Source organism: Mesocryomonas fontinalis (assembly GCF_055730125.2).
The window spans coordinates 1-113,241 of the sequence record NZ_JBUZWG020000008.1 but is presented as its reverse complement, the minus strand read 5'-3'; the positions used below and the strand labels follow the sequence as shown (position 1 = coordinate 113,241).

Sequence of the window (113,241 nt, the reverse complement as noted above, 5' to 3'; positions counted from 1 at the left end):
CGGCCACCGCGTAGCTGACGGTGAACTGGGCGACGCGGTCCTGCGGGAAACGCAGCGTCACGGCGACCGTGTCGTCGAAGTTGAAGCCGCGGCTCGGCGTCTTCGTGCCGACGGCGTGGACGGAAATCGGCTCGGCGCCGAAGAGGTTGCGCACGGCATTGAGGGGGTAGGTGCCCATGTCCGGCACCGGGCCGCCCCAGTAGCCGTTGTGGCCGCGCGAGTTCTTTTCGGCGACGTCCTGGGTGAAGGTCGACACGAAGCTGCGCAGCTCGCCGAATTCGCCGTTGCGGGCGCGGGTGATCATCTCGACCGTGCCCGGCTCGTGGTGGAGGCGGTAGGCGATCATCAGCTTGGCGTCGCCCTTCTTCTGAGCGGCGATGATCTGCTCGGCCTCCTCGACGCTCGACGCCATCGGCTTCTCGAGCAGCACGTGGATGCCGGCTTCCAGTGCCGGGACGGCATATTCCAAATGGAGGAAGTTGGGGGTCGCGACATAGACGGCATCGATCTCGCCGGAAGCCAGGAGTTCGCCGTACTGCTCATAGCGCCAGGCCTTGATGCCATAGAGCTTGGCCAGCTTGTCGGCCTTGGCAGGATCGCCTGTCACCAGCGCCACCAGCTCCGAATTGCTGGTCTGGCCGATGCCGGGCATGAAAGCCTGTTGCGAGATCTGTCCGCCACCGACGACGGCATAGCGGATTTTCTTTTTCATTCCGAACATGGGGTCTCTCGTCTGGTGAGAAGAAGGTCGGGTCGAGGGTCGAAAGGGCGGGACAGGTCAATTGTTCCCGGCACAGGCCCAGTGCGATCGTCAGTGCGCCGAGCCGGATCGTCCGCAGGAGCGCATCGAGCAGCGACGGATCGGTCCGCTGGAGCACGTCGACGTCGGAGAGGGTGGTGATGGCGTTCGTGACGGTTTTCGAGCTGGGTGGATGGGCTTCGCGCAAGACCGACGCATGGTGCCTGATGCTGCCGTCGGACGCCTGATGCCTGATGCGCACGGATACGCATGACGCCTACGCCTCCACTTCCACTTCCGCTTCGTCATCCCGGGCTTGACCCGGGATCCATTCCAAATCGCCGTCACGATCGAGAACGGCGGACCGGTCTGATTGAACCGGAGCGGCGGAATGAGCGCTGAGGAATGGATCCCGGGTCAAGCCCGGGATGACGAAGTTTCAACGACTGCGTCAGGTCGGCAGACGCATGCCCCACCTCTCGGCGTCTGTCAGGCCAGTCCGTGGTCTTCAGCGTATCGACCACCACCGCCTCCGTGCTGATTGTATCTTGTCCCTAACGCCAAATCACCGCTCGCGCTGCGTATCTCCATCGTGAGATGCGTACGGGATCGAACGGAAGCGCCGCCTGGCTCACGATCCGCTAAGCCCGAGGAACCTCCGTCTTCCCTTGAAGATTGGCAAAGACCGTCCACCAAGAGGAAAGCCCGCTTCTCTCTCGTGGTGCTCCGCCAAAGACCTAGCGTCGCCGGCCCAACTTCCGCGTCAGGATTTCCGGATGAAGATACTTCCCATCATGCTGCTGGCCGGGTTTGCCGCCTGCTCCATCCCCGCGATCGTCGCGGCCCAAGGGACTTCCGCCCCGGCCGCCCGGCTGGAGCAGGTCGCCGCGTTCCCGCACCAGGTAACCGGCGTCACAATTGCCGAAGACGGCCGGATCTTCGTGAACTTCCCGCGCTGGACGGAGGATTCCCCGGTGTCGGTGGCCGAGGTGATGAAGGACGGCAGCATCAAGCCGTACCCGGATGACGGCTGGAACAGCTGGCGCAATGCCCGCAAGGACGAGATGACGGCGGGCGATCACTGGATCTGTGTCCAGAGCGTCGTTGCTGACGGGCGCGGCAGTCTGTGGGTGCTCGATCCCGCAGCACCCGCGCAAGGCGCCCTGGTTCCGACCGGGCCGAAGCTCGTGAAGATTGATCTGAAGACCAATGCCGTCGCCCAGACCATCGCCTTCGACGAGACAGCGGCGCCGCAGGGCTCCTACCTCAACGACGTCAGGTTTTCGCCCGACGGCAAATACGCCTACATCACCGATTCAGGCGCCAAGGGCGCGCTGCTGATCGTCGATCTCGCAGCTGGCAAGGCCAAGCGCTCGCTCGACGGGCATCCCTCGACCCAGCCGGAAAAGGGCCTGGTGGTCACGGCCGACGGCAAGCCGGTACGCCGGCCCGATGGTCGCGGCGTCGAGTTTGCGGCGGACGGGATTGCGCTGACGCCGGACGGCAAGACGCTGTACTGGCAGTCCATCAAGGGCAAGACGCTCTACCGCGTGCCGACGGCAGCGCTGGTCGCGGGCCTTGCAGACGGCAAGGATGTCGCCGCCAGCATCGAACCTTACGGCGAGAACGGCGTGGCCGACGGCCTGATCATCGGCCGCGAGAGCGGGCACATGTACGTCTCCGCGCCCGAGGAGGATGCCGTCAAGATCCGCGACCTGACGGCCGGCCCGTCGGCCAAGCCCGAAATGTTGGTCAAGGACGCCCGTCTCCGCTGGCCCGACACGTTCGGCGAGGGACCGGACGGGACCGTCTACGTCACGTCCTCGCACATCCAGGACTCGGCCTTCTACAAGCCCGGCGCGCCGGCGAGCCTGCCGACGGAACTGTGGCGCATCGTCTTCGACAAGGCCGCCGAGGCCGCTACGCCGAAGCCGTAACGAGCAGCGGCGTTGGCAGTGCGACGGTGTCTTCCCGGCGCATTGCCGTTCTCAGCGAGCCGCCGTCCGAGGACGGAGGCTCCGTCCGACGATGGCGGCTTTGCTTTACCGGTGGATGTCGCCGTTACCAGACAGCACGCCAGCGCTTTGAAAGAAGACGATGGCCGCGTTGATGTCGGCCTGGATGGCGGCGTCGGCTGCAGCGCCATCCCGTCGCTCGATCGCGGCGAGAATGTCGTAGTGATGGGAAATCATCGCCTCGCCGCCGCTGGCGTAGACCGAGGCGATCAGCGGCCCCATGCGCAGCCAGAGGCTCTGGATCATGCCGTGCAGCACCGGCAGGCCGGCTGCCTCCGAGATACCGAAATGGAAGGCGCGGTTGAGCCGCACCGCTGCGGCGACATCGCCGGACGAGCGCGCCGCCTCGTTCTCCTCGATGATCCCCGCCAGCTTGGCGACGCCCGCGGCATCGATGGCGTCCGCGGCCAGCCGGGCGGCGAGACCCTCCAGCCGCAACCGGATCAAACGGACCTCGTCCAGCTGGTGGGCCGTCATGCGCGGCACCCGGATATCCTTCGGACCGCGCCACTCCAGTGCATGCGCCTCGACGAGCCGCAGTATCGCGTCGCGCACCGGCGTCACGCTGACGCCGAGCTGGTCGGACAAGGTCCGGATGCGCAGCTTGTCATCCGGCTTCAGCACGCCGTCGGTCAGCGCCTGCGACAGCCGCGCGTAGACCCCCTCGTAGAGATTGCGCCGGTCCATCGGCTGAAACTCGTCCATCACCTTCCGTTCTTCCTCAGCCCGTCTTGGCTCATTCCGACGATCCCCCCTTCCAAAGCCCCCACCAATCTTGACGCATGATGCATCAAAAAGCTATCGTGCCGTCGCCCGTATACGACACCCTCCCCGCTGGACCTCTGATGCAACAGCCGCCGGAAGACGACATCCTCAACACCCACTGGGAACTCTGCGGGATGGCGGAGGTCGAGGCGCTGGCCGCATCGGTCTTCGGCGTCACCGGCGAGGCGAAGCGCCTGTCCAGCGAACGTGACGAGACCTTCCGGATCGCGTCCGAGCATGGCCGCTTCACGCTGAAGATCGCCAATCCCCTCGAGGACGTCCGGGCCCTCGATTTTCAGGCGGACGTGCTGCTGCACCTGGAAGCCATGGCGCTGCAGGTTCCCGTGCCGAAGATGGTGAGAACGCTCGGTGGCGAGACGAGCGACGCCCTGGATACGCCGGGCGGAAGCCGCCGGTTGCGGATGATGACCTACCTCGATGGCGAACTGCTGGGAGCGACTCCGGCCAATCCCCGGCTTTGCCGCCAGCTGGGGCTGGCGCTCGGCAGCCTATCAGCGGGCCTTGCCGGCGCAACGGCGCGGCCGCCGGCGGGAAAACTCCTCTGGGACCTCTCGCATTTCGCCGACCTCGCCTCGCTCGTCGGCTTCGTCGCCCCGGAGCGGCGGCCGGGCGTCGAGGCAGTCCTCGACCACTTCCGCCGAACCGTCCTACCCGTGCTCGGCGACTTGCCGGCGCAGGTGATCCACAACGACTTCAATCCCTACAACGTCCTCGTCGACCCCGCGGCACCGGATGACGTCGTCGGGATCATCGACTTCGGCGACATGGTGTTCGGACCGCGGGTGGCGGATCTCGCGGTGGCGGCCGCCTACCAGGTGTGGAGCGAGGACTGGCCGGAGAAGCTCGCCGCCCTGCTCAGCGGCTTCTCGGCCGTGCGGCGGCTGGAGACGATCGAGATCGACGTCCTGCCGACCCTCATCGCCGCCCGGCTGGCGATGACGGTGATCATCACCGAATGGCGGGCGAGCCTTCGCCCGGCGGAAAGCGATTACATCCTGCGCAACCACCGCACCGCCTGGGGCGGCCTGCAGCGCCTTTCCGCCATCCCGGACGCCGACCTTCGCCGCCTCATCCACGACAGTTGCAAGGCTTAATCCGATGACGATGGTCAATGCTTTCAGCGCAGACGATTTCGCCCGCCTCAGCCCGGACGAGCAAAAGCTGATCGAGCGGCGCGAGAAGGTCATGGGACCGGCCTACCGCCTGTTCTACGAGCGCCCGATCCACATCGTCCGCGGCGACGGCGTCTGGCTCTACGACAAGGCCGGCGACGCCTATCTCGACGCCTACAACAACGTCGCCTCGCTCGGCCATTGCCATCCCGGCGTCGTCGAGGCGATCACTCGCCAGACCGCCATTCTCAATACCCACACCCGCTACCTCCACGACAACGTGGTCGACTATGCCGAGCGGCTGGCGGCAACGTTTCCGGCCTATCTCAGCCAGGTGATGCTGACCTGCACCGGCAGCGAGGCGAACGACCTCGCCGTGCGGGTGGCGCGCTCCGTTACCGGCGGCACCGGCATCATCGTCACCAGCCTCGCCTATCACGGCGTGACCGCGACCGTTGCCGAGTTCTCCCCCTCGCTCGGCGAGTCCGTCGCGCTTGGGGCCCACGTGCGCACGGTCGCGCCCCCCGATCCCTACCGCCAGTCGCCGGACGAGGCGCGCGAGCGCTTCGGCCGCGACGTGCAGCGCGCGATCGACGACCTGAGACGCCATGGCATCCAGCCGGCACTCCTCATCGTCGACACCATCTTCTCCAGCGACGGCGTCATCCCGGAGCCGAAGGGGTTCCTCGCGCCGGCGGTCGAGGCGATCCGCCGCGCTGGTGGGCTGTTCGTCGCCGATGAGGTGCAGCCGGGCTTCGGGCGCACCGGCGACACGATGTGGGGCTTCGAGCGCCACGGCGTCGAGCCCGACATGGTCACGCTCGGCAAGCCGATGGGCAACGGCTACCCCATGGCCGGCCTCGTGGTAAAGCCGGAGGTGATCGCCGAATTCGGCAAGCGCAGCCGCTACTTCAACACCTTCGGCGGCAACCCGGTCGCCGCGTCCGCCGGCATCGCGGTCCTCGACGCGCTGGCGAACGAGCGCCTGCAGGAGAACGCCCGGACGGTCGGCGCCTATCTCCGCGAAGGCCTTTTGGCACTGGCGAAAGACTACCCCGCGATCGGCGACGTCCGCGGCGCCGGCCTGTTCATCGGCGTCGAGATGGTCTCAGATCCCGAGGCGAAGACGCCCGATGCCGCCGTCACCACACGGCTGGTCAACGGCCTGCGCGCGCGGCGCGTGCTGATCTCGGCCTCCGGCCCCCACGCCAACGTCCTGAAGATCCGTCCGCCCCTGGTCTTCTCGCGCGACAACGCCGACACCCTCATCGCCGCGATGCGGGATACGCTGCAGGCGATGTGACCGTCTGCCTGCGCCCTCCCCCCTTTCCAGAGGCCGGGCGCATCGCCAGATAAACCTGCCATGCCCGATGTCGACGCGTCCTTGCTCGCCCGGTTCCACCGCCTTCCCATCGGCTACAGCGAAGGCAACTATCGCGGTCGCCGCTACGGGCTGACGGTGCGCTCCTCCGCGGACGGCCGACGGAGCTGGCTTTTCGGGGAAGACCTCGGCGGCGGACCCCACGTCAGCGGCAATCTCTACCGGCTGAAGGACCGCACTCTTCTGAAACCGTGCGAGATGTCGCCGGAGAGAGTGATCGACTTCATTCTTCATTTTCGCGTCACGCCGTGCGTGGCCGCGCCGGCGGAGTCCCGTCCCGAAGCATCCGGCCACCGGACGTTGCTCGGCGAGGAAGTCGATGAGGCCCCTGCCGGACCAATAATTCGGACGGATCGATGATGACCGCTTGAAACGCTGAGGCGTCGCCGGGATGGGCGCCCTTCCCGGAACGCCGTTCGAGGCCAGTTACTTCCAGACGCGAATAATGCGGCGCGCTGGCGCATCTAGCATTGAGTCCAAAGCGCCGACACGTTCTCTTCGGTTGTCGCTTCGGATCGGCGTCTGGCCGCACCGACTGCGCCGGCGCAGCGCCTGACGATGAGCGCCAGCAGCCACCACCTGTATCCAGCCGACACCGGCAGAAAAGCGATGGCGGATGCCATCGACCCCGACACTCATTTCTGGAGAGACGCCATGAAGATCGACCTCACGGGCAAGACCGCGCTCGTCACCGGCTCCACCGCCGGCATCGGCTATGCCATCGGGCTCGGCCTCGCGAAGGCCGGCGCCTCCGTCGTCCTCAACGGCCGCGACAAGGGCCGCACGGACGCGGCGGTGGCGAAACTGAAGAGCGAGGCGTCCGGCGCGGATGTCCGCGGCGTCTCCGGCGATGTCGGGACCGCCGAGGGCTGCGACGCCATCGTCGCCGCGCTGCCGGACGTCGACATCCTCGTCAACAATGCCGGCATCTTCAATCCTCAGGACTTCTTCGACGTGCCCGACGCCGAGTGGGAGCGCTTCTTCGCCGTCAACGTCATGTCGGGCGTGCGCCTGTCGCGTGCCTACCTGCCGGGCATGCAGGCGAAGGGCTGGGGCCGCGTGCTCTTCCTGTCGTCGGAATCCGGCCTCAACATCCCCGTCGAGATGATCCACTACGGCATGACCAAGACCGCCGACCTCGCCCTATCCCGGGGGCTCGCCAAGCGCATGGCCGGCACCGGCGTGACGGTGAACGCGATCCTCCCCGGCCCGACGCTGTCGGAGGGCGTCGCCGAGATGCTGGCGGGAGAGGTCGCAAAATCCGGCAAGCCGCTGGAGGAGGTCGCTGCCGATTTCGTCAAGGTGCACCGCTCGACCTCGATCATCCAGCGCGCCGCGACCGTCGAGGAAGTCGCCAACCTCTGCGTCTACGTCGCGTCACAGCAGGCCTCCGCCACGACCGGCGCGGCGCTGCGTGTCGATGGCGGCGTCGTCGACACCATCGCCTGAGGGAGAAGCGCAGGGGCAGGCAGGGCCGCGTCGCCGGTATTTAGCGTCTCGCCGCGGTGCCTATCCCGCGGCAGGTTTGGAGACGTGGGCGGCCGCGGCGGCGTTGGCGGTGTGCAGGTGATCGGCAAGGTCGCCCTGTCCGCCGACCAGCGCCGCCACCAGCGCGCCGACGAAGACGTCGCCGGCGCCGTGGGTGCTGACGAGCGTCACCGGCAGCGCCGGCAGCGAGACGACGGTACCGCCGCGTTCGAGGCCGGCGACGCCATCGCCGCCCGCCGTCACGACGACCACGCGATAGCGAGGCGACAGATGCCGTGCAGCGGCGGCAGCGCCCGCGAGGTCCTCGATCGCGACGGCGCCAAACGCCTCGGCCTCGATGGCGTTGACCACGAGCACGTCGACGAGGGCGGCGAGGTCTTCCGACAGATCGCGCGCGGGCGCCGCGTTGAGGCAGACCAGCGCGCCCGCCTTTTTCGCGGCTCTCGCGGCCGCGACGTTGACGGCGTCCGGCACCTCGTTCTGCAGGATCAGGGCGCGGGCGCCGTCCCACAGCGCCGGGTCCGCAACAGCGTCATGCGAGATCTGAAGGTTCGCGCCGGAGACGATGACGGCGCCGTAGTCGCCCTCGGCGTCGGAGATCGCGACGCTCATGCCCGAGCCGACCGCGGAGAGTTTGGCGATGTGCCGGGGATCGACGCCGCCGGCCTGCAGATTTTCCAGGAGGAACGCGCCGAACCCGTCATCGCCGATGGCGCCGGCCATGCGAACATCTGCGCCGGCTCGTGCGGCGGCGACGGCCTGGTTGCCGCCCTTGCCGCCGAACTTCGGGCGCCAGGCCGTGCCGGTCACCGTCTCGCCCTTGCGCGGCCGGTCCGGCGCGTCGACCATGATGTCGTAGTGCAGGCTGCCGACGACGACGATGACGGGAAGGCTCTGGCTCATGTGCGTCTCTTGGCCTTGACGGCCCCCATGGTGGCGGAAAGGTTCTGCTCGGCGGCGGCGAGGTCGCGCTGGGCGACCGCGGCGAACACCGCATCGAACAGCACGAGCTGGGCGATACGCGCGGCGGCGTTTTCACCCAGCAGCGGTGAGCCCTGCGCCGTCGAGCAAAGCACGACGTCAGCGATCCCCGCGAGCGGCGAGCCGGAATAGTTGGTGAGCGCGATGGTCCGGGCGCCGCGCCGGCGGGCAAGCTCCAGCGGCTCGATCACCGCATTGGTGTTGCCCGAATGCGAGAAGGCGATGGCGACGTCGTTCGGGCCAAGCAGCGAGGCCGACATCAGCATCATGTGCGCATCGTCGAAGACATTGGTGCGAACGCCGATGCGCAGGAACTTGTGGGCGACGTCGCGGGCGATCTGGGCCGAGCCGCCGATGCCGTAGAGATCACGCTGCCGGGCGCCGTGGATGAGGTCCGCCGCCCGCTCGAAGGCGACGGGGTCGAGGATCGACAGCGTCTCCTCGAGCGCATGGATCGAGGTGCGAAAGACCTTCTGCGCGATCATCGGTCCGGTATCGTCGGGCGACAGCTCCTGGTGCAGGTCGGCGGTCGGCAGCCGGTTATAGTCGGTGATGCCGCTGCGAAAGTCCTTGAAGCCGGTAAAGCCGAGCTTCTTGGCGATCTTGACGATCATCGCCTCGGAGACCCCGGCATCCTCGGCGATGCTCTTCAGCGACGTCGCCCCATCGAAATCCCGCCGTCCGAGGATCATGTCCACCACCCGCGCCTCCAGCGGCGTCAGGTGGGGCATCATCATCCGGATGTGCGGCCCGATGGTCCTCGGATCGCTGTAAGAAATGTTCATCCCCGCCCCCGCGTCGCGCGATCGATCAGCATCGCGACGAGGATGATAATGCCGGTGGCGAGCAGTTGGTAGAACGCCTGCACATTCAGAAGCGTCAAACCGTTGCGCAAGGACCCGAGAATGATCGCGCCGAGCAGCGTGCCGACGATCGATCCCTTGCCGCCCATCAGCGAGGCGCCACCGATCGCCGCGGCCGCGATGGCATCGAGTTCCCAGAGGTTGCCCATGGTGGGATCGGCGGCGCCGAGGCGGCCGACGAGGATCAGCGCGGCGACCGCGGCGAGCGCGCCGGAGATGGTGTAGCTCGCGATCTTGGTCATCGCCACCGGCACGCCGGCGATGTGCGAGGCTTCCTCATTGCCGCCGACGGCGAGGAAATATTCACCGAGCGGCGTCTTGTTGAGGACGATCCAGACCGCCAGCGCCAGGATGGCGACGATGATCACCGGGTTGGGGATGCCGTAGACGCTGGCGTTGAACAGCGCGCGGAACTCCGGCGGAATGCCGAAGATCGGGTTGCCGCCAGTATAGATCAGCGCGATGGCGCGGTAGAGCGACAGCGTGCCGAGCGTCACGATGAACGGCTGCAGGCCGCCGAACGAGACCAGCATGCCGTTGATGGCGCCGGCCGCCGCGCCGAACAGGATGGCCGCGGGGATGGCGAGCGCGATGGGGACGCCCGCCAGCATCAGCGCGGCGGCGACGACCGCCGACATCGCAGCCGTCGGCCCGACGGAAAGATCGATGCCGCCGGCGATGATCACCAGCGTCATGCCGAGCGCCACGCAGGCGTTGATCGAGGACTGCTGCAGGATGTTGACGAGGTTTCGCTCGGTCAGGAAGTTCGGCGTCAGCACCGAGAAGACGACGACGATGACGACGAGGCCGAACAGCGTGCCGGCATCGCGCAGGCCGAAGTTGAGGAAGCGGCGGCGCGGGGCGGCGGGGGCGAGAGTGTCGGTGGTGGACATCGGTCAGTGCTCCCGGAGCGACGAGACGGGGCTCGCAGCGTCGTTGGATTGTGGAATGGCGTGCGCGACGATCGCTTCTTCCGTGAGGTCGGCGCGCTCGATGGTGGCGGCGATCCGCCCCTCGCGCATGACGAGGACGCGGTCGGAGACGCGCAGCACCTCGGGCAGCTCGGAGGAGACGACGATGACGGCGCGACCCTCGGCGGCAAGCCGCTCGATCAGCGCGTAGATCTCGGCCTTGGCGCCGACGTCGATGCCGCGGGTCGGCTCGTCGAACAGGAGGATCTCGGCACCGGCGGCGATCCAGCGGCCGATGATCGCCTTCTGCTGGTTGCCGCCGCTGAACTGGCCGATCGGCCGCTCGATCATCAGCGGGCGGAGGTTCATCTCCCGCATCAGCTTCTCGCTCTCGCGCTTCAGGGCGCGCTGCTGGACGAAGCCGAAGCGCGAGAACCGGCGCATCGAGGAGAGGCCGATATTGGCGCGGATCGAGCGGCGGGCGACGATGCCGTCGCGCTTGCGCTCCTCCGGCAGCAGCCCGAGGCCGGCAGCGATCGCGGTGCGCGGGTTGCCGAGCTTCAGGCGCTTGCCCTTGACCTCGATCTCGCCGGATGTCGGCTTGTCGACGCCGGCGACGAGGCGCAGCAGCTCCGTCCGCCCTGCGCCGACGAGCCCGGAAACGCCGAGCACCTCGCCCCTGTGGAGCCGGAAGCTCGCATCCTGCACCGCCGTGCCGCGCGACAGGTTGCGGACGTCGAGGATGACGTCGGACGTCGCGAACCCCTTGTGCTCGGCCTGGGCGAGCTCGCGCCCGACCATCCGCGAGATCACGCCGGCCTCGGTGGTTTCGGCGAGAACCACGTCGTCGACCTTGCGGCCATCGCGCAGGATCGTCGCCGTCTGGCAGACGGTGAAGACCTCGTCCATCTTGTGCGAGACGTAGATCACGGTGACGCCGCGGGCGGCGAGCTGGCGGATCAGGACGGCGAGGCGGTCGAACTCGGCCGGCGTCAGGCTCGACGTCGGCTCGTCCATCGCGATGACCTTGGCGTCCTCCATCACGGCGCGGGCGATCTCGACGATCTGGCGCTGCGCGACCTTCAGGGTGCGGATCGGCACCGAGGGATCGATCCCCGGATCGAGCGAGCGCAACGCCTCGGCGGCGGCACGCTCCTGCGCGGCCCAGTCGACGAGGAGACCACCAGCCTTCTTCAGCGGCCGACCGAGAAACATGTTCTGCGCCACCGTCAGCTCGGCGACGTGCTGCAGTTCCTGGTGGATCATCGCGATCCCGGCCTGCCGGGCGCCGACGGGGCCGCGCCCCGCGACCTTGACGCCGTCGATCTCGACATGGCCCTCGGAGGGATCGAAGATGCCGGAGAGAATGCGCAACAGGGTGGACTTGCCCGCCCCATTCTCGCCAAGCAGGCCATGCACCGTGCCCCGCGGCACCGACATGGTGACGCCGTCGAGTGCACGGATCGCGCCGAAACTCTTGCCGACATTGGATAGCAGCAAACGTTCGCTGGTCATCTCCTGGCCCTCCCGACCGCAGTTGACGGAACCCGGGCCTTCCGCGTCGCGCGGGGCCCGGGTGCCTTTGGCTTACTTGGCCGGAGCGGCCAGCAGCACCTTGCGGAGCGCGTCGCCCTTCACGGCGAAGGTCTCGACGTTGTCCTTGGTGATCAGCGCCTGCGGCGTCGTGACGACGCGCGGCAGGGCCTGCTTGCCGACGAGACGGAGTGCCGTCTCCATCGCGACCTCGCCGGTCAGCATCGGGAAGCTGTCGACCGTGCCGGTCAGCTCGCCGGCGCGGATCGAGGCATAGGCGTCGGAGATGCCGTCGGTGCCGAACACCACGACCTTGTCCGACAGGCCGGCGGCCTTGACCGCCTCGACGACGCCGAGCGCCATGCCGTCATTGTTGGCGTAGAAGCCGAGGAGGTCCGGGTTCTGCTGCAGGATGGTGGCGGCGGCGTCGTAGGCGACCTGGCGATCCCAGTTGCCGGGAACGCTGGCGACGACGGTGAACTTGCCGTCCTTCGTCACCGTCTCGGTGAAGCCCTTGGTGCGCTGGCCCGCGGCGAAGACACCGGCCTGGCCTTCGATGACCGCGACCTTGCCGCCTTGAGGCCGGTTGTCGATGAACCACTGCGCGACCCGCACGCCGTTGTCCTGCTGGACGTTGCCGACATAGTGGCGGGCGCCGGGGATGACGGCGTCGTTGACGTTGACCACCGGCACGCCCTGCTGCTCTGCAGCTTCCAGCGCCGGCTGCAGGTTGTTGTCGGTCTGCGGCGAGAACAGCAGCGCGCTGAAGCCCTGCGCCAGCAGCGTCTCGGCGATCGAGAGCTGGCCGAGCTGGTCGCCCTCGCTCGATGCCGCCTGGTAGGCGACCTCGACATTGTGCTTTGCCGCGAACGCCGCATAACCCTCGCCGAGGGTGCGCCAGTATTCATTGGTCAGCGTCTTCGACACGCCGCCGACCTTGGTGCCCTCGGCAACGGCCGGAAGGTCGCCGAACTTCGCCTGGAGCTCGGACCAGGAAATCCGGTCCGTCTCGGTGTCCGAGTTCAGCGGGGCCAGTTCCTGCGCGAAGGCCGAACCGGCCAGCAGCGACAGCGTGCACGCGGCGACGAGCGCCTTGATACGAAAGGTCATTCTATCCTCCACAGATATTCCCGGACACTCCCGCGGTCCGGTTCGCGATGGGTTCAGGCGGCGCCGATCAGCGCTGCGTTGACGATCGCCTGACTGGCGACGGCGTCCTGCCGGGCCAGCGCGTCGCCGAGACGGTTGTCGCCCTCCAGGCTGTCGGCGACGGCGAGCAGCCGGTTGACGGTGGCGATGTTCACCTCGCACTCCGCGACCGGGTCGAGGCCGCTCGCATCGGGGAAGGTGTCGAAGTAGAGCGCGCCGTCATAGCCGTCGCGGCGGATCTGGCGCAGCAACTCGAGCGTCGCGCGCAGGTGCACCGCGCCGACCATCAGGCCGTCGTCGCGCTTGGCGTAGCCGTCGTTGAGGTGGACGCCGAGCAGGCGGCTCTTGCGGTGGATCAGCGCGGCGGCAAACGCCGGCTGCTCGTCGGCATAGAGCACGTGGGCGAAGTCGAGCGTGACGCCGAGGTTGGGCGAGCCGGCTTCCTGGATGGCGAGGAGCGTCGTCGCCGCATCCGGCAGCAGGCTGTAGGAGCGCGGCTCGTTCGGCTTGTACTCGATCGAGATCATGCACTCGGGATCATGCGCGGCAACCTCGCGGATACCCTCGACCTCCCAGGCCCAGACCTGGGCGTAGTCGACCTGGAAATTATAGTCGAAGCCGTCCTGGCCGAGCCAGATGGTCATCAGGTTCGAACCCATCGCGCGGGCAGCGTCGATGCCGCGCTTGGTAAGGTCGATCGCCTCGCGCCTCACAGCTTCGTCCGGATTTGTGAAGGCGCCGAGCTTGTAGGCGGGATTGGTGTAGTAGCGCATGGCCAAGCCGTTGACGGCGAGACCGATGTCGCCGATCCGCCGGCCGACCGCAATCGGGTCTTCCGAGACATGATCGGGATAGTTGAGGTCGAGGTCCGTCAGACCCTTTGCCGTTGCAGCACGCTCGGCCATCTGCAGCATGCTGGGCTTGCCCTTGAGGTCGGGCCAGTAGGTGTGCTGCGACGAGGCAAAGGAGTTGAGCCGTGTGGCGAAGCGCATGATTGACATCGAAACCGTCCAAGTCCGTTCGTGTTGTTCAACACAAAATCTAGTATACTTGTGAAGTTGTCAAGTCAGTGCGTTGCAGGCCGGCGCGATCGGCCACGGCTTCGCGCGGCCGGACAACCGCGCGCGGCGGTTCTCACGGCAGGTGCTGGCGATATCTTTTCCAGGGGAAAAAGTTCGAAACGGGGTCGAGCCCGGTCAAAACCGCGCGGACCGCAAGCCGGGCGTCGCGGCGGGACGGAGCCTCGTGCGACGTCAGGCTTTGCCGGACGCCGGCTTGCCAGGTGTTGATGGCCGAGCGAGGGAGTGTTGGGACGGCCGAACCAACGGCCATCCCCATTGCATCGGGTACCGCGACTGATCAGACGGCGAGGAATCCGCCGTCGATCGGCAGGACGACGCCGGACACCATGCGGCTGTCGTCCGACAGGAGCATGGCGATCGCGGAGGCGACCTCCTCGGCTTCGGCGAAGCGGTTGAGGGGATGGCGCACCTTCATCGGCGCGCTCTTGACCTCGTCGCTCCAGGCGGCGAGCGCGAGTTCGGTCAGCGTGATGGTCGGCGCCACGGCGTTGACGCGGATGCCGTGCGGGCCGAGCTCCTTGGCCAGCACCCGCGTCGCGCCCTCGAGCCCCGCCTTCGAGGCGGCATAGGCGAGATGGTCCTGGAAGCCGCGGTGGCCGGCGATCGAGGTGATGTTGACGATCGCCCCTCCCCCGCCGGCGGCAATGCGCGCCTTGGCGAAGGCCTGGCTGGTGACGAGCGCCGCGCGCAGGTTGATCCCGACGACCGCGTCGAAGCCTTCGTCGGTCATCTCCAGCACGCTCTCGAGGACGTTGATCCCGGCGCTGTTGATGAGATAATCGCAAGGCCCCGCTTCCGTCATCGCGGCCCGTGTGGCGGCCGTGTCGGCGAGATCGACGAGGATCGTCCGCGCGCCGATGTCCGCCGCCAGGCGGTCGAGGTCGGCGGCGGTTCGGCCGAGCGCCACGACGCTCGCGCCGCGGGCCGCCATCAGCTCGGCGCAGGCCCGGCCGATGCCCTTGCCGGCCCCGGTGATGATGACGCTCTTGCCGGCGAACTGCATGGTGATCCTTTCGATTGGCGAACGTGCCTCCCGCGGGGCTGCCGTGCTGTGGCACAGGCCCGCGGGAGGCGATGGTGGCTTCAGACGCGGTCGAAGTTGGTCGGCAGGACAATCATGTCGCGAATGGTGACGGTGCGCTTGCGGGTCAGCATGTACGCGACGGCATCGGCGACCTCGCTCGGATCGATCAGGCTGCCGGACTCCTTGGCCTTGCGCAGATTCTCCTCCGGCCAGTCGGCCAGCAGCGCCGAGACGACGGGACCCGGCGAGACCTGGCCGACGCGCACGCCATGCGGGATCATCTGCCGGCGCATGGTCTGGACGAAGCAATTGATCGCCCATTTCGAGGAGGCGTAGACCGGCTCCCAATAGGTCGGGTAGTGGCCCGCGACCGAGCAGGTGACGATGATGTCGCCGGTCTTGCGCTCGATCATGTGCGGCGCGACGGCGTGGACGTTCTTGATGACGGCGTTGACGTTGAGGTTCAGCATCTTGTCGATGGCCTCGGGCGTCGTCTCGGTGAGGTCGCCGCCGATATAGGTGCCGGCATTGCAGTAGAGGATGTCGATGTGATCGACCTTGGCGAGGATCTCCGGGACCATCGCGGAGCAGCTGTCGGCGTCCAGGAGGTTCGTCACCTGCGGGATGGCCTTGTCGCCGAGCCGCGCGGTGATTTCGGCGAGGCTCTTCTCGTTCCAGTCGACCATCACCACGGTCGCGCCCTTCTCGAGGAGAAGCTCGGCGGTGGCGAGGCCGATGCCGGACGCCGCGCCGGTGATGACGGCGATCTTGCCGTTGAGGGATTCAGACATGCCGTGCTCCATTTTCGGGGGTTCGATGCGGCCGGCGGTCAGCGCCACTCGCGGCCGATGTAGATGGCGATGAGGATGATGCCGCCCTTGATGACGTCCTGCAGATACGGGTTGATCCCCACAAGGTTCAGGCCGTTGTTGAGGATGCCGAGAAGGACGGCGCCGATGAGGGTGCCGATGATCAGACCGCGGCCGCCGGCGATCGCCGTGCCGCCGAGCACCACCGCGGCGATGGCGTCGAGTTCGAAGCCGACGCCGGCATTGGGCTGCCCGCTCATCAGGCGGCCGGACAGGATCACCGCGGCGAGCGCCGAGGTCAGGCCGGATATGCCGTAGACCGCGAGCTTCACCCGCCGGGTCTTCACGCCGGAGAGCTGGGCTGCCAGCTCGTTGCCGCCGAGGGCATAGACATGCCGGCCGAAGGCGGTGCGCTGCAGGAGGACCCAGGCGACGGCGTAGATCGCCAGCATGATGAGCACCGGGACCGGCACGATGCCGACACGGCCGACGCCGAACCAGGAGATCCAGCTGGGCAAGCCGCTGATCGGATAGCCGCCGGAATAGATCAGGGCGAGACCGCGCGACATGCCCATGGTGGCGAGCGTGACGATGATCGCCGGCATGCGGCCCCAGGCAACCAGCACGCCGTTGGCCAGGCCGATGGCGATGCCGAGGCCGATCGCGACGACCAACGCGAGGCCGGCAGGCAGACCGGAATTGACGATCAGCCCCGCCGTGACGGTGCCGACGAGCGCCATCACCGCGCCAACGGAAAGATCGATGCCGCCGGTGAGGATGACGAAGGTCATGCCCACCGCCAGGATCCCAACGATCGAGACCTGGCGCAACACGTTGAAGATGTTGCTGACGGTGAAGAAGTTGTCGCTGGCGAGCCCCATCAGGCAGGACACGACGACGAGGCCGACCAGCGGCAAGGTCAGCTCGGATCGCAGGATCCGCCCGACGCCCGCCATGCGGTCCTTGCGCTCGGTCACTGTTGCATCAAGCGACATGTTCTGCCCTCCCGGTCGTCGCAAAAGTCATGATCCGTTCCGCGCTGATATCCTTGCCCTCGACGGTCGCGACGACCGCCCCGGATCGGAAGACACAGACGCGGTCGGACATCCCGATCACCTCGGGCAGCTCGGACGAGATCATGATGATCGCGTGCCCCCGCGCGGTGAATGCGCGCATCAGCGCGTAGATTTCAGCCTTGGCCCCGACGTCGATGCCGCGCGTCGGCTCGTCGAAGATCAGGACGCGCATCTGGTGGTTCAGCCAGCGGGCGATGACCACCTTCTGCTGGTTGCCGCCCGACAGCGTGTCGACCCGCGCATGCGGGCCTTGCGCCTTGACCTGCACCTGCGCCATCGCCGTCTCGGTGCTGGCCTGCTCCTTCTTGGCGTCGATGAACCAGCCGAGGCTGCGGTACTTGCCGTAATTGTTCAAAGAGACGTTCTGGAGAATCGAGAACCGGGTGATGAGCCCCTGTTCCTTGCGGCTCTCCGGCAACAGGCCGATGCCTTGCGCGAGCGCGTCGTCCGGCCCCGACAGCCGGGTTTCGCGCCCGTCGACCTTCATCTGCCGGCGGGACGCCGGATGGGCGCCGAGCATGGCGAGCACCGTCTCGGTCCGCCCGGACCCGACGAGGCCGGCAAAGCCGAGGATCTCGCCCTGGCGCAACTGGAAGCGCGAGGACGGCCCGTTCTTCTTCAGCTGGATCGCCTCGACGTCGATGACCACCGGCGCCTGAGGATCGCGCGGCGGCTTGGGTGGGAAATTGGTCTCCAGCTTGCGGCCGACCATCATCTCCACCAGCCGGTCGTTGTTGATCTCCGAGACATCGCAGTCGGCGACATAGTTGCCATCGCGCAGGACCGTGATGCGGTCGCAGATCTCGAAGATCTCCTCCAGATGATGCGAGATGAAGACCACGGCGACGCCCTGGCGCCTCAGCTCGCGCATGACCTTGAAGAGATGCTCGACCTCGCTCGGCGTCAGCGTCGCCGTCGGCTCGTCCAGCACCAGGATGCGCGCGTCGAGCGACAGCGCCTTAGCGATCTCGACGAACTGCTGCTGGGCGACCGACAGGCGTTTGACCGGGACGTCCAGCGGCACGTCGACACCCAGCCGCTGCATGATCTCGGCAGCCCGCCGGCGCATCGCCTTGCGGTCGAGCAGCCGCATCGGTCCGCGGATCTCGCGCGCGAGAAAGATGTTCTCGACCGCGTTCATGTGCGGGATCAGGCTGAATTCCTGGAAGACGATGCCGATCCCGGCCGCGATCGCCTCGTCGTAATTGGCAAACGCGTGGATCTTGCCGTCGATGGCGATCGTCCCGTCGCTCGGCTTGATGATGCCGCAGAGAATTTTCATCAGCGTCGACTTGCCCGCGCCGTTCTCGCCCAAGAGCGCATGCACCTCGCCGGCGCGCACCGTCAGGTCGATCCCGTGCAGAACCTCGATCCGGCCGAAGCTCTTCTTGATCCCTCGCAGTTCCAGCATGTGAACTCCTGTCGCGATTGGGAAGGCCCCCGCCGCTGGGGCGGGGGCCGAAGGAATTACCAGCTGAAGTCTTTGGCGTTCTTCGCGTCGACGACCATCACGTCGATCGGCACTTCCTTCGGGACGACGCGGGCGCCCCACTTCTGCGCCAGCGCCATCGCCAGGCCGACACGCACCTGGTCGCGCGGGAACTGGGCGGTGGTCTCGATGAACGGCGAGCCGTCGGCGATGGCCTTCACGGCTTCCGGCGCACCGTCGACCGAGGTCAGCTTGACGTCGCGGCCCGAGCCCTGGATGGCGGCGAGCGCACCCATGGCACCACCGTCGTTGACCGAGAAAATGCCGGCAAGGTTCGGCTGCGACTGCAGGATGTTCTCGACCACGCCGAGCGCGACCGAGCGGTCCTGGCGACCGTTCTGCGTCGTCACGAGCTTGATCTCGGGCGACTCCGCGAACGCCGCCTTGCAGCCTTCGACCCGCTGCAGGATCGGCACGACGGCGATGCCGTCGAGGATGGCGACCTCGCCCTTGCCGCCGAGCGCGTCGGCCAGATACTTGCACGACTTGTAGCCGGCATCGCGGTTCTTGGAGCCGACGAAGGTGTCGACCGGCCCGTTGGCGTTGGCATCGACGGCGACGACGATGACGCCCTGGGCCTTGGCAGCCTGGACGGCGGCCTCGACGCCGGCGCTGTCGGTCGGGTTGAGGAGCAGGATGTCGATGCCCTGCTGCAGCATGTCCTCGACGTCGGAAATCTGCTTGGTCACGTCATGGCCGGCATCGGTTACCACGACCTCGGCGCCGAGCGACGCGGCGGCCTCCTTGAGGGCCTCCTGCATCGAGACGAAATACGGGTTGTTCAGCTCCTGGAACGTCATGCCGATCTTCAGCTTGGCATCCTGGGCGGCTGCGGGCATGGCGGTGGTGGCGGCGAGCGCCGCCATCGAGACGGCGAATAGGGTCGACTTCAGCATGGTATTCCTCCCGGGTAGAACGCGGATCTCTTCCGCAGATGTCCGCGCAGTCGCGACTGCCGGATGTGACTGCCCCTCGTCGAGCGGCAGGATTCTTCAGTCGGCGACGACGTGTTCGCGGTTGGCGGCGAACGTCGCGCGAAATTGCGAAGGCGACATGCCTTTCAGCTTTAGGAAGTATCGGTTGAAGTTGGACAGGTTGGAGAACCCGACCTCGTAGCAGATGCCGGCGACCTTGGTGCCCGGCTCCGTCAGCAGCATCTGGCAGGCCAGATCGATGCGCAGCTGGTTGCGGTACCGGACGAGGGTCGTGCCGGTATGCCGCTTGAAGGAGCGGGAGAAGACGCTCGTGCTCTGCCCGACCATGTCCGCCAGCTCGGCCTCCTGGACCGGCTGCGTCAGGTGCTCGCGCAGATGGGCGATGGCCCGGTTGATCCCGCTGTCCTTGGTTTGCGTGAGGTTCGGCTCGAAGCTGAGGCTGGCGAGCACCTCGTGCTCCCCGGCCGCGAGATGGCCGAGGATGTCCCAGAAAAGCGCGATCCGGCGCAGCCCCTGCGCGTCGATCAACTGCTGCATCAGCGGGTAGACGATGGCGCTGGTCGCCCGGTCGAAGAGCAGGCCGCGGCGGCTGCGCACCAGCAGCGGACGCAGCGCTTGGAGCTCGGCGATCGCCGCTGACGACGCCTCGATGAACTCTTCGGGAAACTGGATGACGATCGACCGGACGGGAACGGTGTCGCCCTCGGCCACGTCGCTGATCCAGTTCTGCGGCAGATTGGGACCGGTCATGATCAGCTGACCCGGTGAAAATTCACCGGCGAAATCGCCGATGCAATACTGCCCGGAGGTCTCCACGACCAGGTGGATCTCGTATTCCGGATGGTAGTGCCAGCGTACCGTCCGAAACGGATAGCCGTGCGCCCATGCCGCAAAGGACTCGCCCTTGCGAATATGAACCAGCTCAAGGTCCGGCTGCATCGTTGATGTCCTCCCCAGCGTGTCGCCCCTTTCGGGAGGACGGACCCTGGCTCCTCAACCAAGTTCCGTGCGACCTGCATGTGAAGAGGATAAGGGCGGACGGCGGCGTTCCGCTACATTCCCACGCCGTTAAGCCTGATACTTTTTTAGCCGTCCGGCATCAAAATTTCAGCAGGACGTGCCCGCTCGGCAGGACGGAAGGGCTGGCGATGTCTTCCGAAGAGCACCGCGCCCTCGGTCCAGCGCGTCCGAACGCTCGTCGCAAGACAGCTCCGGCGAACGCCGGGCGAGCGGCTTCAGCGTCCGGTCTTGGTCGAGGAATGGAAGTCCGGAGCCTTGCCGGCGACCCATTTGACGAAGCGGGCGACGGTCTCGTTGTCCGTCAGCGGCGTGCCGCTCTCGGCGTGGCGGACGAGTTCGCTCGCCGAAAAATTAGCGTCGATGGTTTCCCGGCAGATCGGGTGGACGGGGACGGTGTCGCGCCCGCCGCGGCTCTTCGGGATCGGGTGGAAGCGGTCGACGGTCTTGCCCAGCGGCCGCCCGCAGAGCCAGCAGGGCTCCGCCGGCGCGGCGGCGGCCGCCTCGTCTTCGAGCCAGCTCGCGTCGCGGATCTTTCGTGCCATGTCTCAACTCCCGCCCGACCTGCCGCGCGCGCGGCATCGGGTCCTGTCATCCTGTTCCAGCGGGAGTGATGGGCCGAACCCGCGGACGGGGTCAAGCTGGCAGGCGTCAGCGGAGCGTCACCATCGGGACGCGCCCTGCCGTGTGCACGCCGCGCTGACGTCCGGCGGGCGCCCTGTCAGTCACCGAGCCGGTCGAGCAACCGGGCCCAGGCGGTGAGGCCGGTGCGGAAGCTGGAGAGGCGGAAGAACTCGTTCGGCGCGTGATAGTCCTCGTCGGCGGTGGCGAACGAGAAGAACACCGTGCCGACGCCGAGGTGCTCGGCAAAGACCGAGCCGATCGGGATCGTCGCGCCCATGGCGACGCGGAGCGGCCGCTCCCCGAGAAGCTCGCCGAGGATGTCTTCCGCCAGAGCCAGCGCCGGCATTTCGGGATCCAGCGCAAAAGCGGCCGAGCCCGGGCCGTGACGCGTGATGTCGAGGCGGTAGCCGGAGGGCCTCTGCGCCTCGAGATGGCGGCTGATGGCGGCGGCGACGTCCTCGGGCTGTTGGCCGGCGACGAGGCGGCAGGTGATCTTCGCGCTGGCGACCGAGGGAATGACGGTCTTGGTGCCGATGCCGGCATAGCCGCCGGAAATGCCGTTGAACTCGAGCGTCGGCTGCAGCCATTGCCGCAGCAGCAGATCTTCGCCGGACGGCAGAGGGTCCGGCCGCGCGGCGCCGATCTCGTCAAAATAGGCGCCGGGATCGAAGCCCGCGATTTTGATCGCCGCAAGGATCGCCGGATCGGGCGGCGTCGCGCCGTCGGCGAAACCGGCGACGGCGACATGGCCCTCGGCATCGTGCAGCGAGGCCAGCATCCGCACCAGGGCGCGCACCGGATTGGGCGCCGAGCCGCCGTGCCGGCCGGAGTGCAGGTCCTTCGCCGCGCCGGATAGAACGACGTCGAGCGCCAGCATGCCGCGGCTGGCGACCGTCACCGATGGCAGGTCCGCCCGCCACATCGCGCCGTCGGCGGAGACGACGAGGTCGCAGGAGAGCCGCTCCTTCAACTGCGCGATGCTCGGCGCGAAGTGCGGGCTGCCGGACTCTTCCTCGCCCTCGATGACGAATTTGAGGTTCACCGGCAGTGCGCCGCGTAGACCGAGAAACGCCTCGGCGGCAAGGATCGGGATCATCACCGGCCCCTTGTCGTCCGCGATGCCGCGGGCGTAGAGCCGGTCGTTGCGGATGTCGGGCTCGAAGGGCGGCGTCATCCACTTGTCCAGCGGGTCCGGCGGCTGAACGTCGTAATGGCCGTAGACGAGAATGGTCGGCGCCCCCGGCGCGTGCAGCCAGTCGGCCAGCACCAGCGGGTGGCCACCGGTCTCGTGCAGCACGGCGTTCTCGAGGCCCGCCTTCTCCAGCCGGTCGCGCACGAAACCCGCGGCCCGCCGGACCTCGCCGGCGAAGGCCGGATCGGTGCTGACGCTCGGAATGCGGCAGAACGCCTTCAGCTCCTCGATCGCCGCTTCGGTGCCGGCCGCCAGATGGGCCTCGATATCCGCCGTCACTTGCCGCCGTCCACGCTGAGGATCTGCCCGGACACCCAGCCGGCGAAGTCTGAGGCGAAGAACAGCACCGCGTGGGCGATGTCGTCGGCGCTGCCGAGCCGCTTCAGCGCGATGTTGTCGAGCAGCCGCGCCTGGCCGTCCTCGCCCATCGCCGCCCACTGCCGCTCGGTCGTCGGATTGGACCGGACAAAGCCCGGCGCGACGTTGTTGACCGTGATGCCAAACGGCCCGAGCTCGTGCGCCAGCTGCCGTGTGAGGCCGATCTGTCCTGCCTTGGCACTGGCATAGGCCTGAATGCCGGTGAGGCTGATGCCAAGGCCGGCGCCGCTGGCGATGTTGACGATGCGGCCAAAACCCTTCGCCTTCATCGACGGCGCGGCGGCCTGCGCCATGAAGAAGGCGCCGGAGAGATTGACGCCGAAGATCGACTGCCAGTCGCTCTCGGTGATCTCCTCGATCGGCCGGCCGACCTGGCCGAGCACGCCGCCGGCATTGTTGACGAGGATGTCGACGCCCTCTCCGCGGGAGGTGAGATCGGCGAAAGCCGCCTGCACCGCCGCGCGGTCGGAAACGTCGAGCACGAGCGAACGGCAGGACGCACCGCCGAGCCTTACCGTCTCGGCGAGATCCGCCGCGTTGATGTCGCAGGCGATGACCTCGGCGCCCCGCTCGGCGAAGCCGAGTGCGATGGCGCGGCCAAAGCCGTGCGCCGCCCCGGTGACCAGAGCGCGGCGGCCTTCGAAGCTGATGTTCATGCGGGCAGGTCCTGCGGGGCGGTGGCGCGGTCGAGCTCAACGAGGTTTTCGAGCACGAGCGGACGGATGCCATCCTCGATCTCGTGGATCATCGCGATCAGCCGCGTGACGATCGGCGTCGCGATGCCATGGGTGGCGGCGATCTCGGCGACCGGACCGAGCTGCGCGTCGACCTCGGTCCGCCGCTTGCGAATGGCGAGGTCGCGCCAGATGCCGCTGTGGGTCTTTGCCGACTTCCGGTTGTGCACCACCATCTCGTCGAACGAGCGCATGGTTTGTTCCAGAGGGGCGCTGGGCAGGAAGGCCTGAGGGTCGAAGCCGTCGAAGGACTCCAACGTCACCCCCTCGGCCTCGGCAACGGCGCCGACCTCGTGTGCCAGCCGCGTCAGCAGCGGTCGCATCTCGGGCATGGCGAGGACGTCGGCAATGCTGTCGTCGGTGACGGCGGTCGCGAACAGCAGCCCGCCGTAGACGAGCTTGGCGAAGAGATAGCCGGAAATGTTGCGGGTCAGCACCGCACGCGGCTCGAAGGCGAGCAGGGCCTGGTGCAACGCCGTCACCCGCCGCGACAGGCGGCCGTCCATCTCGCCGACCACCACGGCGGCGCGGCCGCTGTACTGGACGACGCCGGGCTCGAGATAGTCGGCACCGAAATTGACGAAGCAGCCAACGACCCGCGCGTCGCCGGTCTGGCGGGCGATGACGCGTTCGTTGAGGCCGTTCTGGGCCGAGAGCACGTAGCCGTCGGGGCCGAGATGCGGCAGCAGCGCGGCCGTCGCCGCCTCGGTATGGTGCGCCTTGACGCAGAGCAGGATGCGCTCGAAGCTTCCCTCGACGTCATCCGGCAGAAAGGCTTTCGCCGTGACGTGGTGCGGGTCGATCGGCCCGACGATGTCGAGGCCGCGCTCGTTGATGGCCGTGACATGGGCCGCGTCGACGTCGACGAAGACCACCTCCTCGCCGGCACGGATCAAAGCGGCGCCGAGCGTCCCGCCGATGGCGCCGGCGCCCCAGACGAGGATCGGGCCGCCCGGCAAGGTTTCGCTCATGCCCAGGGTCCTTCCAGCAGTTCGCGGGTTTCTGCGATGGCGACATCCCAGATCGCCTGCATCTCGGCATCGTCGCGCTGGGCGTAACCGCCGAAATTGCCGTCGCCGAGATAGGCGCGCACCGCTTTCGGATCCATCAGCCGCATCCGGGCGAGGTCGACCATCGGCTTCTGCTCCTTCGGCAGCTCGACGCCCGGCAGCCGGGTCCAGGGAAAGTTCTCCATCCAGGAGGCGTGCGAGGCGACGGTGTCGATCTCCTGCACCTTGGCGAAGGTCTTCGGGGCGTTCCACCAGTTGTGGAATTTCACCGCGGTGCCCGGATTGTCGGCCATCCATTCGATGGCGAAGGCGCCGGCCGGCTGGTTGCCGCCATGCCCGTTGACGATCAGGATCTTGCGGAACCCCTGCGCCGCCAAGCCGTCGAGAATGTCGCGGATGATCCGGACATAGGTCTCGACGCGCAAGCTGATCGTCCCGGGAAAGGCGAGGAAATAAGGGGTCAGGCCGTAGGCGACGACCGGAAAGACCGGCACGCCCAGCGTCTCGGCCGCCTCGACGCCGACGCGCTCGGACAGAATGGAATCGACGGACAGGCTGAGCCCGGCATGCTGCTCGGTCGAGCCGAGCGGCAACACGACACGGTCGTCGTGCTTCAGGTAGTCCTCGACCTGCCGCCAGTTCATCTCCGAAATCTTCATGAGGCCTGCCTTTCCAGAACGGTTGAACCCGCATCGCGCACGGCGGGCCGGACGATGCGGTCGATGTCGACGGGGTCCGGCACGTGCCGGTATTCGATCGCGCGGGTCTCGCGGCCGAGCTTCTCGAGGATCGCCTCGGCGCCCGTGGCGTAGACGACGACGTCCGCCGCGCCGACCACCGCGTCCGCCGTCGGGGTGTCGAGATTGACCGCGACGAGGTCGGCGACATGCGGGGCGAAGCGCTGGACGCCGCTCTTCATGATCGGCAGGAAGTCGGGAAACCGCGAGACCACGGCAAGCTTCAGCAAGGGGTCGAGCGAGGCGAGTGCAAGCCGCGTCTCCTCCGAGGGGATGAAGCTGATGGCGACGACGCGGGTGTTCGGCAGGAAGCTCTCGACTTCGCGGTGCCGGTTGACGAAGGTGACGACGAGATCGGCGGAGGCGGCGCGCGCCTTCATCGCGGGATCGCGCTGGAGGGCCGACAGCGTCATCGGCGCCACCGTCGCATCGTCGCCGAGCCGGGCGGCGATCGCCCTCGCATAGGCGACGGACGCCGCCTGGAACAGGCCGACCATCACCACCGCGGTGCGCCGCCCGAGACTGGCGCGGTAGAACAGCCGGGCGTTGACCAGCGAGGCGAGATCGCTCGTGCGCACGCCCATGGCGAGGCTGTCGTCGATCAGCGCGTCGATCTGCTGGCGCAGGTGCAGCGCCTCGGGTCGCCCGGCGGTCCGGGCAGGCAGGCTGTCGGCGACATAGGTGCCGGCGCCCGGCCGCGCCTCGATCAGGCCGGCCGCCTTCAGCTCGCGGTAGACCTGGCTCACCGTCATCGGCGCGACGCCGACGCGCTCGGCGAGTTCGCGCACCGAGGGCAAGGCTTCGCCGACCCGCAGCTCGCCGCAGGCGATGCCGTATTCGATCAGGCCCTGCAGCTGCAGCCTGAGCGATACCGGCAGATCGCGGTCGACGTGAAAGATCATGCGGCGCTCCAACTGTCCTACTTGGCTATCACAGCCACCCGCGGGCTCACAAGAGTGCAACGCGCATCGTTCGGGGAACAGCAGAAATAGCGCCTGCCGGTGCGTTGACAGCCGCGCCGGCTTAGGCAACGTTACAGCCAACTAGAACAGTTCAACCCGACACAGAAGGCGAAGGCTCCATGAGAAACCTGCTCCAGGCCGGCTTTGCTGCCGCACTGCTCTTCAGCGCCAGCCCGTCCGCGCTTGCCGTGGAGCGGGGCGGCGTCCTCAGCTATGGCCGCTACGCCGACAGCCTTTTCCTCGACCCGGTCCTGAACGACGCCAATGTCGACATCTGGATCCTGTCCAACCTCTACGACACCCTGCTGCAGCCGACCGACGACGGCAAGGACGTGCGCGCCGGCCTCGCCAGTGAATGGAAGGTCGCAGAGGACGGCACCTCGGTCACGCTGACGCTGCGCGACGGCATCAAGTTTTCCGACGGCTCGCCGATCACCCCGGCCGACGTCGCCTGGTCGCTGAAACGCGCGTCGAAGCCCGACAACGGCGCCTGGACGGCGCTGGTGGAGTCGATCGCCGACGTCACCACCGAGGGCGACAAGACGGTCGTGGTCAAGCTGAAGCACGCCGACCCGGCGATTCTCGCCGCCCTCACCGTGTTCAACACCGGCATCATGCCGCAGAAGCTGTTCGAGGCGGCACCCGGCGCGACCGAGAAGGAGAAGGCCGAGGCCTTCGCCGCCAAACCGGTGACCTCGGGCCCGTTCACGCTGGCCTCCTGGGAGCGCGGCGCGACGATGAAGCTCGTCAAGAACCCCTACTACTGGGAGAAGGGCGAGGACGGACAGCCGCTGCCCTATCTCGACGGCGTGACCTTCGAGCTGCTGCCGGACGACGCGACGCGGATCCTGAAGCTGCAGTCGGGCGAGATCCAGGGCGCCGAGCTCATCCCCTATGCCCGTGTCGCCGAGCTGAAGTCGGCGGATGGCATCGACATGGAAATGTTCCCCTCGACCCGCGTCCAGTACGTCACGATGAACGTCCGACCGGAACTCGGCGGCAAGAAGAACCCGCTGGCGAACGAGAAGGTGCGCCAGGCGCTGAACTACGCCACCACCAAGGAGGCGATCATCCAGATCGTCACGCAGGGCGTCGGCACGCCGATGACCTCGTTCATGTCGACCGCGACGCCGCTGCACACCGGCGATGCGCCGCTCTACCCCGTCGACATGGAGAAGGCGAAGGCGCTGCTGGCGGAGGCCGGCTATGCCGACGGCTTCTCGACCAGCCTCCTGGTGCTCGCCGGCAGCCAGGACGAGATCGGCATCGGCACGGCGCTTCAGCAGATGTGGGCGCCGCTCGGCGTGAAGCTCGAACTGCAGCAGGTCGACAACGCCTCGCGCACCGACCAGTACCGCGCCGGCACCTTCACCATGCGCGTCGCCGCCTGGACTAACGACATCTCCGACCCCAGCCAGATCACCTCGTACTTCGCCTATTCGCCGACCATCGACGCCTTGCATTCGGGCTGGAAGAGCCCGGAGGTCGACAGCCTCTACGAGCAGTCGCAGAAGGAAATGGACCCGGCCAAGCGCGCCGAGGACTACGCCAAGATCCAGGAGATCTACAACACGACCGGGCCGATCCTGCCGCTCTACGAGACCCCCTACCCGGTGGCGCTGAGCACCAAGGTGCACGGCTTCCTGCAGATCCCGCTCGGCAACAACGTCTTCGTCAAGACCTGGCTGGACAAGTAGACCGGCTCGCTCCTAACGCCGGCGCGCCGTCTTCGGGCGGCGCGCCTTTCCTGCAATTCTCTCGATCGGGATCGGCTGTTTGGCTCTTCCAGGCTTCATTCTTCGCCGCGCACTGCAGCTGATCCCGACCTTCGCCTTCATCCTCGTGGTGGTGTTCGCCCTCGTCCGGCTGCTGCCGGGCGATCCGGCGAGTGCCATTCTCGGCGACCGGGCGCTCGACAAGGACGTCGCGCGGATCAACACCGAGCTCGGGCTGGACCAGCCGATCCCGGTGCAGTTCGCGCTCTTTGTGCGCAATCTCGCCGAGGGTGACCTCGGCACCTCGATCCACCTCAAGGTGCCGGTGCTCGACCTCGTCCTGCAGAAACTGCCGGTGACGCTGCTCCTGACCGGCCTTGCCGGTCTGATCGCGCTCGTCCTCGCGCTGCCGCTCGCCTTCGTTGCCGCACTGCAGCGCGACCGGGCAGCCGATACGGCGATCCGCGGCGTGTTCCAGGTCGGGCTGTCGATGCCGATCTTCTACATCGGCATCATCCTCCTCACCGTCTTCGGCGCCAAACTGCGCTGGTTTCCGGTCGGCGGCTATGGCGAGGGTTTTCTCGACCATCTGCATCACCTCTTCCTGCCAGCGGTGACGCTGGCGCTCAGCCTCTCGGCGGTGCTGATGCGCAATCTGCGCGCGTCGATCATCGGCGTCGTCGGCGCCGAATATGTCGACTTCGCCCGCGCCAAGGGCCTGTCCGCGCGGCTGGTCATGGTCCGCCACGTGCTGCGCAACGCACTGATCTCGACGGTCACGCTGTTCGGCCTGTCGATCGGCACCCTCCTCGGCGGCGCGGTGATCACCGAGACCGTCTTCGCCGTCCCCGGCGCCGGCCGGCTGATGATCGATTCGATCTACGGGCGCGACTATCCCGTCGTGCAAGGGCTGACGCTGGCGCTGGCGCTCCTCGTCTCGCTGACCTTTCTCCTCACCGACATCGTCCAGGCCTGGCTCGACCCGAGGGTTGCCCGATGAGCGCCGTCGCAGTCTCCCCTCCCCGGCGCCGCGCACGGCTGCCGAAGACGCTGATCGGCGGCGGCGCGATCATTCTCGCAAGCCTCGCCCTCGCCTTCTTCCCCCAGCTGTTCGCGCCCTATGATCCGCTCGCCTTCGATTATACCGCGATCATGGCGCCGCCGAGCCTCGCGCACCCTTTCGGCACCGACAATTTCGGCCGCGACGGCCTGTCGCGCGTCATCCACGCCTACCGCATCGACATGCAGATCGCGGTGTTCGCGACCGTTCCGGCCTTCGTTTTCGGCACGCTTGTCGGCGCCTTCGTCGGCTATGCGGGGGGACTGGCGATGAGCATCTTCGGCCGGGTGGTCGACGCCGTCGTGACCTTCCCCTTCCTGGTGCTCGTCATCGCCATCGTCGCCGCGCTCGGACCGGGCCTCGGCAACATGTACATCGCCGTCGGCATCGTCGGCTGGGTGTTCTACGCCCGGCTCGTGGCGGCCGAGATCGCGGTGCAGAAGCGCCTCGACTATGCCGATGCCGGCCGCGCGATGGGCTACGGGCCGCTGCGGATCATCTTCCGCCACCTCCTGCCGAACGCCATCACCCCGGCGCTGGTCTACTGGATGACCGACATGGCGCTGGCGATCCTCCTCGGCTCGAGCCTTGGCTATCTCGGCCTCGGCGCCCAGCCGCCGGCGGCGGAATGGGGCGTGCAGATCGCCGACGGCAAGAACTTCATGGCGACCGCCTGGTGGATCGCCGTCTTCCCGGGGGTTGCCATCGTCCTCACCGGCCTCGGCTTCAGCCTCGTCGGCGACGGCCTTGCCGAACTCCTGAGGACCAAGCGATGACCGCCCTCGCCACCCCTCCCGCTGCCGCTCCGGCACCGGCGCCGCTGCTGAAGGTCGCCGGACTGACGACGCGCTTCGAAACCGGACAGGGCACGGTGACGGCGGTCGACGATGTCGGCTTCGAGGTGATGCCCGGCGAGATCCTCGGCCTCGTCGGCGAGTCCGGCTCGGGCAAGAGCGTGACGCTGCGCTCGCTGACGCGGCTGATCCACGCCCCGGGCAAAGTCTCCGGGACGGTGGAATGGCAGGGCCGCGACATCCTTGCCTTGCCCGAGCGCCAGATCCGCCAGGTGCGCGGTGGCGAGATCGCGATGATCTTCCAGGAGCCGATGGCCGCACTGAACCCGGTGCTGACCGTCGGCCTGCAGATCGGCGAGAACCTCAAGGCGCATACCGGGCTCGACCGGCAGCAGCGCCTGGCCCGTGCGGTCGAGCTGCTGGACATGGTCGGCATCCCCGCCGCCGCCAGCCGGCTCGGCGACTATCCGCATGAATTCTCCGGCGGCATGCGCCAGCGGGTGATGATCGCCATCGCGCTTGCCAGCAACCCCAAACTCCTGCTCGCCGACGAGCCGACGACGGCGCTCGATGTCACCATCCAGGACCAGATCCTCCGGCTGATCCTCGACCTCCGGGACCGGCTGGCGATGAGCGTCGTCTTCGTCACGCACGATCTCGGCGTCGTCGCCGGCCTCTGTGACCGGATGGCGGTGATGTATGCCGGCCGCATCGTCGAGACCGGCACCGTCGCCGATGTCTTCGCCCGGCCGCTGCATGGCTACACCCACGGCCTGCTCGGCTCGGTGCCGCGCGGCGGCGCCGGCCGCACCCCGCTCTTCTCGATCGAGGGAACGCCGCCGCCGCTCTCCGCCATCCCGCCGGGCTGCCCGTTCCAGCCGCGCTGCGTCTTTTCGACGGAAGTCTGCGCCCAAGAGAGACCGGCTCTCGTTGAGGTCGCGCCGAACCGGAGGACCGCGTGTTTCCACGCCGATGCCGTGGCCGCCGCAGCAAGGCTCGTCGCATGAACACCGCCCGCGAACTGCCGCTGCTCTCGGTCGAGGAGCTCTCGAAGGAATTCCGCATGCCGCGCAGCATGCTGTCGGCGCTCCGTGGCAAGCCGGCGCGGGCCGTGCATGCGCTCAACGGCGTCAATCTCCAGGTCATGCGCGGCGAGACGATGGGCATCGTCGGCGAATCCGGCTGCGGCAAGTCCACGCTCGCCCGCTGCCTGGTGCGGCTGCTCGAGCCCGACGACGGACGGGTGCGCTTCGAGGGTGGCGACATCGGCGAACTCGCGCCGCTGGCGCGCCGCAGCTTCAACCGCCGGGTCCAGATGATCTTCCAGGACCCGTACTCCTCGCTGAACCCGCGGATGACCGTCGGCCAGATCCTCGGCGAGGCGATCGCCGTCCACCGCATGCGGCCAAAAGCCGAGATTTCCGCCCGCATCGCCGAACTGATCGCCATGGTGCGGCTGCCGGCGGATGCGGCCGGGCGCTACCCGCACGAGTTCTCTGGCGGACAACGCCAGCGCATCGGCATCGCCCGGGCGCTGTCGGTCGAGCCCGAGGTTCTGGTCGCCGACGAGATCGTCTCGGCGCTCGACGTGTCGGTGCAGGCGCAGGTGGTGAACCTCCTGCTGCAGCTGCAGGAACAGCTGGCGCTGACCATCGTCTTCGTCTCGCACGACCTTAGGATCGTCCGGCACATCTCGCATCGGGTGGCGGTGATGTATCTCGGCAAGATCGTCGAGACCGGACCGACCGAGGCGCTGTTCGAAAACCCCCGCCATCCCTACACCCGCGCCCTCCTCGACGCCGCGCCGGTGCTGGAGCCCGGCCGCCGCCCGGGCCGTGCCGCGGCCCGCGGCGAATTGCCGAGCCCGATGAACCTGCCGCAGGGCTGCCTGTTCTCGACCCGGTGCCCTCTCGTCTTCGACCGCTGCCGCGTGGAGCGGCCGCACCTGACGGACCGCGGACCCGGCCACCGCGCCGCCTGCCACTTGCCCGATGGCGGCGGCCCGGCGATCGCGCTGTCCGCCGCCGGCCGTTGACCCCCGGAGCCTTCATGACCCTTGCCGCCTTCAACCGCGAAGCCGCCCGCCTGCACGACATCCTGGCGGCGATCAACCTTCTCACCTGGGATGCGCGGGTGATGATGCCGGCCGGCGGCGCCACCGCCCGCGGCGCGCAGATCGCGACGCTGACCGGCCTTGCCCGGGACCTTGCGACGGGCGACGCGTTCGCCGGGGCGATAGAGGCCGCGCGGCAGGAACTTGGCCAGGCACCCGGCGACAGCCTCCACCGCCGCGCGGTCGAGACGACGGCTTCGGCGGTCGCCACGCTGAAGCGCATCCCGGCGGCGCTGATCGAGGAGGCCGCAAGCCTGAAGACGGTGGCGCAGTCCGCCTGGGCGGCGGCACGGCGCGACGATGATTTCAAAGGCTTTGCGCCGCTGCTCCAGCGCACAATCGCCATCCAGCGCGAGATGGCGGAGGCGATCGGCTATGCCGGCCACCCCTATGACGCGATGATCGCGCTGTACGAGCCGGAGCTCGACTGGGCGCGCCTGCAGTCGGTCTACGCCGAACTGAAGACCGGCCTCCTGCCGCTGGTGGCGAGAGCCCGCGAGATCGACCAGCCAGCGGCGGACTTTCTCACCCGCGCCTTCCCGGTCGAGCGGCAGAAGCAGTTCGGCCAGGCCATGGCCGCACGCATGGGGTTCGACTTCGCGCGTGGCCGGCTGGACGAGACCGTCCACCCGTTCGAGATCAGCTTCTCGCCACAGGACGTGCGGATCACCGCGCGCTACCGCGAGAATTTCCTGCAGGGCGGGCTGTTCGCGGTTTGGCACGAGGCCGGCCACGGCATCTACGAGCAAGGCATCGCGCCGGAATTTTCCCGCTCGGCTTTCTCTTCCGACCTCGTCAACCTCTATGCCGTCGGCGGGGCGAGCTTTGCGATGCACGAATCGCAGTCGCGGCTCTACGAGAACCGCGTCGGCCGGTCCCGCCGCTTCTGGGAGCTACATTTCGGCGAGCTGCGCGACCATTTTCCCGAGCAGCTTGCCGGCGTCGATGCCGAGGCGTTCTGGCGGGGCGTCAACGCCGTTCGCCCAAGCCTCATCCGGGTTGAGGCGGACGAGCTGACCTACGACCTCCACATCATGCTGCGCTCGGAGATCGAGGCGGGACTGATGGCCGGCGACATCGCCGTCAACGACCTGCCGGCGGTGTGGCGAGAGAAGATGCGCGACAGCCTCGGCCTCGACGTGCCCTCCGATACGCTGGGCGTCCTGCAGGACGTGCACTGGTCGTCCGGCATGGTCGGCTCGTTCCCGACCTATACGCTCGGCAACATCATGTCCTCGCAGTTCTTCGCGGCGGCAGAGAAGGATGCGGGTGTCGCGGCTGGTCTCGAAGACGGCGACTACCGTCCGCTGACCGCCTGGCTCGGCGACAAGGTTCATCGTCACGCCCGCGCCTCCAGCCCGGCCGAGACGCTGCAGCGCGCGACGGGCTCCGGCCTCGACCTTGCCCATTACCTCGCCGATCTCACCCGCAAGGTGGATGCGCTGTCGGCGGCGTAGCCGGGAGTCGCGACCTGTTCAGCCTACAGCTGCAGGCCGTGCTTGCCGTTCAGCCGCGTCCTCGCCGCCTCGACCTCGCGCGCGGTGCGAGCCCCGTCCCATCCGCGCGCCCTTGCCATGACGCCGGCGATCACCTCGAGGTTGCGCGGGGTCAGCGATCCCGTCACGGCCAGCGTCGTCCGGCGCATCACGAGGTCTTCGAGGTGCACGACCTGCTCGTGCCCGGCGATCCAGCCGATTTCGGCAAGGCTCACACCGTCGGCGTCCGGCAGGCGGGCATCGTCGCCTTCATCGGCGCAGTGCCGGGCGATGACGGACGCGGTCGTGCCGTAACGCGCCAGCAAGGCGTCGATCCTGGCCGCCGGCAAGCCGGTCTCGCCCGCCAGCTTTGCGATCCAGCCCGAACGGTCGGCGCTAGCTGGAAAGCCCCGCCCGCCGCCGATCGCGAGTTCCCGCGTCGAGCGCTGCCGCTTCTCGCCGAGGCGGGACAGGATGGTGTCGGTCACCTCCTCGGCAAAGCCGCGGAAGGTCGTCCACTTGCCGCCGACGAGGGAGATGATCGGGAACGGGCGGGCGGCGTCCGGCTCGGCGACGGGCGCCGAATGGTCGCGGCTGATCAGGCCGGGCTCGGCGGCGTTGGAGGCGGGCAGCGGCCGGATGCCGCTATAGGCGTAGACGATCTGGTCGCGGGAGAAGCTGAGGCCCGGCAGCAGCATGCTGAGGCATCCGAGGAAATAGTCGATCTCCTCCGCCTCGCATGTGACCGCCTCGGGATCGGTCGCGGGAATGTCGGTCGAGCCGACCATCACCTTGCCGAGATGGTCGTAGACGAGGCAGATGCGGCCATCGTCGGCCTCGAAGTAGATCATCTGGCCGCCGAGCTGCCGGCGCAGTTCTTCATGGTCGAGGAGAATGTGCGAGCCCTTGGTCCCGCCGATCATCTTCGAGGGCGCGCCGAGCGCAGCGTTGACCTTATCGATCCAGGGGCCGGCGGCGTTGACGACCAAACGCGGCCGGACGGTGAAGCTTGCCCCCTCTTCCGGCTGGAAGGCGAGGACGCCCGCGTCGCATCCGGTCAGCGCCGTCCAGTTGGCGGCGGCCGAGCCGGGGCTCGCGGCAAGACCGTCCTCCACCAGTTCGAGGACCAGCCGCTCGGGCGCGGTGATCTGCGCATCGTAATAGGTGCCCGCGGCGACGATGGCGCTGGTCAGCGCCGGCATTTCGCGCAGCGCCTTCCTGCGGCCGAGCATCCGGTGGCGCGGCATCACCCGGCTGCGGGCGCCGTAGAAGTCGTAGAGGGCGAGGCCGATCTTGATCAGCACCGCACCGCGGCTGCGGGGGGCGGTGGTAGAGCCCAGCAGCGTGCGCAGCGCCGCGCCGATGCCACGGCCCCAGCTGAAGATCGGGATCAGCGTCGGCAGAGGGGTGACGCAATGCGGCGCGTTGCGCAGCAGCAGATTGCGCTCCAGCGTCGACTGCGCGACGAGGCCGAACTCGCCGGTCTCGAGATATTTGAGGCCTCCATGAATGAGCCGCGAGGGCGCAGCGCTGGTGCCGCCGCCGAAGTCGCCCTTGTCGACGATGAGACAGCGCAGGCCCTGCTCGCAGAGATCGCGGAACAGGCCGGCGCCGTTGACGCCGCCGCCGAGAATGACGACGTCGACCTCCCCGCCAACGAGCGCGGCGCGCCGCCGGGCGTGGTCTGACGAGGGCATTGCAAGCTCGCTCATCGCATGTCCCCGCCGACCGCCGCCAGCGCCTCGATCTCCGGCCAGTGGCTCCTCATCGATTCGGTGATCCGGTTGTAGAGGGCGAAGCGGCTGTCATAGGCGGCGCTGCGGGCGTCGTCCGGGCGATAGGTGATGGCGTCTTCCTCCTGGTTCCGCGGGTCGTCCGCGACCGAGGCGTAGACACCAGCCGCCTGGCCGGCGCAGAGCGCAGCACCCCAGGCGGCGGCCTCGTCGGTGCCGGTGACCGTGACGGGCAAGCCGAGCACGTCGGCGAACATCTGCGCGAAGGCCGGGTTGCGCGCCGCGCCCCCGGTGAGCCGCGCGGCGTCGACGGGAAAGCCGTCCCGCAAGGCGTCGACATGGGTGCGGTGGTTGAAGGCGATGCCTTCCAGCACGGCGCGCAGCATGTCGCCGCGGTCGTGCCAGCCGTGCAGCCCGATGAAGCTGCCGCTGGCCCGGTCGCCATGCGGCGAGCCGAAGAGATAGGGGTGGAAGAGGAGCGTCGACGGGCGGTTCAGGGCGGCGCCGATCTCGCGCGCGAGCACCGCGTGGATCGAGCCGCCGTCGGCCAGTGCCGCCTCCTGCTCGCGCCGGCAGAGGGTATCGAGGAACCAGTCATAGTTTGCCGCCGAGGCCGGCGAGATCGACATGTTGTTCCAAAGGCCGGGCGCGATGGCATTGCGGCAGAACCAGCGGGCGTCGACCTCTGGTTTATCCGACACCACCTCGTTGATCGAATAGGTGCCGGCGACGACGCCGACGACGCCAGGACGGTGGGCGCCGATGCCGAGCACCGAGGCCGTCACGTCGTGCAGGCCGGCGGCGACCGGCGTGCCCTCGCGAAGGCCGGTCAGGCTGGCTGCAGCAGCGGTGACGCGGCCGACGATCTCGGCCGAGTGGGAGATCTTTGGCAACGCGTGTTCGAGCGCCTCAAGGCCGTAGAGCGCCAGCGCCTCGCGGGAGTAGTCCTGGGTGTGGACGTTCGTGAACGAGGTGCTGGCCTCGGTGCGGTCGGTCCCGATGACGCCGGTGAGGCAGAACCGCAGCCAGTCCTTGCAGCCGATGATATGGCCGATGCCCGCGAAGCGCTCGGGCTCGTTTCGGGCGATCCAGGCGAGCAGCGCCGAGGGGGCCGAGACGTGCGGCTGCTGGCCGGTGAGCGCCAGCGCCCGCGCCGTTACGCCGTCCCTTTCCCAGTCGCCCACGATGTCGCCGGCGCGGCTGTCGAGCGAGAGGATGCCGGGCCCGAGCGGCTGGCGGTCGCGATCGAGGAGATAGAGGCCGTCGCCATGGGCGGTCGCGGCGACCGCCACGATGTCGTCCGCCGTCCGGCCGCTCAGCGCGATGGCTTCGGTGATGGCTTCCGCCGTCGCGCGCCAGAGGCCGGCCATGTCGCGCTCGACGTGACGGGGGCGCGGGATCGACTGCGGCACCCGGCGCCGGGCGACAGAGAGCGGCGTGCCGTCGATATCGAACAGCGCGGCCTTGGTGACCGTCAGGCCGTTGTCGATGCCGAGCAGACTGGGCATGGCGTTCTTTCCGATGAGGAAACGGGGGCGCCATTGCGGCGCCCCCGTCCTTAAATTACTGCTTGAGGACGAACGGGCCGGTGTAGTCGCCGACATTGTCCTTGGTGATCATCAGGCAGTCGAACAGCTGCTTCTCGGTGGCGACGCCGGTCTTGCCGGTCTTGATGAAGCTGTCGGCCTGCTTAACGGCTTCCTCGGAGAAGATCGCGACCGGCTGCAGCACGGTGTACTGGAGTTCGCCTGCCTTGACGGCGGCGACGGCGTCCGGCGAGCCGTCGAAGCCACCGACCTTGACGGTCGAGAGCTTGCCGGCTTCCTTTAGCGCCGCGATGGCGCCGAGCGCCATCTCGTCATTGCCGGAGATGACGCCCTGGATGTCGGGGTTCGCCTGCAGCAGGCTCTGCATCTTGGTGTAGCCCTTGGTGCGGTCCCAGTCGGCGACTTCCTTGCCGACCTTTTCGAGGTCCGGGTACTGGCTGAGCACGGTCTCGTAGCCGTTCGAGCGGGTCTGGGCATTGTTGTCGGACGGCGAGCCGAACAGCTCGACATACTTGCCCTTGTCGCCGACGCTCTCGACCCACTGCTGGGCACCGAGCGCGGCGCCCTGCGCGTTGTTGGAGACGAGCTGCGCCTTGGCGAGGCCTTCCTTGTTGATCTCGGCATTGACCAGGAACACCGGAATGCCGGCATTGACGGCCTTCTGCACCGCGCCAACCGAGCCGTCGGCATTGGCGGGATCGAGGATGATGGCGACCGACTGGTTGGTGATCGCGGTGTCGATCAGGTTGCTCTCGCTGTTGGTGTCGCCCTTGTGGGCGCCGACGGTCGCGGTGTAGCCGAGCTTCTCGGCGGCGGCCTTGGCGACGTTGCCTTCGGTCAGCCAATAGGGGTTGGACGGATCGTTGACGATGATCGAAATCTGGCCCGCGGCCCAGGCGGGCATCGCGAACGCGGAAATCGTCACGGCGGCCGCCGCCGCCATCAAAAGGCTCTTACCTCTGCTCAGCATAGTCTCTCTCCCTGGTTGATCGGTCGTTGTGCCGGTGATCCCGGCGGTACCCCTCGCCCGAGCCCTTCAGGCCACGGTTCCCTGCGAGGCAGTCGGTGGAACGCTTGCGGCCTTCACGCGCTTCGGCCGCTTGGCGTACTGGATGGAGTTGAGGAGCACGGCGAGCACGATCACCGAGCCGGTGAACACGGTCTGCCAGTAGGACGAGACGCCGATGATGACGAGCCCGTCGGACAGGAAGCCGATGACGAAGGCGCCGAGCATGGTACCGCGAATGTTGCCGCGCCCGCCGGTCAGCGCCGCGCCGCCGATAACCACCGCGGCGATCGCCGTCAGCTCGTAGGTAGTGCCCGCCGTCGGGCCGGCCGAGGTCAGCTGCGAGGACAGGACCAGGCCGGCGATCGACGCGCAGACGCCGGACATGACGTAGACGAGGACCTGGACCCGCTTGACCGGCACGCCGGAGAGTTCGGCGGCACGCGCATTGCCGCCGGTCGAGTAGACCCAGCGGCCGAACGCGGTGCGGGTGAGGATCAGGCTGCAGACAATGGCGACGACGGCGAGGATCAGGACGCCGATCGGCACGCCGAACAGCCGGTCGAAGCCGAGCGAGTTGAAGCCGGTATTGCCGAGTTCCGGCTTGCCGCCGAGATTGTTGTAGGTGAGCCCGTTGGTCATCAAGAGCGCGATGCCGCGCGCGACGTAGAGAAGGCCGAGCGTCGCGACGAAGGCCGGGACCTTGAAGAAGGCGATCAATGCGCCGTTGATGAGGCCGACGAAGGCCCCTACCGCGCAGGTGATGAAGACGACGACCCAGACCGGCGGGTAGAGCACCACGCCGAACCAGTCGAGCGAGACGCCCTGCATGAGATAGCCGGCGATGACGCCGGCAAGACCCAGCGTCGAGCCGACGGACAGGTCGATGCCGCCGGTGAGGATGACCAGCAGCATGCCGACGGCGAGGAGGCCGAAGATCGCCACGTGCGAGGACATGATCAGGAAGTTGGCGGTGGAGAAGTAGAACGGCGACAGCACCGAGAACACGACGATGATCGCGATCAGCGCGAAGAAGGCGCGTCCCTCGAGCAGCAGGCGCCCGATGTCCACGCCGTCGCCGGCGGCCTCCAGGCGGGAGCGCTTGTTGACTTTGGTGGTGTCGGTCATGGCCGGAACTCCGGGTGTCTCATGGGGTCAGTGGACCACGGCTTCGCCAGAGGCGGCCATGATCTCTTCCTTGCTGGCGTCTGAACCGAACTCGGCGGAGATGCGGCCCCGGTGCATGACGATGATACGGTGGGCGATGCTGAGGCACTCGCCGACCTCGGACGTCGAGTAGATCACCGCCAGCCCCTTCTGGGCGCCCTCGCTGAGGAGGCGGAACACCTCGGCCTTGGCGCCAATGTCGATGCCGCGGCTCGGCTCGTCGAGGAGCACGACCTTCGGCCCGGTCGCCAGCATCTTGCCGATGACCACCTTCTGCTGGTTGCCGCCCGACAGCGAGCCGATCGGGGCCTCGCCGCCGCCGGTCTTGATGTGGACGTTGCGGATGGCGTCGGAGATCAGCCCCCGCTCGCGTTTGCGCGAGGTGAAGAGCCCCTTGGTGAACGTGCCGATGCTGGCGAGCGACAGGTTCTCGCCGACCGACATCGTCTGCACCAGACCGTCACGCTGCCGGTCCTCGGGCACCAGCACCAGCCCGCGGCCGATGCGCTCGGCGATGGTGAGACGCGAGATGTCCTGGCCATCGAGGAGCACGCGGCCGCCGCTGACCTTGCCCCGGCCCGCCACGCATTCCAGAAGCTCGGTGCGGCCGGCGCCCATCAGGCCGTAGATGCAGACGATCTCGCCGGTCCGCACCGACAACGACAGGCGGTCGACCACGGAGCGCTCGGCATTCGCCGCGTCGGGCACGCTGACATCCTCGATCGACAACGCGACCTCGCCCATCGCATGGCCGGTCGGTGGCGAGCCGAGGTCAAAATTCTCGCCGACCATGTTGCGCACGATCCATTCGAGATCGATGTCCTTGCGCTCGGCATAGGCGGTCATCGCCCCGTCGCGCAGGACGACGGCGTGATCGGTGATCTGCAGCGCCTCCTCGAGGTGGTGCGAGATGTAGACGATGGAAACGCCGCGGCTCTTGAGGTCGCGGATCACCGTGAACAGCACCTCGACTTCGGAGGCCGACAGCGCCGACGTCGGCTCGTCCATGATCAGGATGCGGGAATTGACCGAGAGGGCCCGGGCGATCTCGACGATCTGCTGCTGGCCGAGGCGGAGATCCTCGACCGGCGTCAGCGGATCGATGTCTTCCTCGAGTTCCTCCATCAGCCGGCGGGTCTGGCGTTCCTCCTCGGCGAAGTCGACGCCGGTGGCGGTGCGCAGTTCGCGGCCCATGAAGATGTTGTCGCGCACGCTCATGTTCGGCGCGAGGCTGAGCTCCTGGTGGATGATGGAGATGCCTTGCGCCCGCGCCTCCGACGCGTTGGCAAAGCTCACCGGCTGGCCGTCCAGAAGGATTTCGCCCGAGGTCGGCGGGGTGACGCCCGAGAGGATCCGCATTAGCGTCGACTTGCCAGCGCCGTTCTCGCCGAACAACGTCGTCACCTGGCCGCGGTGGACGTCGAAGTTGACGCCCTTCAGCGCATGAATGTTGCCGTAGGCCTTGGCGACGTTGCGCGCCGAGAGCGTCACGGTGCCGATGGCGGGCGCAGACGCCGCGCTCATGGGACGCGGATCCGCACCGGCGTGACAAGCCAGTTCTTCGGGTTGACCAGCTTGAACACGCCGACGACCTCGACGGTCTTGCCGGCAAGGCCCGTGGTATCGAGGCCGGTCAGGACGACCTTCTTCATCTCGTTGTTCAGGGCCGCGCCGGCGTCCTGGTATTCGATCTGGTTGACGAACTGGCCGAACACGATCTTGCCGGTGGCATCGCGGAGGTCGGTGCCGTTGATCGCAGGGCCGGTCTGGACGCGCACCTTCACCTCCGGCGGCAGTCCTTCGACCGCCACGGGGTAGATGCCGGACTTGCCCTCGCCGACGACGCCGGTGAATTTCACGGGGATCACCGGCCCGGCACCGGCAGCGACGCCGTACTGCTTGCCGGCGGCCGCTTTGTCGGCGGCGATCGCGGCGGCGAGCGGCGCGGCATCGGCCGCCCGCTTCTCGACGTCAGCCTGGACCTCGGGGAAATGCTGAGGGCCGAAAGCCTCCGCCGAGAAGACGTCGGCCTGGACATCCTGCTCCGAACCTTTGTGGACGATCGTGGTGTCGAGGGCCATCGCCGCGAGGAGCGCGATGACGAACACCGACGCGACGACGGTCTTCGTGCTGACCGCGGGCCTCGATCGCCTGGCGATGCTCTGGTTCATTCCTTGCCTCTCCCATTCCCGCCCGTCGATCGCCCCGATCGCCGCGCCCCGATCCGCCCTCGAGCCTGGCGAGATCCGAGCCGTGCTCTCGTCCGCCATGCCCGCCTCCACGGGCGGCGCCGCAACGACCCTCGATCGCCGTACGCCCTTTGCCGACGGGCTCGCGCCAAGTCTTCGACGTCTGCCCCGCGACAAAAGCGTCCGCCTCCGTTGCAGCGATATTGTTGACATGTCCGCGTTAAATGCAATAAATTTCTTTTTGTGAAAGATATTGCACTGCACAGTGCGGCAAGGCGAATGAATGGCGCGGGGCGGGACGAAGCGGGACGTTGACGACAGCCTCGCCATCCGCGCGGCCTGGCTGCACTATGCCGCGGGCCTCACCCAGGTCGAGGTCGCCGAGCGACTCGGCGTCTCCAGCGTCAAGGCGCACCGGCTGATCAGCTGGGCCTATCAGAATGGCGCCGTGAAGGTGTCTATCGTCGGCGACATCGCCGACTGCATCCTCCTCGAAAGCGCGATGGCCGAGCGTTTCGGGCTGGCCTCCTGCGAGGTGGTACCGGACCTCTACGAAGACGGTCTGCCGCTGCGGGCGCTGGGCGCGGCCGGCTCGGCCTTTCTCGGCCGCCAGATCGACCGGCTGAAGAGCGGCATCATCGGCCTCGGCCATGGCCGCACGCTGGCCGCCGCGGTCGCCGACATGCCGCGGACCGATCCGGGCGCGGTGCGCTTCGTCTCGCTGACCGGCGGGCTGACCCGCAACTACGCCGCCAACCCGCACGACGTCATGCACCGCCTGGCCGAGAAGACCGGCGCGGCCGCCTATGTCATGCCGATCCCGTTCTTCGCCAACAGCGCCGGCGACCGGGCGATCCTAAGGGACCAGCGGGGCGTCAGCGACATCTTCGATCTGGCCCTAAGCGCCGACCTGATGTTCATCGGCCTCGGCACCGTGCAGCCGGACGCCCAGCTCGTCTCCTCGCAGATGATCTCGACCGACGAGATCGAGGAAGTGCGCGAGCGTGGCGGCGTCGGCGAGATGCTCGGCCACTTCTTCGACGAGGCCGGCCGGCCGGTGGAGACGTCGCTGACGGCGCGCACCGTCTCGCTCGACCTGGAACAGCTGAGCGGCCGCCGCATCGTCGCGCTCGCCGGCGGCGCCAGCAAGATCGCCGCCATGCGCTCGGTGCTGAAGAGCGGCTACCTCACCGGCCTCATCACCGACGAGCGGTCGGCGAAAGCGCTGATGGACGATGGGACGACATGATCATCGACGCCATGACCTTTCACGACGGGAGCCGCCGGCATGGCTGACATCCTGATCGGCATCGATGCCGGCACCTCGGTGATCAAGGCGGTCGCCTTCGACCTTGCCGGGCGACAGCTGGCGGCTGCCTCCGTTCTCAACCGCTACGCGGAGACCGGCGACGGCGCGGCGACGCAGCCACTCGGCCGGACTTGGGACGACTGCGCCGCGGCGCTTCGGGCGCTTGGCGACAAGGTGACAGACCTCGCCCGGCGCACCGCTGCCGTCGCAGTCACAGGCCAGGGCGACGGGACCTGGCTCGTCGGCCGCGACAACGTGCCGGTGACCGATGCCTGGCTCTGGCTCGATGCCCGATCCGCGCCGACCGTCCGCCGGCTCGCCGCGCTCGGGACGGAGCGCCAGCGTTTCGAGGCGACCGGCACTGGCCTCAACACCTGCCAGCAAGGCGCGCAGCTGGCGCACATGGCGGCCGTGGCGCCGGAGCTGCTTGACCGTGCCGAGGTGGCGCTGCACTGCAAGGACTGGCTCTACCTCAACCTCACCGGCATCAGGGCGACCGACCCGTCGGAGGCGAGCTTCACTTTCGGCAATTTCCGCAGCCGCCAGTACGACGATGCCGTGATCGACGGGCTCGGCCTGCGGGCGCGGCGCGGGCTGCTGCCGGAGATCGTCGACGGCACGATGACGACGCATCCGCTGTCGGCCGAGGCGGCAGCCGCGACGGGGCTCCTTGCGGGCACGCCGGTCAGCCTCGGCTATGTCGACATGGTGATGACGGCGCTCGGCGCGGGCGTCCACACCGGCGATCGCGATGCCGCCTGCTCGACAGTCGGTTCCACCGGCGTGCACATGCGCGCCGTGCGGAGCGAGGACATCGTCCTCAATGCCGAGGGGACGGGCTATGTCATCGCCTTGCCGCTGCCGGGGATCGTCACGCAGGTCCAGACCAACATGGCAGCGACGCTGAACATCGACTGGGCGCTGGGCCTTGCCGCCGACCTCATCGCCGAGTTCGGCCCCGCGGTGCCGAAAGCCGAGCTCGTCGGCCGGATCGAGGGCTGGCTGGCGAAGAGCGAGCCGGGCGCCCTCCTCTACCACCCCTACATCTCCGCCGGCGAGCGCGGCCCCTTCGTCAACTCCGATGCCCGCGCCGGCTTCATCGGCCTGTCCAGCGGCCACCGTTTCCCCGATCTGCTGCGCGCCGTCGTTGAGGGCCTCGGCATGGCCGCGCGCGATTGCTACGCCGCGATGGGCGACATGCCGGGCGAGCTCCGGCTGACCGGCGGGGCGGCCCGCTCCCGCTCGCTGCGGGCAGTGCTCGCCGCCGCCGTCGGCGCGCCGGTGCGGGTGTCCGAGCGCGAGGAGGCGGGTGCTGCGGGTGCCGCGATGATGGCGGCGGTCGCGATCTCGGCCTATCCCGACATGGAAACCTGCATCGCCGAATGGGTGGTGCCGCTGATCGGCCCGCCGGAGCTGCCGGACCCGGCCCTGGCGCGCACCTATCAGCGGCTTTTCCCCGTCTACGCCACCGCCCGCCGGGCGCTCGAGCCGACCTGGCGGGAGATGGCCGAAGGGCGGCAAGCCACCCCGCGCGCCGATCCCGGCGCTCCCCCCGGCACTCAGCCCGCCGACAGCCTGTTGTCGGTGGATCCTGCCAACGCCGTACCGTCGGCACGACCTACAGACAAGACCGTAGCGTCGGCGGACCTTGCCGCCACTGTGACAACGAACGAAACGGAATCAGCCCGATGACGGAAACCATGGTCGACCTCCTCGTCATCGGCGGCGGCATCAACGGCGCCGGCATCGCCCGGGACGCTGCCGGCCGCGGCCTCTCGGTCATCCTGTGCGAGAAGGGCGATCTCGCCGAAGGCACGTCGTCGCGCTCGGGCAAGCTGGTGCATGGCGGGCTACGCTATCTCGAATATTACGAGTTCCGGCTGGTGCGCGAGGCGCTGATCGAGCGCGAGGTGCTGCTGGCCTCGGCGAGCCACATCATCTGGCCGATGCGCTTCGTGCTGCCGCACAGCCCGGACGACCGCCCGGCCTGGCTGGTCCGGCTCGGCCTCTTCCTCTACGACCATCTCGGCGGCCGCAAGCGCCTGCCGGGAACGCGCAGCCTCGACCTCACCCGCGACCCCGAGGGCGCGCCTATCCTCGACAAGTACCCCAAGGGCTTCGAGTATTCCGACTGCTGGGTGGACGATGCACGTCTGGTCGTCCTCAACGCCGTCGGCGCTGCCGACAAGGGCGCCGAGGTTCTGACCCGCACCGCCTGCACCAGCGCCCGCCGCGTCGACGGCGCCTGGACGATCGAGCTGACCGACCAGGCGACGGGCACCGTGCGCACCGTCCGGGCCCGCTGCCTCGTCAATGCCGCCGGCCCCTGGGTCAACGACATCGTCGGCCGGGTGGCCGGGCGCAACAGCCGGCGCAACGTGCGCCTGGTCAAGGGCAGCCACATCATCGTGCCGAAGTTCTGGGAAGGGCAGCACGCCTACCTCGTCCAGAACCACGACAAGCGGGTGATCTTCATCAACCCCTACGAGGGCGACCGGGCGCTGATCGGCACCACCGACATTCCCTATGAGGGACGCGCCGAGGAAGTGACGGCCGATGCCGCCGAGATCGACTACCTGCTGACGGCGGTGAACCGCTACTTCAAGGAGAAGCTGCGGCGCGAGGACGTGATCGAGACGTTCTCGGGCGTCCGGCCGCTGTTCGACGACGGCCAGGGCAATCCTTCGGCGGTGACGCGCGACTACAGCTTCGACCTCGACGAGGGCGACGGCGCGCCGATGCTCAGCATCTACGGCGGCAAGATCACGACGTTCCGCGAGTTGTCGGAACACGCCATCGAGAAGATCGCGAAGTTCTTCCCGTCGATCGGCGGCAGCTGGACGCGCGAGGCGGTGCTGCCGGGCGGCGACATCGCGAATGCCGATTTCGTCCAGTTCGCCGAGGACATGCGTGTCGCCTATCCCTTCATGCCGCGCCGGCTGATCCTGCATTTCGGCAGGCTTTACGGCACGCGGACGCGCGAGATCATCGGCACGGCACAGTCGATGGATGGCCTTGGCCGGCATTTCGGGGCGCAGCTCTACGAGAACGAAGTGCGCTACCTCGTCGCGCGGGAATGGGCGAAGACCGCCGAGGACGTCTTGCGGCGGCGCACCAAGCAGGCGCTGCACATGAGCCCGGCCGAGCAGGCCGGCTTCACGCAATGGTTCGACGAAACCTTCGCGCCGGCCGCCTGACCTTCCGCCGCGCTTCCCGCCCGTTCCTCCCCCGGAGACCCGCCGCATGCCGTTGACGCTGTCGCTGAACACCAATCCGCTGGTCAACCGCTTCGCCGACCCGGACGACCTGATCGACACCGTCGCCCGCGACCTGAAGATCCGCGACCTGCAGCTGACGCACGAGTTCATCAACCCGTCCTGGCCCGCCCCCGTGATCCGCCGCCTCACCCGCCAGATGGCCGCGGCGCTGCAGCGGACCGGCGTGCGCGTGACCAGCGGCATGACCGGGCCCTTTGGACGGCTCAACCATTTCGGCCATCCCGACCGCGACGTCCGGCGCTACTACGTCGACTGGTTCAAGACCTTCGCCGACATCACCGCCGACCTCGGCGGCACGTCGGTCGGCACCCAGTTCGCGATCTTCACCTATGCCGACTACGACGATCCCCAGCGGCGCGAGGACCTGATCCGCATCGCCATCGACTGCTGGGCGGAAGTCGCCGAACATGGAGAGAAGGCGGGCCTCACCTCCGTCTTCTGGGAGCCGATGTCGGTCGGCCGCGAGTTCGGCCATACCATCCCGGAGACCATGGCGCTGCAGGACAGGCTGACCGCAGCCAACATGGCGATCCCGATGTGGATGATGGCCGACATCGACCATGGCGACGTCTCCTCGCCCGATCCCGACGACACCGACCCCTATGCCTGGGCGCGCGCGGTGCCGAGGGTCTCGCCGATCATCCACATCAAGCAGAGCAAGATGGACAAGGGCGGCCACCGCCCGTTCACCGCCGAGCACAACGCCAACGGCCGTGTCCAGCCGGCGGCGCTGCTGGAGGCCTTTGCGCAAGGCGGGGCCGCGGACAACGAGATCTGCCTCGAGCTCTCGTTCAAGGAGCGCGAGCCGGACGACCGCAGGGTGATCGCCGCGATCGCCGAGAGCATCGCCTTCTGGGCGCCGCACATCGATACCGGAGCCAGCGACCTCACGGTGTGACGGGTCGGCGCCTCAATGGGCGCGGATGACATGCCTGGCGGCAGTCTGGCTTCGAAGCAGATCGCGCGCGGCGGCGGCGGGCATCGGGCGACCGAGCAGGTAGCCCTGGGCCGCGTCGCAGCCGAGCCGCTCCAGCAGCGCCAGTTGCTCGGGGGTCTCGACGCCCTCGCCGATGGTGAAGACGTGGAGGTCCCGCGCCATCTGCACCACCGCACGCACCACCGCGCGCGCGCTGTCCTTGCCCGGAGCCGCCTGGACGAAGGAGCGATCGATCTTGATCCGGTCGAGGTCGAAGTCGACGAGGTGGGCGAAGGAGGAATAGCCGGTCCCGAAATCGTCCATCGACACGCGGATGCCGAGCTGGCGGAGCGCCTGGAGGCTGGCGGCGATCTGCAGGCCGTCCTCGACGAGAGCGGTCTCGGTGAGCTCGATCTCGAGGCGCGCGGGGCTGAGGTCGCAATCGGCCAGCGCCTTCGCCACCGACAGCACGAACGCCTTGCTGCGGAGCTGCACCGGCGAGACGTTGACGGCGACATGGACGTCGACCGGCCAGGCGGCAGCCTGGAAACAGGCCTCCCGCAGCGCCCACTCGCCGATCTCGAGAATGATCCCGGTCTCCTCCGCCACCGGAATGAAACGGTCGGGCGGGATCGGACCGTGCTCCGGATGACTCCAGCGGATCAGCGCCTCGAAGCCGATGATGGTGCCATCGAGGATCCGGCACAGAGGCTGGAACACCAGGCTGAACTGGTTGCACGACAGCGCCACGCGGAGATCGGCCTCCATCCGCCGCCGCTCCCTCGCCGCCTCCTGCATGCCGGCCTCGTAGAGCTGGCTCTGGCCGCGGCCGTTCGACTTGGCGCGGAACAGCGCGAGATCGGCATACTGGATCAGCGTGTCGGCGTCGCGCGTGTCCCGCGTGGTGGAGACGCCAACGGTGCAGCCGATGATGATGGTGTGATCGCGGATCGAGAAAGGCTCGGCAATCGCCGCCACGATCGCGCCGGCCAGCTGGTTGACCGCCTCGTCGGTCGTCGCCCGTGAGATCATCGCCAGTTCGTCGCCGCCCAGCCGAGCCACGAACTCTCCCTGCGCGCAGACCGCGCGTAGGCGGTATCCGACGTCGATGAGGAGCTGGTCGCCGACGGCATGTCCGAGCGTGTCGTTGATGGTCTTGAAGTGATCGAGATCGATGAACAGCAGGGCGATCTCCTCGCCGACCTGCAGGGCGGTCGCCAGCTCCTGCCTGACGGCGCGCCGGTTCGGCAGCTCTGTCAGCGAGTCGACGTAGGCGAGGCGCTCCAGATCCTTCTGCGCCTTTCGCTCGACGGTGACGTCGTCGTAGGTCAGCACCGCACCGCCACCGTTCATCGGCCGGCAGGCGACGCTGATCACCCGGCCATCGTCGAGCCCATGCTCGAGATAGGTGGTGTCGGATCGGGCGAACCAGGAGACATGGTTCTCGATCACCCGGTTGATGCGCATGGCGCTCCAGCCGAGATGAACGCCGAGGCGGTTGAGGTATTCGCGCAACGACATGCCGATCGTCACATGGCTTTCGTCGATTTCGAAGAGCTTCAAAAGGCGGTCGTTGCGCAGGATGACCTTGCCGGCGGGGCTGATCAGCAGGAGGCCGTTGGACATGTTGTTGAGCGCCGCACTGAGAAGCACGCCCTGCCGGGTCTGCTCCTCCAGTTTGGCGGAGGAAACCGCGGAGCTGGAGGCCGAGGCGAAGAGACAGAGGGCGATGACCGCGACGACGGTGCCGAGCGTGACATGGTCGACACCCGCCAGCACGCCGCCGGCGATCGGCGCGATCGAAACCCCGGTCATCGCCAGGAAATGCACCGCGCAGACGCCGGCAACGATCAGGGCGGCCACAATGACCTTCGACCGCGGATGGGCGGGGATGGCGAAGGCGAGGGCGAAGAGCGTGATGCCCGTCAGCGCGGCGGAAATGACGATGATCGGCGAGTGGGAGACGAGGCACCCCTGAAGCGCCAGCATGCCGGTGAAATGCATGGCCGCCACGCCTCCCCCGGCGATCGCCCCGCAGCTTACCCGCACGAGGCGGTTTTCGGTCAGCGCGGTGGCGGCGAGCGGCAGGCCGATGAGGCCGATACCGATCATGGCGGAAGCGATGGTGATCGAGGCGTCGTAGCCCAAGGGAAAGTCAGGCCGAAAGCCCAGCATCGCGATGAAGTGGGTCGTCCAGACCCCGAGGCCGCCGCCCAAGGCGACGCCCGCCAGCCAATTGAGCCGCTGGCGTCCCGATGAGACGCTGGCCTGCTCGAGCAGCGACAGGATCAACCAGGCGGTGATCGCGCAGATGATCGCAGCGCCGACCACGAAGAGCGGAGAATGACTGCTCGCAAGTTTGATAAGGAAGCTATCCATCACGCCACTAACACGCCAAAGAGTTGCATTCACCTAAACACAAAACCTCATATGATGGTTGGCTGGCAAATTAAGATACAAAGTAACCCGTATTACTAACAGCTTCCGCAAGGTCGCCTCGCCGGTGACAGCTTGCCCGCTGAAGAATAGGCATTCGTCAGCGTTTTCCGCCTTGTGCCGTCCAGGTTGCAGGGCCCGGTTCGCCTGACGAAGGGTCGCAGGCGCCCGCCGTTGTTTTCCCGCCAGCCAGTGCCAGTTGCGGGATCAGGCGTGCCGCCGGCCCGCATGGACATTCTCTTGCAAAGGCTGATCGAATTGGCGCCGCGCACTCCACCTTCGCCGGGTTCTCCCGTTCCCAGCCGCCGCCTGTCCCGGCTGGCACGGCTCGGTGGGATGGCGACCGGCATAGCCGGGGGCATGCTGCTGGACGGCGCCCGCCGTTTCGCGCGGGGCGACCGCCCTCGGCTGGAGGATTTGCTCCTGACCCCCGCCAACGTCGTCAGGGTGACGGAACAGCTGGCGCAGCTGCGCGGGGCGGCGATGAAGATGGGCCAGCTGATCTCGATGGAGGCCGGCGACATCCTGCCGCCCGAGCTCGGCGCCATCATGGCGCGGCTGCGGGCCGATGCCGAGCCCATGCCGCGCCGGCAGGTGCAGGCGGTGCTCGACGGTGCCTGGGGGCCGGGCTGGCAGCAACGACTCGAGAGCTTCTCGTTCCGCCCGATCGCCGCCGCCTCGATCGGGCAGGTGCACCGGGCCTTCACCCGCGACGGCCGGGACCTCGCCGTCAAGATCCAGTATCCCGGCGTCCGGCACAGCATCGACAGCGATGTCGACAACGTTGCGACGCTCCTGCGGATGTCCGGCATGGTGCCGCGGCACCTCGACGTCGCCCCGCTGCTCGGCGAGGCGAAGCGGCAGCTGCACGAGGAGGCCGACTACGGGCGCGAGGCCGATTGCCTCGAACGCTTCGCCGGTCTCCTCGGGGACGATCCAGACTTCATGCTCCCGGCCGTCCACCGTGATCTCAGCGGCCCAGAGGTGCTGGCGATGGACTATGTCGACAGCGTGCCGATCGAAACGCTGGAGAGTGCCCCGCAGGAGGAGCGCGACCGCGTGGCCGCGCTGCTCCTCGACCTCTCGTTTCGCGAGCTCTTCACCTTTCGGCTGATGCAGACGGATCCAAACCTTGCCAACTACCGCTACGATCGGGAGAGCCGCCGGGTCGTCCTCCTCGACTTCGGCGCGACGCGGGCTTTTTCGGCGGCGTTCTCGGAAGAGTGCCGACGCCTCGCCCAGGCGACGCTCGCCAATGACCGGCCGGCCGTGAAGGCAGCCTTGACCGGGATGGGCCTGATCGACGCGTCGGTGCCGCAGCGCCACCAGGACAATGTGATGGCGATGTTCGACAGGGCCGCCGAGCCCTTGCTGCGCTCGGCGGTTTTCGACTTCGGCGATACGCGGATTATCAGCGACCTGCGCGAACAAGGCATGGAGTTCGCCGGAGAGCGCGACGGATGGCGTCTACCCCCCACCGACGCGCTCTTTCTCCAACGCAAGTTTGGCGGCACCTACCTCCTGGCCGCCCGGCTGAAGGCGCGGGTCGACGTGAAGGCGCTGCTCCAGCGCCATCTCTGAGCACTGAGAATACCACGTCGTGCCGTTCGCCGAACCGGCGGGCGGGTCAGGCGGTCTCGGCCATCGCGTCCCCCGCGGCCATGGCACTGGGGGCCCGAAGCGATGCAGCGCTGTCGATGAAGTTGCGAATTTCGCGCATCCGGCAGTCGGCGTCCGTCACTTCCTTGTCGAGGCCCAGCTGCCAAGCCAGATCCTTGCGCTGCGGATCGGCGTCGAGGGCGTCGATCCGGCCGGCATGGTCCGAGACGGCGCTGTCATCGGCAGCGAGCTTTTCTTCGACAAGCTCGTTCGATTGCCGTCGCAGCGCGGCCGCGATCTCTGCAAGCGTCAGTTCGGGGTGATACTGGACACCCCAGAACGTCCCGCCGGCATGGCTAATTTCCGCCGCCTGGACCGGGGTGGTCGTGGTTCTCGCCAGCACCCGCGCTGATGCCGGGAGTTGCGCCACCTCGTCCGAGTGCATGGCCGGCGCGTCCCAGGCGAGCGGCCTCCCCCGCAGCAGCGGATGGTCGCGGCCGGCATCGGTCGCAACGATGCCGCGCGCGAAGGCCGCCTCCGTCCGTGGCTCTCGTGGCTTGGTCGCGCCGCCGGCCGCCACGGCGGCAATCTGCAGGCCGGCGCAGGATCCGAAGGAAGGGACGCCGGACTCGAAGACGCGGCGCATGAAGGCGGCCGCCTCCAGCGTCTCCGGCGTCTCCTTGTTCATGCTGATCGGAGAACCCGACAGGAAGACCGCGTCGTAGCGCCGGAGATGCTCCAGCGAAGGCGGCGTGTTGCCATCGACGCAGGACATCTCGTCGACCCGGCACCCCGGCACGAGGCTCGTCAGCGTCGTTGCGAAAGTCTCGCTTGAAGTGGCACCGACGTTCTGGCGCCGCTCCTTCCGCTGGTCTGCGGTCTCACTGGCGACGACGAGGTAATGGGGTGGCAAGCGCGTTCCGATCGATGTCTGCTGGTTCGGCAGGGATATGGACAGGCCCCGCGCCGCCGACAGTCAGCGCCCGATCAAACCGGCGGCATTCCGGCGCGACCCTTCAGGCCTCCCGCCGGCAAGCCGCGCGCACCCGCTCGCGGTTGAGCGGCAGATCGTAGATGCGGCGCCCGGTCGCGTGGGTGACGGCATTGGCGAGCGCCGCGCCGCCCGGCCCTTGCCCGCATTCGCCAGCGCCAAGAAACGGCGTGCCCGGCCGCGGCACGATCTCCACGTCGACCGAGGCTGGCAGGGCATCGAACCGGAGGATCGGATAGGTCGACCAGTCGACGCTCGTCACCCTCGTATCGTCGAAGGTGACGCCCTCGTAGAGCGTCCAGCTGGCGGCCTGGACGATGCCGCCTTGCACCTGGTTGCGCACGCCGTCGGGGTTGACGATCTCGCCGGCATCGACCGCGGCGTTCGCCCTGAGCATCCGCACCCGGCCGGTATCGGGCTCGACCACCACCTCCATCGCCACCGCGCAGTAGGCGGCGAGATTCTTGTAGCGGGCGAAGGCGAAGCCATAGCCGTGGTTCTGCGGCGGCTTTTGCCCGGCCTTCCAGCCGAACTTCTCGGCGGCCAGCGAAACGACGTCGCGGGCCCGCGGATCCTGAAGATGGCGGAGGCGGTATTCCACCGGATCGGCGTTCGCGGAAGCGGCGAGATCGTCCATGAAGTTCTCGATCGAGAAGACGTTCATGTAGGCGCCGAGCCCGCGCAGTGCCGAGACCCGCAGCGGCATCTCGGTGAGGAAATGCCAGACCACGTTGCGGTTGGGGAAGGCGTAGAGCGGGTTGGAGTTGCGGTCGCCATTGCCCTCGGGCGTGATCTGCAGTTTCGGCGGGGCCGGCGTGAACGGCGTCTCGATGTGCTGCGCCGCCAGCAGCGCGCCCGCGGTTCCCGGCCGGGAATTGTGCGTGCTGCTCCAGACCTCGTAGTTCCAGTCGACGACCGAACCGGCATCGTCGAGCCCGGCCTGGACCTTCGTCACCATGCCCGGCGAGAATGGCTCCCAGGCATGCTCCTGCTCGCGCATCCACTGCAGCCGGACCGGCCGGCCCGGCAGCGCCTGCGCCAGAAGGGCCGCATCGGCAGCGGCATCGTCGGCGCCGTTGTGGCCGTAGCAGCCGGAGCCCTCGGCATGGATGCAGCGCACTTTGGCGGTCTCGACGCCCAGCATCTCGGCGATCGCCTTCTGGTCGGGATAGACCCCCTGGGTATGCGTCCAGACCGTCGTCACGCCGTCGGCGAGCACGGCCAGCGCGCAGGATGGCCCGATCGAGCCGTGCAGCTGGTAAGGCCGCGTGAAAATCGCCTCCTGCCGGCGGACGCCCGGGGTGGGCCGGCCTTCGTTCGCAACGATGCCGTCCTCGTGCGGCATCGCCATCAAGCTTGCCGGAAGCGTCGCGATCGCCGGCAGGCTTGGGCGCTCCTCCCAGACGACGAGCGTCGAGAGCGTGCGCATGGCCTTGATCGCCTGCCACTCCCGCTCGGCCAGCACTGCGAGGAAGTTGCCGTTGCGGATGACCTTGAGGACGCCGGGCAGCGCCTCGACCGGCGCGAGATCGGCGCTTCGAATGACCGCGCCGGGGCTTGGCGGCCGGACGACTCGGCCGTGCACCATGCCTTCCGGGCGCATGTCCTGGACATAGGCGGCAGCGCCGGTAACCTTGCCGGGAATGTCGATCCGCTGGCGCGGCTTGCCCATCTCGCGAAAGTCCGCCGCCAGCTTCAGCCGCGACGTCGGCTGGGCGCGGACATGGATGAGCTCGGCCGAGACCAGCTCGCCATAGCCGAGCCGCCTGCCGTCGGGCGCCAGCACCGCGCCTTCCTCGGCGCGCAGCCCCTCGACCGGCAACGACAGGCGCAGCGCCGCTTGCCCGAGCAGAATTTCGCGCACCTGTGCGGCGGCATTGCGCACCGCGGTACCACTGTCCTGCACCGAATGGCTGCCGGCGGTGAAACCCTCGTTCGGGCTGCGGGCGGTATCCGGGCCCACCAGCGTCAGCGTCTCGAACGGCACCTCCAGCTCCTCGGCGGCGATCTGCAGGATGGCGGTCTTGATGCCCTGACCGAGCTCGGCCTTGCCGGTGAACACCGTCACCGCCCCGTCGGCGTCGACCCGGATCCAGGCGTCGAGGTCGGGCGTCGTCTTGAGGCTTCCCGGCAGGTCCGGGGCAGCTTCCGGCGTCGCCTCGAAGTTCTGCGTCTCGTCGCCGGCCTTCGCGGCCGTCTGGGCCAAAGCGCCGCTGGAAAAGCTGAGGACCAGCGTGCCGCTGCCGAGCAGCATCGTGCGGCGGGTGATGCGCGTTGCCGAGGTATCGGGGGACGACGTGGCCATCAGCTTGCGCCTCCCGTGCCCTTGGGCGAGGCGATCTGCATCAGCGCCCCAGCCCGCTTGATGGCGGCGACGATCCGCATATGGGTGCCGCAGCGGCAGAGGTTGGGCTCCATGTGCCCGCGGATGTCCTCTTCCGAAGCCGCCGGGTTGCGCTGCAGCAAGGCCTGCGCCCGCATCATCATGCCCGGTATGCAGTAGCCGCACTGCGCCGCCTGCTCCTCTATGAAGGCCTGCTGCATCGGGCCCGGCGCGTCGACCGTGCCGAGGCCCTCGACCGTCGTCACCTGCCGCCCGTCGAGCAGCATCACCGGCACGACGCAGGACACCACCGCCTCGCCATCGACCATTACCGTGCATGCGCCACACTGGCCGAGACCGCAGCCATACTTGGCGGCGTTGAGCTGGAGTTCGTCCCGGAGAACGTAGAGCAGAGGGGTATCGGGCTCCGAGCTGATCTGGTGCGACCGGCCGTTGACGGTGAGGGCTACCATGCTGTTTCTCGTCTCGTCGGGTTGGCGGGGGCGGACGACGTGCCGTCGGAGGCGCGCAGCTGCGTCTCCGCATGGCCCGCCCGAATCTCGGCAACGGCGGCCTTCACGTCCGTCCAGGCCGGCTGGTCGCTGAACGTCTTGCGGATGTAGCCGAGCAGCGCGGCCATCTGGTCGTCGTCGAGGGAGCCGGCAAAGCCCGGCATCATCGGCCCCGCCTCTCCCTCTGCGGCGGGAAGGCCGTAGAGGACGACGTTGATCGGGTTCTGCGGGGTCGGCCCGTAGACCGCGGTGCTGAAGCGCAGCGGCAGGCCGCCATAGGGCAGTGGACGCCCCGCATCATGACAGCTGGCGCAGGCGGCAGCATAGATCGCCGCACCCGGATCGTCGGCGGAGGCTGCCGGCGGAACGGACTGGCTGCCGGCGGACTGCGTCTGGACCGGCGGCGGCAAGGCAAGCGCCTTCAGGGTCTCGGCCTTCGCGGTCTTCTCCGGCGATGGCTCTCCCATCACCGAGGCGACGTATGTGGCGATGGCCCGCACGTCCTCGGGCGATGCGGAGCCGAGATTGCCGGTGACCGGGGCCATCGAGCCGCGCGAGACGCCGTGCTGCGCCTCCCAGCCGGTCGAGAGATACTGCGTCAGGCTGTCGACGGTCCACGGGATGGGCGCCGGCGACGCGCCGTTCAGCGCATAGGCGGTCCAACCCTCGGCCTCGCCGCCGGCGAAGTGCGCGTCGGCCTTCTCGGCGCCAAGGAGATTGCGCGGGGTATGGCAGGCGCCGCAATGGCCGAGCCCCTCGGCGAGATAGGCGCCGCGGTTCCAGACCGCGTCGTGCGCCGGATCGTTCTCGTAGGGGCCCTCGTCGAGGAAGAGCAGCTTCCAGCCGGCCATCGCCAGCCGGATGTTGAACGGGAACGGCATCTCGTTCACCGGCGTCTCCACCGCCACCGGGGTGCGGGTCATCAGGTAGGCGTAGAGCGCGCGGTTATCCGCGTCGGTGACCTTGGTGAAATGGTCGAACGGAAAGGCGGGATAGAGGTGCCGGCCCTCGCGATCGACGCCTTCGCGCATGGCGCGGTTGAAGGCTGCCTCGGACCAGCCGCCGATGCCGGTCTCGGGGTCCGGCGTGATGTTGGTGGCGTAGATCGTGCCGAAAGGCGTCGGCAGCGCGAGGCCACCCGCGAAAGCCTCGCCGCCGGGCTTGGTGTGGCAGACGATGCAGTTGCCGATGGCGGCAAGCTGCTCGCCCTGGCGGATGACGGCGGCGTCGAATGCCCCAGCCGCCGGGGGCTCGACCGCCGCGATCTCGGCGCGCCAGGCCAGGGCGCCAAATCCCGCAGCACCGGCGGCGAGGACCAGCGCGACGCCGACGAGAATGCGTTGAAGCCTCATGCGTGTCCCACCAAACCATCACTCCCGTTTCCGGCACTGCCGTCCGCCGATCCGGCCTGACGGCGGAGACAGCTAAGGCACCCGGATTAATTGAGCGACATTGGCGAGGCACTTCGAATGATTGCAAGGGCTTGCCGCGCACTTTTAGAAGAGCACCAGTGTTTGCAGGCCAGGTGTTGCCGCTCCGTGCGCCTTCGCACCGGCCTTAACGAACGAGCAGAGCCAGGCGGGCTGCCGGCGTCAGCGTGGCTTGGCGGGAAGACGACGGCGGGTTACGGCGAACACCAGCGCGCCGGCGGCAAAGCCGGCCACCGCCCACTTGACCGGCAGCACATCCGCCGTCCCGGAGCGGACCGGCAGGACGGTGACCGAGCCCCGGCCGTCCTCGACGCCCATCTTGCCCTCCGCCTTCGCCGCCGCGATGGCCGCGGGCGACACCACCCATTCGGCATCCCGGGACCGATCGAACGCCATGTAGCCGCCGCCGACGATCACGGCAGCGAGGAGAGCGAGGACAAGGCGCGGAAGCAGGGACATGGTGATGCCTTTCAACAGGTAATGCGATGGTCGACGGGAGTATTACGGCGGAGGATCGCAGCGGCCTTCGAGCCGCCCGCGAAAACCCGCCACCGCCTCATAGGGGGCGGAGGCCGGGTGGCAAAGCACCCTCGTCCACCGCATCGCACCATCCACAGCACTTGTATGCCCGCATCACTTGTATGCCCACAGCACTTGTAGGCAGAGCTTAGCGGCGCGATCATCGACAGGAAAGCTCGCCCCCCCCGGCACTCCCGGCCTGAAAGACAGCCAGCCCATGTTCCCGCGCACGCCCCACCGCTTCCTCCGCTGCAGCGTCGTCATCCTCCTGCTGTTTGCCACCCCAACGCTCGCAACCGCCGGCGACCCGGGCTTTCCCGCCGGCGCCGAGGCGGCCGCAACGCTGCATCCGAGCCAGCTGATGCTGAAGGCGCCGCCGCTGATGGCGGCGGGGCGGCAGGCGGAGGCGAGCTTCTGGTTCTATGCCGGGCAATTGCGCTGGCGCACGCGCATTAACGCCGATCCAGACCAGGACCCGACGGGCGAGCCCGCGGTGTTCTCGGCGCTGATCGCGACGGTCGGACCGTCCGTCAACGGCTGGGCGTTTGGCGATACCGCCGAGCTCGGGCGGACGATCGATGCGGTGCTGGCGTGGGACGCTGCCTATCCCGACCCGTCGCTTCCGGCCGCCCTTCACGCGACGACCCGCGCCGGGCTAATCGAGCTTCGCGACCAGATCGCCCGGGAAGCCGACGCGATCCGGGCCGAGCGTTCCGCCAAGGGACTGGACAACCGGTAGGGCGCCGAAGCCCGCCAGCGAAAGCTTCGGCTCTTACTTCATGTTCGACTGGAAGATCCTGTCGAACTCGCCGGTCGCCTTTGCAAGATGCAGCCACTGGTCGACATAGGCCTTGAAGACGATGTCGCCGCGCGGCAGCAGGAAGCCCATCTCGCCGTACTGCAGCGGCTTGTCGGGGTTCACCGCGCAGAGCCCGTCATGCAGCTTTTCCTGCAGCTTCACCTCGACGGATTCAGCCACCATCACATCGGCGCGGCCTTCCAGGATCTCCTTGAAGATCACGCGGTTGTCGGGAAACAGCTGGATCTGCGCCTTCCCGAGGCTGGCCCGGGCGAACTTCTCGTTGGTGCCGCCGGGATTGACGATCACGCGGGTCTCCGGCTGGTCGATGGCCTCGACCGTCTGGTACTTCGCGAGATCGCCGCAGCGCACGATCGGCGCCTTGCCGTTGACGAGGTACATCTCGCTGAAGAAGGCGTCGCGCTGGCGCGCCAGCGTCACCGAGATCCCGCCCATGGCGATGTCGCACTTGGCCTTGAAGTCAGCCATCAGGTCCGACCACTTGGTCTGAATGAACACCGGCTCGGCCTCGAGCGATTTCGCCAGCGAGCGGCCGAGGTCGATGTCGATCCCGACGAAGTCGTTGGCGCCCTCGGGACGGTAGGAGAACGGCCGATAGTCGCCGGTGGTGCAGATGTTCAGCTCTTTGCGCGCCACGACGTCGTCGAGCCGGGAAGACGTCTCCGCAGCCGCCGCCGGCCAGGATGAAACAACGGCCAGCGCCGCCAGCACGACCCGCATTCTCATCGCCATCGCCACCATTCCTTATTGTCAGAGGACCAAAGCTTTCTTGCTCGCAGCAACCTAGACGGCCGGCGATCCAGCCAACAAGCCGGATCGCCGACGGCCCATGGCTTTCCTCACCTATTCCACCGAACAGGCAAGGGCGAGCGCCTCTGCCACCTCCTCGCAGCGGTCCGTCAGGCTGCCTGTCGCGATCCGAATGCTGCTGATCGGGAGAACGGAGAACTTCGTGCCGGGATGCACCGCGATGCCCCGCGCCGCCAGCGTAACCAGGGCGAACGGCTCCGACGGCACCTGAAGCCAGACGCAGAGGCCTGCGCCCTCCGCGACCGACACGCGGCGGCGGCGGAGCGCGTCGGCCAAGGCGTCACGCCGCTGCTGGTAGAGGTCGCGCGCTTGCGCCAGCCCATCCGCAATGGCGGGCTCGCGCATCAGCCAGGCCCCGGCCGCCTGCAAGACCCGGCTTGTCCAGCCGGCGCTGAAGCTGCGGTAGGACTGGATCTGCTCGACGATGACTGCCGAGCCCGACAGCACCGCCAGGCGCAGGTCTGGACCGAGCGTCTTCGAATAGGAGACGATGTGAATCACACGGTCCGGAAAACGGCCGCCGAGCGACTGCCGCGGCGCGCTCGAAATGTCGGCAACCCCGTCGTCCTCGATGATCAGCGTGTCGCTGCCGTCGAGGACGTCGCCCAGCGCCGCGAGGCGTGCCGCGCCGACGGTCCTGCCGGTGACCGAATGCAGCCGGGGCTGAAACAGGAATGCCGCCGGCTTGCGCGACAGGGCATTGGCGAGCGAGGCCGGCAACGGGCCATCGGCATCACATTCCACCGGCAGGATATGGACGCCGAGATCCTCGAGGATATCCAGCAGCCGCATGGCCGTCGGATCCTCGATGGCGATGAGCGATCCCGGCACGACCAGCGCATGCAGCAAGGCATAGACGGCATTGTAGCCGCCATTCGTCGCAAGGAACGCCCCCGGCTCGTAGGGCCAGGTCGGCCGGACGGCTTCCTCCAGCTCCGGCAGGATGCGGATGCGGTCGTAACTGTTGAGGTTTTCCGCCGAGGCGCCGTAGGCGAGAGCCTCGGCGAGCGGTGGCAACAGGCGGACGTCGGGAACGGCCTTCGACAGATCGAGCACGTCGGCGCCGTAATGCCCCGAGCTCGCCAGCCGCTCCGGCTTGGCCCCGTACCGGTCGCCGCTGACGAAGGTGCCGTTCCGGCCGCGGCCGGAGATGATCTTCTGGCGCCGCAGTTCGCTCCAGGCCTCCGAGATCGTCGCCGGGCTCACCCCCAGCACGAAAGCCAGCGCACGGATCGGCGGCAGCTTGGTGCCGACTGGCAGCGCTCCCATCCTGATCAGTGCGCTGGTCTCGCGCGAAATCCCGCGCATGGTCCTGTTGCCTATCTTTTCCGCAAACCAGGCGGCGGAGCCGACATCGCTCATTATCTACGCTCTTTCGAATGTTCAGGTACGTAATAGCATTTGAACGGAGAGGTCTGAACATTTATCACATGCGTGGCGGAAATGTTGCGAGAACAGGTAAGTGTATGGCGTTAAAGCTTAGATTGGCCGTCCGGGACTGGGACTACCTCACGCCACTGGCGCTGGGGGACGTTTCCTCTGCGCGGCTCGACCTCACCGTCAATCGCGTCGGCACCTTGATCGCCCATGTCGGCAAGGACCCGACCTACGACGCTGCCGAAACCTCCTTCAGCCGCTACGCCCAGCTGCGCGCCGACGGCGACGACAGCGTTTTCGGCATTCCGAACTTCATCATGCGCGGCTTCCGCCACCGCTGCATCATCACCGCAAAGTCGAGCGGCATCACCACGCTCGGCCAGCTTGCCGGCAAGCGCATCGGCGTCACCGGCTGGCGGGATTCGGGCAACACCTGGACACGGGCGGCGCTGCGCCGCGAGGGCGTCGGCGTCGACGATGCGATGTGGTTCGCCGGCCGCCTGACGGCGGCGCATCCCATCACCGATCGCCTCGATGGTTTCGGTCGCCCCGGACGTATCGAGGCGATGCCAAGCGAGCGCCCGATGATGGAAGCACTAGAGGACGGTTCGCTGGATGCGGTGTTCACGCCGTTCATGCCTGACGGCTTCTTCGACGAGGGCTCGCAGTTCCGGCAGGTCGTGGAAGACTTCCGCGGCGCCGAGATCGCCTACTTCAAAGATGTCGGCTACGTCCCCGGCATGCATCTGATCGGGCTCAAGGCCGGGATTGCGGAAGAACATCCTTGGCTCGCCGAGGAACTGAGCACGCTGATCGACGAGTCGCAGCGCGTCTGGCTGCAGAAGCGCCGGAAGTATGCCGATACCACGCCGTGGATGATCGACGAGTTGCGCCGCGTGTCGCGCGACTTGCCGGAGGACTGGAACGCCAACGGCCTCGTGGCGAACGACCGGATGATCCGCGGCTTCGCCGAGGAACTCCATGTCCAGGGAATCCTGCCGAAACGGCTGTCGCCGGGCGATCTCTTTCCGGGCGTCGCGGCAACCGCAACGGTGCCGGCGTGAGGGTCGCCCTCGGCCAGTTCGCGGTCGCCAAGGTCTGGCAGGAGAATGCCGACACCTGCGTGCGGCTGATCGGCGAGGCCGTCGCCGGCGGGGCAGACCTCCTGGTACTGCCGGAGGGCATCCTCGCCCGCGACATCACCGACCCCGCGCTGGTGCGCCGGTCCGCCCAGCCGCTCGATGGGCCGTTCATGGCGCGGCTGCTTGCCGCCAGCCGCGGCCACAGCCTGACAATCATGCTGTGCGTGCATGTCCCGACAGACGGCGAGCGGGTGCACAACAACCTCGTCACCGTTCGCGACGGCGCCATCATCTCGCAGTACCACAAGCTCCATCTCTACGACGCGTTCACCGGGCGCGAATCGACCAACGTGGTACCCGGTGACGCGGTGCCGGACCTCGTCGAGGTCGACGGGCTGAAGCTCGGCCCGATGACCTGCTACGATCTGCGCTTCCCCGAGCTCGCCCGCCGCCTCGCTGTCGACGGCGCCGACATCCTGGTGCTGCCGGCCGCCTGGGTAAAGGGTCCGGGCAAGGAGGCACACTGGGACGTTCTCGTGACGGCGCGGGCGCTCGACAACACCTGCTACGTCGTTGCCGTCGGCGAATGCGGAGAGCGCAACATCGGCGCCAGCATGGTGGTCGACCCGCTCGGCGTCGCCATCGTCAAGGCCGGCGAAGGGCCATGCCTGGTCTTCGCCGAGATCGATCCGGCCCGCATCGCCCATGCCCGCGCCGTGCTTCCCGTCCTTGCCAACCGCCGGTTCGCCCGGCCGGAACTCGCCTGATCCATCCACCCGCCCGTCATCCGAATCCAAAGGGGAACAGCATGCTCATGAAGCTCATCGCCTCCGCCGCCCTCCTCGCCACATTGCTGACGGGCACTGCTTCCGCACAGGAGGCAGCGGTCGCCAAGCAAGCGGTCAACGAGGCCCTGCGCGCCCGGCTCCCTCAGGAAATCCAGAAGGCGGGCACCATGATTTCGGTCACGAACGGCTCCTTCCCGCCCTATGAGATCGTCTCGGCCAACGGCATGACCGGCGCCAGCGCCGACCTGTCCGACGCCATCGGCGAACTCCTGGGCATCAAGATCACCCATGCGACCGTCGGCGGCCTGCCGGCCCTCCTTTCCGGCGTGAACTCCGGCCGCTACCAGTTCGCCTTCGGCCCAACCGGCGACTTCGTCTCTCGCCAGGAGGCCAATGATTTCGTCGACTGGGTGCAGGAATACGTCGTCTTCGCCGTGCACAAGGGCAATCCGGAGGGCATCGTCTCGCTCGACACCGCCTGCGGCAAGCGGATTGCAGTCATGGCCGGCGGCTCCGCCGAAAAGGTGATCAAGGGCCAGACGACGAAGTGCGTGGCGGACGGCAAGGAAGCCATCGAGGTCCAGTCCTTCTCCGACCAGCCGACGTCGATCCTCGCGGTCCGCTCCAAGCGCTCGGACGCCTTCTTCTCGTCGCAGGCGCCGCTGACCTACTTCGTCGAACAGGCGAATGGCCAGCTGGAGCTTTCCGGCGTCGGCGAGAAGAACGGTTTCGAGAACCTCTACCAGGGCGCCGTCGTGCCCAAGGGTTCCGAATTCGGCGGCATCCTGCGCGACGGCCTGCAGATCCTCATGGACAACGGCACCTATGCCGCGGTCATGAAGAAGTGGGGCCTGGGCAACAACATGATCGGGAAGGCCGGCATCAACCTCGCCGGCAAGTCGCCGCAGTGAGCGGGGGGACCACCGTTCCGGCCCCGACATCCGGCAGCACACGAGATGGCCTGCGCGACGTCGCGACGGCACACAAGCCGTTTCGGACAGACCGGCTGGTCCTCTGGGGGCTGACGCTCCTCATTGCCGCGAACTTCGCCTGGATCGTCGCCAACAACGACAATTTCGGCTGGCCGATCGTCCTCTCCTACCTCACCGAGGAAACGGTCCTGCGCGGGCTCACCGTCACCCTCTGGCTGACGGTCGTCGCCATGGCGCTCGGCACCGCCCTCGGATTGCTGCTCGCCATCGCCCGCATGTCGAACGACAGGCTGGCGAGCACGCTGGCCGGCCTGTTCATCTGGTTCTTCCGCGGCACGCCGCTCCTGGTCCAGCTGATCTTCTGGTACAACATGTCGACGCTGTTTCCGGAAATCTCGATCGCGATCCCGTTCGGCCCGACCCTCGCCAGTTGGAACACCAACGACCTCATCACCCCCATCACCGCGGCCATCGTCGGCCTCGCGCTGAACGAGGCGGCCTACATGGCCGAGATCATCCGCGGTGGGCTTCTGTCGGTGGACAAGGGGCAAGTCGAGACCGCGGCCGCTTTCGGCATGACGCGCGGCCGCGCTTTGCGCCGCATCATCATCCCCCAGGCCATGCGGTCGATCGTGCCGCCGACCGGCAACCAGCTGATCTCCATGGTCAAGGCAACCTCGCTGGTCAGCGTCATCGCGATGGCGGACCTGCTCTATTCCGTGCAGACCATCTACAACTCGACCTTCGAGGTCATGCCGATGCTGCTGGTGGCGGTCACCTGGTATCTCGTCATCACCTCCGTGCTGAACGTCGGCCAGGGCTTCATCGAGCGCTATTACGGCCGCGGCGAACGCAACTCGGCGCCGGCGGCGAAGAAGCCGAAGGCCGAGGCCGTCCCACCCGCTTTGGCCGCAGCAGAGGAGCCGAGCCAATGAGCGAGACCTCGACGCGTCCACTGGTGGAAGCCCGCAACGTCCACAAGGCCTTCGACCATCTCGAGGTCTTGAAAGGCATCGATCTCGACGTGGCCCCCGGCGAGGTCGTCGTCGTGCTCGGCCCCTCCGGCTCCGGCAAGTCCACCTTCCTGCGCTGCATCAACCACCTGGAATCGATCGACCAGGGCTCGATCGCCGTCGACGGCGAGCAGATCGGCTACCGCCTGAAGGACGACCGCCTGAACAAGCTTTCGGAGCGGGCGATCACCGTGCAGCGGCGCAAGATCGGCATGGTTTTCCAGCAGTTCAACCTCTACCCGCACATGACCGCGCTGCAGAACATCATCGAGGCGCCGATCGGCGTGCACGGCGTTCCGCGCCGAGAGGCAACGGCTTTCGGGCTCGAGCTCCTCGCCCGCGTCGGCCTGTCGGAGAAGGCGGACAGCTATCCGCGCCAGCTCTCCGGTGGGCAGCAGCAGCGCGTGGCCATCGCCCGGGCGCTGGCGATCAAGCCGAAGCTCATGCTTTTCGACGAACCGACCTCGGCGCTCGATCCCGAACTCGTCGGCGAAGTGCTGGCGACGATGCGCGATCTTGCCAAAGAGGGGTTGACGATGATCGTCGTCACGCACGAGATCGGCTTTGCCCGCGAGGCGGCGGATCGCGTCGTCTTCATGGACGGCGGCCATATCGTCGAACAGGGCAGGCCCGAGGACGTTCTCGGCAATCCGCAACATCCGCGGACGCGGGCCTTTCTCGGACGTTTCATTTGAAAGATGCCAGCATGACCGCCCCCATCGCCGCCAGCAACGACTTCGCCCGCCTTGCCGACTTCGAGGCGGCGCTGCCCGAGATGACGGCGACGCGCCGGCATCTGCACGCCCATCCCGAGCTCTCCTTCGAGGAGGCGGAGACGGCAAGGTTCGTGGCGGAGAAGCTGGAAGGCTGGGGTTTCGAGGTCACCCGGAACGTCGGCGGGCACGGCGTCGTCGGCCGTCTGACCGTCGGGGCCGGCACCCGCAGCATCGCCATCCGCGCCGACATGGACGCACTGCCGATCACCGAGCAGACCGGCGCATCCTATGCCAGCACCGCGCCCGGCAAGATGCACGCCTGTGGCCACGACGGCCACACCACGATGCTGCTCGGCGCGGCCGAGTATCTGGCGCGCACTCGGAGGTTCAGCGGGACCGTGAACCTGATCTTCCAGCCGGCGGAGGAGGCCGGCGTCATCAGCGGCGCCCAGGCGATGATCGCCGATGGCCTGTTCGAGCGTTTTCCGTGCGATGCGATCTTCGGCCTGCACAACCATCCCGGCGCCCCGACGGGCAGCTTCATGACCCGCCCCGGCCCGATCATGGCGGCGGCCGACACGGTGACCATCAAGGTGGTCGGCAAGGGCGGCCATGCCTCGCGCCCGCATTTGACGGTCGACCCGATCGTCGTCACCTGCAGCCTGGTGATGGCGCTGCAAACCGTCGTCTCCCGCAACATCGACCCGACCCAGACCGCCGTCGTCACCGTCGGCACCATCCATGCCGGCGAGGCGTCCAACGTCATTCCCGCCACCGCGGTGATCCAGGTCAGCGTCCGCTCGTTCGAGCCGGCGATCCGCGACATCCTGGAGCAGCGCATCCGCAAGCTCACCGAGGCGCATGTCGAAGGCTACGGCGCGACGGCGGAGATCGACTACGTCCGCGGCTATCCCGTCGTCGTGAATTCCGAGGCCGAGACGGCTTTTGCACGCGGCGTCATCGAGGAGCTCGTGGGCGAAGAAAACGTCTCGACCTGCCCGCTGATTCCCGGCAGCGAGGACTTTGCCTATTTCCTTGAGCACCGGCCCGGCTCGTTCCTGCGGCTCGGCAACGGCGTCGACTCGCCGATCCTGCACAGCTCGACCTACGACTTCGCCGATGCCAGCCTCACCGCCGGCGCCGCCGCCTGGGCCCGGCTGACCGAGCGCTACCTCGAGGCCGACGCGGCCTGAACCGAAGAGCGGTGACAGCGGCCATCCTGCGCCTTCCGCGGCGAGGCGCGGCGGTTCACTCGTAGCCGTAGAATTCGACGGGATCCTCGTCGCGCCGCCACCGCTCTCCGCCGACGTAGCGCTCGCGGCTTCGCTCCCGCCAGTCGCGGCGGGGCGGCGCGTCCTCCCAGCGATCGTCATACGCGGGTGCTTCGCGGCGCCGTATGACAGGCCGGTCTTCGTCACCGCGCCGTGCGATCGGGCGGCTTCTGTCATTGCCGCCGGCAGCACGCGGGGCCGACCGGTTGCCAGCCTCGGTGAGGAAGGACGGGTGAAGCCAGCCGCGAAGCCCGTTGGCACTGACCTCGCACCAGTCGTCGCAGCGGCCGACCACGACTTCCGCGCCGCGGGCGAGGACGCCGATCTCCGCCCCGCCCGGTGCCGAGCGAACGGCCGTCGGGCGGATTGTGACCAGGCGGCGCTCCGGCGCCCGCTCCCGTGGAGCCTCCCGCACCGCCTCTCGCACTGGCGGCGGCGCGGCCGCTGTCTCCGGCCGAGGGCCGACGGGCAAGCGGCTGGGCTCGGCGATGGCAGCTACCTGCGTGTCCGGGCGGGCCGGGCGCGGCGTCGGCACCGCGGCGACCGCCGGTGGCACCAGCTCCTCGGACACCTCGGGCTCCGCCGTCTCCGCGGGCGCGGCCTCGACGGTCGCCGGTGATGCGCTGGCGACGTCGTCGACCGGGGCCGGCAGTTCGTCCGGCGTCGCCGTGTCGGCCGCTGCCGGCTCCTTCGCCGCCACGCGTTCCGGTGCGGGGGCAGGAGCTGGTTTCGGCGCGGCGTCGTTCGTCGCTGTGACTGCACTGGACGGCGGCGGCGACGCGTCGGTCCCGGGCAGGAGAAGGTAGACCGGCGCCGCGCCGCCGAGGACCACAAGGGCGCACAAGGCGGGGACCGCGATGATCCAGGCGGCCGTCCTGAGAAGAACCCGCCGGTAGCGCGCGCGGGCCGGCGTTGCGGCGGCGTTTTGTTTCGGCCCGAGCGAATCCATGAAAGCCTCTTTCCTGCAGAAGAAGAGCTTTCCCGCGCAATAGTGGCGGTCCTAAGGGTGCGGCGGTCTGCGGGTGCGACTGGGGCCGATCCGGCGGACAGGGCTACCGCGCGACCGGCAGGCGTACGCCCCTCGCGTCACCCGCAACGCCGGCCCGGTCACGGCGCTTCGAACATTGAGGCTCTGCGCACGGCCCGCCGAAGAGGCACGCCTACGCCTCAGAGGCAGGACGTCCAGCGGCTGTCGTCCCGCGACGAGCGCACGCAGGCGTCGATGAAGCGCATGGCCGAGAGACCGTCCTCGACCGTCGGATACACCACGCCCTCCGGCAGCGCCTGTCCGCCATCGACGGCCCGGATCGCCGCGGCCGCCTCGCGGTAGAGGGTGGCGAACCCCTCGAGATAGCCTTCGGGGTGGCCGGCCGGGATGCGGGTGACGCGTGCGGCGGCAGCCCCCGCGCCCGCGCCGCCGCGGGTAATCCGCTGCTGGCTGCCGCCGAAGGGCGTGAACCACAGCTGGTTCGGGTTCTCCTGGAACCACTCCAGCCCGCCCTTCTCGCCGTAGACGCGCAGCTTCAGGCCGTTCTCGTGGCCCGGCGCGACCTGGCTCGCCCAGAGCATGCCCTTCGCCCCGCCCAAAAAACGCAGCATGACGTGATCATTGTCGTCGAGCCGCCGGCCGGGCACGAAGGTCGCGAGGTCGGCGGCGACGCTTTCCATCGTCAGTCCGGTGACGAAGGAGACGAGATTGAAGGCGTGCGAGCCGATGTCGCCGAGCGCGCCGCCGGCGCCGGCCTTTTCCGGATCGACGCGCCATTCCGCTTGCTTGGAGCCGGCATGCTCGGCGGCCTCGGTCAGCCAGTCCTGCACGTATTCCACCTGCACGACGCGCACTGCGCCGAGGTCGCCGGCGGCCACCATCTCGCGCGCCTGCCGCACCATGGGATAGCCGGTATAGTTGTGGGTGAGGACGAAGACGCGGCCGGAGCGCTGGGCGATGGCGGCCAGCGCCACCGCATCCTCCAGCCGCGCGGTCAGCGGCTTTTCGCAGATGACGTGAAAGCCGGCTTCGAGGAAGGTTTTCGCCGGCGCGAAATGCAGGTGGTTGGGCGTGACGATCGCCACCGCCTCGGCACCGTCCGGTCGCACGGCTTCGGCAAGTGCCATTTCCTCGAAACTGGCGTAGGCGCGGTCTTCGGCGACGCCGTATTCGGCGGCCGAAGCGCGCGCCCGCTCGGGATCGGACGAGAAAGCGCCGGCGACGAGCTGGAAGTCGTCATCGATCCGCGCGGCGATGCGGTGCACCGCGCCGATGAACGCGCCCTGGCCGCCGCCGACCATGCCCAGCCGCAGCGGCCGCTTGCCCGTCATGGGCGCCGATCCCGAAACCATCCTGTTCTCCCTTGTGCCTGCCCGCGACGCTGGGCTGAGCCCGCAAGCCCTCAAGCCCTCTGCGGGTCTGATGTTCACCAACCCGCGGTGCTATCCCGCGGCGCGGCCTCTCCGCCGAACCATAAGAGCAGGTCGAGGTTAGCGGTCGAGCCCGAGCACCCTTCGGTTGGCCGCGGCATCCGCACCGGAACCGGCGAAGTCGTCGAAGGACCGGTCGCCTTGCTCGATGATGTGAGCGGCGATGAACGGGGCCCCCTCCCGCGCGCCTTGCTCCGCGCTCTTGATCGCGCATTCCCACTCCAGCACGGCCCAGCCGGTGTAGCCGTACTGGGTCAGCTTGGAAAACACCGCGCCGAAATCCACCTGCCCGTCGCCAAGCGAGCGGAAACGGCCGGCCCGGTCCTTCCACGACTGGAAGCCGCCATAGACGCCTTGCCGGCCGGTCGGATTCAGCTCGGCGTCCTTGACGTGGAACATCCCGATCCGCTCGTGGTAGATGTCGATGTTGGCGAGGTAGTCCATGCCCTGCAGCACGAAGTGCGAGGGGTCGTAGAGGAGCCGCGCCCGGGCGTGATCGTTGACGCGCTCGAGGAACATCTCGTAGCTCGCGCCGTCGTGCAGGTCCTCGCCCGGATGGATCTCGAAGCAGAGGTCGACGCCGTTCTCGTCGAATACGTCGAGGATCGGCAGCCATCGCCTGGCGAGCTCGTCGAACGCCGCCTCCACGAGACCCGCCGGCCGCTGCGGCCAGGGATAGACGTAGGGCCAGGCGAGCGCCCCGGAGAAGGCCGCGGCCTCGCCGAGGCCGAGATGGCGCGAGGCCCTGGCCATGCGCTTGACCTGATCCACCGCCCAGGCTTGGCGCGCCGCCGGGTTGCCGCGCACCTCGGGCGCCGCAAACCCGTCGAAGAGTTCGTCATAGGCGGGATGGACGGCGACCAGCTGCCCTTGGAGATGAGCCGATAGCTCGGTGATGACGAGGCCGTGCGTTGCCACCACGCCCGCGATCTCGTCGCAGTAGTCCTTCGATTCCGAGGCCTTGCCGAGGTCGAACAGCCGGGCGTCCCAGCTCGGGATCTGCACGCCCTCGTAGCCGAGCGACGCCGCCCAGCCACAGATCGCGTCGAGCGAATGGAACGGCTCGGCGTCGCCGGCGAACTGTGCGAGGAAAATTCCGGGCCCTTTGATTGTCATGCGTCCCCTCCCCTCCGGCGTACCGGATCATTCGATCGCGCCGCGGAGCGACGTCGTCGGCGATCCGATCAGCCGGCCGCAGGGAAAGCTTATCGAGCGCCGTCCGGAGTGGCCAGCCTCACCGCCTGGCTGCAGCGAGAATATCCGGCGCTTGGCGCAGCGGCGCGCGGCCAGCTCAGGTGGCGGGCCGTGCCCGCCGCGCCGGAAGGGTCATCGCGACAACGCTGACGACGACGAAGCCGAGGCCGATCCAAGCCGACGGCTGCGGCACCTCGCCGAGGAAGACGACGCCGATGCCGACGCCGATCGGCACGCGCAGATAGGCCTGCGCCGTGGTGCCGACCGAGCCGAGCCGCTGCAGCAGCGTGAAGTAGATGACGAAGGCGAGCGCCGTCGAGAACACCGAGAGGGCAAGGAGCGCCAGGATCGAGGCCTGCGAGGGCTGCAGCGTCCAGGGCTGGTCGACGAGGAGGCTGACAGGGATGAGGATCGCCGCACCCCAGATCAGGGAGCCCGCCGCCGGCATCATCGGGTCGAGATCCCGGAACGTCCGGCCAAAGGTCACCGCCGCGCCATAGGCGACCGCGGCAAAGACGATGGCGAGCTGCGCGGTCAGCGCCGTGCCGAAACCGGCGAGCGCGGCCGGGCCGACGACGAGGCAGATGCCGACGAGACCGGCGGCGACGCCGAAGATCTTCGGACCCGTCACCGTCTCGTGCCGCGTCACCAGCGCATTGATGAGGAAGGCGAAGACCGGCGTCAGCGAGTTGAGGATTACCGCCAGCCCGGCGTCGACGTGCTGCTCGCCCCAGGCGACGAGCGTGAAAGGCAGCACCGAATTGAGGCAGGCCTGGATCAGGAAGCGCTTGGTGTTGCGCTTGTCGGTCGGCAGGCGAAGGCCCCGCAGGCGCAGGATCACCAGCAGCAATCCGCCGGCGATCAGCGTGCGCGTGGCGATCAGGGTGATCGGCGGGATGGTGGAAACGCCGACCTTGATGAAGCTGTAGGAGGCGCCCCAGAGCGTCGCGAGGGCCAGAAGCATCAGCAGGCTGACGCCAAGGCGCGGGGGATGATCCGCCATATCAGGTCTTTCCTCATCGGCCTGTCCCGGCGGGCATCGGAGCCAAGCCGGCGCTGGTCTTCGCCGAAGCAGACTTGCTTGGCAAGCGCTGCCCCGCCGCTATCGGGGAGACGGGTAACGGGAGAGGCGGGGGACGGGCCAGAACCAACCGTGCCACAGGCTGCGATGGCAGCGACCCGGACCCCGCGATACCTCGGGCGTGTCCGCTCGGCGGGTACGTAGGCGGCTTTCGGTTAAGCGTCTTTACAAGTCACGCTCGACGCCGCCGTCGCTTCCAGAGAAACTCCGCCCGGCACGCCCGATGGACCATCCGACAGGGAACATCCGACCGGGGCGGCAGTTTGGATGGTCGCACAGGAGCAATTGCTTGACCCGTCTCAGAAATCTATTCGCTTCGTTGGCGCTGATCGCGGTGTCGACGCTTGGTCCGGCGACGGCAAAGGCCGAAGATTTCGGCAGCGATTTCGCCCGCGAGGCGCGCAGCCAGATCGTTCGCGACTTCCGGGGTGGCGACTACAGGGGCAGGGATTTCCGGGGTGGCGACTTTCGGCGCGGCCGGTTCGGAGAAGGCGACTACCGGGATGACGGGTTCCGGCGCTTCGGCGAATATGGCGGGCGTTACAGCGACGAGGGCCGTGGCGACCGGCGCTTCGGACGTGACGATCGCGGCGACTCCCGGCGTCGGGACGCAAGGGGCTATGACCGCCGGGATGACCGCTATGACCGTCGTCATGACCGGCATGACGGCCGCGGCGTCGATCGTGACCGCGATTATGACCGGGACAGGGATTACGGTCGCCGCGATCAGCGGGGCTATGATGGCGGAGATGATCGCCGCGATGCGCGGGGCTATGACAGGCGGCCCGACAGGGAGAACCGTCGCGCCCGGCATCGCGACGACCGGAACGATCGGAACTCAGAGTTCCGGTTTCAGTTTCGCTGAGGCGCGTGGGCAGAGGCAGATGCGCCATTGAAAGGACGGATGCATGGAACGCAATGAGACGCTGATCGCCGAGAATGGCGCTCGCCGTATCTTCAGCTTCGAGAAAAAGGACCCGGAAGGCATCTGGAATACCTGCTACCGCGGCCGCGAGCTGATGCGTACCCGCGAGGGTGAGGTGCTGGAAGCGCCGTCGGATCCGCTGTTTGCCTCGGAGGACAAGGCGCGGGAGTGGCTCGAGACCGCAGCGCCGCTCGGATGAGACAGCTGCGTCCGGCAGTTGCCCCCGCCGAAATCGCAATGGTTTCACGGCAGCTCCCTTCCTCGACAGTGGAGTTCGGAGGCGCATGAGGGGCGAGCATGTCGGTCGTTATGTCGAATGCGACGAGCGGGGCTGCAAGGCGACATTCTCGCTGAACCTGACATGGTCGAAGGACCGCCAGACGCTGCACGAGGCACGGCAGGCTGGCTGGTTTATCGAGAGCACCTCCGGCGGATACCGTATCGACCGTCATTTTTGCCCCATTCATCATCCGCAGGATGTGGACTGAAGGGTTGATGAGGGGGCGCCGGGTTAGCCTCTGTCGTGATCATCCCTCCTCGATACTTTCGGCATCGCTCCGCCCCCGCCGTTTGCGCGAGGCGAGGATTTCGGCCAGCGTCACCGGACAGTAGGGAAACGCGTCGACCCCGACATCGAACTGGCGCGGTATCGGTTTCAGCTTTGCGTGGGAATGGCCGTGCAGGTTGATCGCGCCCTTGCCCATCTGGTTCCAGGTCCGGAAGGCATAGTGGCAGAGCACCAGCTTCACGTCATCGACGGTGAGTTCGGCATAGGCCCCGACGCTGTCCCAAGCCGGATCGGCTGAAGTCGCCGCATCGTCGTTGTTGCCGGTGATCAGGTGCTTTCGCCCGTTCAGCCGGGCGAGCAGTGAGGATTTGAACTCCGGCGTGCCGCGCGCGACATCGCCGAGGTGCCACACCTCGTCATCGGCGCCGACGACGCCGTTCCACGCCGTCACCAGAGCCTCGTCATGCGCGGCAAGATCGGCGAAGGGACGGCGGTCGATGCGGAGAATGCGCGGATCGTTGAAATGCGTGTCGGCGGTGAAATAGATCATGGCCCTGTTATGGGGCGTGGCACGGGACCGAAAAGCGCGGACGGCCGTTTGGCAGAGACTCGGGTGACTGAAGTGACGCGGGCGCCCGGAATGCCGGCACCGGCGAGTTAAAAGGAATTCTTCGTGAGCATTGGTCTGATCGCCCTTCTCGATGACGTCGCAGCCTTGGCCAAGGTGGCGGCCGCCTCGCTGGACGATGTCGCCGCGCAGGCCGGCCGGGCCGGCGTGAAGGCGGCGGGTGTGGTGATCGACGATGCCGCGGTCACGCCGCGCTACGTCGTCGGCTTCGCAGCCGACCGCGAACTGCCGATCGTCGGCAAGATCGCCCTCGGCTCGCTGCGCAACAAGCTCGTCTTCCTGCTGCCTGCCGCGCTCGCGCTCAGCGTCTTCGCGCCCTGGGGCGTCACGCCGCTGCTGATGCTGGGCGGCGCCTATCTCTGCTACGAGGGCGCGGAGAAGATCTACGAAGCCCTGCTGCCCGCCAACGCCCATGCGCACGAGACCAAGGTAGCGGCGAAACCCGGCGACGCCACGGCGATGGAAAACGCGCGGGTGTCGAGCGCCATCCGGACGGACTTCATCCTGTCCGCCGAGATCATGGCGTTGACCCTCGCCTCGCTGCCGGAGGGGAGCCTCTGGGTTCAGGCGCTGATTCTGGCGATCGTCGGGATCGGCATCACGGCGCTCGTCTACGGCGGCGTCGCGCTCATCGTCAAAGCCGACGATGTCGGCCTCGCGCTGGCAAAGGTGTCGTCGACCGGGCTGTTCGGGGGGATGTTGCGGGCGATCGGCCGCGGGCTCGTGGTCGGCATGCCGGTGTTCCTGAAGATCCTCGGCATCGTCGGCACGGCCGCCATGGTCTGGGTCGGCGGCGGCATCATCGTGCACGGCCTTGAGGGCTATGGTGTCGAGGCGCCGGCGCATCTGATCCATGCCGCCTCGGTCGCGGCGGCCGCCGCGGTGCCCGCAGTGAGCGGTGTGGTGGAATGGATCGTCGGAGCCGCCGGCGCCGGCGTGGTTGGCCTCATCGTCGGGGCGGCTCTCATCCCGATCACCAGCTTCGTCCTCGCGCCCATCGCCAAGGCCGTTCGCGGCCTCTTCGGGCGCGGCAAGGAGGCGCCGGCCGACACGGCGTCTCCCGCCAGCAAACTGGCTCCAACGAAAACGCCGCATTCCTAGAGCGCCCTGAAGCGACAGTGCAGCGCAGCTTAGTCGTCGAGGTCCGGGATTTTCAGGAGAAGCCCGCAGGCCTTGCAGTGCACGGCGTCGGGCTCGTGCCGCTGCAGCGCGCAGCGCGGACAGGTGAAGTCCACCTTGTAGGGGCGGAAGATCGCCTGGGCGAGGCGGACGAACAGCGAGATGCCGATCAGCATGGTGACGATCGACGTCAGCTTGCCCGCCGGTCCCGGCAAGGTGATGTCGCCGAAGCCGGTGGTCGTGACCGTCGCCACGGTAAAGTAGAGCGCGTCGACATAGCCAGTGAAGCCGGAGCCGGAGCGGAAGAAGAACGTGTAGATGAAACCGGTGGCGACCAGCAGGAAGGTCACGAGGTTGACGACCGATCGGCCCGCCTCCTCCCATTTGCGCAGTCCAATTCCCCGCAGCGGCCGCCAGAGGATCCCGCTGCGCGACAGCGACCACAGCCTGAGGATGCGCAGGAAGCCGTAATTGACCAGCCAATAGGGCGCGAGCAGCGTCGCCAGGATGAACAGGTCCACCCAGACGAAGGGGCGCAGCAACCAGCGCCGAATGCTGCCGCTGGCCAGTCCCCGCCCGATCAGATCGCAGGCCAGCAGCAAGGCGACGCCGGTGTCGAGCCACAGGAACAGCGCCTTGTCCTGCAGGACGGGCGTCGCGATGAAGAAGGCGATGGTCAGGAAATCGATGGAGATGACCACCATCTGGAAGCGCCGGGCGGACGGGGCACTGCCATGATAAAGCGCATGCAGCCGAACGCGCAGCCGCTCGAGACGCGTCAGCGGTTCCGACAAGGTCGGGGCGGAGGGGTCCGGCTTCTTCGGCACGCTGTCGGTTCCAGGAATGACCGGGGAATGTCCGCCGGGAAGGCATCAGAGCGGCCGCCCTTCGCCGAGAATGCGCAGGGGAAAAGCGGCCGGCGCCTGTTCTACCGCAATCGTCGCCAAGGTCTACGCCGGGACCATCGGGCCCCGTCGATTTGCCAAGGCAAACTGCTCGAGGTTGTAGCGTGAGGCGTGTCGTGACGCTGGGTTGCCGGACCGGCGCAACGACGGGCGACCTCGTGCGTTGGCGCAGACAGACCACGCCTCTGCAGACAACCCGACGATTGACCGGAGTGCCCGATGCCCATCCCTTCCCGACCCTCCCGTCTCGGCGACCTCTGCACGGCCATCGGTGCCGCCGGATCCCTTGCGCTCGCCGGCTACGTGCTCGGCCGCGGAACAAGGTCCGGAGAGGACGATGAGACCGACGAGGCGGCTTGGCGCGGCCCGTCCCGCTCGACGTCGCTCCCGGCAGCGCCCGGTCGTGGCCGCGATGCCGACAGCCCGTCGAAGCTGCCGGCGAAGGGCTGGAAGGACGTTCTGGTCCGTACCTACCAGGAGTTCGGCGACGACCGGCTGATGCTGGTCGCGGCCGGCGTCACCTTCTACGTGCTCCTGGCGCTCTTCCCCGCGATTACCGCGCTGATCTCGATCTACGGCCTGTTCACCGACGCGTCGAACCTTGGCGAGCAGATCTCGGCGATCTCCGGCGTCCTGCCATCCGGGGCGGTGGACATCATCAGCGAGCAGATGGTGCGTGTCGCCTCACAAGGCGATGCCAAGCTCGGCTTCGGCATGATCTTCGGCCTCGGCATCGCGCTGTGGAGCGCCAATGCCGGAATGAAGACGCTCTTCGACGCCATGAACATCGTCTACGAGGAGAAGGAGAAGCGTGGCTTCGTCAGGCTGACCCTCGTCACCCTCGCCTTCACGCTCGGCACCATCGTCTTCCTGATCCTCGCTCTGTCCTCGATGGTCCTCCTGCCGATCGTGCTCGACTTCTTCTGGCTCGGGTCGATCGAGACGTGGCTGCTCTGGCTGCGGTGGCCGGTGCTGCTGGTGGTCGTGGCTTTCGGCCTGACGCTGATCTACCGCACCGGTCCCAGCCGCGCGCGCGCCAAGTGGCGGTGGATTTCCTGGGGCGGTGTGGTCGCCGCCGCGCTGTGGGTGATCTTCTCGGTGCTGTTTTCCTGGTACGTGCAGAACTTCGGCAGCTATGACGAGACCTATGGCTCGCTCGGCGCCGCCATCGGCTTCATGACCTGGATCTGGATTTCGACCATCGTCGTATTGCTGGGTGCCGAGCTCAACGCCGAACTCGAGCATCAGACGGCGGAGGACACCACGACCTCGCCCGCCCTGCCGCTCGGCAGCCGGGGCGCCCAGATGGCCGATACCCTGGGCGAAACGACCTGATCCACCGGCTGGAGATCAGGCGCTAGCGAAACCAGCGTTGAAGCGCCTGATCCTCGGAAATGCTCGAGCCAGGATCAGCCGGCGGCGTAGTACTTGGCCATTGCCGACAGCGGCTTGGCACGGATATCCGCCGCCTGTCCGGCGGTGCCGAAGGCTTCGAACTTGCCGATGCAGACGTCGCGCATCGCATCCATCCCCGGCTTCAGGTACTTGCGCGGGTCGAACTCGGCGGGGTCGTTCCAGAGTTCGCGGCGGATGGTGGCCGTAAGGGCGAGGCGCAGGTCGGTGTCGATGTTGATCTTGCGCACGCCATGACGGATGCCGCGCTGGATCTCCTCGACCGGAACGCCCCAGGTCGGCTTGATCGCCCCGCCATGGGCGTTGATGATCGCGCAGAGTTCCTCCGGCACGGAAGAAGAGCCGTGCATCACCAGATGGGTGTTCGGCAGGCGCTGGTGGATCGCCTCGATCACATCCATCGCCAGGACGTCGCCATCCGGCTTGCGGGTAAACTTGTAGGCGCCGTGGCTGGTGCCCATCGCGACGGCCAGCGCGTCGACGCCGGTCTCGGCGACGAAGCGCGCGGCCTCCTCGGGATCGGTCAGCAGCTGATCCTCGCCGAGCTTCTCCGTCGCGCCGTGCCCGTCCTCCTGGTCGCCCATGCCGGTCTCGAGCGAGCCGAGCACCCCGAGCTCGCCCTCGACCGAAACGCCCGCGGCATGCGCCGTCTCGACCACCCGGCGGGTGATGGCGACGTTGGCGGCATAGTCGGCGGGGGTCTTGCCGTCCTCGAGCAGCGACCCGTCCATCATCACCGAGGTGAAGCCGTTCTGGATGGCGGTGACGCAGGTCGCGAGATTGTTGCCGTGGTCTAGGTGCATGCAGACCGGGATGTGCGGATAGATCTCGACCAGACCGTCGATCAGCCGTGCCAACACGATGTCGTTGGCATAGGCGCGGGCGCCGCGGCTGGCCTGCAGGATCACCGGCGAGCCCGTGGCGTCGGCCGCGGCCATGATCGCCAGCCCTTGCTCCATGTTGCTCATGTTGAAGGCGGGAACGCCGTAGCCATGTTCGGCGGCGTGGTCGAGCAGCTGGCGAAGGGTGATGCGGGCCATGGCGAAATCTCCGGTGCTTCGTCGCGGTCGACGCGGGTGGGGAACTCGAAAGGTCGAATAGTCGAAGCCGCCCTCCGTCACAACCAAAATCTCAATATCACATGGTTTCTGTTGATTTTGGCGCACCTCGTGTTAAATAAGGTGAGCGTTCAGTCCATGGTGGCGGCGCGAGGAGAGACCGTGAAACGCGACGACCGCCGCCGGGACATCATCGAGATCCTCGTCGACCAGGGGACGGCGACGCTGGAATCGCTTGCCCAGCATTTCGCGGTGTCGAAGATGACCATCCACCGCGACCTCGACGAGCTGGAGTCCGAGGGCCTTCTGCGCAAGACCCGGGGTGGCGCGACGATCGAGTCCAGCGGCCAGTTCGAGAGCGATTTCCGCTACCGTGCGCGTGTCGCGGCCGACGAGAAGCGCAGCATCGCCCGGCGGGCGGCGCAGTTCATCGAGCCCGGCATGAGCGTGATGATCGACGACGGCTCGACCTCGCAGACCATCGTCCCCTTCCTCATCGAGAAGCGGCCGCTGACCGTCATCACCAACAACATGGCGGTCGTCACCGATCTCGCCGGTGCGGCGGGGATCGACCTGATCGCGCTCGGCGGTACCTATTCGCGCAAGTTCAACGGCTTCTTCGGCGCTGTCACCGAGGCGGCGCTGACCTCGCTGCGCGCGGACGCGGTGCTGCTCTCGAGCTCGGCGATCGACGGCCGCACCGCCTTCCACCAGGACCAGGAGGTGCTGGAGGTGAAGCGGCGGATGATCGCCTCATCGTCGCGGCGCTACCTGATGGCCAACCACCAGAAGTTCGGCCGCACGGCGCTGCATCTCTTCACCGACCTCGGCGTCTTCGACGGCGTCGTCACATCGAGGGCCCTTTCCGGCGACCGCGTCGAGGGCCTGCAGAACGAAGGTATCAAATTGCATTTCGCGGAGGACCTGTAGCGATGGCGGGCAAAGACCACGTCTGGATCGGCACCAGCTGGAAGATGAACAAGACGCTGGCGGAGGCCCGGCACTTCGCCGAGCGGCTCGGCGCGGCCGAGGCTGACGCGCGCATCCAGCGTTTCGTCATCCCGCCGTTCACCGCGGTACGCGAGGTCAAGGCGGACCTCGCCGAGACCGACGTGCTGGTCGGCGCGCAGAACATGCACTGGGCAGACCGCGGCGCCTTCACCGGCGAGATTTCCCCGGTGATGCTGAAGGACTGCGCTGCCGATATCGTCGAGCTCGGACATTCCGAACGCCGCGCGCATTTTGGCGAGACCAACGAGACCGTCGGCCTGAAGGTCGAGGCGGCGGTGCGGAACGGCCTGATTCCGCTGATCTGCATCGGCGAGACCGCCGAAGAGAAGGCCGCGGGCGACGCGGATGCCGTCCTGCACCGGCAAGTGGCGGGTGCCCTCGGCAGACTGTCGCCGGCGCAGATGGCCGCCCCGATTCTCTTCGCCTACGAGCCGGTCTGGGCGATCGGCGAAGCTGGCGTGCCGGCCTCGCCCGACTATGCCGACCAACGCCAGGGGCATATCATCGACCTCACCGCGGCGATCGCCGGCCGCCGCCTGCCGTGCCTCTACGGCGGCAGCGTCAATCCCGGCAACGCCGCCGACCTCATCGTCCGTCCCAACATCGACGGGCTGTTCATCGGCCGCTCGGCCTGGGAGGTCGAGGGCTATCTCGGCATTCTCAAGCTCTGCGCCGCAGTGCTCTAACGAAAGGAAGAAACCCATGAAAATCGCCATCGCCGGAGACAGCGCCGGAGCGCCGCTCGCGAAAATCCTTGCCGACCACCTCGCCGGCCGCGCCGACCTCCAGGTATCCGAAGTCAGCACCGCCCCGACAGGCGCGAGCGAACTCTACGCCAACCTGTCGGAGCGGGTGTCGCAGGGCATCCTCGACGGCACCTACGACCGCGCGATCCTCGTCTGCGGCACCGGCATCGGCGTCTGCCTGTCGGCGAACAAGGTGCCGGGCATCCGCGCCGCCCAGACGCACGACACCTATTCGGCCGAGCGCGCCGCCGAATCCAACAATGCCCAGATCATCACCATGGGCGCCCGCGTCATCGGCTCGGAACTCGCAAAAAGCGTGGCTGAAGCCTATCTGGCGGCCAAGTTCGACCCGGCCGGCCGCTCGGCCGGCAACGTGAAGGCGATCGACGCCCTCGATGAGAAGTACCACAGCGCCTGACCAGAAAGGCCGGCGCTCCCTGGAACGCCGGCCTTTTCCATGAAGTAGCGGCGCCGAGTTGTGCGGGCCGAACGTCAGCCCGCCGACGGCCCACCCGCAGGTGCTGGCGCAGGCTCGGTCCGAGGCCCCGCAGCATGACCCTTCATGTCGGGGACGAGGGTCGAGACCACCAGCGTCAGAAGCGCGATCACGAAGATGCCGGTGAAGGTCAGGTGCAGCGCGCTGTCCAGCGCCTGCCGCGCCGCCGCGCTGTCGAGCAGTGCACCCGGGTTCTGCAGCAGTTGCGTGATGTCGTCGAACGAGATCGACCGTGCGCCCCCCGTCTGGGACAGGCTGACATTGAACACCGCGCCGAGCGCCGTTGCGCCGAGCGTGCTGCCGAGGTTTCGGGCAAAGATGTTCGAGGCGGTGGCCGCCCCCCTTTCCGTCCAGCCGACGCTGCCCTGGACGATCATGATCGCGGTGACGCTGAGAAAGCCCATGCCAAGGCCCATCACCACCGAACCGGCGCCGACGACGAAGACCGAGGTTCCCGGCCGCAGCATCAGGAAGACCAGCGCCCCGATCGGCAGCAGCACGGCGCCGAACAGCAGCGTCGGCCGGAGGCCGAAGCGGTTGAAGTTCCGCGCCGCGATGGTCGCGCCGATCGGCCAGCCGAGAACCATGGCCGTCAGCGTGAAGCCGGCGATCAACGCCGTCTCGCCGAGAACGCCCTGCACGTACATCGGCAGGAAGGTGGTGAGGCCGATGATCGTCATGCCGCTGAGGAGGGTGGCGAGATTGGCGGTGAGGATCGGCCGGCTGCGCCAGAGCTTCATGTCGAGCATCGGCGCCGAGGAGCGGCGCTCCTTCATCAGGAAGAAGACCGTCGCCACCGCGCAGATGACGAAGGCCGACAGCGTGACGGACATCCGCCCGGTCCCGAGTTCGGTCAGCCCGACCATCAGCGCGGCGACCGAGACCGAGAACAGTGCGGCGCCGCCGATGTCGATCGGCTCGCGCTTGGCCGGCACGTCCTCGTGCAGGAAGAGCGTGAAGCCGGCGATGGCCGCGATGCCGATCGGGATGTTCATCCAGAAGATCCAGGCCCAGCTGACATGCTGGATGATCAGCGCGCCGACGAACGGGCCGACCACGGAGGAGACGCCCCAGACGCTGGCGAGATAGCCTTGCACCCGGCCACGCTCGTGCATCGGGTAGAGGTCGCCGACGACGGTCAGCGCCACCGGCTGGATTGCCCCGGCGCCGACGCCCTGGACCAGCCGGAAGACGATGAGCATCGGCATCGACCAGGCAAAGCCGCAGAGCACGGTGCCGATCATGAACACGGCGATGCCGAACAGCAGCACCGGCTTGCGCCCGTAGATGTCGGCAAGGCGCCCGAACACGACCGTCGTCGCCGTCTGGGTCAGCAGGAAGGACGAGAACACCCAGGCGTAGAGATGGAGGTCGCCGAGCTGCCCGGCGATCTGCGGCATGGCGGTAGCGACGATCGTCGCCTCGATGGCGATCATCGACATCGCCGCCATGATCGTGGCGAGCACCAGCGGGCGGCGGGTCTTCAGGCGTTCCGGCATTGCAGGATCCTTGGTAGCGAAGGGTCTGCGCGGGACGGCAGGCACTCGGCGCAGAAACTAAGCGGAACGAACAAAACGGCAAGCGTCTAGAGCATCCTGCGATTGGGTGGTTACCCAATCAAAGAAAGATGCTCTCGATTCAAAAAGATAGAGCGTCCTTTGTGCGTCCTTCAGGACGCACGGCGCTCTAGGTTGTGCCGTCCCCATCGGCCCGCAGCGCCGGAGTGTCGCAGGGCTGGCGCAGAAGCATGGCCAGTTCGTCGTCGAGATGGAGCAGCGAAATCGAAGCGCCGACCATGTCGAGCGACGTGCAGTAATGGCCGACCCAGCTGCGCTCGACCGCGATGCCGCGGGCGGCAAGGCGCTGCTCCACCCGGCGGTAGAGCACGTAGAGCTCCATCAACGGTGTTCCCCCAAAAGAGTTGACGAGCACCGCGACCCGGTCGCCGCGCACCGGCTGCATCTCGCCGAAGATCCGGTCGATGACGGCATCAGTGATCTCGTCGGCCCGCCGGAGCGGCTCGCGCGCGACGCCGGGCTCGCCGTGGATGCCGACGCCCACCTCGATGTCGCCGGGTCCGAGGGCAAAGTTCGTGCGGCGGCTCTGCGGCATCGAGCAAGGCTCCAGCGCGACGCCCATGCTGTAGCAGCGGCGGTTGGCCTTGGCGGTGACGCGGGCGCAGTCGTCGAGCGTCATGCCGAGCGCGCAGGCCGCGCCCGCCACCTTGAAGACGAAGATGTTGCCGGCGACGCCCCGCCGCCCGTCGCGGTCCTCGATCGGCGAGGACGCGACGTCGTCGGTGGTGACCACGGTGCGGACGGCGATGCCCTCGGCGAGCGCGAGGTCGGCGGCCATCTCGAAGTTCATCGTGTCGCCGGCATAGTTGCCGTAGACGAAGAGCACGCCGTCGCCTCTCGACACGGCGCTGGCGGCCTGGAAGATCGGCTCGGGCGGGGGACAGGAAAAGACGTTGCCGACGACCACCGCCGAGGCCATCCCCGCCCCGACATAGCCGAGGAAGCACGGCTCGTGCCCCGACCCGCCGCCGATGACGAGGGCGACGCCCCTCGCCCGCTCCTCCACCGCCATGACGGCGCGCCGGGTGCCGGGAACGCGGACGAGATGGCGTTGGTGGGCGCGGAGTGCGCCGTCCAGCATCTCGTCGACCACGTCGGCGGGGTTGTTCAGGAATTTCTTGACGAGACGGCGGGAAGGCATCTCTTCCCCGGCATCGACGGTCAGCGACAGATCGGTAGAGCGCTGGATCCGCCGCGCCACGGGGGCAGCGGCACCGTCGGCATCCAGCAGACCCTTGGCGGTGGCGGCATCGGTCACGAGGATGTTGGCATAGCCGCCGCGCAGCGCTGCCAGGATCGCCGGCACCTTGTCGAAGCCGCCAGCGACCGCAATGCGGCGCTCGATGGCCTTCAGTCCTTCCAGCGAAAGGCCGATCATCCGCGCGTCAAGCGGGCCGGCGACCGGCCGGCCCTGCGCGTTGACGAAGCGCCCGGCGATGACGCCGACGGCGTTGCGCGCGAGGTAGTCCTGGATCGATACCGAATCGAAGAAGCCGCTCTGCTGGATCGTCGAGTTCGGCCGCAACGAGGAAATGCCGAAGAGCACCCGGTTGGCCTCGCCGAGCGCCGCGAACTGCGACTGCAGCAAGGGCTCGGCCAGCAGCATGTCGCGCATTTCGGCGGAGGAGACGACGCTCGGTGCCGTCAGGGGAATGCAGGCGGCGCCGAGCGAGGCCGCGAGCACCGCGGCACAGCGCTCCGGCGAGACCGGCGAGCCGGCGGCCATGGCGCCCGTCGCCTGGACGACGCGCACGTCCTGCAGGCCCGTCATCCGCAACGCTTCGGCGACGGCCAGCACCGTCCGCCCCCAGGCGACCGTCACGGTGTCGCCGGACCGGACGAAGCGTTGCAGCGCCATGGCGCCCGCTGTTCCCAGGCGCTCGATCAACTGCCCCGGCGGCCCGCCGCTCGGCACGACGAGGCAGTCCTGCAGGCCGAAATGGCGCTTCACCGCCTGGGCGAGGTCGAGCGCGGACAGCCGCAGCGGATCGATGGCGATGGTGACGACGCCGCGCTCGCGCGCATCGGACAGCGTCGCGTTCACCGTGGCGCGCGACAGGCCCATCGCCGCGGCGATCTCGCTCTGCGTCAGCCTGTCCTCGTAGTAGAGCCAGGCCGCCCAGAGCCGCGGATCATTGCCGAAGCGCAGCGGGATCGGCTCGGCGGCCTCGCCGGAGGAAGAGGCGAGCTTGCCGCCCGGTGGCACGACACCTTTGTCCAGTCTGCCGCTGTCGCCCAGTGCCTTGCCCTTCGATATTCGCCCCTAAGGTGGGCGTAGCGTCGACAGACCGCAGAAGCCGGCCTTGCGTCAAGCGTAGCCCGATGGCCCCGGGCCCCATCCTTGGCCCCGGAAGCATCCGGCGATGGGGTGAACTCGCCCATCCCGGCTTGCTGCGCTGTCTTCAACGAGAGCGTCCTTCGTGCGGCGCGAGGGCCCCCACGCCGCTAGGCTGGCTGGAGCCGGGCGGAGGCACCCTCCGCAAGCGCCCGCAGCAAGAGGGCGCACGAGGTGGCGCCGGCATCCAGAACGCCGCGCGATCGCTCGCCGAGCCGCGCCGCACGCCCGATCTTGGCGACGAGGTCGATGGTGGAGTCGCGGCCCCTGTCGGCTGCCTCGGTCATCGCCGCGAGCGCCTCGGCGAAGGATGCGCCGCCCGCCTGCACCGTGTCGAACGCCGCGATCGCCGGCGAGAGGCAGTCGATCAGCGTCTTGTCGCCCACCTCGGCGGAGCCGATCGACTGGACGCCTTCGATGCCCTTATGCAGCATGGCCGAGAAGGTATCGGCGCCGATCCGCTCCTCCGTCTCGATCGCCTCGGCGAATTCGGTGAACATCATCCCGTAGAGCGGGCCCATCGACCCGCCGATCTCGCCCATCAGCACCTCGCTCAGCGCCGCGAACGCCTCCGACAGGGAGGCGTCCTTGTCCTTCAGGCGTTCGGCCGCCATGCCGAAACCCTTGGCCATGTTCACGCCGTGGTCGCCATCGCCGATCTTGCCGTCGATCTCGCTGAGGTAGGCGCGGTTCTCGATGATCCGCTCGGCCATCACGAGGACGATCCCGCCGGCCCCGGCATTGGTGAAATACTGCATCGACATGTCCTTGGTTCGCGCTCAGGCCATTGCGGGGCAGCGGGCGTCGGCGTCGAGCAGGCGCTTCAGCTCGTCGTCGAGTGCCAGCACCGACAGCGTCGCCCCGACCATTTCCAGCGAGGTGAAGTAGTTGCCGACGAAGGTCCGGTGCACCGTCAGCCCGCGCGCGACGATCTCGGCCTCGATCGTGTCGTTGAGGATGTAGAGCTCGTTCAGCGGCGTCGCGCCGAGGCCGGAAATCAGCACGGCGACCTCGGTGCCTTCCGCCAGCGCGTGGTCGTCGAGAACGATCTTCGCCATGTCCCGCGCCACCTCCGCGGCGGTCTTCAGCGGCTCGACCCGGATGCCGGGCTCGCCGTGATGGCCGATGCCGACCTCCATCGTGCCGGGCTCGATCTGGAAGTTCGGGTGGCCGACGGCCGGCAGTGTGCACGGCCCGAGCCCGACGCCGATCGAGCGCGTCGCGTCGATGGCGCGCTGGGCGGTCGCCCGCACCTCTTCCAGGCTCGCGCCCTCGGCCGCCTTGGCACCGCCGATCTTCCACATGAAGATCTCGCCGGCGACGCCGCGGCGCTTCTGGCGTTCGTCCGGCCTGGCCGAGCAGACGTCGTCGTTGGCGACGACCGTTGCCACCTCGATCCCGTCCTTGGCGGCAAGCTTCGTCGCCATCTTCACGTTCATGTTGTCGCCGGCATAGTTGCCGTAGAGGCAGACGACACCCTTGCCGCCGTCGGCTTCCTTGATCGCGTCATGGAAGCTGCGGGCCGTCGGCGAGGAGAAGAGTTCGCCCACCGCGACGGCATCCAGCATGTTGCGCCCGGTATAGCCGACGAAGGCCGGCTCGTGGCCCGAGCCGCCGCCGGTGACGACGCCGACCTTGCCGGCCACCGGCGCGGCGGTAGAGACGACGACGCGCGGGTTCTTCTCCGACAGGCGGACGAGGTCGCGGTGCGCCTTGACGAAGCCGCGGACGCTCTCGTCCACCACATCGTCCGGGCCGTTGATGAAGCGCTGCATGGTCATGTCGAGGTCCGTTCGGGTTTCGAAGATAAGTCGGGCGTCAGAGAATGGTGTAGCCGCCGTCGACGAGGAGATCCGCGCCGTTGATCATGTCGGCGCCGTTGGAGGCGAGGAAGACGGCCGAGGCGGCGATCTCCTCGGGATAGGCGAAGCGGCCCATCGGGATCCGCTTCTTGGCGGCCTCGCCCTTCTCGCCGGCCCAGGCCTTTCGGCCGAGGTCGGTGAGGACGATGGTCGGCGAGATCGAATTGACGGTGATGCCGTGCTCGCCCCATTCGGCCGCGAGCGTCTTGGTCATGCCGATGACGCCGAACTTCGAGGCGCAGTAGGCGACGTGCTCGTCGATCGCGACGGTGCCGGCCTGCGAGGCGAGGTTGATGATCTTGCCGCCCTTGCCCGCGGCGATCATCGCCCGGCCGACCGCCTGGCAGACGATGAAGGTGCCGGTGAGGTTGATCGCGATGGTCTTGTCCCAGGCGCTGGCGGAGAGGTCCTCGGCCGGCGCGAGCGCGACGATGCCGGCGCTGTTCACCGCGATGTCGATGCGGCCGAAGGCGGCGAGCACGGCGGCGACGGCGGCCTCGACCGAGGCGCGGTCGGCGACGTCGCAGCGGAAGGCCCGCGCGCCGTTGCCAAGCGTCGCGGCCATCGCGTCGGCGGCCTCCTGCTGAAGGTCGAGAATGGCAAGCTGCGCGCCCTTCTGAGCATAGGCCGAGGCGATGGCAGCCCCGATGCCGGAGGCGCCGCCCGTGACGAGGGCGACCTTGCCGGCGAGCGAGAAGTCGAGATCCACTTTTGGCGCGGCGTCGCTCATGGGGTCTTTCCGTTCAAGGCGCGCCGGCGATCCCTCGGACACCGACGACTGGAAGAGGGTGACCGGCACCCCGGTCGCAGTGAAGAAGGGGCCGGCCGCAGGGAAGAAAGGGCCGGTCGCAAGGAAGAAGGGGCCGGTCGCGGGGAAGAAAGGGGCGGCACCGCGCCGCCCCCTTCCGCTGGCAAGCCTACTTGCGCGACTCCAGAAGCGCGTCGGCGTTCGCGGTGGTGACCGGCGTCCACGGCACGAGGTAGTCCTTCTCCTTGCCGTCGGCCCAAGGCATCGAGGGATACTGCTTCCAGATCGGCGACTGCGGCTGGTAGTCGGGCTTGGCCGCCTTGATGGCGACGTCGAGCGCGCCTTGCGCCTGGGCGGTCGCGTCCTGCAGGATAGAGGCCATCTGGCCTTCCTTCACCGCATTGATCGCATCGGTCACGCCGTCGACGCCGGCGATCGCGAAATCCTCGACCTTGAGGTTGGCGGCCTTGATCGCCTCGATCGCGCCCAGCGCCATCTCGTCGTTCTGGCCGATGACGCCGTTGATCTGGCCGGGATGCGAGGTCAGCCAGTTCTCCATCAGCGTCTGCGCCTCGGCGCGGGACCAGTTGCCGGTCTGCTGCTCGAGGATCTTCACGTCCGGGCAGGCAGCGAGCGCCTTCTGGTTGCCTTCGAGGCGCTGGATCTGGCCGGACTGGCCGATCGGTCCCTCGATGATCACGAGATTGCCCTTGCAGCCCATCTTGTCGAGCACGGCCTTCGCCTCGAGCTCGCCGGCCTCGACGTCGTTCGAGCCGACATAGGAGGTGAGAAGATCGGAGTTGACGCGGGCGTTCGAGCCGACGACCGGGATGCCGGCGTCGACGGCGGCCTGCACGGGGGCTGCGCCCGCCTCGATGTCCATCGGGACGAAGATGATCGCGTTATACTTCTGCGTGATCATCGTGTTGAACTGCTCCTGCTGGACCAGCGCATCATAACGACCATCGAACACGGTGACCTCGACTTCGCCGCTGACGACGGCCGGATGCTTCTGCAGCGCGGCGCTCCAGATCTGCATGAACTCGGCGTTGAGGCCGTAGACCGTCGCGCCGATCTTCAGCTTTTCCTGGGCGATCGCCGACGGTGCGTAGAGCGCCGAGGCCATGGCCAGTGCGAGCAAGAACTTCTTCATGAATTTTCCTCCCGATTGAACCGGTGCGACGTCGGGATGACGCCCCCCGGTGTTTCCAGCCGGCTCTCCCGCCGGCGTGAACTTCTGTGGGCGCTCAGGCGCCGTGATTGCGCTTCTGGTCCAGCATCACCGCGCCGACGATCAGCGCGCCCTTCAGGATCTGCTGGTAGTAGGACTGCATGCCGAGGAGATCGAGACCGTTGTTCATCACGCCGATGATCAGGGCGCCGATCAGCGTGCCGGTCACCCGCCCGACGCCGCCGGAAAGGCTGGTGCCGCCGATCACCACGGCGGCGATCGCGTCGAGCTCGTAGGCGATGCCGGCCTGCGGCAGCGCCGAACCGGTGCGGGCCGAGAGGATCATGCCGGCAAGGCCCGAAAGCGCGCCGGAGATGACGTAGACGAAGAAGCGGATGCGCACGACGTCGATGCCCGACGTCTTGGCCGCGTGCGGGTTGCCGCCGACGGCATAGATGTAGCGGCCGAAGCGGGTGCGCGTCAGGATCCACCAGGACAAGGCGAAGACGACGGCGAGGATCACCACCGGCAGCGGAATGCCGACGATGTTGCCGGTGCCGATCCAGCGGAACTCCGGGATCAGGCTCGGCACCGGCTTGCCGCCGCCGTAGATCAGCGTCATGCCCCGCGCCGCCGACAGCATGCCGAGCGTCGCGACGAAGGCCGGCACCTGGAAGCGCGAGACGATGATGCCGACGAGCGCGCCGGTGCAGACGCCGACGAGGATGCCGATGGCGAGCGCCAGGACGACGGGATAGGGGCCGCCCGCAATGCCGGCCGTCGCCGACGTCGTGACGAAGCTCGCGCTGACCATGCCCGCCAGCGCCACCACCGAGCCGACCGACAGATCGATGCCGCGCGTCAGGATGACGAAGGTCATGCCGATGGCGAGAATGCCGTTGATCGAGGTCTGCAGGAGGACGTTCGAGATATTGCCGGCGGTGAGGAAATACTCGTTCGAGAACGAGAGGATGACCACCAGCAGGATGAAGGCGAGGAAGATGCCGTATTCCTGGATCAGCCGGCCCCGTCGCTCGGCGCCGAGCCATCCCGCGGATTTGGTTTGGATATCAGACACGCAATTCTCCTGCTCCGTTCCGGAGTCTCCTGCCGCTCGCTCGATTGATCGATCGAGACGTCAGGTCGAAAGATGGACCAATGACTGGGCGCTGGCTTCGGACCGGTCGAGAATGCCCGCCGAGCGACCGCCACGCATGACCATGATGCGGTCGCTGAGGCCGAGCACCTCCTCGATTTCCGAGGAGATCATCACCACCGTGCCGCCCGCCGCCGCGAATTCGCAGATAATCCGGTAGATCTCCCGCTTGGCGCCGACGTCGACGCCGCGGGTTGGCTCGTCCAGCAGCAGGATCCGCGGGTTGCGCAGAAACCACTTGCCCAGCACCACCTTCTGCTGGTTGCCGCCGGAGAGGCCGGAGACCGGCATGGTGTCGCGCGCCGCCTTGATGGCGAAGCGCTCGATCATCGACCGGCTGGCCTCCGCCTCGGCCCTGCCCCGCATCACGCCGGACGGGCTCATCTCCGGCAGGCTGGCAAGCGCGATGTTGCCGCGGACGCTGTCGGAGAGGTTGAGGCCGGTCTGCTTGCGGTCCTCGGTGACCAGCGCCAGGCCCTCACGCATCGCGTCGGCCGGCTTGTGGATCGCGGCCTCGCGCCCTTCCAGCAGGATGCGGCCCTCCGAGCGCTTGTCGAGCCCGAACAGGCAGTCAAAGATTTCCGTCCGGCCCGAGCCCATCAGGCCGTAGATGCCGAAGATCTCGCCTTTATGGACCTGGAAGGAGATGTCCTCGATCTTGCCGCGGCTGGAGAGGTTCGCGACCTCGAGCCCGACGACATCGGTCGGCGCATTGGTCTTGATGTACTCCTCGCCCAGTTCGCGCCCGACGATCATCTTGATGAGATCGGGCCGCGCGACGTCCTTCAGCGCGCCTGCGCCGACGAAGGCGCCGTCGCGGAAGACGGTGTAGCTGTCGGCGATCTGGAAGATCTCGGAGAGGCGGTGCGAGACATAGACGATCGCCCGCCCTTGCCGCTTCAGCTGCTCGATCGCGGCGAAGAGGTGCTGCGCCTCGCGCTCGCCGATCGCCGAGGTCGGCTCGTCCATGAAGATCACCTCGGCGTCGTGGCTGAGCGCCTTGGCGATCTCGACGAGCTGCATCTCCGCGACCGAAAGGCGCGCCATGACCTCGTCGGCGCGGATTTCGAAGCCGAGACCGTCGAGCAGCCCCTGGGCCGCCTTGTTCATCGCCCTGAAGTCGACGCCGCCGAAGCGTCCGGAGGGCTCGCGGCCGAGATAGATGTTCTCGGCGACGCTCATGTGCGGGACGGGGCTGAGTTCCTGCTCGATGATGGCGATGCCGGACGCCAGCGCCTCGGCGGGGCTGGCGAACTCGACCTCCTGGCCGCGGCGACGGATCGTGCCGCCATCGCGCTTCTGGATGCCCATGACGATCGACAGGAAGGTGGACTTGCCCGCGCCGTTGCCGCCGCAGAGGGCGTGCACCGAGCCGGGCGCGAGTTCGAGCCGGCCGTCGCGCAAAGCGGCAACGCCGCCGAAGGACTTCTTCAGCCCTTCCACCTGCAAAAGTGGTTCCATTCTACCGGCCCTCCCGGACGGCGCGCCGGTGAGCCGGCGCTGTCATCAACCGCCGCTCTCCCGAAGCACCGGTTATTTTGACATCTTTCGATCGCCCGTCGACAGATGTCAATCTCTGCTCGATCCGAGGGTCAAACGACGACGACGGACCTTCCGGTTGCTGGCCCGGCCGCGACGACGTAATCCTGTCGCCGCATCAAAGGAGAGACGGATGGCCCGCGCCAGCATCGAGACGATCATTGCCGGAGAGATCGGCGCGGCGGTCGGCCAGGTTGCCGCCGCCGTGGCGCTGCTCGACGGCGGCGCGACGGTGCCGTTCATCGCGCGCTACCGCAAGGAGGCGACCGGCGGGCTCGACGACATTCAGCTGCGCGCGCTGGAGACGCGGCTGGTCTACCTGCGCGAGCTGGAAGCCCGCCGCGAGACGGTTCGGCGCTCGATCGACGAGCAAGGCAAGCTGACGGAGGCTCTCGCAGCCGCCATCGAGGGCGCCGCCACCCGGGTTGCGCTGGAGGATCTCTACCTGCCGTTCAAGCCGAAGCGTCGCACGAAGGCGGATGCCGCCCGGGAGCGCGGCCTCGGCCCCCTCGCCGATCGCATTCTCGGCGACCGCCGCGTCGACCCTTCGAAGATCGCCCGGGAGTTCGTCACCGCGGAGGTGAAGGACGCGAAGGCCGCCCTCGACGGCGCGCGCGACATCATCGCCGAGAAGATGGACGAGACGCCCGAACTGCTGGCCTCGCTCCGCCGACACCTCACCGACCGGGGGCGGCTGCGGTCGACGGCGCTGCGCGGCAAGCGGACGGAAGGGGCGAAGTTCGCCGACTATTTCGAGCACGAGGAGAAATGGGCGACCGCGCCCGGCCACCGCGTGCTCGCCATGCTGCGCGGCGCCAAGGAGGGCATCCTGTCGCTCGACATCGCGGTCGACGCCGAGGACCCCGCCTTGGTGAAGCCCGCCGAGGCGATGATCGCCCGGCGGTTCAACATCGACATGGCCGGCGCCGCGCCCGCCGATCTCTGGCTGTCTTCCGCCGTCCGCTGGGCCTGGAAGAACAAGATCCACGGCCATCTCGCCGCCGAGATGATGGTCGCCATGAAGGAGCGCGCCGACGCCGAGGCGATCCGCGTCTTCTCGCGCAACCTCAAGGACATCCTGCTGGCCGCCCCCGCCGGCGCCAAGCCGACGATGGGGCTCGACCCCGGCATCCGCACCGGCGTGAAGGTCGCCGTCATCGATGCCACCGGGCGCCTCGTCGACACCGCGACAGTCTATCCGTTCCAGCCGCGCAACGATGCGGCAGGGGCGGCGGCGGCGCTCGGCGCGCTGATCCGCCGGCACAAGATCCAGCTCGTCGCCATCGGCAACGGCACCGCCAGCCGCGAGACCGAGAAGCTCACCGCCGAGGTGATCGCCGCTCTGCCGGGCGAGAAGCCGGTCAAGGTGATCGTCAGCGAGGCCGGTGCGTCCGTCTACTCGGCCTCCGAGCGGGCCTCGCGCGAAATGCCGGATATCGACGTGTCGCTGCGGGGAGCCGCCTCGATCGCGCGGCGCCTGCAAGATCCGCTGGCGGAGATCGTCAAGGTCGACCCGAAGGCGATCGGCGTCGGCCAGTATCAGCACGACGTCGACCAGAGCGCGCTGGGTCGCGCGCTGGAGACCGTCGTCGAGGACGCGGTGAACGCCGTCGGCGCCGACGTCAACACCGCCTCCTCGGCGCTGCTCGCGCATGTCTCGGGCATTGGCCCGGTGCTGGCCGAGGCGATCGTCGCCCACCGCGACAAGGAAGGCCCGTTCGCGACCCGCCGGAAGCTGATGGCGGTGCCGCGGCTCGGCCCGAAAGCCTTCGAGCAGTGCGCCGGCTTCCTGCGCATCCAGGGCGGCACCGAGCCGCTCGACGCCTCGGCGGTGCACCCCGAGGCCTATCCGATCGCCAAGAAGATCGTCGCCGCCGCCGGCAAGGACCTGACCGCGCTGATGGGCGACGCCCAGACGCTGCGGGGCCTCGATCCCCGGCAGTTCGCCGTCGACGGTTTCGGCTTGCCGACGGTGAAGGACATCCTCGCTGAACTCGAAAAGCCCGGCCGCGACCCCCGGCCAAGCTTTGCCACCGCGACCTTCAGGGAGGGCGTCAGCGAGATGTCTGACCTGAAGCCCGGCATGATGCTGGAAGGGACGGTCACCAACGTCGCGGCTTTCGGCGCCTTCGTCGACATCGGCGTCCATCAGGACGGGCTGGTGCACGTCTCGGAAATCTCGGACCAGTTCGTCAAGGATCCGGCCGACGTGGTGAAGGCCGGCCAGGTGGTCCAGGTGCGCGTGCTCGAAGTCGACGCACGGCGCAAGCGGATTTCCCTGTCGATGAAGACCGCCGCCTCCGGCAAGGCCGAGACTGCGGCGCCAAGGACGGAGCGGGCGGAGCGGCCGCGTCCGGCGACCACCGGCGGCAAGCCGACTGCGGCGAAGGCCGAGCCGACGGGCGCTTTCGGCGCGGCGCTGACGGAAGCGCTGAAACGGCGCTGATCGCTGCGAGAACGCTGTGCCGGCGTTCGCCAGCAAGCGGAGTGCCCCGTGCTCCGGGTCATCGTCCCGGATAGCCACCCCTCGATCCGGTCGTCGGGCGGGCGGCACTCACGCCGCGGCGGGACGCTCCAGCTCATCGCGGACGGCGTCGAAATCCGCCGCCGCCTCGAACAGCATGTAGCCGCTGTCGAGCGCGTGTCCCTCGCCCGTGCCTTGAAAGGTCAGGATATGCCATTCGCCGGAGGCCTTGCCGAGGGCCGAGGCGCCCGCCTGCGGCCGGCGGTGCTGTAGCCGGGGCGCTTCGAAGTCGAGGACATGCCAGTCGCGCCCGGCCACCACCTTCAGCATGACCATGATCTGCGCCGAGGCCCGCCTGTCCCGCTCATCGCCGGCGCTCGTCCAGTGCCAGCTGCGGGCGACGGGGTCGCCGCTGTAGACGTGGTCGACCTGCATGTCGAAGCGACCGCCCGTTGCCCGCTGCAGGTCGAAGTGCCGGAGCAGAAGGTCGGCGTCTTGCCGGAAGCGTTCGATCGACATGCGGACCCCGGGGCATGGAGGAGGAGGCTGCCCGCGTAGCCGCCCCGCACCGCCGACCGCAAGCGAAATCCGGATGGCCGGCCCCTTGCAACGACAATCCCGCCGCAGGGCACACAGTCAGCGGACCGACGTAGCCAGCCCGCGTGCCAAAAAAAAGCGGTTAGTGATCGCCGCCGAGATAGGCGGCACGAATGGCCGGGTCGTTGCGCAGCTGCGCGGCCGGGCCCTCGACGCGGATGCGGCCGTTCTCCATGACATAGGCGTGGTCGGCGACGCCGAGCGCCGCCATGGCGAACTGCTCGACCAGCAGCATGGTCACCTGCTCCTCCTTGAGGACGCGGATGATGCGGAAGACCTCCTCGACAAGCTTCGGCGCAAGGCCCATCGACGGCTCGTCGAGCAGCAGGATGTCGGGCTTCAGCATCAGCGCGCGGCCCATCGCCAGCATCTGCTGCTCGCCGCCCGACAGCGTGCCCGCGAGCTGCGTGCGCCGCTCCTTCAGGCGGGGGAACAGCACGAAAGCGCGCTCGCGGTCGGCCGAGACATCGCCCCTGGCGCGGGCGCCGGTGAGGCGCGGAAACGCCCCGAGGGTCAGGTTGTCCTCGACGCTGAGGGTCGGGAAGACGCGCCGTCCCTCGGGCGAATGGGCAAGGCCGGAACGCGCGACGGCATGGCTGTCGAGCCCCGAGATCTCCTGCCCGTTCAGCTTGATCGAGCCGCCGGTCGGCCGGATCATGCCGGACAGCGCGCGCATGGTCGTGGTCTTGCCGGCGCCGTTGGAGCCGATCAGCGTGACGACCTTGCCCTTCGGCACCTTCAGCGTCAGCCCGTGCAGGACCTCGATCTGGCCGTAGCCGGCGGAAAGGTTCGATACCTCAAGCATGCGCCGGCTCCGTCTCGGTGGTGCCGATATAGGCCTCGATCACCTTGGGGTCCTTCTGGATGTCGCGCGCGCCGCCCTCGGCGATCTTGTGGCCGAAATCGAGCACCGTCACGCGGTCGCAGAGGCTCATCACCACGTCCATGTGGTGCTCGATCAGGATCACCGTAATGCCGGCGTCCTTGATCTTGCGGATGATCGCGCCGAGCTCGGCGATGTCGGGGGCGGTGAGGCCCGCGGCAGGCTCGTCGAGCAGCAGCAGGACCGGATCCAGCGCCAGCGCGCGGCCGATCTCGAGGAGACGCTGCTTGCCGTAGGGCAGGTTGCGGGCCTCGACATGCGCGAGTTCGCCGAGCCCGACGAAATCGAGGATCGCGCTCGCCCGCTGCCGGGCCTCGCGCTCCTCGCGCTTGCGGCGCGCGGTACCGAGGATGGCGTCGAAGAGATTGCCGCGGAACGCGTGGTGAAGGCCGACGAGGACGTTTTCCAACGCCGTCATCTCGCGGAACAGCTGGACGTTCTGGAACGTCCGGGCGACGCCGGCGAGCGCGATCTCCGAGGGCTTCAGCCCGTCGAGGCGCTTGGCCGCCCCCGCGCCCGCTGCGAGCGTCACGCTGCCACCGGTCGGCACATAGATGCCGGTGAGGACGTTCATCATCGTCGACTTGCCGGAACCGTTGGGGCCGATGAGGCCGTGGATCGTGCCCGGCCGGACCACGAGGTCGACGCCGTCGAGCGCCTTCAGGCCGCCGAACTGCATCAGCGCAGCCTCGACCTTCAGCAGCGGATCGGCCCCGCTGCCGCCGCGCTGCACGATCAGTGCCGAGCCATCGCCGGCGATCTCGCGGCCCTCCGCGGTATGGGCTGGCCGCAGCGCCGGGATCTTCTGGCGAAGGAAGCCGACGATCCCGTCGGGGAGATAGTAGACGACGAAGAGGATCATCAGGCCGAAGACCGTCAGCCGGAAGTCGGTCACCGACTGGAGGATGAGCGTTGCCGGGAAGAACAGGATGCAGAGCACCACCGGCACGAGGATGGCGAAGCGGTTCTCCCGGTGGCGCAGGAACGCCTGGAGACCGACGACGAGGGCGATCGCGGCGATCACCCCGGCCATGATCCGCACCAGCGCGATGTCGGCGAGGATGTTCGGCATCATCACGATGATCGCCGAGCCGATCAGCGGGCCGGCACGCGATTTTCGCCCGCCCATCGTTACCGCGAGGAGAAAGAGGACGGTTAGCTCGAAGCCATAGGAGTTGGGCGCGACGTAGCGCTCGGACCAGGCGAACAGCGCCCCGGCGAGACCCGCCAGTGCCGCCGAAAGCACGAACGCGTAGACCTTGTAGCGGTAGACGCTGACGCCCATGCAGTCGCAGGCGATCGGGCTGTCGCGCAGGGCCTCGAAGGCCCGGCCGTAGGGCGAGCGCACAACCCGGTTCACCACGAGAATAGTCACCAGCAGTGCGATGCAGACGAGATAGTAGAATTCGAGCTTCTTGCCCGCGGCTCCCCACGGAGCGGTGAGGCCCAGCATCGCAAAGTCCAGCACCCGCGGCGGCGGCAAGGTGATGCCGAGCGGACCGTTGGTCAGCGGCGTCAACTCGTTGATGAAGATCTGGATGATGGTGCCGAAGGCCAGCGTCACCATCGCGAGATACGGCCCGGTGACCCGCAGCGCCGGCACCGCCAGCAGCAGGCCAAACACCGAGGTGACGCCGATGCCGGCCAGCAGCCCGAACCAGATGCCGAGCTTGAAGTGCATGAAGATGACGGCGGCGGCATAGGCGCCGATGCCGAACAGGCCGGCATGGCCGAGGCTAACCTGGCCGGTATAGCCGACGACGATGTCGAGCCCGAGCACCAGGATGGCGTAGATCGCGATCACCGTCAGCAGATGCAGGTAGTAGGTGCTGGGGACGGCGAATGGGAAGGCGGCGAGAAACACTACCAGCAACACCGCACCGATGCCACCGAGCGACCGCGACCGGTTGCGCGAGGCCGTATCGGCAGGGATCGACGGCATGGAAGAAGAGGCGCTCATCGTCAGACCTTCTTGATCACGGCCTTGCCGAACAGGCCGACCGGGCGGATCGACAAGACGACGAGGAGAAGGATGAGGCCGGGCACGTCCTTGTAGCCGGTGGAGATGTAGAAGCCGGTCAGCGTTTCCGCGATGCCGAGGATCAGCCCGCCCACGATCACCCCGAGCCCGGATTCAAGCCCGCCGATGATCGCCACCGCGAATGCCTTCAGCGCCAGCACCGCGCCCATCGTCGCGCCGGTCAGCGTCACCGGGGCGACGAGCACGCCGGCAAACGCCGCGGTCATCGCGCTGATGGAATAGGAGAGCGTGATGACGCGCTGGGTGTTGATACCCATCAGGCCAGCCGCGTCGATATCGTCGGAGGTGGCGATGACCGCCTTGCCCCAGATCGACTTGCGGTTGAAGATCTCGACTGCCAGCATCATCAGGAGCGCGCCGGCGATGATCAGCAGCTCCATCGGCAGCATGCGCACGCCGCCGAGCTGGATCGCTTCCTCGGGCAGCGGCGAGGGAAACTTCAGATCGTCGCGGCCCCAGATGTTTTCGGCAAGGTTGCGGAAGATGATGCCGAGCGCGATCGTCGCCATGATCCACCCGTATTCCGACTTGATCTTCACCGCCGGCCGCACCGCCAGCCGCTCGACCACGGCGCCGAGGGCGAAGCCGAAGACCAGGACCATCGGGATCATCAGCCAGTAGCCGGTGAACGGCGCCAGGGTCAGGCCGAACAGGGCGCCGAGCGCCAGCGCCTCGCCTTGGCCGAAGTTCAGCGTCTTCGAGGTCGCGAAGGTGAGCTGGTAGCCGAAGGCGATGGCGGCATAGATCATGCCGATCGCGACGCCGGAGGCGACAAGCTGCAGGAAGATGGTCATGGAAACTGCCCTGCTGATGTTCCGGCGGCGGCGGCCGCAGGCGAAGTGCGCAATGGAGACGGACAGCGCCCCGCGGCGCGCCCCGGACCGGACGTGGAGGCGGGCCCGCCCTCATCTCTCCCCGGGGAGACTGGATCTCCCGGGGGAAAGACTGGCATGACCCGCCGCTCTCGACTGCCACCGATCAGTTGGCGGCCTTTTCCTTGACCCGCACGACGCCGGCGTTCTTGGCGTCCTCTTCCTTGTCGTAGACGATCTTGCCGTCCTGGACGCGGCCGAACACCACCATGTTGCGGGTGATGGCGTTGTGGTCGGTGGCGGTGAACGGCTTGTCGTAGGTGGTCACGACGCCCTCGACCTTGGTGTTGAGGTCTTCCAGCGCAGCGCGGATTTCAGGGCCTTCGGTCGAGCCGGCCTGGGTGATCGCCGCGGCGATCAGGTAGACCGAGTCGTAGCCCTGGGCACCGGCGACCGGCGTCGGGATCTTCTTCACGTTGTAGGTCTTGTAGTAGTTCTCGAGGAAAGCCTTGCGCTTCGGCAGCGTGCCGTCCTCGATGAAGGTCTGCGGCATGATCACGCCGTTGCCATTGGCGCCGGCGATGTCGATGAAGCTCTGCATCGAGGCGGGCCAGGAGGTGATCATCGGCACTTTCCAGCCGAGCTTGGCCATGCCGTTGGCGATCTGCGCCAGCTCCGGCCCGATGCCGTAGGCGAGGATCACGTCGGCGCCGGCCTGCTGCGACTTCAGCAGCTGGGCCGTCATGTCGACGTCCTTAATGTTGAACTTTTCCACCGCAACCGGGGTGATGCCCTTCTCGCCGAGATATTTCTCGATGTCGGCGCGGCCGAGCTGGCCGTAATTGGTGGAATCGGCGAGCACCGCGATCTTGGTGTGCTGGCGCGCGACCGCCTCGTCGACCATCATGCCGGCCTGCAGCACGTCGTAGGCCGAGTTCCGGAAGACGTAATTGTTGTCGTAGTCGGGCTGGGCGAACTGGTTGGTGATCACCGTGCCGGTGGCGACGTTGTTGAACACCGGAATCTCGGCTTCCTGGTAGAAGCGCTGGGCGGCAAGCGCCACGCCGGTGTTGATGAAGCCGAGGGTGGCGACCACCTCTTCCTTGTTGATCAGCTCCTGCGCGACCTGCGCACCGACCTCGTTCTTGGCCTCGTCGTCACGCTCGACCAGTTCGATCTGCCGCCCGAGCACGCCGCCATTGGCGTTGATCTCGGAGGCCGCGAGCCTGACGCCGTCGCGCATCGAGACGCCCATGGCGGACGAGCCGCCGGTGAACGGGCCGGAAACGCCGATCTTGATGGGATCCTCGGCGTGCGCGGGCAGAACTCCCGCCATCGCCGCCGTGCCGAGCATGACGCCCAGATAAAGCTTCGCCGTGAAACGCACCCTCATTCCTCCCCTTATCGCACCGCGGCTGGCTGGGCTTTGCCCGCGTCCGTCGACACCGATCCAGACCCGATTTTCCGGGTTCTGCGGGAAGTCTGGCCGCCTCTGCGGCGTTTGTCCATTGGACGAAGGAGGTATCGGAAGTCGGCGAGCGATTTTTTGCCGCTAGTCGCGGGCGGAAACGACGACGCCCGCCCCGCAACCAGCGGGACGGGCGTCTGTAGGCTCGGCGGGATCGGGCGATCAGTCCTTGGCGCGCTCGACGTAGGAGCCGTCTTCGGTAAGGACGACGATGCGGGTGCCGGTGGCGATGTGCGGCGGCACGGCGGTGCGCAGGCCGTTCGACAGCAGTGCCGGCTTGTAGGAGGCCGAGGCCGTCTGGCCCTTGGTCACCGGCTCGGTCTCGACCACCTCGAAGGTGGCGCGCTGCGGCAGCACCAGCGAGATCGGCGAGCCGTTGTACTGCGAGAGCGCGACAGTCATGTTCTCCTGGAGATACGGCGCCATGTCGCCGATGACGCTTTCGGGCACCGTGACCTGGTCGAAATTCTCCGGGTTCATGAAGTGATAGCCGTCACCGTCATTGTAGAGGAAGGTGTGGTCGTGCTCCTCGACCATGGCCCGCTCGACGGTCTCGGTGGTGCGGAAGCGCTCGGACACTTTCACGCCGTCGGAGATGCGGCGCATGTCGAGCTGCGTCACGGAATTGCCCTTGCCAGGATGGATGTTCTCGGCAATGAGGATCACATAGAGCTTGCCATCCTGGTCGACGACATTGCCCTTGCGCAGGGAACTGGCGATCACCTTCACCATGTTTGGTCCTTAAAACTTCAGTTTGCGGGGTGCCCAGCGGCACGGCCTTCGATGCGCCGCACCTACCGCATCTCGCGCGCGACCGCCAGTCGCCACTCGACGATAGGCCCGATGATCAACGCCTCGCCCTGGTGGACGCCCGACGTCCACGCCGACCGCCGGCCCCGCCTCCTCCAGCGCAATGCCATCGCCGCCGCAATGCGCCACTGGTTCGCGGCCCGCGATTTCCTCGAGGTCGAGACCGCCGCGCTCCAGGTCTCGCCCGGCAACGAGGCGCATCTTGCCGCCTTCGCCACCGACATGCTGGATTTCGACGGCAGCCGGGAGACCTACTATCTCCACACCTCGCCGGAATTTGCCTGCAAGAAGCTGCTGGCCGCTGGCGAGACGCGGATCTTCAGCCTCGGCAAGGTCTGGCGCAACCGCGAGCGGGGCGCGCTGCATTCGCCGGAATTCACCATGCTCGAATGGTACCGCGTCGGCGAGACCTACGAGCGCCTGATGGAGGATTGCGCCGAGCTCATCGCGCTCGCCGCCGAGCAGACGGGCGCCAGAGAGTTCGCGTTCCGCGGCCGCACCGCCGATCCGTTCGCCGAGCCGGAGCGGGTGACGCTGGCCGAGGCGTTCGAGCGCTACATCGGCATCGACCTCCTCGCGACCGTCGACGCCTCCGGCGGGACCGACCGCGATCTTCTGGCCGCCGGCATGGTCCGCGCCGGCATCCGCATCGCCGCCGACGACAGCTGGTCGGCGCTGTTCTCGAAAGCGCTGCTCGAGCGCGTCGAGCCGGAACTCGGCACTGGCCGCCCGACGATCCTCTGCGAGTACCCCATTGCCGAAGCCGCCCTCGCCCGCCCCAGCACTGACGACCCAAGGGTCGCCGAGCGGTTCGAGATCTACTGCTGCGGCGTCGAGCTCGCCAACGCCTTCGGCGAGTTGACCGACCCCGCCGTGCAGCGCCGCCGCTTCACCGCCGAGATGGACGAGATGCAGCGCGTCTACGGGACCCGCTATCCGCTAGACGAGGATTTTTTGTCGGCGCTGGCGATCATGCCGGAGGCCAGCGGCGTTGCCCTCGGCTTCGACCGGCTGGTGATGCTCGCCGTTGGCGCCGGGAAGATCGACGACGTGATCTGGACCCCGGTCGCGCGGGGAACGGCGTGAACCGCCCGCTGCGCAGCGCCGCCGCCCTCGTCGGCGCGGGACTGGTGCCCGCGGAAAGGCTGGCGTCGATCGAACGGGTGGCCGAGCGCTATGCGATCGCGATCACCCCCGACATGGCCGCGCTGATCGAGCACGCCGACGACGGCATCGGCCGCCAGTTCCTGCCGCGGGAGGAGGAGCTCGACGCCGCGCCCGGCGACCTCGCAGATCCGATCGGCGACGACGCGCACGCGCCGGTGCCGGGCATCGTCCACCGCTACCCCGACCGGGTGCTCCTGAAGCCGCTGCACGTCTGCCCGGTCTACTGCCGCTTCTGTTTTCGCCGCGAGGTGGTGGGGCCCGATGGCCTCGGCACGCTGTCGGATACCGAGCTCGACGGCGCGCTCGCCTACATCGCCGCGCATCCGGAGGTCTGGGAGGTGGTGATCACCGGCGGCGACCCCTTTGTGCTGTCGCCCCGCCGCCTCGCCTTCATCGCCGAGGCGCTCGGCAAGATCGGGCACGTGCGGGTCCTGCGCCTGCACACCCGCGTGCCGGTGGTGGATCCGGCGCGGGTCGACGCCGCGCTCGTCGCCGCGCTGAAAGGCTTCGGCCGCGCCGTTTTCGTCGCGCTCCACGCCAACCACCCGCGCGAGTTCACGCCGGCCGCCATCGCCGCGGTGGCGCGGCTCGTCGATGCCGGCATTCCGATGGTCAGCCAGACCGTTCTCCTCGCCGGCATCAACGACGACGCCGAGACGCTGGGGACCCTGATGCGGGCCTTCGTCGAGAACCGGATCAAGCCGTACTACCTCCACCACGGCGACCTCGCTCCCGGCACCGCGCATCTCAGAACCTCGATCGAGACCGGGCAGGACCTGATGCGGTCGCTGCGCGGCGATATCTCCGGGCTCTGCCAGCCGACCTACGTGCTCGATATCCCCGGCGGCCACGGCAAGGTGCCGGTCGGGCCGAGCTATCTCTCTGCCGATGGTCGGGAGGTCACCGATCCGAAAGGGCTGCAGCATGCCTATCCGCCGCGCGGGGACGATGAGGGCGCAACGCTAGGCCCTTCAGCCTAAATTTACGGGACCGCGCCTAGACTGCGGCATCCCGCGGAGGCTGTGCTGGTGCGTATTCGAATTCTGCTGCTGGCCTCGGCCATGACGGTCACCGGATGTGCCGGTCATCGGGCCATCATTCGCCCGTCGACGCCCGGTCACGGCTCCTGCTTCAACGGCGATTGCCGTCGTTCCGTCAGCCCCCGCCCCTCGCCGCAGATCAACGCCCATCGCGCTGAACCCGCGCGGCCGATAAGCCGCCGCGCCGCTCGCACGGAGCGGATCAGCGCGCAGCTGCCCGCGGCCTTGCCCGAGCAGGCCTTCGGCTACGTCACCCCAGGCACGTCGGATCCCGGTCGCGCGGATCCAAGCCCGGCAAAGCCAACTCTCCTTGCCTCGAACGAGAGCCCGCAGGCCGGCCCGCTCGATCAGATGCGCGGCTCGGTCTATCCCGAAACGGCTCTCGTCAGCGGCAGCCCGGCGAGGGTGAAGATCGTGCTGCAGCCGTTCATCGCGCCGCCGATCATCGACATCGACGCGATCAGGATGGCCATGCGGGGCTCCGTCAAAGACTGACGCGCGCCTCCTCAGGCGGCCCGCTTCTTCGGACGACGCCTCAGGTCTTTCAGGATCTCGCGCGCGGCATTGGCGCCGGGAATGCCGGAGACGCCGCCGCCCGGGTGCATCGACGCGCCACAGATGTAGAGGCCCTCGACCGGGGTGCGGTAGTCGGCATAGCCGGAGACCGGACGCTGGAAGAACAGCTGGTCGGCCGACAGTTCGCCGTGGAAGATGTGGCCTTGCGGCATGTTCACGACGCCCTCGATATCGGGCGCGATGATGAGGTTCGCCTGGATGATGTCAGCGCTGAAGCCCGGCGCCCACTCCTCGATCGTGTCGAGCACCACCTTCTTGAAGCCTTCCTTCTCGGCGGCCCAGTCCTTGCCCTTCAGCTCGTACGGGGCATGACCGCCGAACAGGTTGACGACGTGCTTGCCGGGCGGCGCCAGCGTGTCGTCGACGATGGTCGGAACCACCGGCGTGATGAACGGCCGCCTGGAGTAGCCGCCATACTTCGCATCGTCATAGGCCCGTTCGAGGTAGTCGATGTCCGGCGCGATGTGCATGTAGGTGGGGTACGGAAACTTGCCGAGCGCGCCGTCCGCCTTCACCTTGTCGAGGATCGTGTATTGCGGCGGGCGCTCGCACGCGATGTTCATCTTGAACGCGGTCGAGAAGGTCCGATAGTTGTCGATCTCGCGCTTCACGCCGCCGGGCACCAGCGCCGGGTCCAGCATCTGCTGGTAAACGATCTTGGCATTGGCGTTGGAGGCGATGGTCTTCGCCGAATAGGTGTCGCCCTTGGCGGTGACGACCGAGGTCACCTTGTTGCCGGCGACGCGGATTTCCTTGATGTCGGCATCGACGACGATCTCGACGCCGAGCGCACGGCCGGCCGAAGCCAGCGACTGGGTGATCATGCCCATACCGCCCTTGATGAAGCCCCAGCCGCCGGCACCCTCGTGCTCGCCCATCACGTGGTGCATGATGACGTAGGCCGAGCCCGGCGTCTTCGGCCCGGCGAAGGTGCCGATCGAGGCGTAGTAGGCGAGCACCGCCATGATTCGGTCGTCCTCGAACCACTCGCTCAGGAAGTCGTAGGCGCTCATCGTCATGAGGTCGGCGATGCGGTGCATCTTGTCGCCGATCTTGCGGTATTTCCACAGCATCTGGGCGCTGTCCTTGAACGATTTCCAGTCGCCCTTCGACGGGTCGACCGGCGTCTCCCACAGGAGTTTGCGCACGATCGCCGCGGACTCCATCAGGTAGGTGTCGAACGCCGGATAGGCCTCGGCGTCCTTCTTCGAGAACTTGCCGAACGAGGCTTGCGTCTTCCGGATGTCGTCGGAGAACAGGATGTAGTCGTCCCCGCCGACCGGCGAGATCATGTCCGAACACGGCAGCACCTCCAGCCCGTGGCGCTTCAGGTCGAAGTCGCGGATGATGCGCGGGTGGAGGAGGCTCATCAGGTAGGAGTAGGTCGAGGCCTTGAAGCCCGGGCAGATCTCCTCGGTCACCGCGGCGCCGCCAATGACCTTGCGTCGCTCGAGGACCAGCACCCTCAGGCCGGCCTTGGCGAGATAGTTGGCGCAGACGAGGCCGTTGTGCCCGGCACCGATGATGATCGCGTCGTATTCCCTCGCCATGGACGGTGCCCCCGAAGCTGCAACGGCTATATTTTCATGCCTGTGAAGATTAAGGCATCGCGATGCGCCGGATGCAAGGGGGCGGAGGGGACCGACGGCGCGGCCCCAACCGGAACGACGTCCTGGCTAACCGTGCTATAAAGGCCAGACCGCGTGAGCCGAGACCGAGTTGGGCTGGGCGGCACGGCAACATCGCGCGCTGCCGCTTCGGGTCTGTAGGCAGTACGGACTGTTTCACAGCTGTGAACCCCCTTCGATCATCAGGAGGCGACCGTGAAACAAAGGCCCGACTTGCCTTTGCCTTGCTGCTCGGCTCCAAGAAGGCCGATCGAGCCTTCCAGACCCACAGGACATGTCCATGCGTTTCTCCCCCCTCGTCGAGCGGATCGATGGCCCCGGCGTCGCCGCCTGGAAGATCCACGAGGCCGCGACAGCGGCGCAGCGGCGTGGCGAGGATGTCATTCTCCTCACCATCGGCGATCCCGACTTCGCGACGCCCGAGCCGGTAATGGACGCGGCCGTCGCTGCAACGCGCGCCGGCGACACGCACTATACCGACGTGCCCGGCCGGCCCGCTTTGCGCCAGGCGCTCGCCCGCCTGCTCGGCCCCTCGCTCGGCCAGCCCGACCTGTCGCCGGGCAACGTCATCCTGACGGCCGGCGCCCAGAACGCGCTGTTTGCGGCCTCGCTCTGCCTGCTCGCCGAGGGCGACGAGGTGATCGTGCTGGAGCCCGCCTACGTCACCTACGAGGCGACGCTGCAGGTGGCGGGCGCCAGGATCGTGCCGGTGCCGATGCCGGCCGAGACCGGCTTTCGGCCCGACCCTGCCGCCATCCGCGCCGCGGTGACGCCGCGCACCCGCGCGATCATCTTCGCGACGCCGAACAACCCGACCGGCGCGGTGGTGACGCGGGATGAACTGGCGGGGATCGCCGCCATCGCCATCGAGCACGACCTCACCGTGATCGTCGACGAGGTCTACGGCGCCCTCACCTTCGACGTGCCACATGTCTCGATGGCCTCGCTCCCGGGCATGGCCGAGCGCACTGTCACCGTCGGCAGCCTGTCCAAGACGCATGCGATGACCGGATGGCGCGTCGGCTGGGTGGTCGCCAATGCCGAACTCGTTCACCACATGGAGCGGCTGGCGCTCTGCATGCTCTACGGCATGCCGGGCTTCGTGCAGCAGGCGGCCCTCACCGCCATCGAAAGCTATGCCGAGGTCACCGCCGACATGCGCGGACGCTACCGGGCACGGCGCGACCTCGTCGTCGCCGCCCTCTCAGGGGTGCCGAAGATCAAGGTGCTGACGCCGGATGCCGGCATGTTCGTGCTGGTCGACGTCCGCGCGACTGGCTTGACGCCCTTCGACTTCGCCTGGCGGCTGTTCCGCGAGACCGGCGTCTCGACGCTGGACGCGACCGCCTTCGGGGCTCCTGCCTACGGCTTCCTGCGGATCGCCTTCACCTCGGGCGAGGCAACGCTGGCGGAGGCGTGCCGGCGCATCGAGCGCTTCGTTCGCAGCCTCTAGGCGCTCGCGCACGCCGGTTTCTGCAGAACCGGTCCGGGCGACGCGGTGAACTGCGACAGACCTTCCTTGCTATCCCCACGTGAAAATGTTGGATTTGATTTCATGATCATGAACCGGAGCCTCCGATGACGCTGCATTCCCCTGTCACCCACCAGGACGCGGAGTGGCGGACGCGGGTCGAGTTGGCCGCCTGCTATCGGCTGGCCGCGCACTACAAGATGACCGACCTGATCTACACCCACATCACCGCGCGGGTACCGGGCGAGGACGGCCGCTTCCTGATCAATCCCTATGGCTATCGCTGGGAGGAGATCACCGCGTCCTCGCTGGTGAAGATCGACATCGACGGCAACAAGGTCGACGGCTCGACGGCAAGGGTGAACCCGGCCGGCTTCACCATCCACAGCGCGATCCATGGCGCCCGGCACGATGCCACCTTCGTCATGCACACCCACACCCGCGCCGGCGTCGCAGTCTCCTCGATCGCGGACGGCCTGCTGCCACTGAACCAGATCGCGCTGCAGTTCTACGGCCGCATCGGCTACCACGACTACGAGGGCATCGCGCTCGACCATTCCGAGCGCGACCGCATCGTCGCCGACCTCGGCGAGTTCCCGGCGCTCGTCCTCAGAAACCACGGCCTCATCGCCGTCGGTCGCACGGCCGCCGAGATGTTCAACGCGATGTTCTATCTCAACGCCGCCTGCGAGATCCAGGTCGCGACGCTGTCGATGGGCCGGCCGCTGGTCGAGGTGCCGGACGCCGTCGGGCGCCGTGTCACCGAGCAGTTCGACCAGATGGCGTTCGACGACGGCGACCTGCTGCTCGAATGGGCCGCGCATCTTCGCACCATCGACTCGATCGACCCGTCGTACAAAAACTGAACGAGCGAGTACCGAACAAGACGAACAGGCATCAGACGAGCGGACAGACAGATACAGGCTGCATTTTCCGGGCTGGAGACCCTCATGACCGTTACCGACATGAAGCCGCAGTTTGCCCCTTCCGCCCTGACCTGGACGCTGCCCGCACGGGCCTATTCGAGCGAGGACAGCTTCGCCGACGAACGCGCGAAGATCTTCACCCGCAACTGGATGCTGTTCTCCTGGTCGGAGAAGATCCCGAACCCCGGCGACTACGTCCGTGGGACGGTCGCGGGCTATTCGGTCTTCGCGATGCGCGGGGATGACGGCGTGCTGCGCGCCTTCCACAATGTCTGCCGGCACCGCGGCGCGGAGATCGTCTCAGCTGAGAGCGGCCATTGCGGCAAGCTCGTCGTCTGCCCCTACCACTCCTGGGGCTTCGATCGCGCGGGCCTTCTGAAGCGCGCCCGCGACTTCGGCGGCGACCACAGTTTCGACCCCGCCGAGTGGGGGCTCTACCCCGTCGACTGCGAGGAATGGCGCGGGCTGGTCTTCCTGCGCATCGCGCGCGGCGGCGAGAGCCTGCGGGAGTGGCTCGGCCCGATCGACGCGATGGCGGCCGACTATCCGCTGGAGCAGCAGCACTACTTCATGTCGAAGGACCGCGACGTCGATGTCGACTGGAAGACCTACGGCGACAATTACCTCGAGTGCTACCACTGCCAGACCATGCATCCGGGCCTCTGCGCCTCGATGGACATCGAGCAGTACAAGGTCGACGTCCACTATGACGACAAGTTCTTCCACCTGCATGCGCCGGCGCGCGACGGCGGGCTGACCCGCGGCCTCTACTTCTACCGGTTCCCCGTGCTGATGTTGAACCTCTACGACTGGGGCTCGTCGATCGCCACCGTCGAGCCGCTGGGCCCCGGCCGCATCCGCCACATCAACTGGTACTTCTTCACCGACGTCAGCGCTGAAAAGGCCGAGGCCAACCGGCAGTCGGCGGAATGGTCGGCACAGATCGTCTCGGAAGACATCGATATCATCCTCGGCGTCCAGCGCAACCTCAACGCCGGCGTCTACACCCGCGGACCGGTCTCGCCGAAATACGAGCATGGCGTGCTCGGCTTCCAGAACATGGTGCGCGATGCGCTTGCCGATCCGGCGCAGGAAGCACAGGGGGTGGCGGCCGAGTGAAGGCTGCCGACCACCGTCAGTAGCTCAGCGGGGTGATCGCCCAGACCAGCTTCAACTCGGTGCTGCCGGGGTTGCGGTTGGGGTGCGGGCGGGTGCTGGCGAAGGCGAAGCTGTCGCCGGTGGCGAGGTGGTAGCGGGTGTCCTCGACCCAAAGTTCCATCTCGCCCGACAGCACCAGCCCGGCCTCCTCGCCGGCATGGCTATAGGCTTCGGGCCCGGCCCTGGCGCCCGGCTGGAGCGTGTAGAACAAGAGTTCCAGTGCGCCGTCGAGGTTCGGCACCAGCAGTTCGTCGGTGATGCCGAGGCGCGTCATCTCCATCTTGCGCCGGCGCGAGGCCCGCACCACCACACCGGCCTCGCCCTCGTCCTCCGGCGCCCCCGCCTCTGCGCGGAAGAACCAGCCGATGGTGACACCCAGCGTCCCCGCGATCTGCTGCAACTGCCGCATCGTCGGCGTCGAGAGGCCCCGCTCGACCTGCGAGAGGTGGCCGACGGCATCGCAAGGGAAATGCGCGAACAGCCCCACGTTCACCATCAGCTCAGCCCCGGCAAAAATTCCTCTCGGTCGGCTGAAAGATCAGGTACACGGTGCCGTCGAAGGTCCTTCGCTTGGCGATGCGCTTGGCGGCCCCCAGCAGCATTACCGTATGGCCATCTTGGCCCCAGAAAGCATCACTCCGGGGATGTTGCGGGCACAAGGCTTAATGGTTGCCTCCAGGATCGGCAGCGCGTCGAAGTCGGCGCGGACGCCGACCGAACGGGCCGAGGTACCTTTGCGCAGCGTCGCGACAACAGCTGTGCGGGCAAGGGCGCGATGAACCTCGTAGCCGATGGTTTCAAGATGCCCGGCAACTAAACCGGACATCCAGACCTCCGATAGGCCGATCTCGGGATGCCAGCGCATTTCGTGTCGCATCGAGACATATCGGAATGTCGTTGCTGACGATCGTGTCCAACAGGTGCCTTAGCCGGGAGTGCGGTTTCGAGCAGCAGAAACACCGCGACCAGGATGCCGATGAGGATTAGGTAAATGAGCGCGATCAGCAAGAGCGAATTGTTGGCCGGAGATTTCTTCATCCGAGCGCGGGGTTTTCTGACGGCAGCGGCGATGCCGAGCAGCAAGCCAAAGCCAAATCCGCCGACCGCGACCAGCATCAGGTTCCACAATTCCATAACGGGAACCAGCGGCTGCGCAAGAGCACTTACTATCTCAACCTCAAGAAGCTGATCTGACGAAGGAACTTCGGGAAACCGGTGAGCTCGTTACGTTGCCGTTTATCGACCACGCCGTGTTGAAGTTCGGCGTCTTGGAACCTTTGGCATCTTGGTTCTGCGTCGGTATCAGACGCAGCGGCTGCTCATTCAACGACCCCGAACAACATCCACGGCGCAAACGATTCCGGTGAAACGACTGTTCAGAGGGGACAAGACGTGATGCGATATAAAAAGCTGGAGGCCTATATGTAGGCATAAAAACCTAGGCTTATTATCTTAACTTTGGGCCATGACTTAGTCTTGTCCATGTCCACTGCGTCGTGAAATCATACTGGTACGGGCCTTTAGATGTGAGCTTTCAATAGGTTGTCCATCCAGTCCTTTCCGAGGAAGCTGAGGTTGCGAAGCTTTAGAAGCCAAGGAGGAGGACCAGATGAACATCCACAAGAATGCCCGTTTGACGCCACGCGGTCGAGAGCGTCTGGTTCAATCAGTTCTTGGCGGACAGTTCTTGGCGGAATGTCTGCGGAGGCTGCCGGCGGCGGCGGGGGTCTGCGAGCGTACGGTTCGCAAGTGGGTGGCCCGCTCTAAGGCCGAGGGTGCGGCGGGGCTCGTTGATCGCTCTTCCCGTCCGCATCGTCTTTTCCGTCCGACCTCGCCTGACATCGTCGACAAGGTCGAGGCGCTACGCCGCGAGCGCTGGACGGGAAAGCGGATTGCGCTTGAATTGAAGCTATCGCCGGCCACCGTCAGCCGCATCCTCTCCCGCCTTGGCCTCAACCAGATACGCGACCTGGAGCCCGCCGAGCGATACGTCGCTACGAACACGCCCATCCCGGCGACATGTCCACCTCGGCATCAAGAAGCTTGGGCGTTTCGACCGGGTCGGCCACCGCATCACCAGGGATCGCAAGTGGCAGTTAAACGCCCGCGGCATTGGCTGGGAGTTCGTCCACGTCTCCATCGACGACGCCTTGCGCCTTGCTTTCTCGTAGATGCCTGGCCTTCTCGCAGATCATACCGGACGGGAAGGCCGTCAGCGCCGTCGCCTTCCTAAGGGCCGCCGTCGCCTACTACGGTCGCCTACTACGAAAGGGCTGACAGCGTCGCGTACTGAATTGCTGCGCTTGCAGTCTTTCACATGTTTACGCGACTGAGCAGCTCTGTCTGACGAGACCTAGACGGCCACACAGTCTGCTGCGAATGATGGCACTCTGCGGACGGGAAGGTCATCCTGTTTGCTGATCGAGAGGGGGCAATGGCGTATTCAGAGAAAAGTTGGTTCACCCTGTTTATGGTCTATGACCACCATGAATCGGCAATGCAACTAGAAGATCGTTCGCAACGAACTTGCAGAATGGGAAGCAATCAACGCTTTCATCGAGAATATCGACCACAACGAGGTTCATTTTAAGGAGGTGGATACTCGCCTTATTTGCTTCCGCTATCGTCATTTGCAAATATAAGGGACGCCTGAGTGAGGAACCTACGAGCAGAGATTGAGAAAAAGTGGCGACAAAGCCGGAAAAGGCTTACTGCAGCAGGTTTTAAAAATTGCACATAGAGCGACGCTGCACCGTGCAAGGACAGCGTCGCTCAGCGCACCTGCTTCAACGATGGGACTCAAGCGCCGCGGTCATTAAAGATCGACGCAGTGGCTAGCGTGACGCGATCGTATATGGCGTTGAGGGGGGTTCCGCAGAGTTCGGGTCGCGCAAAGGGCCAAAGATCAAGGAGCGCCAGTTGGCCGCGATCGAAGATACACATCCCCACACCATTAACGACGTCGCTGAGATGATCGGCGTCACACATCGCGCGCTGCGCTTTTATGAAGAGCTCCACCTAATCTCGCCCAAGCGCATCTCGGGCTCGCGCCGCTTATACAACGATGCTGATGTGGCTCGACTGAAGAAGATCACCCACATCGCCCGCCTCGGCTTCTCGCTCCTTGAGGTGAAGCAGCTGCTAAAAGTCAAGTCAAAGGATCAATTTGTTAACGCTTTACAACGGAGACGCGACGAAGTCTCCACCGAGATAGAGAACCTCCAGAAAGTCCTGCGCAACATTTCGGATGAAATCGCTGCAACGCGTCTACCGCACGAGGATTAAGCGCCCTAAATGTGCCTTTGAGCTAACTCGATTTCGACGGCATCATGGCTGATTTCGATGCCGATCTCTCAATCACGGTCGGTGTCGACCTCGTCTTGCGTTATCGAGATAATCGAACCTCTGTAACACCTTCTTCTTCCAGATTAGAGGACGCATAAAATTTGCACACCACACACAGGACCGAGCCGCTGTTTAAGATAGTTATCCGCGACATGCGTAGCGAGGATCCAAATTCTTCCGCTGCTTCTGTTCGTCATCTCACAATTCTCATGGTCCGAAACAGAGCAGAACCCCACTGCCAACAAGGGCAATAGGGTTTTACGCAGATTAGGACATTAAGAAGACAAAGCCTGCCCAGAGTACGAATGATATTACAATACCTATCGTTATTCCGCGAGCCGGAGATAGCGCTTTAGCCGGCTGAACTCGGCGGCGGCTAATTCTGTAAGCGCGATGCCGGGCGGGAGTGAATGTAGCGGTGCTCATATTCGTTCTCCTTCAACCTCTTAACGGTCTCATCCACGGTCAGTTCCGAGGGCAGCAACGTCGGCTCGCCCGAGCCGGAGATGATCGCCACCACGTCGCTCCGCGCCGCGGTCAACGACATTACCTTGAGCATTTCCAGGTGGCAAAAACTCGCGTGCAGGCAACTGACGCGGGCCCGGGCGGGAGGCTGTAAGGACGTCCCGGGCCTCATCGCGAGAGCGAATACCGTATCGAGCGAAGAAATTGAACTCCTTACGGGTTGGCCTTCATTAGCGAACCGCACAATCGATAGCCATCTTTGCTCCATGTCTGATTATGCACTTGCCTTTCACTGGATGCGATCAGGCATTTTCTTCCGAATGAAGGCGCACAAGGGATTGGACATCCAAATGTCCAGGAAATGCTATGCACGGCGAGGGTGGCCTCAATACTATCTGTGCTTGCGGGTAGCGGCGGAGTAATCCGCATCAAAAGGGATTGGTCGAAAGTCGCAGCGGCTCGCCCCCTCTGGGCTGCCGCTCATCTCCCCGTCAGGTAGGGAGATCATCAGCTGCGGCACCGGCATCTGTCGATCCTCTCCCTTGAGGGGAGATGCCCGGCAGGGCAGAGGGGGTGCGCGCCTCTATACTGCAGCCTCGATATTTCAGAAGACCGCAGTTTCAATAACTCGGCGGGGTGATCGCCCAAACGACCTTCAGTTCAGTGCTGCCAGGATTGCAGTAGCGGTGCGGGCGGGTGCTGGCGAAGGCAAAGCTGTCGCCAGTGCGCAGGTGGTAGCGCTCTTCCTCGACCCAGAGCTCCATCTCGCCGGCCAGCACAAGGCCCGCCTCCTCGCCAGCATGGGTGTAGGCCTCGGGGCCAGCACCAGCGCCCGGCTGCAACGTGCAGAATAGGAGTTCCAGCGCGCCGTCGAGGTTCGGCACAAGCTGCTCATCGACAATTCCGAGGTTGGTCATCTCCATCTTCCGGCGCTGGCCGACGCGCATGACGACACCGCCCTTGCCTTCCTCCGGCGTCTCCGCCTCGGCGCGGAAAAACCAGCCGATGGTCACGCCCATAGTCGCCGCGATCTGCTGCAGCTGGCGGATCGTTGGCGTCGAAAGGCCGCGCTCGACCTGGGAGAGATGGCCGACGGAGAGCCCACTGCGGCTGGACACGTCGGAGAGCGTCAGCCCAAGTTCCTTACGCCGCTCGCGGATCAGGGGACCGAGCACCTCGACCGGATCACTGCCGGTCGAAACGGCCTCAACCGAAGCGACATCGTCGGTGGGTTCGGCGTCTAGCCGATGAAAATCCATTGGCTGATCATTCACGAAAGACCCTTCCCCAAGCGCGGGCTCACGCCGGCTCGCACGGAATAATTTCACTTGGATGAATATACCGATGCATCTCGGCTCGCAAGGCTTCGCAGGGTTTCGGCCGGACACTGGGACGAACGGCGGAAAACGACACGCAAATGACGGGGAAGGGCTAGGCCCGGCCGGTCGAAGAGCCTACCCCCTGACGCATTGCCGCCTCGAAAGGAACAGCCATGAGCGAGCGTATCGGAATGCGGACCGGAGAAGCATTGATCGCAGGCGGCCCGCCCGGCACGGCGGCCGAGCCGGAAATCGTCATCGGCGAGCTCGACGGTCCGGTCGGCACCGCGATTGCCACGCTGACCGGCGACCAGGTCGCGGGCCATACCCGAGTGTTCGCGCTGCTCAACACCGACATCATGGTCCGTCCGGTGACGCTCTGCGTCTCGAAAGTGACCGTCACCAGCCTGAAATACACCAACATTCTGATGGGCACGGTGCAGTTCGCCATCGCCAACGGCGTGCTCGATGCGGTGCGCGCCGGCTTCATCCCGAAGGAGAAGGCGAACGAGCTCGGCATCATTTGCTCCGTCTGGCTTGCCCCGAGCGTCGTCGACGATGACGCGCTCGACCACAAGATCCTGTTTGACCTGCACCGCCGCGGCACCACCGAGGCAATCCGCAAGGCGATGATGAACGAGCCGTCAATCGACTGGCTGCTCGAGAACCAGGACAAGATCATGCACCGCTACCACCAGATGGGTCTCGAAGGTAAGATCTGACTTCCGCAGCGAAGAGCGCGAACCTACGCTTGGTGCCTCATCTTGAGTTTGTCGAAGGGCGAGAGACCACGAACGGCACGTCAACGGCGTGCCGATCCTGAGGTTCGACAGGCTAACCATGAGGGTGATCGGTCTATGTCATTGACCCAAAAAGCTCTTTCCGTGACGGGCTTGTTTTGATTCATTTTCCCTGTTCGACGGATTTCCGATGGCACGTTTTGATCTAACAAGTTTCGAATGGTCGGTGACCTAGCCGCCTCTGCCAATAAGGCCGTGCCGCGCGTGGACGATCGGCGGTTGCTGAATTGGATCTTCTGAAGGCTGCGCACCGGCACCCCCTTGGCCGACATCCACGCGCGCTACGGCCCGCACACGACCTGCGTCAACGGCTTGAATCGATGGCGCAAGGCCGGCATACGGGGTTGGCTTGTGGAAGCTGCGAGGCTTACGACGGCTTTGTCTATGCTGTCCACGACCCCGTGGCGATCGCCTACGTACTGAAGCGCACGCTGGAAGCCGTCATTAACGTCGTCGGCTATGATGCCGCCGCCGCGGCCGATGCCCGCCGGTGGTTCGTCAACCAGGCAGAGCCGAACGGCGTCGCCAAGTCGATGATCGACCAGCTGGTCTCCGAGATCGGCGAGAAAGGCTTGTTCGCCATCGTCACCTCGACCTTTACTAAGCCGAACCAAGCGCGCTGGTTCACCGAGATGGCTGGCTATGCCCAAAAAATGCCATCCGTAGATCATGTTCCTAGAAACCGTGGGGCCCAGTAGGACAACATCCTGTCCTTCAACCAAGCGCAAATGCTGATAAACAAGTATCGCGAGGACCTCAAGGGTATTCTTGGCATGACCTTCGTCACGACGCCGGCCGCGTCGGAAGCCGTCCAGCAGAACAAGCCCTGCAGCAAGGTCGCGGTCGTGGGCCTGGCGGGCCCAATGCGATGAAACCCTACGTCAACGGCGACTGCATCAAGTCGAAGATCCTGTGTTCGACAGTCGACCTCGGCTACGCCGCAGGCATGGTGATGTCCGCCGTCGCCGACTGCACGCTGAAGCCGGACGACAACTCGTTCAAAGCCGGCTGCCTCGGCGACCTACAAATCGTCAACCTGAGCCAGATCTTGCTCGGCGCCCCGCACGTCTTCACCAAGGCCAACATCAACAACTTCGACTTCTAAGTCGAAATTTTGACCAGACATCGGAGCGTATCCCGTCGGATCCGCGCCGATGGCGTTTCACCCCTGCCGCGGCTCCTTGACGAGACGAAGCCGCGGCCGCGATCCCGGATCCAGCGTCGCATAGATATCGTCGAGGGCGAAAGACGCGGCGAAATCCGTAAGCTCGTGCTCTCGTCCAGGCTGTTAAGTTTCTCGACCAGCCAGATGCCGTCCCATCGCGCCAGTAGGGCTTTGCCGAGACGACGCCCAAATCGACGAACATTCCGAGCTGAATGTCACTTCGACTTTGTCATTCGTAGAGTTTGTCCGTCGTGTCGATCGCCGTAGT

The 113,241-nt window shown here is 67.3% G+C and carries 103 protein-coding genes and 2 pseudogenes (1 of these 105 only partly in view); 44 read left to right on the top strand and 61 right to left on the bottom strand.

Translation table 11 applies throughout. From position 1 onward, the window contains the following. A protein-coding gene (locus ACZL02_RS19090) for a Gfo/Idh/MocA family protein (RefSeq protein ID WP_472940474.1) crosses the window boundary here: on the bottom strand, positions 1-721 show its 5' portion. The gene continues 395 nt to the left of window position 1, outside the view; 721 of the gene's 1,116 nt are visible here — the first part of the coding sequence; its start codon is at positions 719-721; the stop codon falls past the left edge of the window. 794 nt (positions 722-1,515) lie between these two features. On the opposite strand from ACZL02_RS19090, the gene ACZL02_RS19085 reads away from it, so the two are divergent. Continuing rightward, positions 1,516-2,676, top strand: a complete 1,161-nt coding sequence (locus ACZL02_RS19085; RefSeq protein WP_472940473.1) for an SMP-30/gluconolactonase/LRE family protein — start codon at positions 1,516-1,518, stop codon at positions 2,674-2,676. A gap of 105 nt (positions 2,677-2,781) precedes the next feature. Here ACZL02_RS19085 and ACZL02_RS19080 read toward each other — a convergent pair whose 3' ends face one another. Next, the gene (locus ACZL02_RS19080; RefSeq protein ID WP_472940472.1) at positions 2,782-3,459 is read right to left on the bottom strand and encodes a GntR family transcriptional regulator; all 678 of its coding nucleotides are present in this window, start codon (positions 3,457-3,459) and stop codon (positions 2,782-2,784) included. A gap of 140 nt (positions 3,460-3,599) precedes the next feature. On the opposite strand from ACZL02_RS19080, the gene ACZL02_RS19075 reads away from it, so the two are divergent. From ACZL02_RS19075 to ACZL02_RS19060, 4 genes are all read left to right on the top strand, one after another. Beyond that, positions 3,600-4,634, top strand: a complete 1,035-nt coding sequence (locus ACZL02_RS19075) for a phosphotransferase (RefSeq protein ID WP_472940471.1) — start codon at positions 3,600-3,602, stop codon at positions 4,632-4,634. Positions 4,635-4,638: 4 nt separating this feature from the next. Then, complete coding sequence (locus ACZL02_RS19070) at positions 4,639-5,955, top strand: aspartate aminotransferase family protein (protein WP_472940470.1); 1,317 nt, start codon at positions 4,639-4,641, stop codon at positions 5,953-5,955. Between the two features lie 60 nt (positions 5,956-6,015). Continuing rightward, complete coding sequence (locus ACZL02_RS19065) at positions 6,016-6,393, top strand: hypothetical protein (RefSeq protein WP_472940469.1); 378 nt, start codon at positions 6,016-6,018, stop codon at positions 6,391-6,393. 294 nt (positions 6,394-6,687) lie between these two features. Beyond that, positions 6,688-7,482 (top strand): SDR family NAD(P)-dependent oxidoreductase, encoded by a 795-nt coding sequence (locus ACZL02_RS19060; protein ID WP_472940468.1) that lies wholly within the window; start codon positions 6,688-6,690, stop codon positions 7,480-7,482. Between the two features lie 60 nt (positions 7,483-7,542). On the opposite strand, the gene ACZL02_RS19055 is transcribed toward ACZL02_RS19060, so the two are convergent. The 18 genes from ACZL02_RS19055 to ACZL02_RS18970 form a co-directional block, all read right to left on the bottom strand. Beyond that, entirely contained in the window at positions 7,543-8,424 is an 882-nt protein-coding gene (locus tag ACZL02_RS19055) for a PfkB family carbohydrate kinase (RefSeq protein WP_472940467.1), read from the bottom strand. Continuing rightward, the gene (locus tag ACZL02_RS19050; RefSeq protein WP_472934823.1) at positions 8,421-9,287 is read right to left on the bottom strand and encodes a MurR/RpiR family transcriptional regulator; all 867 of its coding nucleotides are present in this window, start codon (positions 9,285-9,287) and stop codon (positions 8,421-8,423) included. The genes ACZL02_RS19055 and ACZL02_RS19050 overlap by 4 nt, the downstream gene beginning before the upstream one ends. Continuing rightward, positions 9,284-10,258, bottom strand: coding sequence for an ABC transporter permease (locus ACZL02_RS19045; RefSeq protein ID WP_472940466.1), 975 nt, complete (start codon positions 10,256-10,258; stop codon positions 9,284-9,286). Before ACZL02_RS19045 ends, ACZL02_RS19050 begins: the two co-directional genes overlap by 4 nt. 3 nt (positions 10,259-10,261) lie before the next feature. Beyond that, positions 10,262-11,791 carry a sugar ABC transporter ATP-binding protein gene (locus ACZL02_RS19040; protein ID WP_472940465.1) on the bottom strand — a complete coding sequence of 510 codons (1,530 nt, stop codon included), beginning with the start codon at positions 11,789-11,791 and terminating at the stop codon, positions 10,262-10,264. 72 nt (positions 11,792-11,863) lie between these two features. Next, entirely contained in the window at positions 11,864-12,919 is a 1,056-nt protein-coding gene (locus tag ACZL02_RS19035; protein WP_472940464.1) for a sugar ABC transporter substrate-binding protein, read from the bottom strand. A gap of 53 nt (positions 12,920-12,972) precedes the next feature. After that, positions 12,973-13,959: a sugar phosphate isomerase/epimerase family protein gene (locus tag ACZL02_RS19030; RefSeq protein ID WP_472940463.1), complete on the bottom strand. Its 987-nt coding sequence runs from the start codon at positions 13,957-13,959 to the stop codon at positions 12,973-12,975. Positions 13,960-14,317: 358 nt separating this feature from the next. Then, positions 14,318-15,043: an SDR family oxidoreductase gene (locus tag ACZL02_RS19025; protein ID WP_472934818.1), complete on the bottom strand. Its 726-nt coding sequence runs from the start codon at positions 15,041-15,043 to the stop codon at positions 14,318-14,320. A gap of 80 nt (positions 15,044-15,123) precedes the next feature. Beyond that, the gene (locus tag ACZL02_RS19020) at positions 15,124-15,855 is read right to left on the bottom strand and encodes an SDR family oxidoreductase (RefSeq protein ID WP_472940462.1); all 732 of its coding nucleotides are present in this window, start codon (positions 15,853-15,855) and stop codon (positions 15,124-15,126) included. A gap of 38 nt (positions 15,856-15,893) precedes the next feature. Further along, entirely contained in the window at positions 15,894-16,868 is a 975-nt protein-coding gene (locus ACZL02_RS19015; RefSeq protein ID WP_472940461.1) for an ABC transporter permease, read from the bottom strand. Then, positions 16,858-18,360: a sugar ABC transporter ATP-binding protein gene (locus tag ACZL02_RS19010; RefSeq protein ID WP_472940460.1), complete on the bottom strand. Its 1,503-nt coding sequence runs from the start codon at positions 18,358-18,360 to the stop codon at positions 16,858-16,860. Before ACZL02_RS19010 ends, ACZL02_RS19015 begins: the two co-directional genes overlap by 11 nt. A gap of 56 nt (positions 18,361-18,416) precedes the next feature. Then, positions 18,417-19,334 carry an ABC transporter substrate-binding protein gene (locus tag ACZL02_RS19005; RefSeq protein WP_472940459.1) on the bottom strand — a complete coding sequence of 306 codons (918 nt, stop codon included), beginning with the start codon at positions 19,332-19,334 and terminating at the stop codon, positions 18,417-18,419. A gap of 96 nt (positions 19,335-19,430) precedes the next feature. Next, positions 19,431-20,312, bottom strand: a complete 882-nt coding sequence (locus ACZL02_RS19000; RefSeq protein WP_472940458.1) for a helix-turn-helix domain-containing protein — start codon at positions 20,310-20,312, stop codon at positions 19,431-19,433. Positions 20,313-20,608: 296 nt separating this feature from the next. Next, positions 20,609-20,935 (bottom strand): hypothetical protein, encoded by a 327-nt coding sequence (locus tag ACZL02_RS18995; protein ID WP_472940457.1) that lies wholly within the window; start codon positions 20,933-20,935, stop codon positions 20,609-20,611. A 176-nt stretch (positions 20,936-21,111) separates the two neighbouring features. After that, positions 21,112-22,485: a dipeptidase gene (locus ACZL02_RS18990; protein WP_472940456.1), complete on the bottom strand. Its 1,374-nt coding sequence runs from the start codon at positions 22,483-22,485 to the stop codon at positions 21,112-21,114. Beyond that, the gene (locus tag ACZL02_RS18985; RefSeq protein ID WP_472940455.1) at positions 22,482-23,240 is read right to left on the bottom strand and encodes an SDR family NAD(P)-dependent oxidoreductase; all 759 of its coding nucleotides are present in this window, start codon (positions 23,238-23,240) and stop codon (positions 22,482-22,484) included. The genes ACZL02_RS18990 and ACZL02_RS18985 overlap by 4 nt, the downstream gene beginning before the upstream one ends. Further along, a complete protein-coding gene (locus tag ACZL02_RS18980; protein WP_472940454.1) occupies positions 23,237-24,289 on the bottom strand; it encodes a ketopantoate reductase family protein in 1,053 nt (350 codons plus the stop codon). The genes ACZL02_RS18985 and ACZL02_RS18980 overlap by 4 nt, the downstream gene beginning before the upstream one ends. Next, complete coding sequence (locus tag ACZL02_RS18975; protein ID WP_472940453.1) at positions 24,286-24,987, bottom strand: creatininase family protein; 702 nt, start codon at positions 24,985-24,987, stop codon at positions 24,286-24,288. Before ACZL02_RS18975 ends, ACZL02_RS18980 begins: the two co-directional genes overlap by 4 nt. Then, positions 24,984-25,967: a GntR family transcriptional regulator gene (locus ACZL02_RS18970; protein WP_472940452.1), complete on the bottom strand. Its 984-nt coding sequence runs from the start codon at positions 25,965-25,967 to the stop codon at positions 24,984-24,986. The genes ACZL02_RS18975 and ACZL02_RS18970 overlap by 4 nt, the downstream gene beginning before the upstream one ends. Before the next feature lie 179 nt (positions 25,968-26,146). On the opposite strand from ACZL02_RS18970, the gene ACZL02_RS18965 reads away from it, so the two are divergent. The 6 genes from ACZL02_RS18965 (at position 26,147) to ACZL02_RS18940 (ending at position 33,166) form a co-directional block, all read left to right on the top strand. After that, on the top strand, positions 26,147-27,724 hold the full coding sequence (locus ACZL02_RS18965; protein WP_472940451.1) for an ABC transporter substrate-binding protein: 1,578 nt from the start codon (positions 26,147-26,149) through the stop codon (positions 27,722-27,724). Between the two features lie 79 nt (positions 27,725-27,803). Beyond that, the gene (locus tag ACZL02_RS18960; RefSeq protein WP_472940450.1) at positions 27,804-28,742 is read left to right on the top strand and encodes an ABC transporter permease; all 939 of its coding nucleotides are present in this window, start codon (positions 27,804-27,806) and stop codon (positions 28,740-28,742) included. Beyond that, positions 28,739-29,578, top strand: coding sequence for an ABC transporter permease (locus ACZL02_RS18955; protein ID WP_472940449.1), 840 nt, complete (start codon positions 28,739-28,741; stop codon positions 29,576-29,578). The genes ACZL02_RS18960 and ACZL02_RS18955 overlap by 4 nt, the downstream gene beginning before the upstream one ends. After that, a complete protein-coding gene (locus ACZL02_RS18950; RefSeq protein ID WP_472940448.1) occupies positions 29,575-30,603 on the top strand; it encodes an ABC transporter ATP-binding protein in 1,029 nt (342 codons plus the stop codon). The genes ACZL02_RS18955 and ACZL02_RS18950 overlap by 4 nt, the downstream gene beginning before the upstream one ends. Continuing rightward, on the top strand, positions 30,600-31,631 hold the full coding sequence (locus tag ACZL02_RS18945) for an ABC transporter ATP-binding protein (RefSeq protein ID WP_472940447.1): 1,032 nt from the start codon (positions 30,600-30,602) through the stop codon (positions 31,629-31,631). The genes ACZL02_RS18950 and ACZL02_RS18945 overlap by 4 nt, the downstream gene beginning before the upstream one ends. A 14-nt stretch (positions 31,632-31,645) precedes the next feature. Beyond that, the gene (locus tag ACZL02_RS18940) at positions 31,646-33,166 is read left to right on the top strand and encodes a carboxypeptidase M32 (protein ID WP_472940446.1); all 1,521 of its coding nucleotides are present in this window, start codon (positions 31,646-31,648) and stop codon (positions 33,164-33,166) included. Between the two features lie 23 nt (positions 33,167-33,189). Here ACZL02_RS18940 and ACZL02_RS18935 read toward each other — a convergent pair whose 3' ends face one another. From ACZL02_RS18935 to ACZL02_RS18910, 6 genes are all read right to left on the bottom strand, one after another. Continuing rightward, positions 33,190-34,881, bottom strand: a complete 1,692-nt coding sequence (locus ACZL02_RS18935; RefSeq protein WP_472940579.1) for a glycerol-3-phosphate dehydrogenase/oxidase — start codon at positions 34,879-34,881, stop codon at positions 33,190-33,192. A gap of 11 nt (positions 34,882-34,892) precedes the next feature. Then, on the bottom strand, positions 34,893-36,425 hold the full coding sequence (locus tag ACZL02_RS18930) for an FGGY-family carbohydrate kinase (protein WP_472940445.1): 1,533 nt from the start codon (positions 36,423-36,425) through the stop codon (positions 34,893-34,895). 55 nt (positions 36,426-36,480) lie between these two features. Next, entirely contained in the window at positions 36,481-37,434 is a 954-nt protein-coding gene (locus ACZL02_RS18925) for a D-ribose ABC transporter substrate-binding protein (protein WP_472940444.1), read from the bottom strand. A gap of 66 nt (positions 37,435-37,500) precedes the next feature. Then, the gene (locus ACZL02_RS18920; protein WP_472940443.1) at positions 37,501-38,598 is read right to left on the bottom strand and encodes an ABC transporter permease; all 1,098 of its coding nucleotides are present in this window, start codon (positions 38,596-38,598) and stop codon (positions 37,501-37,503) included. Between the two features lie 27 nt (positions 38,599-38,625). Beyond that, positions 38,626-40,161: a sugar ABC transporter ATP-binding protein gene (locus ACZL02_RS18915; protein WP_472940442.1), complete on the bottom strand. Its 1,536-nt coding sequence runs from the start codon at positions 40,159-40,161 to the stop codon at positions 38,626-38,628. After that, on the bottom strand, positions 40,158-40,907 hold the full coding sequence (locus ACZL02_RS18910) for a DUF2291 family protein (RefSeq protein WP_496258563.1): 750 nt from the start codon (positions 40,905-40,907) through the stop codon (positions 40,158-40,160). The genes ACZL02_RS18915 and ACZL02_RS18910 overlap by 4 nt, the downstream gene beginning before the upstream one ends. A 202-nt stretch (positions 40,908-41,109) precedes the next feature. Between ACZL02_RS18910 and ACZL02_RS18905 the strand changes: the two genes are divergently transcribed. The 4 genes from ACZL02_RS18905 to ACZL02_RS18890 are packed head-to-tail and all read left to right on the top strand — an operon-like array spanning position 41,110 to position 46,311. Beyond that, on the top strand, positions 41,110-42,075 hold the full coding sequence (locus tag ACZL02_RS18905) for a sugar-binding transcriptional regulator (protein WP_472940440.1): 966 nt from the start codon (positions 41,110-41,112) through the stop codon (positions 42,073-42,075). A 39-nt stretch (positions 42,076-42,114) separates the two neighbouring features. Beyond that, entirely contained in the window at positions 42,115-43,827 is a 1,713-nt protein-coding gene (locus tag ACZL02_RS18900) for an FGGY family carbohydrate kinase (protein ID WP_472940439.1), read from the top strand. Next, positions 43,824-45,332 (top strand): glycerol-3-phosphate dehydrogenase, encoded by a 1,509-nt coding sequence (locus ACZL02_RS18895; protein ID WP_472940438.1) that lies wholly within the window; start codon positions 43,824-43,826, stop codon positions 45,330-45,332. The genes ACZL02_RS18900 and ACZL02_RS18895 overlap by 4 nt, the downstream gene beginning before the upstream one ends. Before the next feature lie 46 nt (positions 45,333-45,378). Then, complete coding sequence (locus ACZL02_RS18890) at positions 45,379-46,311, top strand: sugar phosphate isomerase/epimerase family protein (protein ID WP_472940437.1); 933 nt, start codon at positions 45,379-45,381, stop codon at positions 46,309-46,311. A gap of 12 nt (positions 46,312-46,323) precedes the next feature. On the opposite strand, the gene ACZL02_RS18885 is transcribed toward ACZL02_RS18890, so the two are convergent. After that, positions 46,324-48,708, bottom strand: coding sequence for a putative bifunctional diguanylate cyclase/phosphodiesterase (locus ACZL02_RS18885; protein WP_472940436.1), 2,385 nt, complete (start codon positions 48,706-48,708; stop codon positions 46,324-46,326). A 393-nt stretch (positions 48,709-49,101) separates the two neighbouring features. On the opposite strand from ACZL02_RS18885, the gene ACZL02_RS18880 reads away from it, so the two are divergent. Next, complete coding sequence (locus ACZL02_RS18880) at positions 49,102-50,346, top strand: ABC1 kinase family protein (RefSeq protein WP_472940435.1); 1,245 nt, start codon at positions 49,102-49,104, stop codon at positions 50,344-50,346. 46 nt (positions 50,347-50,392) lie between these two features. Here ACZL02_RS18880 and ACZL02_RS18875 read toward each other — a convergent pair whose 3' ends face one another. The 5 genes from ACZL02_RS18875 to ACZL02_RS18855 all read right to left on the bottom strand — a co-directional run bounded on the left by ACZL02_RS18875 (position 50,393) and on the right by ACZL02_RS18855 (position 56,079). Next, positions 50,393-51,277 (bottom strand): type 1 glutamine amidotransferase, encoded by an 885-nt coding sequence (locus tag ACZL02_RS18875; protein WP_472940434.1) that lies wholly within the window; start codon positions 51,275-51,277, stop codon positions 50,393-50,395. A gap of 103 nt (positions 51,278-51,380) precedes the next feature. Beyond that, positions 51,381-53,660, bottom strand: coding sequence for a xanthine dehydrogenase family protein molybdopterin-binding subunit (locus ACZL02_RS18870; protein WP_472940433.1), 2,280 nt, complete (start codon positions 53,658-53,660; stop codon positions 51,381-51,383). Next, positions 53,660-54,151, bottom strand: coding sequence for a (2Fe-2S)-binding protein (locus tag ACZL02_RS18865; RefSeq protein WP_472940432.1), 492 nt, complete (start codon positions 54,149-54,151; stop codon positions 53,660-53,662). The genes ACZL02_RS18870 and ACZL02_RS18865 overlap by 1 nt, the downstream gene beginning before the upstream one ends. After that, entirely contained in the window at positions 54,145-55,542 is a 1,398-nt protein-coding gene (locus ACZL02_RS18860; RefSeq protein ID WP_472940431.1) for a c-type cytochrome, read from the bottom strand. The genes ACZL02_RS18865 and ACZL02_RS18860 overlap by 7 nt, the downstream gene beginning before the upstream one ends. Before the next feature lie 240 nt (positions 55,543-55,782). Next, positions 55,783-56,079, bottom strand: coding sequence for a hypothetical protein (locus tag ACZL02_RS18855; RefSeq protein ID WP_472940430.1), 297 nt, complete (start codon positions 56,077-56,079; stop codon positions 55,783-55,785). A 277-nt stretch (positions 56,080-56,356) separates the two neighbouring features. Here ACZL02_RS18855 and ACZL02_RS18850 point away from each other — a divergent pair, with 277 nt between their 5' ends. Then, positions 56,357-56,878: a hypothetical protein gene (locus ACZL02_RS18850; protein WP_472940429.1), complete on the top strand. Its 522-nt coding sequence runs from the start codon at positions 56,357-56,359 to the stop codon at positions 56,876-56,878. Between the two features lie 33 nt (positions 56,879-56,911). On the opposite strand, the gene ACZL02_RS18845 is transcribed toward ACZL02_RS18850, so the two are convergent. Both ACZL02_RS18845 and ACZL02_RS18840 read right to left on the bottom strand, forming a co-directional pair. Beyond that, positions 56,912-57,691, bottom strand: a complete 780-nt coding sequence (locus tag ACZL02_RS18845) for a transporter substrate-binding domain-containing protein (protein ID WP_472940428.1) — start codon at positions 57,689-57,691, stop codon at positions 56,912-56,914. Positions 57,692-57,802: 111 nt separating this feature from the next. Then, positions 57,803-59,131 carry an aminotransferase-like domain-containing protein gene (locus ACZL02_RS18840; RefSeq protein ID WP_472940427.1) on the bottom strand — a complete coding sequence of 443 codons (1,329 nt, stop codon included), beginning with the start codon at positions 59,129-59,131 and terminating at the stop codon, positions 57,803-57,805. 104 nt (positions 59,132-59,235) lie between these two features. On the opposite strand from ACZL02_RS18840, the gene ACZL02_RS18835 reads away from it, so the two are divergent. From ACZL02_RS18835 to ACZL02_RS18810, 6 genes are read left to right on the top strand one after another with little or no spacing between them, the layout of a single operon-like run. Then, a complete protein-coding gene (locus ACZL02_RS18835; protein WP_472940426.1) occupies positions 59,236-60,210 on the top strand; it encodes a substrate-binding domain-containing protein in 975 nt (324 codons plus the stop codon). Next, complete coding sequence (locus tag ACZL02_RS18830) at positions 60,207-60,995, top strand: deaminated glutathione amidase (RefSeq protein ID WP_472940425.1); 789 nt, start codon at positions 60,207-60,209, stop codon at positions 60,993-60,995. The genes ACZL02_RS18835 and ACZL02_RS18830 overlap by 4 nt, the downstream gene beginning before the upstream one ends. A gap of 41 nt (positions 60,996-61,036) precedes the next feature. Beyond that, on the top strand, positions 61,037-61,927 hold the full coding sequence (locus ACZL02_RS18825) for an ABC transporter substrate-binding protein (RefSeq protein WP_472940424.1): 891 nt from the start codon (positions 61,037-61,039) through the stop codon (positions 61,925-61,927). Further along, complete coding sequence (locus ACZL02_RS18820; RefSeq protein WP_472940423.1) at positions 61,924-62,883, top strand: amino acid ABC transporter permease; 960 nt, start codon at positions 61,924-61,926, stop codon at positions 62,881-62,883. The genes ACZL02_RS18825 and ACZL02_RS18820 overlap by 4 nt, the downstream gene beginning before the upstream one ends. Next, positions 62,880-63,656 carry an amino acid ABC transporter ATP-binding protein gene (locus tag ACZL02_RS18815; RefSeq protein ID WP_472934776.1) on the top strand — a complete coding sequence of 259 codons (777 nt, stop codon included), beginning with the start codon at positions 62,880-62,882 and terminating at the stop codon, positions 63,654-63,656. Before ACZL02_RS18820 ends, ACZL02_RS18815 begins: the two co-directional genes overlap by 4 nt. A gap of 11 nt (positions 63,657-63,667) precedes the next feature. Then, positions 63,668-64,870 (top strand): M20 aminoacylase family protein, encoded by a 1,203-nt coding sequence (locus tag ACZL02_RS18810; RefSeq protein ID WP_472940422.1) that lies wholly within the window; start codon positions 63,668-63,670, stop codon positions 64,868-64,870. Positions 64,871-64,925: 55 nt separating this feature from the next. Here ACZL02_RS18810 and ACZL02_RS18805 read toward each other — a convergent pair whose 3' ends face one another. The 4 genes from ACZL02_RS18805 to ACZL02_RS18790 form a co-directional block, all read right to left on the bottom strand. Then, positions 64,926-65,897 (bottom strand): SH3 domain-containing protein, encoded by a 972-nt coding sequence (locus tag ACZL02_RS18805; protein ID WP_472940421.1) that lies wholly within the window; start codon positions 65,895-65,897, stop codon positions 64,926-64,928. 218 nt (positions 65,898-66,115) lie between these two features. Further along, complete coding sequence (locus ACZL02_RS18800) at positions 66,116-67,288, bottom strand: Gfo/Idh/MocA family protein (protein ID WP_472940420.1); 1,173 nt, start codon at positions 67,286-67,288, stop codon at positions 66,116-66,118. Positions 67,289-67,426: 138 nt separating this feature from the next. Further along, on the bottom strand, positions 67,427-68,482 hold the full coding sequence (locus tag ACZL02_RS18795; RefSeq protein ID WP_472940419.1) for a sugar phosphate isomerase/epimerase family protein: 1,056 nt from the start codon (positions 68,480-68,482) through the stop codon (positions 67,427-67,429). A 175-nt stretch (positions 68,483-68,657) separates the two neighbouring features. Beyond that, positions 68,658-69,563 (bottom strand): DMT family transporter, encoded by a 906-nt coding sequence (locus ACZL02_RS18790; RefSeq protein WP_472940418.1) that lies wholly within the window; start codon positions 69,561-69,563, stop codon positions 68,658-68,660. Positions 69,564-69,930: 367 nt separating this feature from the next. On the opposite strand from ACZL02_RS18790, the gene ACZL02_RS18785 reads away from it, so the two are divergent. The 3 genes from ACZL02_RS18785 to ACZL02_RS18775 all read left to right on the top strand — a co-directional run bounded on the left by ACZL02_RS18785 (position 69,931) and on the right by ACZL02_RS18775 (position 71,054). After that, positions 69,931-70,506, top strand: a complete 576-nt coding sequence (locus tag ACZL02_RS18785) for a hypothetical protein (RefSeq protein ID WP_472940417.1) — start codon at positions 69,931-69,933, stop codon at positions 70,504-70,506. A 43-nt stretch (positions 70,507-70,549) separates the two neighbouring features. Then, complete coding sequence (locus ACZL02_RS18780) at positions 70,550-70,765, top strand: hypothetical protein (protein WP_472934769.1); 216 nt, start codon at positions 70,550-70,552, stop codon at positions 70,763-70,765. Between the two features lie 85 nt (positions 70,766-70,850). Continuing rightward, positions 70,851-71,054 (top strand): hypothetical protein, encoded by a 204-nt coding sequence (locus tag ACZL02_RS18775; protein WP_472940416.1) that lies wholly within the window; start codon positions 70,851-70,853, stop codon positions 71,052-71,054. 39 nt (positions 71,055-71,093) lie between these two features. Here the strand turns inward: ACZL02_RS18775 and ACZL02_RS18770 are convergent, their stop codons facing one another. Then, entirely contained in the window at positions 71,094-71,624 is a 531-nt protein-coding gene (locus ACZL02_RS18770; protein ID WP_472940415.1) for a metallophosphoesterase family protein, read from the bottom strand. A gap of 123 nt (positions 71,625-71,747) precedes the next feature. Between ACZL02_RS18770 and ACZL02_RS18765 the strand changes: the two genes are divergently transcribed. Then, positions 71,748-72,803 carry a DUF808 domain-containing protein gene (locus ACZL02_RS18765; RefSeq protein ID WP_472940414.1) on the top strand — a complete coding sequence of 352 codons (1,056 nt, stop codon included), beginning with the start codon at positions 71,748-71,750 and terminating at the stop codon, positions 72,801-72,803. A 29-nt stretch (positions 72,804-72,832) separates the two neighbouring features. Here the strand turns inward: ACZL02_RS18765 and ACZL02_RS18760 are convergent, their stop codons facing one another. After that, positions 72,833-73,648 carry a potassium channel family protein gene (locus ACZL02_RS18760; protein ID WP_472940413.1) on the bottom strand — a complete coding sequence of 272 codons (816 nt, stop codon included), beginning with the start codon at positions 73,646-73,648 and terminating at the stop codon, positions 72,833-72,835. A gap of 297 nt (positions 73,649-73,945) precedes the next feature. Between ACZL02_RS18760 and ACZL02_RS18755 the strand changes: the two genes are divergently transcribed. Then, positions 73,946-75,061 (top strand): YihY/virulence factor BrkB family protein, encoded by a 1,116-nt coding sequence (locus ACZL02_RS18755; protein WP_472940412.1) that lies wholly within the window; start codon positions 73,946-73,948, stop codon positions 75,059-75,061. A gap of 74 nt (positions 75,062-75,135) precedes the next feature. Here the strand turns inward: ACZL02_RS18755 and fba are convergent, their stop codons facing one another. After that, positions 75,136-76,179, bottom strand: a complete 1,044-nt coding sequence (gene fba / locus ACZL02_RS18750) for a class II fructose-bisphosphate aldolase (protein ID WP_472940411.1) — start codon at positions 76,177-76,179, stop codon at positions 75,136-75,138. A 180-nt stretch (positions 76,180-76,359) separates the two neighbouring features. On the opposite strand from fba, the gene ACZL02_RS18745 reads away from it, so the two are divergent. Genes ACZL02_RS18745 through derI form a run of 3 tightly spaced genes read left to right on the top strand, consistent with a single transcriptional unit; the run spans position 76,360 to position 78,372 of the window. Beyond that, entirely contained in the window at positions 76,360-77,127 is a 768-nt protein-coding gene (locus ACZL02_RS18745; protein WP_472940410.1) for a DeoR/GlpR family DNA-binding transcription regulator, read from the top strand. Between the two features lie 2 nt (positions 77,128-77,129). Next, positions 77,130-77,894, top strand: coding sequence for a triose-phosphate isomerase (locus tag ACZL02_RS18740; protein WP_472940409.1), 765 nt, complete (start codon positions 77,130-77,132; stop codon positions 77,892-77,894). 16 nt (positions 77,895-77,910) lie between these two features. Next, entirely contained in the window at positions 77,911-78,372 is a 462-nt protein-coding gene (gene derI / locus ACZL02_RS18735; protein ID WP_472940408.1) for a D-erythrulose-4-phosphate isomerase, read from the top strand. 74 nt (positions 78,373-78,446) lie between these two features. Here derI and ACZL02_RS18730 read toward each other — a convergent pair whose 3' ends face one another. The 8 genes from ACZL02_RS18730 to ACZL02_RS18695 all read right to left on the bottom strand — a co-directional run bounded on the left by ACZL02_RS18730 (position 78,447) and on the right by ACZL02_RS18695 (position 88,760). Continuing rightward, a complete protein-coding gene (locus tag ACZL02_RS18730; protein ID WP_472940407.1) occupies positions 78,447-79,994 on the bottom strand; it encodes an MDR family MFS transporter in 1,548 nt (515 codons plus the stop codon). A gap of 142 nt (positions 79,995-80,136) precedes the next feature. Next, a complete protein-coding gene (locus ACZL02_RS18725) occupies positions 80,137-82,233 on the bottom strand; it encodes a bifunctional sugar-binding transcriptional regulator/dihydroxyacetone kinase subunit DhaK (RefSeq protein ID WP_472940406.1) in 2,097 nt (698 codons plus the stop codon). Between the two features lie 239 nt (positions 82,234-82,472). After that, positions 82,473-83,120: a dihydroxyacetone kinase subunit DhaL gene (dhaL, locus tag ACZL02_RS18720; RefSeq protein ID WP_472940405.1), complete on the bottom strand. Its 648-nt coding sequence runs from the start codon at positions 83,118-83,120 to the stop codon at positions 82,473-82,475. Between the two features lie 21 nt (positions 83,121-83,141). Beyond that, positions 83,142-84,137, bottom strand: coding sequence for a dihydroxyacetone kinase subunit DhaK (locus ACZL02_RS18715; RefSeq protein ID WP_472940578.1), 996 nt, complete (start codon positions 84,135-84,137; stop codon positions 83,142-83,144). Between the two features lie 43 nt (positions 84,138-84,180). Then, positions 84,181-84,954, bottom strand: a complete 774-nt coding sequence (locus ACZL02_RS18710) for an SDR family oxidoreductase (protein ID WP_472940404.1) — start codon at positions 84,952-84,954, stop codon at positions 84,181-84,183. 187 nt (positions 84,955-85,141) lie between these two features. After that, a complete protein-coding gene (locus ACZL02_RS18705) occupies positions 85,142-86,125 on the bottom strand; it encodes a substrate-binding domain-containing protein (RefSeq protein WP_472934755.1) in 984 nt (327 codons plus the stop codon). 94 nt (positions 86,126-86,219) lie between these two features. Next, a complete protein-coding gene (locus tag ACZL02_RS18700) occupies positions 86,220-87,221 on the bottom strand; it encodes an ABC transporter permease (protein WP_472940403.1) in 1,002 nt (333 codons plus the stop codon). A gap of 60 nt (positions 87,222-87,281) precedes the next feature. After that, positions 87,282-88,760: a sugar ABC transporter ATP-binding protein gene (locus ACZL02_RS18695; protein ID WP_472940402.1), complete on the bottom strand. Its 1,479-nt coding sequence runs from the start codon at positions 88,758-88,760 to the stop codon at positions 87,282-87,284. A 211-nt stretch (positions 88,761-88,971) separates the two neighbouring features. Between ACZL02_RS18695 and ACZL02_RS18690 the strand changes: the two genes are divergently transcribed. Beyond that, a complete protein-coding gene (locus ACZL02_RS18690) occupies positions 88,972-91,284 on the top strand; it encodes a Tex family protein (protein ID WP_472940401.1) in 2,313 nt (770 codons plus the stop codon). A gap of 108 nt (positions 91,285-91,392) precedes the next feature. On the opposite strand, the gene ACZL02_RS18685 is transcribed toward ACZL02_RS18690, so the two are convergent. The 6 genes from ACZL02_RS18685 to efp form a co-directional block, all read right to left on the bottom strand. Next, a complete protein-coding gene (locus ACZL02_RS18685; RefSeq protein WP_472940400.1) occupies positions 91,393-91,821 on the bottom strand; it encodes a hypothetical protein in 429 nt (142 codons plus the stop codon). Positions 91,822-91,981: 160 nt separating this feature from the next. Continuing rightward, positions 91,982-92,704: an ABC transporter ATP-binding protein gene (locus ACZL02_RS18680; RefSeq protein ID WP_472940399.1), complete on the bottom strand. Its 723-nt coding sequence runs from the start codon at positions 92,702-92,704 to the stop codon at positions 91,982-91,984. Continuing rightward, on the bottom strand, positions 92,697-94,742 hold the full coding sequence (locus tag ACZL02_RS18675; RefSeq protein ID WP_472940398.1) for a branched-chain amino acid ABC transporter ATP-binding protein/permease: 2,046 nt from the start codon (positions 94,740-94,742) through the stop codon (positions 92,697-92,699). The genes ACZL02_RS18680 and ACZL02_RS18675 overlap by 8 nt, the downstream gene beginning before the upstream one ends. A gap of 2 nt (positions 94,743-94,744) precedes the next feature. Beyond that, positions 94,745-95,617 carry a branched-chain amino acid ABC transporter permease gene (locus tag ACZL02_RS18670; RefSeq protein ID WP_472940397.1) on the bottom strand — a complete coding sequence of 291 codons (873 nt, stop codon included), beginning with the start codon at positions 95,615-95,617 and terminating at the stop codon, positions 94,745-94,747. 184 nt (positions 95,618-95,801) lie between these two features. Then, the gene (locus ACZL02_RS18665) at positions 95,802-97,028 is read right to left on the bottom strand and encodes an ABC transporter substrate-binding protein (protein ID WP_472940396.1); all 1,227 of its coding nucleotides are present in this window, start codon (positions 97,026-97,028) and stop codon (positions 95,802-95,804) included. Positions 97,029-97,265: 237 nt separating this feature from the next. Continuing rightward, positions 97,266-97,832 carry an elongation factor P gene (gene efp / locus ACZL02_RS18660; RefSeq protein WP_472934948.1) on the bottom strand — a complete coding sequence of 189 codons (567 nt, stop codon included), beginning with the start codon at positions 97,830-97,832 and terminating at the stop codon, positions 97,266-97,268. Between the two features lie 114 nt (positions 97,833-97,946). On the opposite strand from efp, the gene epmA reads away from it, so the two are divergent. Genes epmA through ACZL02_RS18645 form a run of 3 tightly spaced genes read left to right on the top strand, consistent with a single transcriptional unit; the run spans position 97,947 to position 100,615 of the window. Continuing rightward, the gene (gene epmA / locus ACZL02_RS18655; RefSeq protein ID WP_472940577.1) at positions 97,947-98,999 is read left to right on the top strand and encodes an EF-P lysine aminoacylase EpmA; all 1,053 of its coding nucleotides are present in this window, start codon (positions 97,947-97,949) and stop codon (positions 98,997-98,999) included. After that, positions 98,996-100,060: a lysine-2,3-aminomutase-like protein gene (locus ACZL02_RS18650; RefSeq protein WP_472940395.1), complete on the top strand. Its 1,065-nt coding sequence runs from the start codon at positions 98,996-98,998 to the stop codon at positions 100,058-100,060. Before epmA ends, ACZL02_RS18650 begins: the two co-directional genes overlap by 4 nt. A 48-nt stretch (positions 100,061-100,108) precedes the next feature. Further along, a complete protein-coding gene (locus ACZL02_RS18645; RefSeq protein WP_472940394.1) occupies positions 100,109-100,615 on the top strand; it encodes a hypothetical protein in 507 nt (168 codons plus the stop codon). Between the two features lie 11 nt (positions 100,616-100,626). Here ACZL02_RS18645 and ACZL02_RS18640 read toward each other — a convergent pair whose 3' ends face one another. Continuing rightward, positions 100,627-102,246 (bottom strand): phytoene desaturase family protein, encoded by a 1,620-nt coding sequence (locus tag ACZL02_RS18640; protein ID WP_472940393.1) that lies wholly within the window; start codon positions 102,244-102,246, stop codon positions 100,627-100,629. Positions 102,247-102,604: 358 nt separating this feature from the next. Here ACZL02_RS18640 and ACZL02_RS18635 point away from each other — a divergent pair, with 358 nt between their 5' ends. From ACZL02_RS18635 to ACZL02_RS18625, 3 genes are all read left to right on the top strand, one after another. Continuing rightward, on the top strand, positions 102,605-103,777 hold the full coding sequence (locus ACZL02_RS18635; RefSeq protein ID WP_472940392.1) for a pyridoxal phosphate-dependent aminotransferase: 1,173 nt from the start codon (positions 102,605-102,607) through the stop codon (positions 103,775-103,777). Positions 103,778-103,902: 125 nt separating this feature from the next. Continuing rightward, positions 103,903-104,661 carry a class II aldolase/adducin family protein gene (locus tag ACZL02_RS18630; RefSeq protein WP_472940391.1) on the top strand — a complete coding sequence of 253 codons (759 nt, stop codon included), beginning with the start codon at positions 103,903-103,905 and terminating at the stop codon, positions 104,659-104,661. Between the two features lie 84 nt (positions 104,662-104,745). Further along, on the top strand, positions 104,746-105,840 hold the full coding sequence (locus tag ACZL02_RS18625; protein WP_472940390.1) for an aromatic ring-hydroxylating oxygenase subunit alpha: 1,095 nt from the start codon (positions 104,746-104,748) through the stop codon (positions 105,838-105,840). Between the two features lie 16 nt (positions 105,841-105,856). On the opposite strand, the gene ACZL02_RS18620 is transcribed toward ACZL02_RS18625, so the two are convergent. From ACZL02_RS18620 to ACZL02_RS18610, 3 genes are all read right to left on the bottom strand, one after another. Then, a complete protein-coding gene (locus ACZL02_RS18620) occupies positions 105,857-106,375 on the bottom strand; it encodes a helix-turn-helix domain-containing protein (RefSeq protein ID WP_472940389.1) in 519 nt (172 codons plus the stop codon). Positions 106,376-106,480: 105 nt separating this feature from the next. Next, a complete protein-coding gene (locus tag ACZL02_RS18615) occupies positions 106,481-106,705 on the bottom strand; it encodes a hypothetical protein (protein ID WP_472940388.1) in 225 nt (74 codons plus the stop codon). Continuing rightward, a complete protein-coding gene (locus ACZL02_RS18610) occupies positions 106,693-106,995 on the bottom strand; it encodes a hypothetical protein (protein WP_472940387.1) in 303 nt (100 codons plus the stop codon). Before ACZL02_RS18610 ends, ACZL02_RS18615 begins: the two co-directional genes overlap by 13 nt. A gap of 493 nt (positions 106,996-107,488) precedes the next feature. Here ACZL02_RS18610 and ACZL02_RS18605 point away from each other — a divergent pair. Beyond that, positions 107,489-108,141 (top strand): annotated as a pseudogene (locus ACZL02_RS18605) (leucine zipper domain-containing protein); the annotation flags it as partial. A gap of 657 nt (positions 108,142-108,798) precedes the next feature. Beyond that, positions 108,799-109,164 (top strand): MerR family transcriptional regulator, encoded by a 366-nt coding sequence (locus ACZL02_RS18600; protein ID WP_472940386.1) that lies wholly within the window; start codon positions 108,799-108,801, stop codon positions 109,162-109,164. Between the two features lie 436 nt (positions 109,165-109,600). On the opposite strand, the gene ACZL02_RS18595 is transcribed toward ACZL02_RS18600, so the two are convergent. Together ACZL02_RS18595 and ACZL02_RS18590 are read right to left on the bottom strand one after the other, a co-directional pair. After that, positions 109,601-109,771, bottom strand: coding sequence for a hypothetical protein (locus ACZL02_RS18595; protein ID WP_472940385.1), 171 nt, complete (start codon positions 109,769-109,771; stop codon positions 109,601-109,603). 538 nt (positions 109,772-110,309) lie between these two features. After that, positions 110,310-110,948 carry a cupin domain-containing protein gene (locus ACZL02_RS18590; RefSeq protein ID WP_472940384.1) on the bottom strand — a complete coding sequence of 213 codons (639 nt, stop codon included), beginning with the start codon at positions 110,946-110,948 and terminating at the stop codon, positions 110,310-110,312. Between the two features lie 233 nt (positions 110,949-111,181). Here ACZL02_RS18590 and ACZL02_RS18585 point away from each other — a divergent pair, with 233 nt between their 5' ends. From ACZL02_RS18585 to ACZL02_RS18570, 4 genes and pseudogenes are all read left to right on the top strand, one after another. Then, entirely contained in the window at positions 111,182-111,730 is a 549-nt protein-coding gene (locus tag ACZL02_RS18585; protein ID WP_472940383.1) for a formaldehyde-activating enzyme, read from the top strand. A 208-nt stretch (positions 111,731-111,938) separates the two neighbouring features. Beyond that, positions 111,939-112,168, top strand: a pseudogene (locus ACZL02_RS18580) (transposase); the annotation flags it as partial. Then, the gene (locus tag ACZL02_RS18575) at positions 112,129-112,506 is read left to right on the top strand and encodes a substrate-binding domain-containing protein (protein WP_472940382.1); all 378 of its coding nucleotides are present in this window, start codon (positions 112,129-112,131) and stop codon (positions 112,504-112,506) included. The pseudogene ACZL02_RS18580 and the gene ACZL02_RS18575, both read left to right, overlap by 40 nt. A 170-nt stretch (positions 112,507-112,676) precedes the next feature. Next, positions 112,677-112,913 carry a type 1 periplasmic-binding domain-containing protein gene (locus ACZL02_RS18570; protein WP_472940381.1) on the top strand — a complete coding sequence of 79 codons (237 nt, stop codon included), beginning with the start codon at positions 112,677-112,679 and terminating at the stop codon, positions 112,911-112,913. The last annotated feature ends 328 nt before the right edge of the window (positions 112,914-113,241 follow it).

Coding starts and splice junctions, on each gene's coding strand:
- ACZL02_RS18810 (WP_472940422.1), top strand. CDS start 63,668: ATGACCGCCCCCATCGCCGCCAGCAACGACTTCGCCCGCCTTGCCGAC.
- ACZL02_RS19015 (WP_472940461.1), bottom strand. CDS start 16,868: ATGTCGCTTGATGCAACAGTGACCGAGCGCAAGGACCGCATGGCGGGC.
- ACZL02_RS18840 (WP_472940427.1), bottom strand. CDS start 59,131: ATGAGCGATGTCGGCTCCGCCGCCTGGTTTGCGGAAAAGATAGGCAAC.
- ACZL02_RS19070 (WP_472940470.1), top strand. CDS start 4,639: ATGACGATGGTCAATGCTTTCAGCGCAGACGATTTCGCCCGCCTCAGC.
- ACZL02_RS18695 (WP_472940402.1), bottom strand. CDS start 88,760: ATGGAACCACTTTTGCAGGTGGAAGGGCTGAAGAAGTCCTTCGGCGGC.
- ACZL02_RS18880 (WP_472940435.1), top strand. CDS start 49,102: ATGGCGACCGGCATAGCCGGGGGCATGCTGCTGGACGGCGCCCGCCGT.
- ACZL02_RS18995 (WP_472940457.1), bottom strand. CDS start 20,935: ATGGCACGAAAGATCCGCGACGCGAGCTGGCTCGAAGACGAGGCGGCC.
- ACZL02_RS19030 (WP_472940463.1), bottom strand. CDS start 13,959: ATGTCAATCATGCGCTTCGCCACACGGCTCAACTCCTTTGCCTCGTCG.
- ACZL02_RS18950 (WP_472940448.1), top strand. CDS start 29,575: ATGACCGCCCTCGCCACCCCTCCCGCTGCCGCTCCGGCACCGGCGCCG.
- ACZL02_RS18710 (WP_472940404.1), bottom strand. CDS start 84,954: ATGAGCGACGCCGCGCCAAAAGTGGATCTCGACTTCTCGCTCGCCGGC.
- ACZL02_RS18955 (WP_472940449.1), top strand. CDS start 28,739: ATGAGCGCCGTCGCAGTCTCCCCTCCCCGGCGCCGCGCACGGCTGCCG.
- ACZL02_RS18845 (WP_472940428.1), bottom strand. CDS start 57,691: ATGGCGATGAGAATGCGGGTCGTGCTGGCGGCGCTGGCCGTTGTTTCA.
- ACZL02_RS18575 (WP_472940382.1), top strand. CDS start 112,129: ATGGCGCAAGGCCGGCATACGGGGTTGGCTTGTGGAAGCTGCGAGGCT.
- ACZL02_RS18755 (WP_472940412.1), top strand. CDS start 73,946: ATGCCCATCCCTTCCCGACCCTCCCGTCTCGGCGACCTCTGCACGGCC.
- ACZL02_RS18805 (WP_472940421.1), bottom strand. CDS start 65,897: ATGGATTCGCTCGGGCCGAAACAAAACGCCGCCGCAACGCCGGCCCGC.
- ACZL02_RS18970 (WP_472940452.1), bottom strand. CDS start 25,967: ATGATCTTTCACGTCGACCGCGATCTGCCGGTATCGCTCAGGCTGCAG.
- ACZL02_RS19010 (WP_472940460.1), bottom strand. CDS start 18,360: ATGCTGGAACTGCGAGGGATCAAGAAGAGCTTCGGCCGGATCGAGGTT.
- ACZL02_RS18865 (WP_472940432.1), bottom strand. CDS start 54,151: ATGGTAGCCCTCACCGTCAACGGCCGGTCGCACCAGATCAGCTCGGAG.
- ACZL02_RS18740 (WP_472940409.1), top strand. CDS start 77,130: ATGGCGGGCAAAGACCACGTCTGGATCGGCACCAGCTGGAAGATGAAC.
- ACZL02_RS18920 (WP_472940443.1), bottom strand. CDS start 38,598: ATGACCGACACCACCAAAGTCAACAAGCGCTCCCGCCTGGAGGCCGCC.
- ACZL02_RS19050 (WP_472934823.1), bottom strand. CDS start 9,287: ATGAACATTTCTTACAGCGATCCGAGGACCATCGGGCCGCACATCCGG.
- ACZL02_RS18770 (WP_472940415.1), bottom strand. CDS start 71,624: ATGATCTATTTCACCGCCGACACGCATTTCAACGATCCGCGCATTCTC.
- ACZL02_RS18885 (WP_472940436.1), bottom strand. CDS start 48,708: ATGGATAGCTTCCTTATCAAACTTGCGAGCAGTCATTCTCCGCTCTTC.
- ACZL02_RS18855 (WP_472940430.1), bottom strand. CDS start 56,079: ATGTCCCTGCTTCCGCGCCTTGTCCTCGCTCTCCTCGCTGCCGTGATC.
- ACZL02_RS18595 (WP_472940385.1), bottom strand. CDS start 109,771: ATGTCGTTGACCGCGGCGCGGAGCGACGTGGTGGCGATCATCTCCGGC.
- ACZL02_RS19035 (WP_472940464.1), bottom strand. CDS start 12,919: ATGACCTTTCGTATCAAGGCGCTCGTCGCCGCGTGCACGCTGTCGCTG.
- ACZL02_RS18900 (WP_472940439.1), top strand. CDS start 42,115: ATGGCTGACATCCTGATCGGCATCGATGCCGGCACCTCGGTGATCAAG.
- ACZL02_RS18715 (WP_472940578.1), bottom strand. CDS start 84,137: ATGCAGCGCTTCATCAACGGCCCGGACGATGTGGTGGACGAGAGCGTC.
- ACZL02_RS19045 (WP_472940466.1), bottom strand. CDS start 10,258: ATGTCCACCACCGACACTCTCGCCCCCGCCGCCCCGCGCCGCCGCTTC.
- ACZL02_RS18915 (WP_472940442.1), bottom strand. CDS start 40,161: ATGAGCGCGGCGTCTGCGCCCGCCATCGGCACCGTGACGCTCTCGGCG.
- ACZL02_RS18905 (WP_472940440.1), top strand. CDS start 41,110: ATGGCGCGGGGCGGGACGAAGCGGGACGTTGACGACAGCCTCGCCATC.
- ACZL02_RS18800 (WP_472940420.1), bottom strand. CDS start 67,288: ATGGTTTCGGGATCGGCGCCCATGACGGGCAAGCGGCCGCTGCGGCTG.
- ACZL02_RS19075 (WP_472940471.1), top strand. CDS start 3,600: ATGCAACAGCCGCCGGAAGACGACATCCTCAACACCCACTGGGAACTC.
- ACZL02_RS18910 (WP_496258563.1), bottom strand. CDS start 40,907: ATGGCGGACGAGAGCACGGCTCGGATCTCGCCAGGCTCGAGGGCGGAT.
- ACZL02_RS18860 (WP_472940431.1), bottom strand. CDS start 55,542: ATGAGGCTTCAACGCATTCTCGTCGGCGTCGCGCTGGTCCTCGCCGCC.
- derI (WP_472940408.1), top strand. CDS start 77,911: ATGAAAATCGCCATCGCCGGAGACAGCGCCGGAGCGCCGCTCGCGAAA.
- ACZL02_RS19025 (WP_472934818.1), bottom strand. CDS start 15,043: ATGCAGTTCGCCGGCAAGAGCGTCATCATCACCGGGGCCGGCAAGGGC.
- ACZL02_RS19085 (WP_472940473.1), top strand. CDS start 1,516: ATGAAGATACTTCCCATCATGCTGCTGGCCGGGTTTGCCGCCTGCTCC.
- ACZL02_RS18620 (WP_472940389.1), bottom strand. CDS start 106,375: ATGGTGAACGTGGGGCTGTTCGCGCATTTCCCTTGCGATGCCGTCGGC.
- ACZL02_RS18925 (WP_472940444.1), bottom strand. CDS start 37,434: ATGCTGAGCAGAGGTAAGAGCCTTTTGATGGCGGCGGCGGCCGCCGTG.
- ACZL02_RS18795 (WP_472940419.1), bottom strand. CDS start 68,482: ATGACAATCAAAGGGCCCGGAATTTTCCTCGCACAGTTCGCCGGCGAC.
- fba (WP_472940411.1), bottom strand. CDS start 76,179: ATGGCCCGCATCACCCTTCGCCAGCTGCTCGACCACGCCGCCGAACAT.
- ACZL02_RS18625 (WP_472940390.1), top strand. CDS start 104,746: ATGACCGTTACCGACATGAAGCCGCAGTTTGCCCCTTCCGCCCTGACC.
- ACZL02_RS18635 (WP_472940392.1), top strand. CDS start 102,605: ATGCGTTTCTCCCCCCTCGTCGAGCGGATCGATGGCCCCGGCGTCGCC.
- ACZL02_RS19020 (WP_472940462.1), bottom strand. CDS start 15,855: ATGTCTGAATCCCTCAACGGCAAGATCGCCGTCATCACCGGCGCGGCG.
- ACZL02_RS19000 (WP_472940458.1), bottom strand. CDS start 20,312: ATGCAGCCGGACCTTGAGCTGGTTCATATTCGCAAGGGCGAGTCCTTT.
- ACZL02_RS19005 (WP_472940459.1), bottom strand. CDS start 19,334: ATGCTGAAGTCGACCCTATTCGCCGTCTCGATGGCGGCGCTCGCCGCC.
- ACZL02_RS18930 (WP_472940445.1), bottom strand. CDS start 36,425: ATGCCCAGTCTGCTCGGCATCGACAACGGCCTGACGGTCACCAAGGCC.
- ACZL02_RS18690 (WP_472940401.1), top strand. CDS start 88,972: ATGGCCCGCGCCAGCATCGAGACGATCATTGCCGGAGAGATCGGCGCG.
- dhaL (WP_472940405.1), bottom strand. CDS start 83,120: ATGCAGTATTTCACCAATGCCGGGGCCGGCGGGATCGTCCTCGTGATG.
- ACZL02_RS18790 (WP_472940418.1), bottom strand. CDS start 69,563: ATGGCGGATCATCCCCCGCGCCTTGGCGTCAGCCTGCTGATGCTTCTG.
- ACZL02_RS18590 (WP_472940384.1), bottom strand. CDS start 110,948: ATGGATTTTCATCGGCTAGACGCCGAACCCACCGACGATGTCGCTTCG.
- ACZL02_RS18665 (WP_472940396.1), bottom strand. CDS start 97,028: ATGAGGGTGCGTTTCACGGCGAAGCTTTATCTGGGCGTCATGCTCGGC.
- ACZL02_RS19060 (WP_472940468.1), top strand. CDS start 6,688: ATGAAGATCGACCTCACGGGCAAGACCGCGCTCGTCACCGGCTCCACC.
- ACZL02_RS18775 (WP_472940416.1), top strand. CDS start 70,851: ATGAGGGGCGAGCATGTCGGTCGTTATGTCGAATGCGACGAGCGGGGC.
- ACZL02_RS18890 (WP_472940437.1), top strand. CDS start 45,379: ATGCCGTTGACGCTGTCGCTGAACACCAATCCGCTGGTCAACCGCTTC.
- ACZL02_RS18975 (WP_472940453.1), bottom strand. CDS start 24,987: ATGAAGATTTCGGAGATGAACTGGCGGCAGGTCGAGGACTACCTGAAG.
- ACZL02_RS19080 (WP_472940472.1), bottom strand. CDS start 3,459: ATGGACGAGTTTCAGCCGATGGACCGGCGCAATCTCTACGAGGGGGTC.
- ACZL02_RS18585 (WP_472940383.1), top strand. CDS start 111,182: ATGAGCGAGCGTATCGGAATGCGGACCGGAGAAGCATTGATCGCAGGC.
- ACZL02_RS18615 (WP_472940388.1), bottom strand. CDS start 106,705: ATGTCCGGTTTAGTTGCCGGGCATCTTGAAACCATCGGCTACGAGGTT.
- ACZL02_RS18670 (WP_472940397.1), bottom strand. CDS start 95,617: ATGACCATCTTCCTGCAGCTTGTCGCCTCCGGCGTCGCGATCGGCATG.
- ACZL02_RS18965 (WP_472940451.1), top strand. CDS start 26,147: ATGAGAAACCTGCTCCAGGCCGGCTTTGCTGCCGCACTGCTCTTCAGC.
- ACZL02_RS19040 (WP_472940465.1), bottom strand. CDS start 11,791: ATGACCAGCGAACGTTTGCTGCTATCCAATGTCGGCAAGAGTTTCGGC.
- ACZL02_RS18570 (WP_472940381.1), top strand. CDS start 112,677: ATGAAACCCTACGTCAACGGCGACTGCATCAAGTCGAAGATCCTGTGT.
- ACZL02_RS18815 (WP_472934776.1), top strand. CDS start 62,880: ATGAGCGAGACCTCGACGCGTCCACTGGTGGAAGCCCGCAACGTCCAC.
- ACZL02_RS18980 (WP_472940454.1), bottom strand. CDS start 24,289: ATGAGCGAAACCTTGCCGGGCGGCCCGATCCTCGTCTGGGGCGCCGGC.
- ACZL02_RS18780 (WP_472934769.1), top strand. CDS start 70,550: ATGGAACGCAATGAGACGCTGATCGCCGAGAATGGCGCTCGCCGTATC.
- ACZL02_RS19055 (WP_472940467.1), bottom strand. CDS start 8,424: ATGAGCCAGAGCCTTCCCGTCATCGTCGTCGTCGGCAGCCTGCACTAC.
- ACZL02_RS18680 (WP_472940399.1), bottom strand. CDS start 92,704: ATGCTTGAGGTATCGAACCTTTCCGCCGGCTACGGCCAGATCGAGGTC.
- ACZL02_RS18895 (WP_472940438.1), top strand. CDS start 43,824: ATGACGGAAACCATGGTCGACCTCCTCGTCATCGGCGGCGGCATCAAC.
- ACZL02_RS18870 (WP_472940433.1), bottom strand. CDS start 53,660: ATGGCCACGTCGTCCCCCGATACCTCGGCAACGCGCATCACCCGCCGC.
- ACZL02_RS18610 (WP_472940387.1), bottom strand. CDS start 106,995: ATGCTGGTCGCGGTCGGCGGATTTGGCTTTGGCTTGCTGCTCGGCATC.
- ACZL02_RS18675 (WP_472940398.1), bottom strand. CDS start 94,742: ATGAGCGCCTCTTCTTCCATGCCGTCGATCCCTGCCGATACGGCCTCG.
- ACZL02_RS18940 (WP_472940446.1), top strand. CDS start 31,646: ATGACCCTTGCCGCCTTCAACCGCGAAGCCGCCCGCCTGCACGACATC.
- ACZL02_RS18945 (WP_472940447.1), top strand. CDS start 30,600: ATGAACACCGCCCGCGAACTGCCGCTGCTCTCGGTCGAGGAGCTCTCG.
- ACZL02_RS18985 (WP_472940455.1), bottom strand. CDS start 23,240: ATGAACATCAGCTTCGAAGGCCGCCGCGCTCTGGTCACCGGGGCGGCG.
- ACZL02_RS18630 (WP_472940391.1), top strand. CDS start 103,903: ATGACGCTGCATTCCCCTGTCACCCACCAGGACGCGGAGTGGCGGACG.
- ACZL02_RS18935 (WP_472940579.1), bottom strand. CDS start 34,881: ATGCCCTCGTCAGACCACGCCCGGCGGCGCGCCGCGCTCGTTGGCGGG.
- ACZL02_RS18685 (WP_472940400.1), bottom strand. CDS start 91,821: ATGTCGATCGAACGCTTCCGGCAAGACGCCGACCTTCTGCTCCGGCAC.
- ACZL02_RS18850 (WP_472940429.1), top strand. CDS start 56,357: ATGTTCCCGCGCACGCCCCACCGCTTCCTCCGCTGCAGCGTCGTCATC.
- ACZL02_RS18640 (WP_472940393.1), bottom strand. CDS start 102,246: ATGGCGAGGGAATACGACGCGATCATCATCGGTGCCGGGCACAACGGC.
- ACZL02_RS18835 (WP_472940426.1), top strand. CDS start 59,236: ATGGCGTTAAAGCTTAGATTGGCCGTCCGGGACTGGGACTACCTCACG.
- ACZL02_RS19065 (WP_472940469.1), top strand. CDS start 6,016: ATGCCCGATGTCGACGCGTCCTTGCTCGCCCGGTTCCACCGCCTTCCC.
- epmA (WP_472940577.1), top strand. CDS start 97,947: ATGATCAACGCCTCGCCCTGGTGGACGCCCGACGTCCACGCCGACCGC.
- ACZL02_RS18705 (WP_472934755.1), bottom strand. CDS start 86,125: ATGAAGAAGTTCTTGCTCGCACTGGCCATGGCCTCGGCGCTCTACGCA.
- ACZL02_RS18825 (WP_472940424.1), top strand. CDS start 61,037: ATGCTCATGAAGCTCATCGCCTCCGCCGCCCTCCTCGCCACATTGCTG.